This is a genomic window from Marinobacter sp. H13 (genome assembly GCF_059072335.1).
In genome coordinates this window covers 2,451,331-2,564,524 of record NZ_JCACRU010000001.1, presented here as the reverse complement: position 1 = coordinate 2,564,524, position 113,194 = coordinate 2,451,331, and the positions used below count along the sequence as shown (strand labels likewise).

The 113,194-nt window shown below is 57.5% G+C and carries 115 protein-coding genes (2 of these 115 running past the window's edge); 49 read left to right on the top strand and 66 right to left on the bottom strand.

The window, feature by feature from the left end; genetic code table 11:
- The 18 genes from nuoC to AC5JQH_RS11760 form a co-directional block, all read right to left on the bottom strand.
- Positions 1–121: the start of an NADH-quinone oxidoreductase subunit C/D gene (gene nuoC / locus AC5JQH_RS11845; protein WP_008169457.1), read on the bottom strand. The gene continues 1,658 nt to the left of window position 1, outside the view; 121 of the gene's 1,779 nt are visible here — the first part of the coding sequence; it begins with the start codon at positions 119–121; its stop codon lies off the left edge, out of view.
- Positions 122–169: 48 nt separating this feature from the next.
- Entirely contained in the window at positions 170–847 is a 678-nt protein-coding gene (locus AC5JQH_RS11840; RefSeq protein WP_491713823.1) for a NuoB/complex I 20 kDa subunit family protein, read from the bottom strand.
- 87 nt (positions 848–934) lie between these two features.
- Complete coding sequence (gene ndhC / locus AC5JQH_RS11835) at positions 935–1,342, bottom strand: NADH-quinone oxidoreductase subunit A (RefSeq protein WP_008169454.1); 408 nt, start codon at positions 1,340–1,342, stop codon at positions 935–937.
- A gap of 350 nt (positions 1,343–1,692) precedes the next feature.
- On the bottom strand, positions 1,693–3,069 hold the full coding sequence (locus AC5JQH_RS11830) for an NADH-quinone oxidoreductase subunit N (RefSeq protein WP_491713822.1): 1,377 nt from the start codon (positions 3,067–3,069) through the stop codon (positions 1,693–1,695).
- Positions 3,069–4,538: a complex I subunit 4 family protein gene (locus AC5JQH_RS11825; protein ID WP_104270560.1), complete on the bottom strand. Its 1,470-nt coding sequence runs from the start codon at positions 4,536–4,538 to the stop codon at positions 3,069–3,071. The genes AC5JQH_RS11830 and AC5JQH_RS11825 overlap by 1 nt, the downstream gene beginning before the upstream one ends.
- 15 nt (positions 4,539–4,553) lie before the next feature.
- On the bottom strand, positions 4,554–6,452 hold the full coding sequence (locus AC5JQH_RS11820) for an NADH-quinone oxidoreductase subunit 5 family protein (RefSeq protein ID WP_153741175.1): 1,899 nt from the start codon (positions 6,450–6,452) through the stop codon (positions 4,554–4,556).
- Complete coding sequence (nuoK, locus tag AC5JQH_RS11815; protein WP_053113951.1) at positions 6,449–6,760, bottom strand: NADH-quinone oxidoreductase subunit NuoK; 312 nt, start codon at positions 6,758–6,760, stop codon at positions 6,449–6,451. The genes AC5JQH_RS11820 and nuoK overlap by 4 nt, the downstream gene beginning before the upstream one ends.
- Positions 6,757–7,293, bottom strand: coding sequence for an NADH-quinone oxidoreductase subunit J family protein (locus tag AC5JQH_RS11810; protein WP_091855032.1), 537 nt, complete (start codon positions 7,291–7,293; stop codon positions 6,757–6,759). Before AC5JQH_RS11810 ends, nuoK begins: the two co-directional genes overlap by 4 nt.
- A complete protein-coding gene (locus AC5JQH_RS11805; RefSeq protein WP_493805612.1) occupies positions 7,293–8,189 on the bottom strand; it encodes a complex I subunit 1/NuoH family protein in 897 nt (298 codons plus the stop codon). Before AC5JQH_RS11805 ends, AC5JQH_RS11810 begins: the two co-directional genes overlap by 1 nt.
- Entirely contained in the window at positions 8,186–9,130 is a 945-nt protein-coding gene (locus tag AC5JQH_RS11800; protein ID WP_482901703.1) for a Ni Fe-hydrogenase III large subunit, read from the bottom strand. The genes AC5JQH_RS11805 and AC5JQH_RS11800 overlap by 4 nt, the downstream gene beginning before the upstream one ends.
- A gap of 986 nt (positions 9,131–10,116) precedes the next feature.
- Positions 10,117–10,479 (bottom strand): NADH-quinone oxidoreductase subunit A, encoded by a 363-nt coding sequence (locus AC5JQH_RS11795; RefSeq protein ID WP_008169436.1) that lies wholly within the window; start codon positions 10,477–10,479, stop codon positions 10,117–10,119.
- A gap of 151 nt (positions 10,480–10,630) precedes the next feature.
- A complete protein-coding gene (locus tag AC5JQH_RS11790; RefSeq protein WP_139043634.1) occupies positions 10,631–11,047 on the bottom strand; it encodes a hypothetical protein in 417 nt (138 codons plus the stop codon).
- A 113-nt stretch (positions 11,048–11,160) separates the two neighbouring features.
- A complete protein-coding gene (locus AC5JQH_RS11785; RefSeq protein ID WP_008169431.1) occupies positions 11,161–11,394 on the bottom strand; it encodes a hypothetical protein in 234 nt (77 codons plus the stop codon).
- 12 nt (positions 11,395–11,406) lie between these two features.
- Positions 11,407–12,762: an APC family permease gene (locus AC5JQH_RS11780; RefSeq protein WP_493791195.1), complete on the bottom strand. Its 1,356-nt coding sequence runs from the start codon at positions 12,760–12,762 to the stop codon at positions 11,407–11,409.
- Positions 12,763–12,773: 11 nt separating this feature from the next.
- Positions 12,774–13,130: a hypothetical protein gene (locus AC5JQH_RS11775; RefSeq protein ID WP_008169428.1), complete on the bottom strand. Its 357-nt coding sequence runs from the start codon at positions 13,128–13,130 to the stop codon at positions 12,774–12,776.
- 146 nt (positions 13,131–13,276) lie between these two features.
- The gene (locus AC5JQH_RS11770) at positions 13,277–14,026 is read right to left on the bottom strand and encodes a copper resistance protein B (RefSeq protein ID WP_493791196.1); all 750 of its coding nucleotides are present in this window, start codon (positions 14,024–14,026) and stop codon (positions 13,277–13,279) included.
- On the bottom strand, positions 14,023–15,804 hold the full coding sequence (locus AC5JQH_RS11765) for a copper resistance system multicopper oxidase (protein ID WP_493805611.1): 1,782 nt from the start codon (positions 15,802–15,804) through the stop codon (positions 14,023–14,025). Before AC5JQH_RS11765 ends, AC5JQH_RS11770 begins: the two co-directional genes overlap by 4 nt.
- Positions 15,805–15,888: 84 nt before the next feature.
- The gene (locus tag AC5JQH_RS11760) at positions 15,889–16,416 is read right to left on the bottom strand and encodes a cupredoxin domain-containing protein (RefSeq protein WP_474270979.1); all 528 of its coding nucleotides are present in this window, start codon (positions 16,414–16,416) and stop codon (positions 15,889–15,891) included.
- Between the two features lie 202 nt (positions 16,417–16,618).
- On the opposite strand from AC5JQH_RS11760, the gene AC5JQH_RS11755 reads away from it, so the two are divergent.
- The 3 genes from AC5JQH_RS11755 to AC5JQH_RS11745 all read left to right on the top strand — a co-directional run bounded on the left by AC5JQH_RS11755 (position 16,619) and on the right by AC5JQH_RS11745 (position 19,621).
- Positions 16,619–17,284 (top strand): response regulator transcription factor, encoded by a 666-nt coding sequence (locus AC5JQH_RS11755; RefSeq protein ID WP_493791198.1) that lies wholly within the window; start codon positions 16,619–16,621, stop codon positions 17,282–17,284.
- Entirely contained in the window at positions 17,271–18,599 is a 1,329-nt protein-coding gene (locus AC5JQH_RS11750; RefSeq protein ID WP_491713189.1) for an ATP-binding protein, read from the top strand. The genes AC5JQH_RS11755 and AC5JQH_RS11750 overlap by 14 nt, the downstream gene beginning before the upstream one ends.
- A 332-nt stretch (positions 18,600–18,931) precedes the next feature.
- The gene (locus AC5JQH_RS11745) at positions 18,932–19,621 is read left to right on the top strand and encodes a hypothetical protein (RefSeq protein ID WP_008169416.1); all 690 of its coding nucleotides are present in this window, start codon (positions 18,932–18,934) and stop codon (positions 19,619–19,621) included.
- A gap of 2 nt (positions 19,622–19,623) precedes the next feature.
- Here the strand turns inward: AC5JQH_RS11745 and AC5JQH_RS11740 are convergent, their stop codons facing one another.
- A complete protein-coding gene (locus tag AC5JQH_RS11740) occupies positions 19,624–19,923 on the bottom strand; it encodes a hypothetical protein (RefSeq protein WP_008169415.1) in 300 nt (99 codons plus the stop codon).
- Between the two features lie 962 nt (positions 19,924–20,885).
- Here AC5JQH_RS11740 and AC5JQH_RS11735 point away from each other — a divergent pair.
- Positions 20,886–21,356: a MarR family winged helix-turn-helix transcriptional regulator gene (locus AC5JQH_RS11735; protein WP_008177322.1), complete on the top strand. Its 471-nt coding sequence runs from the start codon at positions 20,886–20,888 to the stop codon at positions 21,354–21,356.
- A gap of 42 nt (positions 21,357–21,398) precedes the next feature.
- On the opposite strand, the gene AC5JQH_RS11730 is transcribed toward AC5JQH_RS11735, so the two are convergent.
- Complete coding sequence (locus AC5JQH_RS11730; RefSeq protein ID WP_053113887.1) at positions 21,399–21,791, bottom strand: glutaredoxin family protein; 393 nt, start codon at positions 21,789–21,791, stop codon at positions 21,399–21,401.
- Between the two features lie 160 nt (positions 21,792–21,951).
- Between AC5JQH_RS11730 and AC5JQH_RS11725 the strand changes: the two genes are divergently transcribed.
- On the top strand, positions 21,952–23,634 hold the full coding sequence (locus AC5JQH_RS11725) for an FAD-binding oxidoreductase (RefSeq protein ID WP_493805610.1): 1,683 nt from the start codon (positions 21,952–21,954) through the stop codon (positions 23,632–23,634).
- Positions 23,635–23,644: 10 nt separating this feature from the next.
- Here the strand turns inward: AC5JQH_RS11725 and AC5JQH_RS11720 are convergent, their stop codons facing one another.
- On the bottom strand, positions 23,645–24,775 hold the full coding sequence (locus tag AC5JQH_RS11720; RefSeq protein ID WP_104270522.1) for a putative sulfate/molybdate transporter: 1,131 nt from the start codon (positions 24,773–24,775) through the stop codon (positions 23,645–23,647).
- A 38-nt stretch (positions 24,776–24,813) separates the two neighbouring features.
- Positions 24,814–25,698: a substrate-binding domain-containing protein gene (locus tag AC5JQH_RS11715; protein WP_493805609.1), complete on the bottom strand. Its 885-nt coding sequence runs from the start codon at positions 25,696–25,698 to the stop codon at positions 24,814–24,816.
- A 118-nt stretch (positions 25,699–25,816) separates the two neighbouring features.
- Here AC5JQH_RS11715 and AC5JQH_RS11710 point away from each other — a divergent pair, with 118 nt between their 5' ends.
- The 7 genes from AC5JQH_RS11710 to AC5JQH_RS11680 all read left to right on the top strand — a co-directional run bounded on the left by AC5JQH_RS11710 (position 25,817) and on the right by AC5JQH_RS11680 (position 31,544).
- Entirely contained in the window at positions 25,817–26,515 is a 699-nt protein-coding gene (locus tag AC5JQH_RS11710) for an ABC transporter permease (RefSeq protein WP_008177308.1), read from the top strand.
- On the top strand, positions 26,512–27,255 hold the full coding sequence (locus tag AC5JQH_RS11705; protein WP_493805608.1) for an ATP-binding cassette domain-containing protein: 744 nt from the start codon (positions 26,512–26,514) through the stop codon (positions 27,253–27,255). Before AC5JQH_RS11710 ends, AC5JQH_RS11705 begins: the two co-directional genes overlap by 4 nt.
- Before the next feature lie 68 nt (positions 27,256–27,323).
- On the top strand, positions 27,324–28,130 hold the full coding sequence (locus AC5JQH_RS11700) for an ABC transporter substrate-binding protein (protein WP_008177306.1): 807 nt from the start codon (positions 27,324–27,326) through the stop codon (positions 28,128–28,130).
- A 182-nt stretch (positions 28,131–28,312) separates the two neighbouring features.
- The gene (locus AC5JQH_RS11695) at positions 28,313–29,182 is read left to right on the top strand and encodes a formate dehydrogenase accessory sulfurtransferase FdhD (RefSeq protein WP_008177305.1); all 870 of its coding nucleotides are present in this window, start codon (positions 28,313–28,315) and stop codon (positions 29,180–29,182) included.
- Positions 29,183–29,194: 12 nt separating this feature from the next.
- Positions 29,195–29,782, top strand: coding sequence for a molybdenum cofactor guanylyltransferase MobA (gene mobA / locus AC5JQH_RS11690; RefSeq protein WP_008177304.1), 588 nt, complete (start codon positions 29,195–29,197; stop codon positions 29,780–29,782).
- The gene (gene mobB / locus AC5JQH_RS11685; protein WP_008177303.1) at positions 29,779–30,270 is read left to right on the top strand and encodes a molybdopterin-guanine dinucleotide biosynthesis protein B; all 492 of its coding nucleotides are present in this window, start codon (positions 29,779–29,781) and stop codon (positions 30,268–30,270) included. The genes mobA and mobB overlap by 4 nt, the downstream gene beginning before the upstream one ends.
- Positions 30,271–30,296: 26 nt before the next feature.
- Positions 30,297–31,544 (top strand): molybdopterin-binding protein, encoded by a 1,248-nt coding sequence (locus AC5JQH_RS11680; RefSeq protein WP_053113871.1) that lies wholly within the window; start codon positions 30,297–30,299, stop codon positions 31,542–31,544.
- Here AC5JQH_RS11680 and AC5JQH_RS11675 read toward each other — a convergent pair whose 3' ends face one another.
- The 4 genes from AC5JQH_RS11675 to AC5JQH_RS11660 are packed head-to-tail and all read right to left on the bottom strand — an operon-like array spanning position 31,545 to position 35,564.
- Positions 31,545–32,021: a DUF6505 family protein gene (locus tag AC5JQH_RS11675; RefSeq protein ID WP_008177294.1), complete on the bottom strand. Its 477-nt coding sequence runs from the start codon at positions 32,019–32,021 to the stop codon at positions 31,545–31,547.
- The gene (locus AC5JQH_RS11670) at positions 32,018–32,722 is read right to left on the bottom strand and encodes a biotin/lipoate--protein ligase family protein (protein ID WP_008177292.1); all 705 of its coding nucleotides are present in this window, start codon (positions 32,720–32,722) and stop codon (positions 32,018–32,020) included. The genes AC5JQH_RS11675 and AC5JQH_RS11670 overlap by 4 nt, the downstream gene beginning before the upstream one ends.
- Positions 32,719–33,567, bottom strand: a complete 849-nt coding sequence (locus AC5JQH_RS11665; protein ID WP_008177290.1) for an Mrp/NBP35 family ATP-binding protein — start codon at positions 33,565–33,567, stop codon at positions 32,719–32,721. Before AC5JQH_RS11665 ends, AC5JQH_RS11670 begins: the two co-directional genes overlap by 4 nt.
- Positions 33,568–33,584: 17 nt before the next feature.
- A complete protein-coding gene (locus AC5JQH_RS11660) occupies positions 33,585–35,564 on the bottom strand; it encodes a 4Fe-4S binding protein (protein ID WP_491713192.1) in 1,980 nt (659 codons plus the stop codon).
- 143 nt (positions 35,565–35,707) lie between these two features.
- Between AC5JQH_RS11660 and AC5JQH_RS11655 the strand changes: the two genes are divergently transcribed.
- From AC5JQH_RS11655 to AC5JQH_RS11605, 11 genes are all read left to right on the top strand, one after another.
- On the top strand, positions 35,708–36,286 hold the full coding sequence (locus AC5JQH_RS11655; RefSeq protein WP_039882167.1) for a DUF3305 domain-containing protein: 579 nt from the start codon (positions 35,708–35,710) through the stop codon (positions 36,284–36,286).
- Complete coding sequence (locus AC5JQH_RS11650; protein WP_493791201.1) at positions 36,286–36,912, top strand: DUF3306 domain-containing protein; 627 nt, start codon at positions 36,286–36,288, stop codon at positions 36,910–36,912. The genes AC5JQH_RS11655 and AC5JQH_RS11650 overlap by 1 nt, the downstream gene beginning before the upstream one ends.
- A gap of 109 nt (positions 36,913–37,021) precedes the next feature.
- Positions 37,022–37,633: a TorD/DmsD family molecular chaperone gene (locus AC5JQH_RS11645; protein WP_008177286.1), complete on the top strand. Its 612-nt coding sequence runs from the start codon at positions 37,022–37,024 to the stop codon at positions 37,631–37,633.
- 41 nt (positions 37,634–37,674) lie between these two features.
- The gene (locus AC5JQH_RS11640) at positions 37,675–37,866 is read left to right on the top strand and encodes a twin-arginine translocation signal domain-containing protein (protein ID WP_008177284.1); all 192 of its coding nucleotides are present in this window, start codon (positions 37,675–37,677) and stop codon (positions 37,864–37,866) included.
- A 90-nt stretch (positions 37,867–37,956) separates the two neighbouring features.
- Complete coding sequence (locus AC5JQH_RS11635) at positions 37,957–40,842, top strand: formate dehydrogenase subunit alpha (RefSeq protein ID WP_053113865.1); 2,886 nt, start codon at positions 37,957–37,959, stop codon at positions 40,840–40,842.
- 15 nt (positions 40,843–40,857) lie between these two features.
- Complete coding sequence (gene fdh3B / locus AC5JQH_RS11630; RefSeq protein WP_008177277.1) at positions 40,858–41,466, top strand: formate dehydrogenase FDH3 subunit beta; 609 nt, start codon at positions 40,858–40,860, stop codon at positions 41,464–41,466.
- Between the two features lie 87 nt (positions 41,467–41,553).
- Entirely contained in the window at positions 41,554–42,726 is a 1,173-nt protein-coding gene (locus AC5JQH_RS11625) for a formate dehydrogenase subunit gamma (protein WP_008177275.1), read from the top strand.
- Complete coding sequence (locus AC5JQH_RS11620; protein ID WP_264752631.1) at positions 42,723–42,848, top strand: hypothetical protein; 126 nt, start codon at positions 42,723–42,725, stop codon at positions 42,846–42,848. Before AC5JQH_RS11625 ends, AC5JQH_RS11620 begins: the two co-directional genes overlap by 4 nt.
- A complete protein-coding gene (locus AC5JQH_RS11615; RefSeq protein ID WP_493805607.1) occupies positions 42,841–43,080 on the top strand; it encodes a sulfurtransferase TusA family protein in 240 nt (79 codons plus the stop codon). Before AC5JQH_RS11620 ends, AC5JQH_RS11615 begins: the two co-directional genes overlap by 8 nt.
- Before the next feature lie 107 nt (positions 43,081–43,187).
- Entirely contained in the window at positions 43,188–43,328 is a 141-nt protein-coding gene (locus AC5JQH_RS11610) for a hypothetical protein (protein ID WP_493805606.1), read from the top strand.
- A gap of 155 nt (positions 43,329–43,483) precedes the next feature.
- On the top strand, positions 43,484–43,735 hold the full coding sequence (locus AC5JQH_RS11605; RefSeq protein ID WP_008177267.1) for a hypothetical protein: 252 nt from the start codon (positions 43,484–43,486) through the stop codon (positions 43,733–43,735).
- On the opposite strand, the gene AC5JQH_RS11600 is transcribed toward AC5JQH_RS11605, so the two are convergent.
- Positions 43,732–44,346, bottom strand: coding sequence for a hypothetical protein (locus AC5JQH_RS11600; protein WP_493805605.1), 615 nt, complete (start codon positions 44,344–44,346; stop codon positions 43,732–43,734). The genes AC5JQH_RS11605 and AC5JQH_RS11600 overlap by 4 nt on opposite strands.
- Positions 44,347–44,619: 273 nt before the next feature.
- Here AC5JQH_RS11600 and AC5JQH_RS11595 point away from each other — a divergent pair, with 273 nt between their 5' ends.
- The 4 genes from AC5JQH_RS11595 to AC5JQH_RS11580 all read left to right on the top strand — a co-directional run bounded on the left by AC5JQH_RS11595 (position 44,620) and on the right by AC5JQH_RS11580 (position 51,612).
- Complete coding sequence (locus AC5JQH_RS11595) at positions 44,620–46,545, top strand: methyl-accepting chemotaxis protein (protein ID WP_008177264.1); 1,926 nt, start codon at positions 44,620–44,622, stop codon at positions 46,543–46,545.
- A 126-nt stretch (positions 46,546–46,671) separates the two neighbouring features.
- The gene (locus AC5JQH_RS11590) at positions 46,672–48,246 is read left to right on the top strand and encodes an NADH-quinone oxidoreductase subunit L (RefSeq protein ID WP_273155620.1); all 1,575 of its coding nucleotides are present in this window, start codon (positions 46,672–46,674) and stop codon (positions 48,244–48,246) included.
- A complete protein-coding gene (locus AC5JQH_RS11585; protein ID WP_493791204.1) occupies positions 48,246–50,609 on the top strand; it encodes a YbcC family protein in 2,364 nt (787 codons plus the stop codon). The genes AC5JQH_RS11590 and AC5JQH_RS11585 overlap by 1 nt, the downstream gene beginning before the upstream one ends.
- 13 nt (positions 50,610–50,622) lie before the next feature.
- Positions 50,623–51,612: an L-threonylcarbamoyladenylate synthase gene (locus AC5JQH_RS11580; RefSeq protein WP_008177259.1), complete on the top strand. Its 990-nt coding sequence runs from the start codon at positions 50,623–50,625 to the stop codon at positions 51,610–51,612.
- Here AC5JQH_RS11580 and nei read toward each other — a convergent pair.
- Positions 51,609–52,451 (bottom strand): endonuclease VIII, encoded by an 843-nt coding sequence (gene nei / locus AC5JQH_RS11575; protein WP_482902062.1) that lies wholly within the window; start codon positions 52,449–52,451, stop codon positions 51,609–51,611. The genes AC5JQH_RS11580 and nei overlap by 4 nt on opposite strands.
- A gap of 170 nt (positions 52,452–52,621) precedes the next feature.
- Here nei and AC5JQH_RS11570 point away from each other — a divergent pair, with 170 nt between their 5' ends.
- The gene (locus AC5JQH_RS11570) at positions 52,622–53,008 is read left to right on the top strand and encodes a hypothetical protein (protein WP_485528552.1); all 387 of its coding nucleotides are present in this window, start codon (positions 52,622–52,624) and stop codon (positions 53,006–53,008) included.
- A 29-nt stretch (positions 53,009–53,037) separates the two neighbouring features.
- Here AC5JQH_RS11570 and AC5JQH_RS11565 read toward each other — a convergent pair whose 3' ends face one another.
- Both AC5JQH_RS11565 and AC5JQH_RS11560 read right to left on the bottom strand, forming a co-directional pair.
- Positions 53,038–53,325, bottom strand: a complete 288-nt coding sequence (locus tag AC5JQH_RS11565; RefSeq protein WP_008177256.1) for a hypothetical protein — start codon at positions 53,323–53,325, stop codon at positions 53,038–53,040.
- A 92-nt stretch (positions 53,326–53,417) separates the two neighbouring features.
- Positions 53,418–54,065 (bottom strand): hypothetical protein, encoded by a 648-nt coding sequence (locus AC5JQH_RS11560; protein ID WP_008177255.1) that lies wholly within the window; start codon positions 54,063–54,065, stop codon positions 53,418–53,420.
- Positions 54,066–54,204: 139 nt separating this feature from the next.
- Between AC5JQH_RS11560 and AC5JQH_RS11555 the strand changes: the two genes are divergently transcribed.
- Positions 54,205–54,525, top strand: coding sequence for a hypothetical protein (locus AC5JQH_RS11555; protein WP_008177254.1), 321 nt, complete (start codon positions 54,205–54,207; stop codon positions 54,523–54,525).
- Positions 54,526–54,536: 11 nt separating this feature from the next.
- Here the strand turns inward: AC5JQH_RS11555 and AC5JQH_RS11550 are convergent, their stop codons facing one another.
- The 6 genes from AC5JQH_RS11550 to AC5JQH_RS11525 form a co-directional block, all read right to left on the bottom strand.
- Positions 54,537–56,339: an AMP-dependent synthetase/ligase gene (locus tag AC5JQH_RS11550; RefSeq protein WP_493805604.1), complete on the bottom strand. Its 1,803-nt coding sequence runs from the start codon at positions 56,337–56,339 to the stop codon at positions 54,537–54,539.
- Positions 56,336–57,145, bottom strand: coding sequence for an ABC transporter ATP-binding protein (locus AC5JQH_RS11545; RefSeq protein ID WP_053113832.1), 810 nt, complete (start codon positions 57,143–57,145; stop codon positions 56,336–56,338). The genes AC5JQH_RS11550 and AC5JQH_RS11545 overlap by 4 nt, the downstream gene beginning before the upstream one ends.
- Positions 57,146–57,153: 8 nt before the next feature.
- Complete coding sequence (locus AC5JQH_RS11540) at positions 57,154–58,362, bottom strand: ABC transporter substrate-binding protein (protein WP_493805603.1); 1,209 nt, start codon at positions 58,360–58,362, stop codon at positions 57,154–57,156.
- Between the two features lie 71 nt (positions 58,363–58,433).
- On the bottom strand, positions 58,434–59,477 hold the full coding sequence (locus tag AC5JQH_RS11535; protein ID WP_008177250.1) for a branched-chain amino acid ABC transporter permease: 1,044 nt from the start codon (positions 59,475–59,477) through the stop codon (positions 58,434–58,436).
- 1 nt (position 59,478) lies between these two features.
- A complete protein-coding gene (locus AC5JQH_RS11530) occupies positions 59,479–60,357 on the bottom strand; it encodes a branched-chain amino acid ABC transporter permease (protein ID WP_104270508.1) in 879 nt (292 codons plus the stop codon).
- Positions 60,357–61,172, bottom strand: coding sequence for an ABC transporter ATP-binding protein (locus AC5JQH_RS11525; RefSeq protein WP_483111080.1), 816 nt, complete (start codon positions 61,170–61,172; stop codon positions 60,357–60,359). The genes AC5JQH_RS11530 and AC5JQH_RS11525 overlap by 1 nt, the downstream gene beginning before the upstream one ends.
- 248 nt (positions 61,173–61,420) lie before the next feature.
- Between AC5JQH_RS11525 and AC5JQH_RS11520 the strand changes: the two genes are divergently transcribed.
- On the top strand, positions 61,421–62,215 hold the full coding sequence (locus AC5JQH_RS11520; RefSeq protein WP_273046068.1) for an enoyl-CoA hydratase-related protein: 795 nt from the start codon (positions 61,421–61,423) through the stop codon (positions 62,213–62,215).
- On the opposite strand, the gene AC5JQH_RS11515 is transcribed toward AC5JQH_RS11520, so the two are convergent.
- The gene (locus tag AC5JQH_RS11515) at positions 62,195–63,385 is read right to left on the bottom strand and encodes a GGDEF domain-containing protein (protein WP_273085296.1); all 1,191 of its coding nucleotides are present in this window, start codon (positions 63,383–63,385) and stop codon (positions 62,195–62,197) included. The two genes, AC5JQH_RS11520 and AC5JQH_RS11515, sit on opposite strands and share 21 nt — an antisense overlap.
- 141 nt (positions 63,386–63,526) lie before the next feature.
- On the opposite strand from AC5JQH_RS11515, the gene nfsA reads away from it, so the two are divergent.
- Positions 63,527–64,264, top strand: a complete 738-nt coding sequence (nfsA, locus tag AC5JQH_RS11510) for an oxygen-insensitive NADPH nitroreductase (RefSeq protein ID WP_053113821.1) — start codon at positions 63,527–63,529, stop codon at positions 64,262–64,264.
- A gap of 3 nt (positions 64,265–64,267) precedes the next feature.
- Here the strand turns inward: nfsA and AC5JQH_RS11505 are convergent, their stop codons facing one another.
- Genes AC5JQH_RS11505 through AC5JQH_RS11490 form a run of 4 tightly spaced genes read right to left on the bottom strand, consistent with a single transcriptional unit; the run spans position 64,268 to position 70,036 of the window.
- A complete protein-coding gene (locus AC5JQH_RS11505) occupies positions 64,268–67,084 on the bottom strand; it encodes an FAD-binding and (Fe-S)-binding domain-containing protein (RefSeq protein ID WP_493805602.1) in 2,817 nt (938 codons plus the stop codon).
- On the bottom strand, positions 67,081–67,752 hold the full coding sequence (locus AC5JQH_RS11500; protein ID WP_053113818.1) for a LutC/YkgG family protein: 672 nt from the start codon (positions 67,750–67,752) through the stop codon (positions 67,081–67,083). The genes AC5JQH_RS11505 and AC5JQH_RS11500 overlap by 4 nt, the downstream gene beginning before the upstream one ends.
- Complete coding sequence (locus tag AC5JQH_RS11495; RefSeq protein WP_014579197.1) at positions 67,749–69,200, bottom strand: LutB/LldF family L-lactate oxidation iron-sulfur protein; 1,452 nt, start codon at positions 69,198–69,200, stop codon at positions 67,749–67,751. Before AC5JQH_RS11495 ends, AC5JQH_RS11500 begins: the two co-directional genes overlap by 4 nt.
- The gene (locus AC5JQH_RS11490; protein ID WP_053113816.1) at positions 69,197–70,036 is read right to left on the bottom strand and encodes a (Fe-S)-binding protein; all 840 of its coding nucleotides are present in this window, start codon (positions 70,034–70,036) and stop codon (positions 69,197–69,199) included. Before AC5JQH_RS11490 ends, AC5JQH_RS11495 begins: the two co-directional genes overlap by 4 nt.
- Before the next feature lie 217 nt (positions 70,037–70,253).
- Between AC5JQH_RS11490 and AC5JQH_RS11485 the strand changes: the two genes are divergently transcribed.
- Positions 70,254–71,030 carry a GntR family transcriptional regulator gene (locus AC5JQH_RS11485; RefSeq protein ID WP_053113814.1) on the top strand — a complete coding sequence of 259 codons (777 nt, stop codon included), beginning with the start codon at positions 70,254–70,256 and terminating at the stop codon, positions 71,028–71,030.
- An 18-nt stretch (positions 71,031–71,048) separates the two neighbouring features.
- Here AC5JQH_RS11485 and AC5JQH_RS11480 read toward each other — a convergent pair whose 3' ends face one another.
- The 5 genes from AC5JQH_RS11480 to AC5JQH_RS11460 all read right to left on the bottom strand — a co-directional run bounded on the left by AC5JQH_RS11480 (position 71,049) and on the right by AC5JQH_RS11460 (position 75,913).
- A complete protein-coding gene (locus AC5JQH_RS11480) occupies positions 71,049–71,789 on the bottom strand; it encodes a ParA family protein (RefSeq protein ID WP_053113811.1) in 741 nt (246 codons plus the stop codon).
- 167 nt (positions 71,790–71,956) lie between these two features.
- On the bottom strand, positions 71,957–72,712 hold the full coding sequence (locus tag AC5JQH_RS11475) for a putative 4-mercaptohistidine N1-methyltransferase (RefSeq protein WP_008177228.1): 756 nt from the start codon (positions 72,710–72,712) through the stop codon (positions 71,957–71,959).
- Between the two features lie 37 nt (positions 72,713–72,749).
- On the bottom strand, positions 72,750–73,580 hold the full coding sequence (eutC, locus tag AC5JQH_RS11470; protein ID WP_491713203.1) for an ethanolamine ammonia-lyase subunit EutC: 831 nt from the start codon (positions 73,578–73,580) through the stop codon (positions 72,750–72,752).
- A complete protein-coding gene (locus AC5JQH_RS11465; protein WP_338354710.1) occupies positions 73,577–74,977 on the bottom strand; it encodes an ethanolamine ammonia-lyase subunit EutB in 1,401 nt (466 codons plus the stop codon). The genes eutC and AC5JQH_RS11465 overlap by 4 nt, the downstream gene beginning before the upstream one ends.
- A gap of 69 nt (positions 74,978–75,046) precedes the next feature.
- A complete protein-coding gene (locus AC5JQH_RS11460) occupies positions 75,047–75,913 on the bottom strand; it encodes an Nmad3 family putative nucleotide modification protein (RefSeq protein ID WP_039882166.1) in 867 nt (288 codons plus the stop codon).
- Between the two features lie 97 nt (positions 75,914–76,010).
- Here AC5JQH_RS11460 and AC5JQH_RS11455 point away from each other — a divergent pair, with 97 nt between their 5' ends.
- On the top strand, positions 76,011–76,640 hold the full coding sequence (locus tag AC5JQH_RS11455) for a metallophosphatase domain-containing protein (RefSeq protein WP_257903045.1): 630 nt from the start codon (positions 76,011–76,013) through the stop codon (positions 76,638–76,640).
- 85 nt (positions 76,641–76,725) lie between these two features.
- On the top strand, positions 76,726–77,733 hold the full coding sequence (locus AC5JQH_RS11450) for an LLM class flavin-dependent oxidoreductase (protein WP_273155642.1): 1,008 nt from the start codon (positions 76,726–76,728) through the stop codon (positions 77,731–77,733).
- Here AC5JQH_RS11450 and AC5JQH_RS11445 read toward each other — a convergent pair.
- Positions 77,730–78,281 carry a glutathione peroxidase gene (locus AC5JQH_RS11445; protein ID WP_008177216.1) on the bottom strand — a complete coding sequence of 184 codons (552 nt, stop codon included), beginning with the start codon at positions 78,279–78,281 and terminating at the stop codon, positions 77,730–77,732. The genes AC5JQH_RS11450 and AC5JQH_RS11445 overlap by 4 nt on opposite strands.
- A gap of 140 nt (positions 78,282–78,421) precedes the next feature.
- On the opposite strand from AC5JQH_RS11445, the gene AC5JQH_RS11440 reads away from it, so the two are divergent.
- The 5 genes from AC5JQH_RS11440 (at position 78,422) to AC5JQH_RS11420 (ending at position 82,631) form a co-directional block, all read left to right on the top strand.
- Positions 78,422–78,961 (top strand): YqiA/YcfP family alpha/beta fold hydrolase, encoded by a 540-nt coding sequence (locus AC5JQH_RS11440; RefSeq protein WP_227497894.1) that lies wholly within the window; start codon positions 78,422–78,424, stop codon positions 78,959–78,961.
- Between the two features lie 141 nt (positions 78,962–79,102).
- The gene (locus tag AC5JQH_RS11435; protein ID WP_008177212.1) at positions 79,103–80,131 is read left to right on the top strand and encodes a TRAP transporter substrate-binding protein; all 1,029 of its coding nucleotides are present in this window, start codon (positions 79,103–79,105) and stop codon (positions 80,129–80,131) included.
- Positions 80,132–80,239: 108 nt separating this feature from the next.
- Positions 80,240–80,833, top strand: a complete 594-nt coding sequence (locus AC5JQH_RS11430; RefSeq protein ID WP_008177210.1) for a TRAP transporter small permease — start codon at positions 80,240–80,242, stop codon at positions 80,831–80,833.
- Positions 80,834–80,868: 35 nt separating this feature from the next.
- Positions 80,869–82,152, top strand: coding sequence for a TRAP transporter large permease (locus AC5JQH_RS11425; RefSeq protein ID WP_039882165.1), 1,284 nt, complete (start codon positions 80,869–80,871; stop codon positions 82,150–82,152).
- 38 nt (positions 82,153–82,190) lie between these two features.
- Positions 82,191–82,631 carry a universal stress protein gene (locus tag AC5JQH_RS11420; RefSeq protein ID WP_008177208.1) on the top strand — a complete coding sequence of 147 codons (441 nt, stop codon included), beginning with the start codon at positions 82,191–82,193 and terminating at the stop codon, positions 82,629–82,631.
- A 4-nt stretch (positions 82,632–82,635) separates the two neighbouring features.
- Here the strand turns inward: AC5JQH_RS11420 and AC5JQH_RS11415 are convergent, their stop codons facing one another.
- From AC5JQH_RS11415 to AC5JQH_RS11375, 9 genes are all read right to left on the bottom strand, one after another.
- Complete coding sequence (locus AC5JQH_RS11415; RefSeq protein ID WP_288365813.1) at positions 82,636–85,569, bottom strand: diguanylate cyclase; 2,934 nt, start codon at positions 85,567–85,569, stop codon at positions 82,636–82,638.
- A gap of 16 nt (positions 85,570–85,585) precedes the next feature.
- Complete coding sequence (locus AC5JQH_RS11410; protein WP_493805601.1) at positions 85,586–86,431, bottom strand: ABC transporter permease; 846 nt, start codon at positions 86,429–86,431, stop codon at positions 85,586–85,588.
- Positions 86,428–87,522 (bottom strand): ABC transporter ATP-binding protein, encoded by a 1,095-nt coding sequence (locus AC5JQH_RS11405; protein ID WP_273085319.1) that lies wholly within the window; start codon positions 87,520–87,522, stop codon positions 86,428–86,430. Before AC5JQH_RS11405 ends, AC5JQH_RS11410 begins: the two co-directional genes overlap by 4 nt.
- A gap of 5 nt (positions 87,523–87,527) precedes the next feature.
- A complete protein-coding gene (locus tag AC5JQH_RS11400; RefSeq protein ID WP_474546182.1) occupies positions 87,528–88,607 on the bottom strand; it encodes an extracellular solute-binding protein in 1,080 nt (359 codons plus the stop codon).
- 157 nt (positions 88,608–88,764) lie between these two features.
- Positions 88,765–89,805 (bottom strand): extracellular solute-binding protein, encoded by a 1,041-nt coding sequence (locus tag AC5JQH_RS11395; protein ID WP_273155650.1) that lies wholly within the window; start codon positions 89,803–89,805, stop codon positions 88,765–88,767.
- Positions 89,802–90,572, bottom strand: a complete 771-nt coding sequence (gene potC, locus AC5JQH_RS11390) for a spermidine/putrescine ABC transporter permease PotC (RefSeq protein ID WP_288365811.1) — start codon at positions 90,570–90,572, stop codon at positions 89,802–89,804. The genes AC5JQH_RS11395 and potC overlap by 4 nt, the downstream gene beginning before the upstream one ends.
- Entirely contained in the window at positions 90,572–91,429 is an 858-nt protein-coding gene (gene potB, locus AC5JQH_RS11385) for a spermidine/putrescine ABC transporter permease PotB (RefSeq protein ID WP_053113782.1), read from the bottom strand. Before potB ends, potC begins: the two co-directional genes overlap by 1 nt.
- Positions 91,422–92,543 (bottom strand): spermidine/putrescine ABC transporter ATP-binding protein PotA, encoded by a 1,122-nt coding sequence (potA, locus tag AC5JQH_RS11380; protein ID WP_474546175.1) that lies wholly within the window; start codon positions 92,541–92,543, stop codon positions 91,422–91,424. Before potA ends, potB begins: the two co-directional genes overlap by 8 nt.
- A 141-nt stretch (positions 92,544–92,684) precedes the next feature.
- Entirely contained in the window at positions 92,685–93,749 is a 1,065-nt protein-coding gene (locus AC5JQH_RS11375) for a TRAP transporter substrate-binding protein (protein WP_008177191.1), read from the bottom strand.
- 165 nt (positions 93,750–93,914) lie between these two features.
- Here AC5JQH_RS11375 and AC5JQH_RS11370 point away from each other — a divergent pair, with 165 nt between their 5' ends.
- Positions 93,915–95,093: a response regulator gene (locus AC5JQH_RS11370; RefSeq protein WP_008177190.1), complete on the top strand. Its 1,179-nt coding sequence runs from the start codon at positions 93,915–93,917 to the stop codon at positions 95,091–95,093.
- On the opposite strand, the gene AC5JQH_RS11365 is transcribed toward AC5JQH_RS11370, so the two are convergent.
- Positions 95,094–96,770, bottom strand: a complete 1,677-nt coding sequence (locus tag AC5JQH_RS11365; RefSeq protein WP_493791214.1) for a methyl-accepting chemotaxis protein — start codon at positions 96,768–96,770, stop codon at positions 95,094–95,096.
- Positions 96,771–96,996: 226 nt separating this feature from the next.
- Between AC5JQH_RS11365 and AC5JQH_RS11360 the strand changes: the two genes are divergently transcribed.
- The 3 genes from AC5JQH_RS11360 to AC5JQH_RS11350 all read left to right on the top strand — a co-directional run bounded on the left by AC5JQH_RS11360 (position 96,997) and on the right by AC5JQH_RS11350 (position 99,172).
- Complete coding sequence (locus AC5JQH_RS11360) at positions 96,997–98,349, top strand: CHAD domain-containing protein (RefSeq protein ID WP_493791215.1); 1,353 nt, start codon at positions 96,997–96,999, stop codon at positions 98,347–98,349.
- Positions 98,333–98,707 carry a thiol-disulfide oxidoreductase DCC family protein gene (locus AC5JQH_RS11355; protein ID WP_008177187.1) on the top strand — a complete coding sequence of 125 codons (375 nt, stop codon included), beginning with the start codon at positions 98,333–98,335 and terminating at the stop codon, positions 98,705–98,707. The genes AC5JQH_RS11360 and AC5JQH_RS11355 overlap by 17 nt, the downstream gene beginning before the upstream one ends.
- An 84-nt stretch (positions 98,708–98,791) precedes the next feature.
- Positions 98,792–99,172: a rhodanese-like domain-containing protein gene (locus AC5JQH_RS11350; RefSeq protein WP_008177185.1), complete on the top strand. Its 381-nt coding sequence runs from the start codon at positions 98,792–98,794 to the stop codon at positions 99,170–99,172.
- A 7-nt stretch (positions 99,173–99,179) separates the two neighbouring features.
- On the opposite strand, the gene AC5JQH_RS11345 is transcribed toward AC5JQH_RS11350, so the two are convergent.
- On the bottom strand, positions 99,180–99,638 hold the full coding sequence (locus AC5JQH_RS11345; protein WP_081467563.1) for a YchJ family protein: 459 nt from the start codon (positions 99,636–99,638) through the stop codon (positions 99,180–99,182).
- Positions 99,639–99,747: 109 nt separating this feature from the next.
- Between AC5JQH_RS11345 and AC5JQH_RS11340 the strand changes: the two genes are divergently transcribed.
- A complete protein-coding gene (locus AC5JQH_RS11340; RefSeq protein ID WP_339621433.1) occupies positions 99,748–100,470 on the top strand; it encodes a sulfite exporter TauE/SafE family protein in 723 nt (240 codons plus the stop codon).
- Here AC5JQH_RS11340 and AC5JQH_RS11335 read toward each other — a convergent pair.
- Entirely contained in the window at positions 100,467–101,147 is a 681-nt protein-coding gene (locus AC5JQH_RS11335; RefSeq protein ID WP_008177181.1) for a hypothetical protein, read from the bottom strand. The two genes, AC5JQH_RS11340 and AC5JQH_RS11335, sit on opposite strands and share 4 nt — an antisense overlap.
- Before the next feature lie 166 nt (positions 101,148–101,313).
- Here AC5JQH_RS11335 and AC5JQH_RS11330 point away from each other — a divergent pair, with 166 nt between their 5' ends.
- On the top strand, positions 101,314–102,645 hold the full coding sequence (locus AC5JQH_RS11330) for a cyclic di-GMP phosphodiesterase (RefSeq protein WP_339621413.1): 1,332 nt from the start codon (positions 101,314–101,316) through the stop codon (positions 102,643–102,645).
- Positions 102,646–102,662: 17 nt separating this feature from the next.
- On the opposite strand, the gene AC5JQH_RS11325 is transcribed toward AC5JQH_RS11330, so the two are convergent.
- From AC5JQH_RS11325 to AC5JQH_RS11305, 5 genes are all read right to left on the bottom strand, one after another.
- Entirely contained in the window at positions 102,663–103,091 is a 429-nt protein-coding gene (locus AC5JQH_RS11325) for a hotdog fold thioesterase (RefSeq protein WP_008177177.1), read from the bottom strand.
- Between the two features lie 71 nt (positions 103,092–103,162).
- Positions 103,163–105,436: a putative bifunctional diguanylate cyclase/phosphodiesterase gene (locus AC5JQH_RS11320; RefSeq protein WP_227497893.1), complete on the bottom strand. Its 2,274-nt coding sequence runs from the start codon at positions 105,434–105,436 to the stop codon at positions 103,163–103,165.
- Between the two features lie 112 nt (positions 105,437–105,548).
- Positions 105,549–106,313 (bottom strand): substrate-binding periplasmic protein, encoded by a 765-nt coding sequence (locus AC5JQH_RS11315; RefSeq protein ID WP_050898355.1) that lies wholly within the window; start codon positions 106,311–106,313, stop codon positions 105,549–105,551.
- A 40-nt stretch (positions 106,314–106,353) separates the two neighbouring features.
- Positions 106,354–107,736 carry a ribonuclease J gene (locus AC5JQH_RS11310; protein ID WP_288365802.1) on the bottom strand — a complete coding sequence of 461 codons (1,383 nt, stop codon included), beginning with the start codon at positions 107,734–107,736 and terminating at the stop codon, positions 106,354–106,356.
- Complete coding sequence (locus AC5JQH_RS11305) at positions 107,733–108,545, bottom strand: substrate-binding periplasmic protein (protein ID WP_493805600.1); 813 nt, start codon at positions 108,543–108,545, stop codon at positions 107,733–107,735. The genes AC5JQH_RS11310 and AC5JQH_RS11305 overlap by 4 nt, the downstream gene beginning before the upstream one ends.
- 140 nt (positions 108,546–108,685) lie before the next feature.
- Here AC5JQH_RS11305 and AC5JQH_RS11300 point away from each other — a divergent pair, with 140 nt between their 5' ends.
- The gene (locus AC5JQH_RS11300; protein WP_273093744.1) at positions 108,686–109,369 is read left to right on the top strand and encodes a type 1 glutamine amidotransferase domain-containing protein; all 684 of its coding nucleotides are present in this window, start codon (positions 108,686–108,688) and stop codon (positions 109,367–109,369) included.
- 69 nt (positions 109,370–109,438) lie between these two features.
- Here AC5JQH_RS11300 and AC5JQH_RS11295 read toward each other — a convergent pair whose 3' ends face one another.
- The gene (locus AC5JQH_RS11295) at positions 109,439–109,885 is read right to left on the bottom strand and encodes an acyl-CoA thioesterase (protein WP_053113757.1); all 447 of its coding nucleotides are present in this window, start codon (positions 109,883–109,885) and stop codon (positions 109,439–109,441) included.
- A 95-nt stretch (positions 109,886–109,980) separates the two neighbouring features.
- On the opposite strand from AC5JQH_RS11295, the gene AC5JQH_RS11290 reads away from it, so the two are divergent.
- The gene (locus tag AC5JQH_RS11290) at positions 109,981–110,709 is read left to right on the top strand and encodes a MotA/TolQ/ExbB proton channel family protein (RefSeq protein WP_014579156.1); all 729 of its coding nucleotides are present in this window, start codon (positions 109,981–109,983) and stop codon (positions 110,707–110,709) included.
- Positions 110,706–111,731, top strand: coding sequence for a peptidoglycan -binding protein (locus AC5JQH_RS11285; protein WP_008177163.1), 1,026 nt, complete (start codon positions 110,706–110,708; stop codon positions 111,729–111,731). Before AC5JQH_RS11290 ends, AC5JQH_RS11285 begins: the two co-directional genes overlap by 4 nt.
- 38 nt (positions 111,732–111,769) lie before the next feature.
- On the opposite strand, the gene AC5JQH_RS11280 is transcribed toward AC5JQH_RS11285, so the two are convergent.
- Entirely contained in the window at positions 111,770–112,882 is a 1,113-nt protein-coding gene (locus AC5JQH_RS11280; protein WP_053113753.1) for an S-(hydroxymethyl)glutathione dehydrogenase/class III alcohol dehydrogenase, read from the bottom strand.
- Positions 112,883–113,050: 168 nt separating this feature from the next.
- On the opposite strand from AC5JQH_RS11280, the gene AC5JQH_RS11275 reads away from it, so the two are divergent.
- On the top strand, positions 113,051–113,194 hold the start of the coding sequence (locus tag AC5JQH_RS11275; protein WP_008177161.1) for a DASH family cryptochrome. It continues 1,179 nt past the right edge of the window; 144 of the gene's 1,323 nt are visible here — the first part of the coding sequence; it begins with the start codon at positions 113,051–113,053; its stop codon lies beyond the right edge, outside the window.

Sequence of the window (113,194 nt, the reverse complement as noted above, 5' to 3'; positions counted from 1 at the left end):
GAAGCCCGGTCAGGGTAGGCTGAACGTGCTCGATGTGTTCCCGGAATCCGTCCAGAAGCCCGAGGGCCCGGTCAATGCCGGACTGGGCCGGTGCATGCCTGTCGAGAGCGTCTGTGCTCATGATGCTGACTCATCTCCTGTCAAGGTTGGGCAAATCGGGAGGCGGCGCTCAGAGTTTGTCCGGAGTCCTCAGTTCGGTGGCCTCGATTCGCTGGCTCCGTTTCTGCTCCCGCTGGGCCCCCATCTCGGCCTTGTAAACCCCTTGATCCCCCACGACCCAGGACAGCGGCCGGCGCTCCTCCTGAATCGAGTCCTGCAACAACTGAAGTGCCTGCAGGAAGGCCTCGGGCCGCGGCGGACAGCCCGCTACATAGACATCCACGGGCAAGAACTTGTCAACCCCCTGAACCACCGAATAGATGTCGTACATACCGCCAGAGTTGGCGCAGGAGCCCATGGAAATGACCCACTTGGGTTCCAGCATCTGATCGTAGAGCTGCTGAATAACCGGAGCCATTTTGATGAAACAGGTGCCCGCTATCACCATAAAGTCGGCCTGCCTCGGCGAGGCGCGGATCACCTCCGACCCGAAGCGCGCAATGTCATGGGGCGAGGTAAATGCGGTAGTCATTTCCACGTAGCAGCAGGACAGACCGAAGTTATAGGGCCACAAGGAGTTCTTGCGCCCCCAGTTCACCGCCGAGTTGAGGACGTCACTCAGCTTGCCGGTGAATACGTTGCGTTCAAGCTGGCTTTTGACGTATTCCTCCGATGACTGCCGGCGCCCCATCGGGTAACGGTCACTGGATTCCTGCTCTTCCTCGGCCCGTGTCAGTCTGTAAGGCATGGCTGGTCTCCATATAAAGGTTTGCTGACAGTGATCAAGGTCCGGACGACAATCATCGGGAACTGAATACACCCTGGAACCGAACGATTAGCCCTCCCCGTGTCCCTGAGAACCCTCGGGGGCCCACTCCAACGCCCCGGAGCGACTGTCGTAGAGCAGGCCGGCAAGCAGTATCAGGATAAAAACCGCCGCGCCCCAGAACCCGCTCCAGCCCGTTTCCGGAATCACAACCGCCCAGGCAAACAGAAACACCGCCTCAATATCGAAGATCACAAAGAGCATCGCGACCAGATAAAACTTGACGGAAAACCGCTGGCGGGCGTCACCGACACCGACAATACCGGACTCAAACGGGATGGTTTTGCTGACGCCATGGCTGCGCCCGCCAAGCAGGCTGGAAACGCCTGCCATGAAGGCACATAAGCCGAGGGCAGCGATCACAAAAAAACCGGTTGCCCAGTAGTTGACCAGCAACTCATTGACCGTGTCCGACATACCCCCTCCTGTTCTGAATCATCATCCTATCCGCCCAGCCTGAAACGGAACTGAATCAGCAGAGCAATCGTTCTCAATTTTTGATCCCGATCAAATTCACAAGACTGTTTCCAGCCGGCCTCAGTCAGCAGAGCGCACTACTCACTGCCATAAATCAAGACCTGCAGGAAACAGCAACTCCGCGGGCATAATCGAGTAGAGCAAGGTATCTGAAGGCTTCATACTGGCGCTGCTTTGAAAGCAGGTACCGCACAGACTGTGTTGTCTACTAATATGGCTTCATCGCACCGATTGAGGCCTTCGTGCAGTAACCATTGCCAGCACGATTGCCAACATCGCCAGGGGAGGAATTAGGACGACGACCACGCTACCAGTCCCAAGAGAAAGAACTGGGCCGCCAGACCGAGGATCAGCGTGGCAGCAAAGGTTGTCACTACCACCGTGCCAAGAGCTTTGCCCACCGGCGCGAATTCCGTCGCCGCCTGCTGGTACATGGGCACGACAATGCGCAGATATACCGCCAGTGAAAGTACACTGTTGGCAATTGCAACCACCGCCAGCCAGGTGAATTGGACATCAATGGCGGCGGCGAACAGCAGGAACTTCCCAACGAAGCCGGCAAGTGGCGGAATCCCGACCAGCGATAGCAGAAAGACCACCATTGCGATGCCAATAAGCGGTTGGGCGCGCCCCAATCCGTCAAAATCGTTCAGAGTCCGTCCGATATTGGCGGCAACGGCGAAAGCGCCCAGATTCATGGCCGCATAGGCGGCAGCAAACAGTATAATGGATGGCAGAGCAAGTTCACTGGCGCCGACTGCCAGGATACCCAGAAGGAAATAGCCGGATTGGGCAATCGACGAATAGGCCAGCAGCCGAACGACGTTATCCTGCACCAGCGCGGCCAGATAACCATAGGTCATGGTCAGAACAGCCAGCCCGGCGATGATGGCGGTCCAACCACTTTCCGGGGGTAGATCGCGAACCACCTGAGCGAGTGCGAACAGAGCACCGATCTTGGGCACCACTGACAGGTAGGCCGCTATTGACAGTGGCCCACCCTCATAGGCATCTGGCGCCCAGAAATGGAATGGAACCAGCGAGGCTTTGTAACCCAGACCGACAACCACCGCCACGAACCCAAGAAGAACCGCCATTGGCATGGTATCCATACCAGGAAGATCCGCGAGTAACGTGGATCCCGCAGCGCCGAACCAGTAACTCAGGCCGAAAATCATGATCGCACCTGTGACCGAGGCGAACACGAAAAACTTCATGGCGGCCTCTGTGGCAGGGTCGGTATCCGGGTAGGCAACCAAGGCAAAGGTGGCCAGGCCAGTTAATAATGTACCCAGTACAAGGAACATCGTATCACCCGCGCCTGCCAGAACGAGCGCGCCGATGGTGGCAAAGCAAAGCAGGCAGTAAACCGTGCCCTCTCGCACGGTGCCTCTCACATCCACTCTCGCCAAAAATATGGCGAGGATGGTGGCCGGCAGCAGAATGAGTTTGGCCCACACACTGAGGTCGTCAACCCGGAAACTGCCACCAAACACCGTTGTGTCCTCACCAATCAGACTGACGGTCAGACCCGTGGCAACGATCAGACCGCTAACTGCGACCAGCAGCGCAATTTGCGGCCTACGCAGCATTTCCGCAATCAGCGCACCGACAGCCGTCAACAGTACGGCAATTTCAGGAATCAACAGTGCAAGATCACGAGCCATCACAGTGCCAGCGCCGATGTAGTGCGGTGGATGATACCCAGCACCCAGGAGGGTGCCACGCCAGTGCCGACAGTGAGCACCAGCAATGGCCCCACAGCAAGCCACTCACGAGCGCTCAAATCAGGCATGGACTGCCAGCGCTGCCGGGGCTCGCCCAGAAAGGTTTCCCGCAGTGCTTTGAGAAACGTACCGGCAATAATGGCAATACCCAAAATCACAACCACCGCGGCTGGCGAAGCGCTTAAAGTGGCAAGAAATATCTGAAACTCGGCCGGAAAGTGCGCCAGCCCGGGCAAGCCCAGCGATGCAAAGGCCGCCAACACAAAGGTCCAGCCGAGCATTGGGACCGTCTTGAGCAACCCACCCAATTCGCCCATTTCACGGGTGTGGGCACGGTCCTGGATCATGCCCACCAGCAAGAACAAGGCACCGGTAACCAGTCCATGGCTGAACATCTGCAATACCGCACCATCCAAAGCAACAGTTCGCACCGAGGGATCCAGAGTTATTGCCGCCACGGCCACACCGACAATGACATACCCCATGTGGTTAACCGACGTATAGGCGACCAAGCGTTTCAGATCACTCTGCGCCAGAGCGGCAAAAGCCCCGTAGAGCGCGCTGACAACACCGAGAACAAGAACAACAACGCCCGCTTCACGGAACGCATCGGGGGTCATTTGCAGGGCAAATCGAACCAGCCCGTAAGTGCCGAATTTCAGCATGACGCCGGCGAGGATGACGCTGCCGACGGTCGGCGCCTGCACGTGTGCGGCAGGCAACCAGGTATGCAGTGGCACCGCGGGGATCTTTACCGCAAAGGTGATCAGCATAGCGATCAATGCCCACATGGCCGCCGCGCCCTCCAGGGGGGGATTCTCAATCCAGGCTCGCATGTCGAAGGTCGGTTCGGGGCTGCCCAGATAAAGCCCGAGGATAGCAAGCAGAAGCGGCAGACTTCCCAGCAAGGTGTATATAAAAAACATCAACGCTGCCCGTTGCCTGTCTTCGTGGCCCCACCCGGCGATCATGAAATACATGGAGACAAGGGAAACCTCGAAGAAGACGTAGAACAGGATACCGTCGAGGGCTGTAAAGGTACCGATAGACGCAGTTTCCAGAAGAAGTACCAGAGCAATATAGGCGCGCGGACGTTCACGAAGCGACGACGCATAGATCACAGCAACCAGGAAAAGAACGGCGCTCAACAGCACCAAAGGCAGACTGATCCCATCAACTCCCACCCGGTAGGCGGCACCGATGGCCGGTATCCATTGCAGCTCTTCGACCTGGGAAAAGCCTGCACCGCTCGCACCCTGAAACCACATGGACAGAGCACCGATCAGTGTAAGGGCGGCGGTAATAATCGCTATGACGTGTACCGTACGCGTTGCGGGCTTCGGAAGACACAGAATCAGCACCGCGCCGACCAGCGGCAAAAACAGGGTGAGCGAGACAAGTGGTAACATGAATATGGGTTTCCTCTAAAAGCTCGTCGATGAAGCAAAAAGCAGAACAGCCAATGTGACGGCGATTGCGACCGCACTGATCGCCAGGCTGTGGTGGATGAGGCCGCTTTGGAGGTTTCGGGCTCGTGCACCCAGTGCACGCACAGCCGCCACCAGGGCGAAAATCAGGCCGTCGATACGGCGTTCATCTCCAAACCGCACGTAGGTCGCGACCCTCAGGCTCACTCTGCCCACGCAAAGCACAATCTTGAACAAGCCCCGCTCCGTTCGCTCGCCCGCAGAGGCAAGGAAGAGACCGGCGCGCCCAAGAGAAAGCACAGCTTCATACAGACGCCCTTCCAAACGCTCACATCCTCGGGCTACAGCCATTGCTGGCCTACCGACCCAGACCGTAAGCCCACCGCCAACGGAAAGTCCGCGTCGCGCCCACGGATAGACCGGACCTAGCAGGCGGGGAGCCGGCACGAGCCAGCCCAGGCCGAGGCCACACGCGGCAGCAAGAAGCCCGAGGAGCACGGCCAATGTGCCTGCGGTGACGGCGGGCAGATCAAGAACGGCCTCGATGGGGCCGAAGGCCAGGCCGAGAATCGTGGCAGGGACCGCCAACCCCCAAATGCCCACGCGCATCCAGGCACTACCGGCAACCGGTCGGGTTTCGCCGGAGCCTCGCCACAGCAGGCACAAGGCCCGGGCCATATAGCCGCCGGTCAGCAGGGTACCGGCCAGCGCCAGGGGGCCGAGCCAGGCGGCACCCTGCGCAGACAGGGCGGCGGCGATTACCGCATCCTTGGAGAAGAACCCACTCAATGGCGGGATACCGGCCAGTGCCAGCGCTGCCAGCGCAAAGCCGGCAAAAGTCCAGGGTCTGTCACGACCAACCCCCTCCAACTGATCGAACCCGGTACCCCCGCGAGCATGCTGGAAGTCGCCGGCGGCAAGAAACAGGGTGCTCTTGATGGCTGCATGGGCGAGCAAATGCATGAGAGCCGCCAGCGGAACGCCGGCTCCAACCGCAACCAGCATCAAGCCATATTGACTGGCAGTGGAAGCCGCGAGCAGGCGTTTGAGATCACGCTCGGCAAGTGCAATAACCCCGGCTGCCACCGTGGTAACGCCGCCGACAAGTCCGACGACGAGCAACACCTCGGGTGTCAGCAGCGGGGCCGAACGGATCAGCAGGATGGCACCCGCCGCCACCAGCGTGGCCGAGTGCAGCAGCGCCGAGACCGGTGTCGGCCCCGCCATGGCACGCATAAGCCAGTCCTGCAAGGGGACCTGGGCCGACTTACCCATGGCGGCCAGTAGCAACAAAAGCCCCGCGGCGGTCGAGGCACTGCCGCCGGCCTCCAGGGAGGCGGCAATCTCGCCGGTACCGGCCGACCCAATCAGCATAAATACCGCCACGTACAAACCCAGATCGGCGCTACGAGTGTAGAGGAAAGCGCGACCGGCGGCATCCGCGGCCTCGGGTCGCTGGAACCAGAAGCCAATCAGCAGGTAACTGCACAAACCGATCAATTCCCAGGCCGCCAGCAACAGAACCCAGTCGCCGGACAGCACCAGCGCCTGCATGGCAGCCAGGAACAGGGACATTACGGCGTAGAAGCGGCACAGGCCGGACTCCCGCTTCATATAACCAACTGCATAAATCAGCACGAACGTGCCTACGGTGGCCACCGCCACCGTCAACAGCGCTTCCAGAGGTCCGGCAACCATTCGAAGCGGCATGTCTGGCAGCCCCGGCAGAAGCAGGGTTTCGGCCTGCCCGCCGGCGACCCGGGTCAGTAACCATAGACTGCCGCCCAGACTTAACGTCGCCCCGCCGAGAACCAGCGCCGTGGAGCCCCGGCGCAGGACCAGCAACGCCATGGCCGCGATCAGCGGTGGCATTATCGGTAGAAGCACTGCACTCATCCTTTCAGGTCCCCGGCTTCTTCCATTTCAACCGAGCCCTTGGCCCGGAAACGCGCAATCGCGACACCGAAGCCAACCGCCATTTCGACCGCCATGACGGTCATCACCACCAGCACGAACATCTGGCCGGAGTAGCTTTCGGGGTGCAGAAAACGCCAGAAGGCGACCAGGTTCACCAACGCGCCCGCAAGAATCAGCTCCACCCCCATCATGATCATAACCAGATTGGTCTGGGACAACGCGCCATAAACACCAATACCGAACAGGATTGCACCGGTTACAAGCGCCACGATCAGGACGAGAGTCATTCCGTATCCTCCTTGTCAGCACTATTGGCCGTCGTTTGCACCGGTATCGCCACCGCCGTGGCCGCAATCATCGCGGTCAGGATAGTGATACCGGCGGTTTCGAAGATCAGCATGGAACGACCCAGCAATTCCATGCCCAGCGCCCGTGTCTGCATCGCCGCATCCGGCGCCTCGGCCGTTACAGGTCCCCAATCGGCCCAAAACGCGACCACTATCGCAACACCGGCAGCGACCACGCCAGCGCCAATTGAAAAGCGCTTCTGGTGGGTCATATCCATGCCCCCCATCCCGCCCGGGTCCATCATGAACATCACCATGAAAATCGCCATGATGCTCATCTCCGTGGCCATCATCATGATCTGCAGCACGCCCAGGAATTCGGTCTGCATCGCCAGGAACATGCAGCCGACGGCAGTCTGAGAAAACAACAGCGCCAGCGCGGAACGCACCATGGACGATGTGCGAAACACCACCACGCCGAAGCCGATGGCGGCCAGCCCGAAAACGGCAACAAAAAAAGCCTGAGCGTACATTATGGAACCACCAGAACCAGTAAACCGACAACAATGATATTGAGCAGTGCCAGGGGAATCCCCAGGGTCCAGCACCACCGCATCAGATCCGCCTCGCGAATGCGCGGCAGATAGCGACCGGCCAGGAGCATCGACACGGCCACGGCCAGGGTCTTGATCAGGCTCCAGGCCCAGGGCGGCAGCAGCGGCCCGTGCCAACCGCCGAGGTAGAACACCGTGGTCGCGGAAGCCAGCGTGATCACCAGCGTCAGCCTGGCCAGGCGCAACACCCCCAGGCGCACGCCGGTGTATTCCGCGTCCACACCCCCGCCCAGTTCCCCGGGTGCGGTTGGCAGATCAAAAGGCGCACGAAACGCCAGCGCCATGGCGGCAATGAAAAACAGCACGAAACCAAGCGGCTGATAGACAATGTTCCACAAGCCGCCTTGGGAGCCAACGATCACCGTGGTCACCAGGGATTCGGCGCGCATCGCCACCGCAGTGATGGGCATGACAATAAGCATGGCGTAGGCGATGAGCTGGCCAAGGAATCGCCAGCCGCCGATCATGGCGTAGGCGCCATTCGGGCCCCAGCCGGCCATGATCAGCGCCACCAGCACATAGGCAAGCGCCGCGTTGATGAACAGCGCACCGGTAGCCAGATCCGCGATCACCAGGGTCGGCGCCAGCGGCAGAACCGCCGCGCCAAGCACCGCGACGATCAGCAGTAGCACCGGCGCCGTCTCGAAAAAGACCCGGTCCGGCGTGCGCGGTACAATGGATTCACGACCGAGGTGCGCCAGGCCGCTGAGTAGGGGCGCGGCCGGACGCAGGCGGCCCGTTGTCGTCCAGCCCTCGACCACGGCGAGCAGCCAGACGCTACCAAGCAACGCAAGCAACACGATGACGAAGTTCACGAGATCACCTCCCAGGGCGAAAGGTCAAGTGATCCGACCGCCACCAGTGCGTCGCCCAGTTCCCGGCCCTCGACAAGCTTTGCGACCAGGCCGATATGGTGACTGCAGGCGGTGTCCAACCTGTAGGATTTCACCTGGCCGTGTTCCAGAATCAGGCTCAGTTGAGCCTCGCCGCGCGGGGTTTCCACGGTGGCCTCACCGGTGCCTGATCCACGCCCGATGTTTCGCAAAACAGGTAGCCCCGGCTCCCCGGTTGCCTTGATGTAGTCGAGGCTCGTGATGATTTCGTCCAGGCGCTGCCACAGGCGCGCCCAGGCATCTCCGGCGTCGTCAGCAGCGCGCGCCACGGGGCCACTCAGGCCCGCAGTGCCCGATGGCAGTACGCCGATCCCCTTCAATCGCGATTTGAGCAAAGGCGTTCGCCCAAGACGAGCCGCCAATGCCTGCAGAGCGGGCGTCAGTTCCACAAGCCGTTTTCCACTGGCGCGGCGGATCTCCAGTTGCAGGGTTGCGGCACGATCCGTCAACCAGGCGAAGCCGAGCTGGCGCCCCGTTTGCGCCAGCCAACCCAGGTGACTGGCGATGCGCTCACATTCAAGCGCCACAGCCCGGGCCTGATCGGTTGCCGAATCGTTCTCCAGACCAGCCGCCCGCTCGATTGCCAGGCAGGCCAGCAGTCGGTAGCTCACGCTGGCCAGTGGCATGGCCGACGCCAGGCGCTCGATAAAGGTCTCGGCGCCGATCTCCTTGCCTTCTTCACTCTCATTGATCATGCCCACCAAGGATGTGGCCTGTCCTTCTGTTACGCCGTCACCGTCAAGAGTCAGCGTCAACTTGAGCCCACCAGGCAGACCGGGGAAAACCGGACCGAACGGCACCTCCATCCAGTCCATCGCCAACCCGTCGGCGCTACGAGGCAGGTCCTTGGTCACTTCAATCATGGACATGAATCCCGAGGCGCCGTGGTCATGCCCACCATGATCATGCCCACCATGATCATGACCACTATGACCGTGACCTACATGATCATGGCCGCCATGTTCGTGGCTATCATGACCGTGCCCACTGTGATGGTGGCCACTGTGATCATGCCCAGAACCTTTCTCCTCCGCGTCGCCGTCGGACTCATCGTGCTGGTGCTTGTGTCCGTGATCATGATGGTTTTCGTGCGAGTGCTGATGACCCTCGTGCTGCTCATGATCGTGCTCATGCGAATCATGATGGTCATGGCAGTGACCATGATCGTGTTCGTGTTCATGGTGTTCGTGCTGCTGCGCATGATCATGATGCTGGTGTTCGTGCTCATGATGCTGGTGTTCGTGCTCATGGTGCCGGTGCTCGCGATGATCGTGCCCATGGTCATGCTCGGGGGCCGGCTCCCCTGCCTCCCGGGCGACCAGGTCCATGCCACACTTGGGGCAACTACCCGGCTCGTTCTGGACAACTTCCGGGTGCATGGGGCAGACATACTCGATTCTGGCGTGCAGAACAGGGGCGTCGAAATCCTCGGGGGAGTCTGAGAATGCGCCCTTGGCCAGCGCGCGCTTCAACCAGTCAACCGCGTCGATCAGGCCGGCTTGCGAAACACCCGCGGAAAAATCAGCGTCCGGTAGCGTTGACGGCGTCTGTCCGCCCAAATTGACAATGGCTCGCGGCCTCGGCATCTGCGCATAGAGCACCGCCACGGCCTCGTTCATTTTCTCTGAAAGCTCGCCGATAATCAGGAGCACGCTCGCATCGCGAGGTGTCGCGGTGATGCGCATACCTGCCGCTGTCACATCCAGGCCATGGGACAGTGCCACTTCAGGCCCCGGGACGATCAGGCAGCTCAGGTTGCCCGCGAGGGCCCGGGAAACCCACTTCTGAAGTACCGTGAACCGCTCCTGCCGCTGGCGCGCGCCCGTAATGGTCATTGTCGGGTCAGAAGTCATTGCCGCCTCAATGCCCCCTGACTCCAGCCGTAGAGCAAACCAAGAAAGAGAATGGCAAGGAACACCCCCATGTCATACAAAGCAACCAGCCCTACTTCCCTGTATACAACTGCCCAGGGGTACATAAATGCCATTTCCATGTCGAAGGCCAGAAAGAGCAGCGCGTAGCCGTAGTACCGTGCGTGATAGCGGCCCCAGACCGGGTCCCGTGACAACACTCCGGAACTCGCTGGCACGTCCTTGCCCGGCTCCCGACGCGTCGGGCCCATGGCACGGGCAATCCCAAACAGGGCCAAAACCGTAGCTGCGATGCCAAGCACCAAGGCAAGCAGCAGACCGTACTGCTCCAAAATACTCATCATCCAATCCTCAAGTCGCGCACCGGAGTCTGCACTCCGATAGCGTTCTCCAGAGACAAGATCAATATGCCCTTAACTCGCTTCTTGGTTCCGCATGGGCGAACCGTACTTCCCGAGCAAACAGAGGCTAAAAACTCACCCGCAGATATCCTTACTCCAGTCCATGATGCTTCCCTTCATATACCTTGACGTTCCTTATCTTGCCTCCCTCATTGAGCAATTCGAAATCATTTCCAGACAAAGGCTTTATCTTGTTACAGGAATAGTCGCGACCATAGACAGATGTGCAAAATTTACCGTCTTTGACCTCCCATCTTCCGATATAGTGGGTAAGGTTTCCCTGCTGTTCGCGATATTTGGTCATTCCATAGATCGAACCATCAGGATCATAGTACTCATGAAAAGTTCGAGTGCGAAAATTGTCCTGAGCATCTCGGAATTCCATTTGCACCGTGTTTCCGACGACAACATCTGCGACATCTTCGCCAGAAAGAACTTCTTCAGCGTGCAAAAATGGCGCTTGCAAAAAAGTCAAAAATACGAACAGTTTAAAATTTATTGCTTTCATCTGGTTATCTCTCAGTTTCTTTCAATTATTGTGATCACACGAACAACAGCCTTAAGTCGTATCGTAGGATTGTGAAGAAAGCTCAATGTATCAATTGCATTACAACAGTCCACTTATTTTCCACTCCGCTCAACTGGCCAGTCACTAAAAGCGATGAAGTAGAGCAAAACCAGATTGACGATGGGGATAAGTATCAAGACCCCCATCCAACCCGGATAGCCCGTGCGCTGGCAAATACGCCAGGCCGGGATGACGACTACGATGGCAATCACCAGCATCCACAGCCAGTGCCCGGCCCACATGGTGTTGCCAAACATGTTTTCCCCCATCGTGATACTGCCCTCCATGTTGAATTCCGATTACTGGTGACCGTGAGCATGGGATTCCTCGTGGCCGTTTTTTTCGGCTGCTGCAGCCCTTTTCAGGAAAAGCTGCCCGGATACCGCGATCACGATCATCGTGACAACCGCCACGCCAATGACAAACGGGTCGGTATTCAGTTTGACCCAGACAAAGCCGCCCAGCACGAGCAAATCCAGACCGATGGCCGTTGCCGGCACCCACGCCCTGGCCTTCACATCGTCGCGCAGGTAGCGAAGCACGCCCCAATGGATGGCAATGTCCATAACCAGGTAGAACACGATACCCAGGGCGGCAATCCGGGAGAGGTCAAAGAAGGCTGTCAGAGCCAGCCCCAGGACCACAGTGTAGACCAGCGTGTGCTTCTGGATGCTGCCCGGCATACCAAAATGACGGTGAGGGACCAGTTTCATTTCAGTCAGCATGGCAAGCATGCGCGAGACAGCAAAAATGCTGGCCAGAATGCCACCGGAGGTGGCCGTCATGGCAATGGCGACCGTGAACCAGAGGCCATAATCCCCCAGCGCCGGACGCGCGGCAGCCGCAAGGGAGTAATCCTGGGTCTTGATGATTTCCGCCAGGGACAGGTTGCTGGCCACGGCAAAACCGACCAGGGTGTAGATCACCACGCAGGCGGCAATGGAAATAATGATGGCGCGACTCACGTTCCGGTTAGGGTTTTGCACCTCGGAGCCGCTGTTGGTGATGGTGGTGAAGCCCTTGAAGGCCAGTATTCCGAGCGCCGTCGCACCCAGGAAATTGCCTGCGGTTCCGGCCTCGCCCGGGCTTGAGAAATCCACCGCCAGGCTGTCGGCAATCCAGACACCCACCAGCCCGAAAACCAGTATACCGCCGATTTTCAGAAACCCGATAAAGGAAGCCACGCCCTGAATCATTCGGTTACCGAGCAGATTGATCAGAAACGCCGCCAGGATCAGCGACACACCCAGAATGGACACCATGCGACCACTTTCATCACCACCGAACAGTTGCATGGTGTAGGAACCGAAAGTACGCGCGAGGAAGCTCTGGGCGATCACCATCGAGAAATACATCAGCAGGGCGTTGAACGCGGTCGGCAGCCGATTGCCATAGGCTTTGTAAAGGTACATGCCAATGCCCCCGGCTGACGGCCAGGCATTGGAAATCTTGACGTAGGAATAAGAACTGAAGCTGACGATCACCGCAGCCGCCAGAAACGCCAATGGGAAAAGAACACCGGTCATCTGCGCCATCTGCCCGGTAAGTGCAAAGATACCGGCGCCGATCATGACGCCGGTACCGAGCATAACGGTTCCCGCGAGTGTGAGACTGCCTTCCTTATAGCGAGTGGTTCTATCTTGCTCCCTGCTCATTTAACCTCCGGTTATTTTCGTTTCATGGGCGGGATCTTTGAACAGCAAAACGGATCATGCTTGGCATTGGCACGAACGTTGTCATCTGTAAATCGATACCACGCCAGCTTCCTTTGAGCCCACCACCCCGCCTTCAACCGGCCACCATGTGCTCCAATCACCTCCAATAACTCGTCGGTAGACCAATGAGTCCCATCGAAGGTAACGTCTAACAGATTATTTGGCTTGCGTTCGGCAAAATCAACACAGGGGTGATGATTGAGTTCGTGAATAAAGTCAGACCATTCACTCTCTTCAAAACCTTCCACGACAAGTTTCCGTCGCAGCAGGAACTGTTCCTGGTTCGATGTTTTATGTGCTTTAGTCATGGCGGGCCCCTCTTCGCCTTATCATTTCCCCTCAATGACAACATGCGGACCTGAACTGCGACTGAAAATCAGTGAAGGTTTTCGATGAAATTGACGTACATCATAAAATAGAGCCAGGGCAACCCCTGGCTCCTTATTCATTCCGATCAGAACGAGATGCGGGCACCGACGACTGCGAACCAGTCTTCTGTGCCACCGCCTTTGGCTTTAGCGAGATCTGCGGTATCACCGTACGTGCGCTCATGCACCACGCCCACGTAAGGCGAGAATGCGCGATCGATCAGGTCATAGCGTAACCGGAGCCCAGTTTCGGTGGAAACCAAGCCTTTGCCCACGCCAATTTCCTCATCCTCGCTAAATGCTACCGTCGCATCCAGGGTTGCAGACAGGATCCAGTAATTGGTGAAAAGCAGCTCGTATTCCGCGTCGATTTCGGCAGACGTATCACCATCCTTGCTGGCATACAGGTTGGCATCGACTTCAAACCATTGTGGGGCAAGCCCAGCGACACCCAGCACGGCATAAGTGCGATCCGGCCCTTCAGGGGTGTCGAAGCGAACACCCGCTTTGGCGTCGAAGAACTTGGAGATGGGGATCTGGCCGACCAACTGGTTTTCCAGTGTTTCGTAGGCCTGTGCCTCTATCTCGTATTCCCCGGTTGTGAGCAGCCGGACTTTGAACTCGTCGGTGCCATAGAAGGCATCCGCAGTCCAGACGCCCAGTTCCTCATCATCATCGCTGTATCGGTACTCAAACTCCTCAAATTGAACACCCCAGGCTGTGAGCGGTTGTTTACGAGCGGTGGTATCGGAAATCATTTCCTGAGCTATCACCGTCGTTGAGAAACCAATAGAGGCAAGGAAACTGACTGCGGCAAGTGATCGAATACAGCTCATGCCTCACCTCCATCTTCAGCAACAACGCCTGTCTTGGCCTGCGTGGACTCAGGGCCACCCTCAACAATCACCTTGCGGAACATCCCGGCAGCCGCATGGTAAGAAAGATGGCAATGGAACGCCCATTGGCCTGGCTCGTCAACCTCGGTTTCCATGTACACCGTAGTGCCCGGGTTCACGTTAACGGTGTGTTTGATCGGGTTCCACTGACCTGCGCCAACATCAAGGATGGACCACATACCGTGCAGGTGCATGGGGTGAGTCATCATGGTTTCGTTCACAAACTTGAAACGGACCCGTTCACCATATTTGAGACGAATGGGATCCGCGTCTTCGTATTTAACACCGTTGATACTCCACGTGTAGCGCTCCATATTGCCGGTCAAACGAAGCTCGATCTCCCGAGTCGGTTCGCGGTCTTCGTACAACGGGTCCTGAGCCTTCAGATCAGCATAGGACAGGAACTTGCCACCATTGGCCGCCGTCGGCACAACGCCACTGCCCTTGGCATAGAAGGGATCGCTGGGACCGCCTTTTCCCATCGCCATGGAACCATGGTCCATGCCGGACATGTCAGAGTGATCCATTCCCTTCATGTTGGAGTGATCCATTCCTTTCATATTCGAATGGTCCATGCTGCCCATGTTTGAGTGGTCCATTCCGGACACACCTTCTGAGCTGCCCATATCCATGTTTCCATGATCCATGCCTGCCATGCTGCCATGGTCCATACCGGGCATACCGCCCATATCCGCCATGGTCAGTCGGGCAGCTTCACGCAGTTGCGGCACGGCCGCTTCCATACCCTCTTCGGGGGCCAGTGTTGCCCTCGCATAACCGGAACGCCCCATGGATTCGGCGAAAATGGTGTAAGCCTGCTCATCTTTGGGGCGCACAATCACATCGTAGGTTTCCGCCACACCAATACGGAATTCGTCCACGTTAACCGGCTGAACGTTGTTGCCGTCCGCCTGCACGACCGTCATATCCAGGCCAGGGATCCGGACGTCAAAATAGGCCATCGCCGAGGAGTTGATGAAGCGCAGCCGGATGCGTTCGCCGGGCTCAAAGATTCCGGTCCAGTTTTGGTCCGGTCCTTTACCGTTGATCAGGCCCGTAAAGCCCTGCAGATCCTCAACGTCCGCTTTCATCATGCGCATATCGCCCCATGCCATCCGATCTCGGACAGTACTCATCAGGCCGTTTTCGGACACGTCCGAGAAAAACTCGCCCACAGTTTGCTGCTCACGGTTGTAATAATCCGACATCATTTTCAGGTTGCGCATGATGCGGTCACCGGAATGGGGGTGTTTATCGGTCAGCTGCACCACGTATTCACGATCGTAGCGGAACGGTTCACGGCCCTCGGGCTCAATGACAATGGCGCCATAGGCTCCGTCTGGCTCCTGAAAACCAGAGTGGCTGTGGAACCAATAGGTTCCTGCTTGCTGGATAGGAAATTCATAGGTGAATGTTTCACCCGGCTTGATACCTGGAAAACTGATACCTGGCACACCATCCTGGTCGAAGGGAAGGATCAGTCCGTGCCAGTGGATCGAGGTCATCTCGTCCAGGTTGTTGGTTACGTTGATCCTGACATTTTCACCTTCCTTGAAGCGCATCACCGGTCCCGGAGATGCACCATTGTAGCCGATACCTTCTTTCACGAAATCGCCGGTATCAATTTTTACCCGGTCGACCGTCAGGTCGTACTCACCGGCCATAACCATGGCTGGCATCAGCAGGCTTAAAAGTCCTGTCAAAAAGCGTGGTTTCATCTGTGCTGCTCCAAACTACACGTCATTGAAGCAGGGCCGAGAAACGTGTCTCAGCCCCGCGCTCGCGGACCTCAGTCAAGCGAGTTACTCGAAATTGACCTCACCATACATCCCGGCCTGATAGTGGCCTGGCACGTTGCAGGCGAATTCGATATTGCCTTTATCAGAAAACTTCCAAATCACTTCTTTGCTTTGGCCGGGCTCCAGCAACACGCTGTTCGGGTCGTCATGCTTCATGGCTTTGCCATTGCCCATATCCATGTTCATCATGTCCTGGTTGAGCTTGCCGCCCTGGATCACGCCATGCTCAACCATCATCATCATTTCCTCTTGGTGAGCTTTGTGCATGTCGGGAGTGCCAACATTGAACTCATGCACGAGGTTTCCTTTGTTCTCCACCACGAAGCGAACGGTTTCACCAGGCTTCACGGTTATTTCTTCCGGCTCATAGTAGTTGTCGTACATTTCCACGGTGATGGTGCGAGCGACCTCGGAAGCCTTTCCGGGCTCTCCGCTGCTAGCCCCGTGCCCGCCACCGTGGACTCCTGCGGCAAAAGCACCCGCTGACATTGAAAAGGCCACACCCGCTACCAACAACTTTGATACATTCATACCATCTTCTCCTGTGAAATCGTTCAGCAACAATTAATTGTATTTTCAGGACACTTGATCAATGTCCAGAATCGTTACATAAGATCGCTTACCAACCTGAATTCTTACTGAAAATTCAAAAAAATTTATTTAGGCTGAATTCAGGACTACTAAAGACATTACGTTGAATTCACAGTCGCCGCTCAGCAAAAAGGAAAAAAAAATGCGCTTACTACTGGTTGAAGACGATCAGATGCTCTCAAACAGCCTCTTGCATCAACTTGAAAAATCGGGGTTCAGCGTGGACCCTGCGTATACGGCAGAAGAAGCAATGACTCTGGGTGAACAGGAAGATTATCGGGTCAGCATCTTGGATCTGGGGCTGCCCGACGGCAACGGTTTAGATGTTCTAAAAAAGTGGCGCGCAAAGAACATTGCCTTTCCCGTACTAATCCTGACAGCGCGAGATGACTGGCATGATAAAGTGGCTGGACTAAAGGCAGGGGCAGACGACTACCTCGCAAAACCTTTCCAGACCGAAGAGTTAATTGCACGGCTGAATGCTATTGTTCGCAGGAGCGAAGGGAGAACACATTCATTGGTTAAGGCAGGCCGCTTTGTGCTGGATGAAAATCGTCAATGCTTGTCGGTGGACGATGGAACTGAACATCCACTTACCGGCACAGAGTTTCGTCTTCTGCGCTGCCTGATGAGTAAGCCGGGCCATGTCTTTTCAAAAGACCAACTGCTAGAGCAGCTTTACAGTCTCGAAGATAGCCCAAGCGCGAACGTTATCGAGGCATATATTCGGAGGCTGCGAAAACTGGTGGGAAATTCCACAATCTCAACCCGACGTGGCCAAGGCTATATGTTCAATGACAACGTTTAAGAAACCTGCCTCTGTAAAAGGCACCCTGCTTGTAATACTGCTGCCCGCAGGTGTTGCCTTGATGGCAATAGCCTGGTTTGCACATGGTGCTCTGCTCGGAAGAATGTCCCGTGAATTTGTCACGGACAGGCTGAAAGAGGAGGTTTCGTTTTTAGAGCATCAGATTCGGGACAGTGACGGAGCCTTCGACGGACTCAAGACGGGCGATTACTTTCAGCGCGTATTCCACCATGCTTTTGTTCAACACTCCGATTCCAGGACCATCATTTCGCCAGAATCATGGAAACCGCTACTATCGCCGCTCATCAAATCGGAAAAAGAGGGCACGATTCGGGTCGAAAATTCTGAAATAGCAGGGGCCCCAACGGACATATTGGCATATCGGAGTTCCTTCATCGCAAACGAAAAACCGTTTGTTGTTATCGTTGCAGAAGACCTCGGCGCATTGAAGAATAGCCAGGCAGAGCTACATGCATGGACGGCAATCGCATCTCTTTTACTTATCTCGCTAATGGTTTGTGCAATCTGGCTCGGCGTCAATTTGTCCATGCATTCTGTCACACGACTCAAGGCGTCACTGAAAAGACTCCAGGATGGGAGCGTCTCGCGTATAGATATGACTGTCCCCGAGGAGTTCCACCCTCTCGTCGAACAGTTGAACCAGCTGCTTGACTCACTTGATCAACGATTGGAGCGCTCGAGGAATGCGCTGGCAAACCTATCCCACAGCGTTAAAACTCCGATTGCGTCTGTCCAACAAATTCTCAGCGACACTTCTACGCCGCTAGATAGCGAGTTAAGGCAGCAAATAGCTGCGCGTCTCGGGGATATTGACAAACAACTTGAAGCTGAAATGCGCCGCAGCCGGTTTGCTGGGCCGCAGGTAGGAAAAAGCTGCTATCCAGTAGAAAAAGCACGGGACCTTCTGTGGATGATGGGAAGACTATACCCGGCAAAATCATTTGAGTTATCAAGTTCTCTCCCAGAGAATAGCCGTTGGCCAATTGTAGAATACGACCTATCTGAAATACTGGGGATCGTGCTGGACAATGCGGGGAAGTGGTCACATAGAGAGGTGGAGCTAATATTGGAACAATGCGGCCCCTCAAAACGAATTGTCGTGACAGACGATGGTCCCGGCGTTGAGGAAGCTGAATTGAGCAAGCTTGGTCAACGAGGATTAAGGCTGGACGAACAGACTCCGGGCCACGGGCTCGGCCTTGCAATCGTTCAAGACATTGTTAGCCGGTATGGCGCAAAGATTGTCTTTTCCAATCGCCCACGAGGTGGATTAAAGGTCACGATTGAATTTTGAATTCACGGAAGTTAAAGAGCGGGTTGTCGCGTCTGAAAACTCTGATAACTCTACCCTTAGCAAGAACCAACGCAGTCAAACAAGTACGATTTGCCACATAACCGCACTGGCCTGACGGTGGCAACCATTCAGCTGGACGATGCTTCACTCCTAGGAAGCGACAACGATTGACCGAAGGTCGGTGTTTCCAGTTTGCAGCCCAAAGAGACTGAGAAGTTTATTGACCATTTTCGATTGCAGCAAGCTGACGTAGGCCTCAGAGTAGAGCAGGCGACGCCTGCTTGGCTGCGTACTATCTTTAACGTGATTTGGACGGGAAAGATCGACTATCCATGGCTATTAGCTTTTATGAAAAAGGGGAGCTGACCTCTGGCTTCCACGGTTGGCGAGTTGTTGCCACCATCCGAGGCAAACGCTATCAGAAGTATTTCTCTCTTAAGAGGCCGAACAACAGAATTACTCAAGAACTCTGGTACCAGTATCAAGAGACCAGGGCCAAGTACTATGAGGCCCGTTACATGGCCCGCTCCGCAGCACTTCAATATCTGGATTTCATTGGAAAAGACCATCCCTCAACCCTCCCCTGTCGCGGTGTTGGCTTCCAGGGCATCACGCTTGGCATCGGAAGCGGGAAAAGTGCTGCACAGGAAACCTGCTATTTCTCCGTAAACAAACGAGGAACTGCTAACAAATTCTACATAGATGAGCGGGCATCTCTATCTCAGGCCTGGGAGCATGCCGTAAAACATTGGGGAGAAGTGTTCAATATCCGACCCAAAGACATAGCTAAAAAGCTCGAACAGGTTCCCAGTCCTGATCAGTTCAAATCGCTTCGAAAACAACTGAACAATCACGAGGGCTGCGACTATCAAGCCAGCGTCCTCCATCATGTTTACGCCGAACAACGTAGCCAGCTGGAAAAACATAAGGCTAAGGCAACCACCAGAGGAACGCTCAACGAGGATGATCTTCTGGCAATGTACGCGAACCTAGAGCGCCAGGTGTCAGAGTTTCGGAATTAGATCTATTCAGTGTCTTGGCCGAAGGACCGGCCCAGCGCGTCCGGTTTAGACGAAAAAACCCTGACCATTGGCTGTCGTCCTTCCACGACGCCAACAATTCTGTCATGTCCGATGAAAGCCCCTACCATGTAGACACCGGGGCCAAGCCGTTTGTAGGGCTCAAGAATCATCGTTCGCCAAGCTTCGATATCCAATAGAACCGACTTTAACTCTAGAACTAATCGTAGAATCCTGCGGTCCGCCACGCCGAGCCAATGAGAAAGCTCAATATTATCTTCTGTAACGATGCCGACGGTTTCCATTGACGCAAACGCTTGAAGGGTGGCGTAGTCATATTGTGTCGGCGACGAAACTCCGTCCTCAGCTCGCTAATCCCGTTCACGTGGATTTCCAACTAGTAAGGTCAGAAGGCAAATACCGTAACCTTTCCAAAGGCAATGCGGACAGTAACCGATGCTCATTGAGAGTGATGGAACACCTCTGACCCAAAACTGAATATTCGAACATTATTCTGATAATCCTGATTGACTAGGTCAAGATTGGGTCGATCAAAGGGTGCGAATTGTCACAAGCGGGGGTGGTGCCAAGTCTCTCCTTGGCGCGTCACACCACTGGGCAGGTGTCGCGTTTGCCTAGCATCCGTGCCGGCGTTGAGTCCCGGTCGTCCTGACCAGCTGACTCGGCCCCAACCCTATCATTGTCAATGCAGGATTCGTGTGAGATATATCTTAAAGCTGCGTAGGATCCTGAATTGGGCGTGGCGGCGACTGTCCGACCAGGGATGAGGAGGATTAACAATCAACCTGTTTCGCAAGGTAGGCTCTACCGACCTTCTTTGCATATCGAGTCTAATCTACCGACATATGCCTGAAGTCGTTAATTGAGAAAGACTCAGAAACAAGTTTAAACAATGAATCAGCCAACTGGTCATGCCGCTATAGCGTGGTCGGAAATTGACACAACAAATTATCCTGTGGTCGCAAAACGGACGTTCAGGCGGACAGACCAAAACTTTTTCTGGGAGAAATTCAATCTCTTTTAGGAATGTCCGCAGTAACGGGTAGAACCCAGCTGATCACCAACTGAGTGAAGACTGCGACTACGGAGTTTCCTGCGAGATCTCAGGAAACTCCGGATTCACAGTGCCCTGCTCCTCCGGCGTGACCCAAGAAAATGCGGAAGATCACCCCGGATCTATGTGAAGATATCGTTGATGAATAGACTCAAACGTCTTGCGAACCATTCTTTACCAACGGGATACGAAATGATCGTCAACGAATCCGGAGGCATCCCCAACCGCCTGTTTTTCCGACTGTTCCAGACAGGAAACATTCTGCAGCGTCAGGTTCAGAATGAGATGGGCATCAGTGCTGTGCAGTGGGCAGTACTGGGTGCATTGTCTCGAGAAGGATTCGAAGATGGCACCTCATTCAACCAACTGAAAGAGTACCTCTACGTCAGTCGCCAAAACCTCGATGGCGTGCTCAAACGAATGGAACGAGACGGGCATGTTGTTCGGATACCGGATCCCCAGGATCGCCGAGCTCGACTCGTGGTTCTTACCGAATCTGGCCGCACTTTCTGGAATCGACTTCAGGACACTATTGCCGAATTTTACAGACAGGCCATGCAGGGGATGAGTTTTGATGACGGCGTCAGCCTGCTTCACCTTCTGAAAAAGCTTCAGCATGAACTCATCGACATATCCCTGGAATCGAACATCCCAGGGGAATGATCGTGACTAGCTAACGCCCTCTCCAAAAATCAGCAACGGCAATCAGGCCGGCTCAAACCGCTCCTGTAGCCACGCCTTGATCTCGTCAGACTCATACAGCCAACGATCACTGCCATCCTCCTGATGAATCTTCAGGCAGGGCACCTTGATTTGGCCGCCGCCGGCTTCCAGCGCCGCACGATGTTCCGGGTCATGCTGGGCGTCGCGGGTTTCAATGTTCAGACCGAGCCGTGCGATTTCCTTTCTTACCTTGATGCAGAACGGGCAGGCCTTGAACTGGTACAGGGCGAGGTTTTTGCTGGCCTCGTCGGCGCGGGCTTGCTCTTCAGCACTGCGGGTCACGCTTTCAGGCGTGCTGAGCTTTTCACTGAGCAGCATGAAGGGCGTCAGTACCAGACGCAGGGTGCGAAAAAAATAGCGAATAATAACTCTCATGAGTAAGACTCAAACTCCGGGTTTCTTGGTAAAAGTCGGCCTGAACGATGTCGGCATTCAGGATTGATTTGCGTACTTGATAGCGGTGTACGAGGATATCATTTCAACAGATGAAGTGTTCAGAGTAACGGGGGCAGACCCCTCATTGATGGAGAATCCGATGTCTGAGTCCGGCACCAAATCTCTGCGCAAACCCCTGCGATTCTGGGGTTGGGGCTATGCGGATGAGGATCTGCATCCCGAAGAACACGCCATGATCGAGACCGTTACGAAAATGTTGGTGCCGGAAGGCCTGGTGGAGATTGAGCCACCAAAGGTTGAAGACTTTGACCTCCCAGCATCCCGGTTGCCCTCTGTTCCCGAGCATCTCTCAGACATCATTTCCACTACGAACTACGACCGCCTGGTGCACAGCTACGGGAAGTCCTACGCCGACATGGCCAGGATGCTGATGCGAAAAGTGCCCAACCCGCCCGATGCCGTCGCCTTTCCCAAGACGGAAGACGATATCCAGCAACTGTTTCGCTATGCGGCCGAAGACAATATTGCACTGATCCCGTTCGGTGGCGGCACCAGTGTCTGCGGCGGCGTTGAGCCCGATGTTGGCGACACCTACCAGGCGACGATCAGTGTCGATATGGAAAACCTGAACCAGATTCTGGAGATTGATCCTATCAGTCGTCGCGCCCGGATCCAGGCAGGAATCAAAGGCCCGGATCTCGAGCGGCAACTGAAGCAACATGGTTTGACACTGCGCCATTACCCACAGAGCTTTCCGTTCGTGAGTCTGGGCGGCATGCTGGCAACCCGCGCTGGCGGCCATTTTGCGACCGTATACACGCACATCGAAGACATGGTGGAAGCAACCCGGCTGGTCACGCCAAAAGGCATCATCGAGACCCGCGCTCTGCCCGGCTCAGGCGCGGGCCCTTCGGCAGACCGCATGATCTGTGGCTCAGAAGGTACGCTGGGGATCATTACCGAAGCCACCATGCGATTACAGCATCGACCAAAGTGGCGGGCCACGGCGTCCGTCCGCTTTGATCGCTTCATGAACGGTGTCGATGCTGTCAGACAGATCGCGCAATCGGGTTTATTCCCGTCGAATTGCCGTCTACTGGATGAGGCCGAAGTGGTGATCAACCGGATCGCTGACAAACCCTGCGCCATTCTGGTTCTTGGTTTCGAATCCGCAGATCATCCGCAAGACCAGAAAATCGAGCGGGCCGTCGCCATTGCCGAAGAACATGGCGGTGTTCTGCAAAAAGATGGCATTAGCTATAACCCGGATCATGCAGAAAAAGGGTCCAGCGAAGCCGAGTCCTGGAGAAATGCCTTTATCCGAATGCCCTACTGGCGCAATCGATTAACCGCCATGGGCATGATTGCCGACACCTTCGAAACCGCGATCACCTGGGACAGGTTCCCGAGCCTTTACAAGGCAGTAAGATCAACCATGGAGTCCGCGCTTCGCGAGATCACGCAACGACCATTTTCATTCTCCTGCCGCTTTACCCATGTTTACCCGGACGGGCCTGCGCCCTATTTCACGTTTTATTGCGTGGGCGACACTACCGGCGATCTGGGCAAAGCCCTGGAAAAGTGGAAACAGCTCAAACGCATCTCCATGGAAGTGCTGGCCGAGCAAGGCGCTACCGTCACCCATCACCACGCCGTTGGCCGGGATCATCGCTTTGGCTATGAGCAGCAGACATCACCGCTGTTTCGTCAGACCCTGGCGGCGGGCAAGCACTTCCTGGATCCTCAGGGCATCCTGAATCCGGGCGCTTTGTATGATCCGCAGGATAAAAACGTTGGCATTCGGGGGGTATTGGAAGACTGAGGCAACTCTCTCAGTCCTGATGCACACCGTTGAAACGTCCCCGCAACCAGGCAGTCCGGAACGTCTCCGCCGCCACCCCGGCCAGGAATCCGAAAAACGGGTCAGCCCAGAAGGTAATCAGTGCGGTGATTCCGATCACCGGCCAGCAGGATGGTTTCGCGGTCCAGAGACGCCTGGTGAGGCCAAGCTCGACAGCTGCGACCATGAGCAGGGCGCCGAGACCGGCCGCGGGTACAGCCGCGATAAACGACAGCCCGCCGGGTACGATTGCCACCAGAAGCAACCCCACGCCCAGCAGGACGGGCGCAACGCCCGTGCGGGCACCGAAGCGATAGTGTGCCGCAACACCCCCAGCGCCATGACACATGGGCAAGGCACCGAACGGAACCAGGCACAGGTTGGCCAGGCCGGTTGTAACGGAAAGACGCGCAGGCGAGACCCGGGACTGGTCGCCGAAATAATCCCCGACCACCAGGGCCGTCAGAACGATCGCGTTGGTGATGGTCAGCGCCAGTTGTGGCAGCACCAGGATGGAAAATCCCTGCTGCCAGTCATCCATTGAGGGCAGCTCCGGCATCGAGAAAATTGCCGGATCCACCGGTAGCGGCAGCCCGGGCGAGCCCAGCAACGCCCCGAGAACCATCGCCACGGCAAGCCCCAGTAATGCCGCAGGCCAACTGGGGAAAAGTTTCAGGGTGACGGCCAGCAACGCAAGGACCAGGAGCCCCAACGGCAAAGAGGTGGTCATCAATTCCAGGCTCATGCTGGCCAACAACAACCCCAGCCCCAACTGCAGGCCGCTCAACACCGAACCTGGCACCAGGCGTGCAGCCCGGTTGATCCACCCGGTTGAACCCAGAATCAGAAGAATCGCGCCGATCAGAACACCACTGGCAACAAGGCTCTGGGCGCTGACCTGGGTGGTAAGCAGAAGCGCGGCCACCGCTTTCATGGGTTGCACGGGTACTGGCAGGCGATAATAAAGCCCGGTGGCGATATAGAAGAGGGCAAATCCCAGCAGAACCGGTACCGGCGCCAGCCCGGCCACGCCAATGGCTCCGAGGCTCAGTGGCAACAGTGTACCAATGTCACCCAAAGCGCCGCTGAACTCTTTGACAGTTCTGTTTCCGATTGACCCCATGCAGGCCCCTGCTTGATCTGCCTGTTTATTATTTTTGCTCAGGCGTTGTACACAACGTTTCCAAGCTCACTGATATTATAACCACCCAATGCCTCCGCTCGCTGAACAAATCGTTCACTGCGAGCAAAACCCAGCAAACGCTGCATGGCCGGCTCGAAGTAATGGCGCCTGCGCATGGCCAGGTCAAAGTGCTCCTGCTGCAGGGGAATAAATGCCAGCCCCTGGCGCCTGGCAGCCGCTTCAATACCCACGCCCACATCCGCCTCCCCCTGGCGAATGGCCAGTGCCAGATCGTCCTCACTGAGCGAGGGATGGGCGGCCCAGGTAAGCTGACTGCCATCTATACGATGGCGGGCAAGCAGCCCCTGCAGCAGATGGCTGACACCGGCATCGGGCTGGCGGTGGGCAAGGCGAAGGCCTGGTCGGGCGATATCCTCAAGCCGCGTGAGTCCGTGAGGGTTGCCGGGCGCCAGGAGGAGCCCCTGCTGGCGCTTGGCCCAGCGAATCAGCACCAGGTCCCTCATGCCAGTCAAACCCAGGGTGGCCGGATCGTTGTATCGCTCACTCTCCGCGTGCCAGATGTGCATGCCAGCGACCATCGCGCGCCCGTCCACCAGGCGCTGAACCCCATCGCCGCTACCCTGGCACAACATGGCAAGCTCGGCGTTGCTCTCCTTTACCGCCCACTCCAGCAGCGGGTCCTGGCTACCCACTAGCACCGGCAGCGTTGGAGCACTGATCGCATCGTCACCTTGAAGGTGGTTCATCAACCACAAATCAATACGCTGGCGCGGGAACAATAGCTTTCCTGTGACCCGAACGCAGGGAATAACACCCTGGCTGACGAGATCATAGACCTTGCGTTCTTTCAGGCGCAGATACTCAGCAGCCTCGGCCGTAGTGAGGTAGGCGGGAAGGGGCATCAGAATCTCCGGAGGATCAGGTAAAGCATCAGGCTGTTTTTGACTGCATATTTTTCAGCAGGCTGTGCAAAGCGTAGTTAAAAACGCCACGATGCTCAACATTAAAGGAGACGCAGCTGTGGAAGAAAATGCGTTTTACGTGGCGCTGTCGCTACTGGTGAACCTCGACGCTTCGCTGTACCAGATCGTGGTGCTTTCGCTACAGGTTTCGCTTCTGGCGGTCCTGATAGCGGCGTTTTTGGGGTTTCCCCTGGGTGCGGCAGTTGCATTGTGGCAATTCCCCGGGCGCGGCGGTGTGGTTGTTGCGCTGAATGCCTTGATGGGGTTGCCTCCGGTTGTGGCCGGGCTCGGCGTTTACCTGCTGTTATCGCGGGCCGGACCTCTGGGTGAACTGGGCCTTCTGTTCACGCCCAGCGCCATGGTGATTGCGCAGGTGATACTGGTATTGCCCATTCTCGCCGCGCTCTCGCGCCAGAAAGTGGAGGAGTTACTGGGTGAGTACCGGGAACAGTTCGTATCGCTGGGCATGTCCCGGGCGCGGATGATGCCCACCCTGTTGTGGGACGCCCGCTTTGCCTTGCTGACTGTTCTGCTCGCAGGGTTCGGCCGGGCCAGCGCAGAAGTGGGCGCTGTCATGATGGTAGGCGGCAATATTGATGGCGTGACCCGGGTCATGACCACGGCCATTGTGCTGGAGACAAGCAAGGGTGCCCTGCCCCTGGCGTTGGGCCTGGGCATTGTCCTTCTGACACTGGTCATGGTGATCAACGCCACGGCCTACATTTTGAGTGAAACGGCTAAAAGGCGCATGGGATGACTTCACTGAACGTGCCCGTTAACAACCCGATCGAACTCAGTGCACCGCCGTCGCTGCAATTCGAGAGCGTCGAGTTCAACCCTTTCGGCCACCGGCTTTTTGGCCCCTGTTCGTTCAAGCTTGACGGACCCGCCCCCACGCTGGTGATGGGCCCCAATGGCGCCGGCAAAAGCCTCATGCTGCGACTGGCGCACGGACTGCTCACACCGACGGAGGGCGCCGTGAGCTGGTCAGGCGCCAGCGCGCCCCGCCAGGCCATGGTTTTCCAGACGCCGATCCTTTTGCGCCGTTCGGCGCTGGCCAACCTCCGGCACGCACTGGCGGTCAACAATGTGCCACGCAAGTTGCGCACAGAGCTGGCTCTCGAAGCCCTGGCCCGGTTTGGCCTCTCCTCCTGCGCCGACACGCCTGCGCGGGTGCTGTCCGGCGGCGAGAAACAACGCCTGGCACTGGCACGTGCCTGGTCGCTTTCACCGGCAGTGTTGTTTCTGGATGAACCCACCTCCGCACTGGATCCTGCCGCGATTAAGGCCGTGGAACTCGCCGTACAGGAATTTCACAAGCAGGGTACACGCGTCGTAATGACCACCCACGATCTCCACCAGGCCCGGCGACTGGCCGGCGATGTCCTGTTTCTTTCGGAAGGCAAGGTACAGGAACACACACCAGCGGACATGTTTTTCCGTGCCCCGGTCTCGCGGCAGGCACAGGCCTATCTCAACGGCGAGCTCGTAGCCTGACCCACCAATAAGAAACCGCATCGGACCACCGATTTCTTGGTGAATGAATACCAAAAGGAGAAAACAAAATGAAAAAGACCCTTAACCTGGTTCTTGCAGCCGTCACTACCGTGGGCCTGGCCTTCAGCGCCCACGCCGAAGATTACATAACGCTGGCCTCGACAACCTCAACCGAGAACTCGGGCCTGTTTGATTCGATCCTGCCAAAGTTCGAGGACGCCACTGGCATCGAAGTGCGCGTTGTCGCCGTTGGTACCGGCCAGGCCTTCGAAATCGCCCGCCGTGGTGATGCCGACAGCCTTCTGGTGCACGACACCGCCGGCGAAAAACGTTTTGTGGAGAACGGCTACGCCACAGAGCGGGCCGACGTGATGTACAACGACTTTGTATTAATTGGCCCTGCCGATGATCCGGCCAACATCAGCGCAGCGAAAACCGCCGCTGAAGCGCTGTCTGCCATTGCCGAAGCAGAGGCACCGTTTGCCTCTCGTGGTGACGACAGTGGCACCAACCGTGCAGAACTTCGCCTGTGGGAAAGTGCCGGTGTTGAACCGGGCGGCAGCTGGTATCGCGAACTGGGCAGCGGCATGGGCCCGACCCTGAACACTGCCGCCGCCATGGATGCCTATGTGATGTCAGACCGCGCAACCTGGGTCGCGTTTGAAAACCGCCAGAACCTGAAGCTGCTCTTCGAAGGTGACAAAGTGCTGTTCAACCAGTACGGCAGCCTGCTGCTTTCTGAAGAGAAGCACCCGCACCTCAAGCATGAGATGGCCGCGAAATGGCACAACTGGCTAATCTCCGAAGAAGGTCAGCAAGCGATTGCCGACTTCAAGGTGGATGGACAGCAACTGTTTTTCCCGAACGCCAAGTAATTCAGCAGGGCCAAGGGTCACTGGCCTCACCCTGTCTAACCCTGTATTACCTGAACCCCGGCGCTGCCGGGGTTTTTTATTGGTGTAAGGCAGCTGTTTTTCCCCAATGCCAAATAGGCTAATCTCTGGCAATCTCCGTAGATATTCCATTCCGCGGCATTCACGAAACGGCTACAACAAAAATGACGATTGATCCCATACTTCCCGATCCCAAAGATCCCCGACTGTCCCGGCCGGTGGAGGGTGTTGACGAAAACGGCGAGGCCAAATCGATCAGCGTGATCGAGGAACGCCCCCTGACGATCTACCTGAACAGTCAGGAAATCGTCACCGCCATGACCATTGGCGATCACCCGGAGTATCTGGCCCTAGGCTTCCTGTTGAACCAGGGCATGCTGAAAGAGAGCGATCAGGTCACCGGGATCGATTTCGACGAGGAACTTGAGGTCGCGGTGGTGCGCACGGCGGGCGTTACCGATGTTGAGGACAAGCTGGAGAAGAAAACCCGTACCTCCGGCTGCGCCGTGGGCACGGTCTTCGGCGACATGATGGCGGGCCTCGAAGGGCTGTCGCTACCGGACACCCCGGTACACACCAGCAGCTTTTACGATCTCTCCTATCAGATCAACCACACGCCCAGCCTGTACATGGAAACCGGCGCCATTCATGGCACCGCGCTTTGCCAGGGCCAGACAATCCTGGCCTACATGGAGGACGTTGGACGGCACAACGCGGTCGATAAAATTGCCGGCTGGATGCACCTGAACAACATTTCTGCGGCCGATAAAGTGCTGTACACCACCGGGCGACTCACCTCGGAAATGGTGATCAAGACATCGCTGATGGGCATTCCCACGCTGATCAGCCGCTCGGGTTTCACCGCCTGGGGCGTTGATATCGCCCGGCAGGTCGGACTGACTCTGATCGGACGGATGCGAGGCAAGAAATTCACCTGCCTGAGCGGCCAGCATCGTCTGGTGTTCGATCAGGACTTGTCGCAGGTACCCGATGAAGACAAGAAGCTGCGTCGCAAAGGCGCTCAGAATGATTAATGGAGGCACTGCATGACTGATTGTGCAGTCATCCTGGCGGGCGGCCAGGCAAACCGCATGGGCGGCGGCGACAAAGGCCGGCTCATGCTCGGCGACCAGTCACTGATCCAGCGGGTAATTGAGCGGATCACGCCTCAGGTCGACGCCGTGGTGTTGAATGCCAACGGCGATTCAAGCCGGTTTGACGACCTGGGGTTGCCGGTAGTGGCCGATTCCATCGAGGGTTTTCCGGGGCCGCTGGCAGGCGTGCTCGCGGGCATGGACTGGGCCGCCGAACAGGGCCATGACTGGCTGATCAGCGTTGCGGCCGATACTCCGTCCTTTCCCAGGGATCTGGCTGTCAGGCTGGCTGAACATGACACCCCGGTGGTGCTGGCGGCCACGCCGGACCCCGAACGGGGCCGGCTGCCCCAGCCGACCTTCGGCCGCTGGCAGGTCGCTTTGCGGCATGATCTGCGAGCCGCCCTGAACGATGGCGTGCGCAAGATCCGCCAGTGGACACAGGCCCAGGGCGAAACCCTGGTAGTGTTCGACGAGGGCGACTTTTTCAACATCAATACGCCGGACGATCTGGCCTGGGCGGAGCAGCACCTGAAGTGAACGTAATAGGCATCGTAGGTTGGAAAAACTCCGGAAAGACCACACTGGCCGCGGCTCTGATTCGGGAGCTCTCCAGCAGAGGGCTAACGGTCAACTCGATCAAGCATGCCCACCACATGGTGGATGTGGATCAGCCCGGAACAGACAGCTACAAGCACCGGGACGCCGGTGCCCGTGAGGTCATACTGGCCGGTGGTCAGCGCTTCGCGATCATGCACGAACTCCGGGGGGCAACAGAGCCAACGCTGGACGAATTACTGTCCCGGCTGGGCCCCTGCGACTGGGTGGTGGTGGAGGGTTTCAAGACCCACTCCCACGCCAAGATCGAGGTGCACCGGCGGGAGGGTTCGCGGTCACCGCTGTTCACCGAGGATCCGAGCATTGTTGCCGTGGCGTCGGACTACGCTGCCGAGTTCTCGGGACCCGTGTTCGACATCAACGATATCCCCGCCATCGCTGATTTTATTCTCAACCGTCAGCCAGCCTGAACAGCCCAACCAGGAGCCGAAGATCCATGAAACCGCTTCGCAACGACTGCTTTGCCCTACCCCCCGGCGTCAACTGGACCCCGGTTGAAGAGGCCCTTGAGCGTTTGCGTTCACGGTTACATCCTGTGGTGGAGATTGAGCGCGCCGTTCCCCTCTCCCAGGTAAACGGCCGCATCCTGGCAAACGATGTCCATGCGCCCCGGGCTCATCCCCCAAGCAACAATTCCGCCGTCGACGGCTATGCCCTGGCCGGACCGGTGACGGACGTGCCCTGCACCCTACCCCTGGTCGAAGGTCGCAGTGCCGCCGGTGAGCCATACACAGGCCAGGTGCCCGAAGGCCACGCAATCCGGATTCTGACCGGAGCGGTCATTCCAGCCGGCACAGATACCGTGGTTCTGGAAGAAGACTGCGATGTCGCGGATGGCCATCTGCACCTGAACGGCACGCTAAAAGCAGGCGCCAATGCCCGCAAAGCCGGAGAAGACATAAAGGCAAAGGACAAGATCCTCACAACCGGAACCCGCCTGAGCCCGACCCAGATTTCGGTACTAGCCAGCGTGGGCGTGGAATCCGTCGACATCTATCAACGACTGCGAGTTGGTGTGCTGTCCACTGGTGATGAAGTGAAACCGGTCGGGGCAACTGTTACCGACTGGCAGATTTACGACGCCAACCGCCCTATGCTCAGCGCCCTGGTTTCGCAACTGGGCTACGAGCTCGTGGATCTAGGCCATGCGCTGGACCGGGCCGAAGAGGTGAAAGCAGCGCTTGAGCGCGGCGCGGAACACTGCGACCTGATCCTGACCAGCGGTGGCGTGTCTGCCGGCGACGAAGACCACGTGTCAAAAACACTGAAAGCCCATGGCGACATCAGCAACTGGCGCATCGCCATTAAACCCGGCCGGCCTCTGGCGCTCGCCATGTTCCAGGGCACGCCGGTCGTTGGGCTGCCGGGTAATCCGGTGGCCGCCTGGGTCTGTGCCCTGCGGTTTGGTGCTCCGGCCATGGCGTTGTTGGCAGGCGCGGAATGGTTTGAGCCACAGGCCTATGTGATGCCGGCCAATTTTTCCAAGAACAAAAAACCCGGGCGCAGCGAGATGCTGCGGGCACGGGTTCGGGATGGGCAGGTTGAGGTGTTCGGTTCGGAAGGCTCCGGCCGGGTGACCGGCCTGGCCTGGTCCGACGGACTGGTGGAACTGGATGAAAGCGCCCAGCAGATAGAGCCGGGCACCCCCGTGCGGTTTATTCCCTACGGCAGCTTCGGGCTGTAATCAGTCAACGCTGCCGTGCACCGCAAAGGCCTCCAGTGAAGCATCCTGCGGCCCCCGGGAACGGTAGGTTTCCTCGACACCCAGCTCGGTCAGCGTGCGGCTGACCATCAGCAAGGTGTTGTCCTCGAAGTCTTCACACATGTTGCGCATCTGATCGATTTCTGCACAGGCCACCGGATAGGCAGCATCAATACTCGGCGCGCCATAATGGTCAACAAATGTCTGGGCGAGGGTTCGTCGCACCTGCTCCAGTTCCGGCTCGGTGATATTGCATACACCCACGAAACTGGCGCGGCCGCCAGACTCAATGCTGTACCAGCCATTAGTGAACGCCTGGCGGGCTTTCCCTTTCAGGTCTGCTTCGGTCCAGTTGGAAAACTCGAAGCCACCGGAGATCGCCCATTCGCCGCTGGGCGCAGGCTTTTCAAATACGTTCTCGTCCGATATATCCAATTGCAGGGTTCGGGCCAGCTTCATACGTGCTCCGCGAATTCAATCAAGCTCAATGTCTCGGTCATCACATCCTGACGCAACAGCATCCGGCCTTTCTCATCCAGGCCAACAAAAAGTCCGGGCCGGGGCCGTTCGATTGTCTTGCCCAACGTGTCACAGCGGGGCCGCCATTCGTTGTGCACCCGCTCGAAGCCACTGTCCATAAAGTAGGTCAGCCACAACAGCGTGTGTTTGGACCAGCTTTCCAACAGGGCCATGGGCGTGATTTCAACGCAGCCTTCTTCGTACAGACAGGTTTCGTTCGGATTTTCTCCCGGCTCGTCGGTCATCGGGATAAAGGGCACCTCAACGCCAATGACCAACCAGTTAGGATGCGCTTTCGGATCAGACACGTCCGCAGCAAACCGGACGCTTCCGCAGACAGCTCCGTTGACCTTGATGCGGTCGGGCCATACAAAGTGTACGGGGACTTCGGGCGGGGCCAGAGCACCCAGACTCTCGGCCAGACCTATCTGGGCGACATAGACCGCCTGAATGGCCTCTTCCAGGGGTGTTTCCGGCGCCAGCACCAGGGCCGCACGCAGGCTGTCGCCTTGCTCGGAGTAGAACACCGTGCCGGAGTCAACGCCCGCAATGGCCCGGCTCACGGCCTTGTCAAAAGGGTCGGTGTGCCTGGGTACCACCTCCCCGGTCAGTAACGGTGGGAACTGGGGTGTATCGATCATTGGATGGCCCGGGCGTAGACGTCAGAGGCAACAATTTCATCGGCGATGCGCTGGAACGCTTGCGCCTGGGGACTATCCGGCTTGGATACCACAATCGGCACTCCGCCATCCGATCCCACCCGGATATCGAGATCCAGCGGAATCTCTCCCAGGAACGGCGAACCGAGTTTCTCGGCTTCCGCCCGCGCGCCACCGTGTCCGAACGGATGGTGCTCTTTGCCGCAGCCATCGCAGATAAACGAGGCCATGTTTTCAATCAACCCGAACAGCGGCACATCCATCCGCTTGAACATATCAATACCCTTGCGGGCATCCATCAGGGCGATGTCCTGGGGCGTCGAGACGATAACCGCTCCTGCAACAAAGAACTTCTGGCTCAGGGTCATCTGGACATCGCCCGTGCCCGGCGGCAGATCCACCAGCAGCACATCCAGCCGTCCCCATTCCACCTGGTTCATCATCTGTTGCAGGGCGCCCATCAGCATCGGCCCGCGCCAGACGATGGCTTCGTCTTCCGGGGCCATCAGGCCCAGGGACATCAGCGTTACGCCGTGGTTTCTCAGCGGCAGGATGGTGCTTCCATCCGGGCTGGACGGCCGACCGGAAACCCCCAGCATGCGGGGCTGGCTCGGGCCGTAGACGTCGGCGTCCAGCAGGCCGACCTTGAGACCTTTCGAGGCCAGGGCAACCGCCAGGTTGGACGACACGGTGGATTTGCCAACGCCACCCTTGCCCGAGGCGATGGCGATGATCCGATCAACGCCCCTGGGGTTTTTGTCCTGAGGCCGGGGAGCGTCGGTTCCGATCAGGTTCGGTTTTTTTCCTACTTCGGTGTACTCAACCATGATGTGTCCTGTTGTTTTTAGCTGTCCAGATAATCATCACTGGTGCGGACCCTGGGGCGTTCACCGGCCGCCATGGGTGCGTTGTCACCATGGAACTGGGATTTGACCCGACAGTCGTCGCACATCTTGATCAGCTGCACGTTATCAGAGTTCTTGTACATCCAGTGCTGGTTTTCCAGTTTCTCGACGATCCGGTTAATGGTGCTGGCAACGCCGAACGGGGTTCCGCACTTGATGCATTCGAATGGCTCCTCACCGTGCAATGCCCGGGCACTCAGCGCCGCCTTGGACACATCCAGCTGGGGCTTCAGGGTGATGGCGGTCTCAGGGCAGGTACTCTCGCAGATACCACACTGGACACAGGCGTTTTCCGTGAACTGGACCTCGGGGCGATCCGGGTGGTCACCAAGGGCGCCCGTCGGGCAGAGTGATACACAGGCAAGGCAGAGCGTGCATTTATCGGAATCAATTTCGATCGCACCGTATGGCGCGCCTACAGGGAGCGGAATCGGCTCTTCGATCTTGTCCGACATCGCAGCCACTGTCACCCGTGTGATATCCCGGCGACCGCCAACCAGCAGAACCGGATCGCTCACTCGCCCGGCATTGTCACCCGCATCGCAGAGTTCGATGGCGGAAATGACCCGCACCCGGCTCGGCGAGTTGTGGGTGCCTTTGAGCATGGCCTGGGCCAGTTCCACTTCCGCAGTCACCGCCCGGCGATCCAGCTCATTGTCCGCAAGGATCAGAACCTCGGCGTAGCCGGCGCCGAACGCCGCCATGATTTCAGCGTGCCCAATCCGGTCGACATGCTCGAGCCCCATCGGGATCAGATCATCCGCGAGGCCATTATCGTAGCGGGCCAGGTTGGCAATGGCCTCTGTGCCAGCCTCCAGGGTATGGAACACCAGGCGTGGCGATTCGTGAGTATGCTCGCGATAGACCTTGGCCATCACTTCAACAGCCTTGGTGATCGCCTCGAATGGCGTCTCATTCATGGTCACCGCAGAGGTGGGACAAACGGCGGCGCAGGAGCCACAGCCGGCGCAAATGTCCGAATCGATCTGAATATGGTCGCCAAAGGAGAAAATGGCTTCCGTCGGGCATACATCCAGGCAACGGGTACAACCGGGCTTGTTGGCCCGGGAGTGCGCGCAGAGCGACTCTTCGAGCCTGAAGTACACGGTTTTTTCGAACTCACCCACCATTTCCCTGGCCGTCAGGGCAATGCGCTCCAGCTCGCCGGTCTTCTTCGGGTCGGCCCAGAAGTAACCGTTGCGCTTCTCGTGGCTGGGAAATGCCGGGGCACCGCCACGCAGATCGATGAACACGTCGCATTCGCTGCGGGCGGTGGGCTTGGCTGCCTCATAACCCAGCTCACCGCGACCGGCCGGATGCAGGGGTTGCAGGTGCGCAAATTCCAGCTTGAAATTGCCCAGTGCGCCGTAGGCGCCCGTCAACTGCCCTTTGGCCACGTCGTAGGCAGCAGATGGCAGCTGGATCGGGCCGGCATCACTAACAATGCAGGTCACGCCCAGTTCGTCCTGCACCAGTCCGGCCATCCTTATGGCCTGTTCGGTGGGACCCACAATGCAGCACACGCCGCTGGACTGGATGGTTTTTGCCGGCGCCATTGGTGCCGGCAGCTGGGCAGCGGCAACCAGGGCGGCCTGCTTGGCGTGCAACCGTTCGGGCTTCGCGTCGGGGGCACTCCAGCCGGCGCGATCCCGGATATCAATGGATTGGAGCGGCGCTGAGTGCTGGGTCTCGGCGTAAACGTCCTCCGCAAGGCGCTCGAAAAAAGCCGCCTGCTGGCCACAGGCAATAAGCACGTCACTGCTGGCGCCCAGGTGCTCGGCGGCAATACTCATTTCGTTGCCGCACAGTTGATCCACTGCGATGACCTGATCCGCGGCCGCGGCTTTGCGCAGGGCCTCTGAATCGAAGGTCTGTGATTTGTCGCAGCTACATAGTAATAGGGTCTTGGATGCCGTCATCAGGAGTTTGACTCTTTCGTTGTTTTTATACGTGTACGTTTCCGTATCGCTTTTCGAGCATGCCACAGGCATTATCTTTTGGACAATTGGATAATCGTTTGTGCCCTGCTATTTTTACGCTATTACAAAAAATGAGAAGCACCATGAGTAGTCGTACAGATCAATGGCAACGCGAATTGAAGGTCGGCGCCGTCGTTCGCCGGTCTCCGGGGGTCACTCGTTGGGCAAAGGTTATCTGGAAGCCTGTTGCCGTCATACCGGGGGCGCCTGAGGCGTTCTGGAAAGAAATGGTTCGCGAGGGCGACGTGGTCGATTACCACGCGGGCACGGTTACGATGGAGCTGTTCCGGGCCGATGTTGAAGGCTATCTGGTCTCCCTGAACATGGCTGCCCCTTCGGTCTGGATCATCCTGGACAAAGATGTAACGAGCCAGTCGCCGTCCGGGTGGGTTGTCAGCACCGTCACAGCCAGCGCCCATGAGGCTCTGGATGCCCTCGACAGTGGCGAAAGCATTGTCGAGGCGGTTCCTATTCCTGAATCCCTTGCAGCCTGGATAAAAGAGTTTATCGATATGCACTATATCGAGGAGCCGTTCAAAAAACGTCGTCGCGACGAAGTCCGCGTGGATGGCGTTGAGGACGCCAAGGGCGACCCGCGCATTCGCCAGGAAAGCGACGTTTACCGTGCCCCTGCGAACATCAAAAAGCCGAGAATTCAGTAATGGCCGAATCAAGACTCCAGCGTTGGGCTCGCAAGAAGGCCGAAGCCGCCAAGCGCCCGGAACCATCCCCTCCTCCGGTTATCGAGACTGAGCCAGCCTCGGAGGAGCAGGAACTGGCAATCAATGAAGCATTGCCGGAACACGAGCTGCTAGAGAAGTATGGCCTGCCTGACCCGGAAAACATTGAGCTGGGTACGGACATCACCGGTTTCATGCGCAAGGAAATTCCGGAGTTCCTCCGCCGCAAGGCCCTGAGGGGACTCTGGAAATCCAACCCGGTACTGGCCGTTCTGGACGGCCTCAATGATTACGATGAGGACTACACACTGGCCTCGACGGCCGGACAGACAGTGAAAACTTTATACAAGGTTGGAGAGGGGCTCGTCGACAAAGCCAAAAAAGCCGCGGACGTCGTGGACGATCAGTCGGAAAAGCAGGCAGTCTCGTCGTTGGCAGGGCCTGATTCCACAACCGCCGAGGAACCGGATTCTGAGGACAGTCCCGAACTGGAAGATATGGCAACGCCGACGGAACTTCCCGAGCAGCAGCTTGCCCAAGAAGAGGCGACCTACTCGGAAGAGGAGCCGGAACCACGATTCCGTCCTCGTATGCGTTTTGACTATTAGCAGAATACGTTTCAGCTATTAGCAAGTTAAAGGTCGGTCAGGCCAATATTCTGGATTGTGTACTAGAATAGCGTGACAGGCCGCACATAATAATTAGAAGGAACAGGAATTGAGTAACACTGCGGAAATCCAGTGCCCGCGTTCGATCTCTGAAGAAGATCGTGCCAGGGCCCAGATCTATCAGCTGCTTGGCGTCCTGCTTGTAGACCCGCCCTCCAGTGAATTGCTGAAAGGGCTGGCTTCATTACAAGGCGACGAGACGCCACTCGGTTCGGCCTGCAAAAACCTGGCAGCCCTCGCCGAACGCACCAACCCGTATGACGCCGAGCGAGAGTTCAACAATCTGTTTGTCGGACTCGGTCGCGGAGAACTGCTCCCCTATGCCAGCTACTACCTCACCGGCTTCCTGAATGAGAAGCCCCTGGCGGAGCTGCGTACGGATCTCATGACCCGCGGTATCAAATCCCGCAGCGACGTAAAGGAGCCGGAAGATCACATCGGCACCCTCTGCGAAATCATGGCGGGCATCATCACCGGGGAATTTCCATGCGACAGCGGACTGCCGTCGCAAAAAGCATTTTTTGATGCCCACCTGGCAAAGTGGGCAGCCTTGTTTTTTACCGACTTGGAAGAAGCGCAAAGCGCCATTTTTTACGCACCAGTGGGTTCGCTCGGTCGAGCCTTCATGGCGGTAGAAGCCGACGCCTTTGCAATTCAGTAACCGGGATCTCAAGGTCCCATAAACCCAGGGGGAGGTGTCCAATGGACAACCCGAAGCGTGAAAACAGCCGTCGCCGTTTCCTGCAAATGGCCGCTGCTGCAGCACCGGCTGCGGTGGCAATGACGGTTGCACCGAACGCCGCAGCGGAGGTCGTCAGACAAGACGCGCCGAAAAGCCGCGGTTTACGTGATACCGAACACACACGTAAGTATTTCGAATCGGCTCGCTTTTAACGGGGATTTGAGTTGATCGAGGTTGCGAAAGGCCCTTGAGAGATTCAGCTTTCCGAAAAAACGAGAATAATAAAGAGAGAGGTAAACGACATGTTAAGGAAGAAGACCAACGGGGTAGCGAAAGGCTCCCGTGCAGGCTCTTTGCTTTCTTCTCTCGCTGCCAAGACTCTGGACCGTCGTCAGTTCCTGACAACGTCTGGCGTGGCAGTGGGTGGTCTGGCCGCACTGTCGCTGTCATCGGGACGGGTTGAAGCTGCGGCCCCAACGACCGGGGGTGGCGAAGTCGTCGTCAAAAAATCCGTTTGTACGCACTGTTCGGTAGGCTGCACGGTCGAGGCTGAAGTGCAGAATGGAACATGGATCGGGCAGGAACCAGGCTGGGACAGCCCCTTCAATCTGGGTGCTCACTGCGCCAAAGGCGCTTCCGTACGGGAGCATGCCCACGGCGAGCGTCGTCTCAAGTCGCCCATGAAAATGGTCAACGGCCAGTGGCAGAAGATTTCCTGGGATACCGCCATCAACGAAATCGGCGACAAGATGCTCGAAATTCGTGAGCAAAGCGGTCCCGATTCGGTCTACTGGCTGGGCAGCGCAAAGTTCAACAACGAGCAGGCCTACCTGTTCCGTAAGTTTGCGGCCTACTGGGGCACCAACAACGTGGACCACCAGGCTCGTATCTGCCACTCCACCACCGTCGCCGGCGTAGCCAATACCTGGGGCTACGGCGCAATGACCAATTCCTACAACGACATCCACAACTCCAAAGCCATCTTCATCATCGGGGGTAACCCTGCCGAAGCGCACCCGGTCTCGCTGTTACATGTGCTTAAGGCGAAGGAAGAGAATAACGCACCTCTCATCGTCTGCGATCCGCGTTTCACACGCACTGCCGCGCACGCCGATGAGTTCGTCCGTTTTCGTCCGGGCTCCGACGTTGCGCTGGTCTGGGGCATACTTTGGCACATTTTCGAAAACGGTTGGGAAGACAAAGAGTTCATCCGCACCCGGGTGTGGGGCATGGATGAGATTCGTGAGGAAGTAAAACGCTGGAATCCGGAAGAAGTCGAGCGTGTAACCGGCGCTCCGGGCGCTCAACTCGAGCGTGTGGCCCGCACTCTGGTCAACAACCGCCCGGGTACCGTTATTTGGTGCATGGGTGGTACCCAGCACACCAATGGTAACAACAACACCCGGGCCTACTGCATTCTCCAACTGGCACTGGGCAACATGGGCGTTGCTGGCGGTGGCACCAACATCTTCCGGGGGCACGACAACGTTCAGGGTGCTACCGACTTGGGCGTGCTCGCCGACACTCTGCCCGGCTATTATGGTCTGTCCGCTGGCGCCTGGGCCCACTGGTCAAGAGTCTGGGAAGAGGATCTGGACTACCTGAAAGGCCGCTTTGCCGTGTGGGACAAGAACGGCAAATCCAAAGCCATGATGAACGAGAAAGGCATTCCGGTATCCCGATGGATTGACGGTGTCCTGGAAGCCAAAGAGAACCTGGAGCAGCCAGACAACACCCGGGCCATGGTGCTGTGGGGCCACGCGCCCAACTCCCAGACCCGTATGACGGAAATGAAGGAAGCGATGGAAAAGCTCGACCTGTTGGTTGTAGTGGATCCCTTCCCGACCGTTTCTGCCGTACTCCACGATCGCAAAGAGGGTGCCTACCTGCTGCCCACGACCACCCAGTTCGAAACCTACGGCTCGGTAACCGCGTCGAACCGTTCTCTGCAGTGGCGAGAAAAAGTAGTAGAGCCGCTGTTCGACTCCAAGGTCGATCATGAAATCATGAAGCTGTTTGCGGACAAGTTCGGCTTCACCGATCGCATGTTCCGCAACATTGCCATTGATGGAGACGAACCGTCGATTGAGGACATCACCCGCGAGTTCAACCGTGGCATGTGGACCATTGGCTACACCGGCCAGTCCCCTGAGCGCCTCAAGAAGCACATGAAATATCAGCACCACTTCGACAAGACTACGCTGCGTGCAGTCGGTGGACCTTGTGATGGTGATTTCTACGGCTTACCGTGGCCTTCATGGGGCACACCGGAGATGAACCATCCGGGCACTGCCAACCTGTACGACATGTCGTTGCCGGTTTCCGAAGGCGGCCTGACGTTCCGGGCCCGCTTCGGAGTCGAGCGTGATGGCGAAAGCCTGTTGGCAGATGGCGTCTACTCGAAGAACTCCGAGATCAAGGACGGCTACCCGGAATTCACCATGCAGATGCTAATGGATCTGGGCTGGGATGGCGATCTGACGGCTGAGGAGCGGGCCAGTATTGAAGCCGTGGCCGGCCCGGAAACCAACTGGAAGACAGATCTGTCTGGCGGCATTCAACGTGTGGCAATCAAGCACGAGTGCGCACCTTTCGGTAATGCCAAGGCCCGCACCGTGGTCTGGAACTTCCCGGATCCGATACCGCTGCATCGCGAACCGCTATATACCAACCGTCGTGATTTGGTTAAGGATTACCCGACATACGAAGACAAGACTTTCTGGCGGGTGCCTACCCTGTACGAGTCCATTCAGAAGAACGACTTCAGCAAGGAGTTCCCGATCATCCTTACCTCCGGCCGTCTGGTCGAATATGAGGGTGGTGGTGATGAGACTCGCTCAAACCCCTGGCTGGCTGAATTGCAACAGGAAATGTTCATCGAGGTTAACCCACGCGATGCCAACAACCTGAACATCCGTGACGGCAATGATGTCTGGGTTTCCGGCCCCGAAGGCGCGCGGATCAAGGTCAAGGCCATGGTGACCGAACGTGTCGGAGAGGGGGTGGCCTTCATGCCATTCCACTTTGGCGGGCACTATCAAGGCAAGGACCTGAGGGACAAGTATCCCAAGGGCGCAGACCCCATCGTTCTGGGCGAATCCACCAACACGGTTCAAACATACGGGTATGACTCGGTCACGCAGATGCAAGAGACCAAAGCCACCCTGTGTTCGATTATGCCGGCATAACAAGAGGTTTAAATCATGGCACTTGAGGGAAAAGCACGCGCAAAATTCCTGGTCGATGCCGAACGCTGCATCGAATGTAATGCTTGCGTAACGGCCTGTAAGAATGAGAATGAAGTCCCCTGGGGTATCAACCGCCGGCGCGTGGTGACCATCGGAGATGGTAAGCCTGGCGAACGCTCGATCTCGGTAGCTTGCATGCACTGTTCAGACGCGCCTTGTATGGCCGTTTGCCCTGTGGATGTCTTCTACCAGACCGAAGACGGTATCGTGTTGCACTCCAAGGATCTGTGTATTGGTTGTGGGTATTGTTTTTATGCCTGCCCCTTCGGTGCGCCTCAGTTCCCCCAGGCGGGCAACTTTGGCAGCCGGGGCAAGATGGACAAATGCACGTTCTGTGCAGGCGGCCCTGAAGAAGACAATTCAACAGCTGAGTTCACCAAGTACGGCCGCAACCGCATTGCCGAGGGCAAGCTGCCAATCTGTGCCGAAATGTGCTCGACCAAAGCGCTGCTGGCCGGTGATGGCAGCGAGGTGGCAGACATCTATCGCCAGCGTGTGGTGAGCCGTGGTTTCGGTTCCGGCGCCTGGGGATGGGGCACGGCCTATGGGAAGAAGGTCCCTTAAGCCCGCCATGAGTTTCGGGGCCCCCCGGGCCCCGCAAAACTCATGGCGGCAACGAACTCTTCTTCTTGATTCTTTTGGGGTGCTCGCATGAAGCGTAAGTTGTTAGGTGCTGTCGTCCTTGCACTGGCGACACTGGTGTTTAATCCTGTCTGGGCGCAAGAGGCCCCCGCAGTTGATCGCACGTCTACCGGGGGTGCTCAAACCCTGGAAGACATCCTGGCTCGTCAAAAACAGTTGGAAATTGACGAGTCTTTTCGCTCGGAAAACCTGGGTAATCCTGCCAATGCGGCACCGATCAGTGGTCGACTCGGCACCCTGGGAGGGCGCTCGGATTCCGACATCTATCGTGCCATTCGATACAACAAGATTGACCCCAGTACCCAGGCCCGGGGGCCTGCCGCTGACGTCCTGATCCAGGACGGAGGCATACCCTGGTACAAGTTACGAGAGGGGCCGGTCATCACTTACGGTGGCAGTGCAATCCTGGCTATCATTGCGCTACTGGCAGTGTTCTATTTTGTGCGCGGAAGAATCAAAATCACAGGCGGCCCTGCGGGCACCACGGTTGAACGATTCAAAGCCATCGAACGATTTGGTCACTGGCTGTTGGCGGGCTCGTTTGTCGCATTAGCTATAACGGGGTTAATCACCTTGATGGGTCGCAGTTTCCTCATTCCGGTTATGGGGCCCGAGGCCTTTGCCACTCTGGCTGCCGGCTCCAAATGGCTTCACAACAACATTGCGTGGGCCTTTATGTTGGGGCTGGTGATGACCTTCTTCATGTGGGTGGCGCACAACATCCCCAACAAGCTCGATTGGCAGTGGCTCAAAGTGGGCGGCGGCATCTTCACCAACGCCCATCCGTCAGCGAGGAAGTTCAACGCCGGTCAGAAAATTGTTTTCTGGACCGTGATGTTGCTGGGTTTTTCAGTCTCGTTGTCGGGCCTGTCATTGTTGTTTCCGTTTGAAATTCCAATGTTTGCCAAGACGTTTGGCGTCGTGAACACTGTTTTGGGAACGGATTTGCCGACAGTGCTGACGCCGCACGAAGAGATGCAGTATGCCAACATCTGGCACTCTATCGTGGCGTTCGTGATGATGCTGGCCATCATTGCCCACATCTACATCGGCTCGGTCGGCATGGAAGGTGCCTTCGACGCTATGGGTAACGGCCAGGTTGATCTCGAATGGGCTCGTCAACACCACGATCTGTGGGTCGCTGAGGTTGAAGCCAAACAAGGCAAAGGAGGTTCGTCGTGAAGGTAATGATTTCGGCTTTTATCGCGGCCCTGCTCATTGCCACGGCTGCACCAATGGTGCTGAACCAATTTGGCTGGTCGTCGGCGGAACAAACCAGCGCAGAGAGCGTTCGCCTTGACTGATCAGTCCGAGGTATACCAGATCGACGCCGTCGGTCTGGTATGTCCTCTCCCCATCCTGCGCTTCAAAAAACGGACCAAAGACCTGCCCGGCGGGGCACTGGTCGATTTCCTGGCGGATGACCCCACCGGCCGAAAGGACCTTCAGGCCCTCTGTGATATCACCGGCCACCGGATTGAATGGACCAGAGAAGAAGAAGCTGGCGTCACTCGTTACCGCATTTCCCTGGCATAAAACGGCATCGAAATCGTCAATCTTTTCCTACACTTCACCACGCCCTCTTGGAAAATCAGGCGCCAACCCCCTATCTTAAATTAGGACTCCTAATAATTGGAATTCCGATGACTTCAGACCCACTGTGGGAAATGATGATGCCTGAAAATGTCGAGGGACTGGCCCGGTCGATTCCTGGTGCTGCGGAAACCATGACCTTCTGGAGGCACGAGTGGCGGATCAAGTCAGCATCCGGTGTTGTGAAATGACTGAGTGGTACCGGCACTCCCAAACAGCGTGAAAACGGAGACATATGCTGGAATAGCGTGATCATTGATGTAACACGGGAACGTCAGATCCATAGCAAGCAAACCACCGTAAGCCTACCCTCATTTCTATTTAATACAGACTAAAAGGCCAAACAATGAGCGACAACAGTCGACCGGTAATTCTGACTGCCCGGCAAATAAGATTCCTGCAGGACCTGATCCTCGAAAAGCAGTACCAGCTTGCCGCTCAGCAGTCAGAGAATCAGCAGAGCACTGATTACAGTCAACTCAGCGAGCAGATGAGCCACACAACAGATCTGCTGATGCAGCTGACCGACGCATTGCCGGAAGATTGCGCAATTCCCCTCCAGGAAACTCCGGAAATCCCTGCGAGCACCTGCCCCTAGTGACCACCTCGTGGATGCTTGCGGGCTTCCAGGTTACCCAGCGACAATTTCACGTCTCGATCCGAAAGTTCTGGAAGATCGTCAAAATTCGAAACTCGCGGAAATTTCGAATCGATCACAGTCGCCAGCGTATCGTCGATGCACAGGGTGTCTGCCACGGCCTGATGACAACCGGGCATCAGGATTGCCCTGATCTCGCCGATTTCTCTTGTTCCCGTCTCAACGTCTCCGGAGCGACTGGCGCTGATCACGGTGAGCTTTTCGGCCCAATCCACAGCGCGGCCATCAACAGGTTTCGCCTCAATCCGCTCACAGGCTGTCAGGGTTGCTTCAAGCAACGTTCGGAAGTTAGCTGATTCAGCCAGCCGCTCGGCCTTTTCGCGAGCACTGCGATCTTCGTCAGGCACCAATAGTATGTAGGGCGTATTATCAACAAAGACACCCCAGTAGTCGGCCGCAATGGCTTCGGGTTTCGGGTAATAAACCCCAGCGGTCAGGGTCGAATGCTTTTTCCTTCTAGCCAGGAAGGCGCCTTTTTTTTCACAATCCAATTCTTTGCCTCGGTCTTTTCCGGTTTTCACTTCTTGCACGGGTCGTCCAGCAATGGCCATTGAACGATAGGCTCGAGCCCCATCGGTGGATCATTTCGTGGACGCAGAAATATGGTGATTGCAAGAAGGTTTTACAAATCCGCAGCCAGGCCTGTGCCTGCCGAGCGACATTTCCGCTCTTTTGGCAGCACATATGCGTCGTAATCTCTGGAATGATTCACGAATGACGCAATAATGATTAAGGAAGCATCGATCCCGGCCGATATAAAAAAAGATCGCAGTAATTTGCGTGCTCCAATAGTCCGTAAAGCTTATAGATTCTGGGGAATCAGCATGTCTATCAGAAAACTGTTCATCGTCTCGATTGCCGCTGTTCTGCTGGTCATCGCAATACTCGCAAGCGTTGTGATCGCTTTAAACACGCAGAAAACGATCACGGCAGATGTCGCTGAAAGGCAGAGTGATCTTGTCGAGGAGATCACCGGAATGCTCTCCATCACCGACGAGCTCATGTCAAAACGGGTGAAGAATTCGCTGAATCTGCTCATTGAACGCGGCCAGCAACTCGGAGCCGCCAGGATCCAGGGAACCGAACCGGTCGCAGGCAAACCCGTTCCGGCACTGTTTCTCGGCGACACCATGATCAACAACAACTTTGACCTGGTGGATGGCATAACCGGGATCATGGACGGCACAGCCACTCTATTCGTCAGGGATGGACAGGACTTTGTCAGGGTTTCCACAAACGTAAAGAAAGACGATGGATCCCGTGCCATCGGCACCAAACTGAATATGGCGGGCGCGGCCGGGCAGGCCATTAGCCGGGGCGAAGCCTACTTCGGACAGGTCGATATTCTCGGCAATCCCTACCTCACCGCTTACAGCCCTATCCGTAACGCCTCAAACCAGATTATCGGCATCTGGTATGTGGGCTATTCAGCGGACCTTGAAGAACTTGAAGCGGCCATCACCTCATCCAGCCTGCTGGAAAGAGGATTTCTCGCCCTGGTGGACGACAAGAATCGACTGCGCATGCACTCCAGCTCCATTGAGTCCGATCCACTGCAAAACCTGCTGGAATCTGAACCGGAAGACTGGAACCTTGCACGTACTGCGTTCGATGCCTGGGGGTACCAGATTATCACCGGCTACTCGGAAGACGAAGTGGCAGCCATGGTTCGCAATCAGACCATCAAGACGGTCATGGCAATTCTGATCGGCGGACTGGTGCTGATCGGCTGCCTGAGTGCCCTGGCACAACTGGTTGTGGCTCGACCTCTCCAAAAAATGATCGATGCCATCAACGACATTGCCAGCGGCGAAGGCGACCTGACGGTGAGGTTCAATGCAACCGGCAAGAGCGAATTGGACGTCATGGCCCAAGGCTTCGATCGCTTGCTAGACCGGTTACAAACTACAATTTCAGAAACCAAAAGATCCTCGGAAAGCCTGCTTGAGGCCTCGTCGAGTCTAAGGGGCATAGCATCAGACTCCGCCACCGTCGTCTCGCAACAAACCGAGGAGACCGAGCAGGTTGCAACCGCCATGAATGAGATGACAGCAACCGCTCAAACTGTTGCCGAAAGCGCCTCCAGGGCTGAAAACATTGCCAAAGAGGCGGATGGTCTGGCCGAAAGTGGCCAATCGCTCATTGCCAAAACCACGGCGAAAATACAGAGCCAGCTCGACAACAACCAGAGCTCAGTGCAAACCAGTGCTTCGCTGAGAGCTGCATCGGATAACATCGGCAATATTCTTTCCGTCATAGAAAACATTTCGGAACAGACTAATCTCCTGGCGCTTAATGCAGCGATTGAGGCAGCGCGAGCCGGAGAACACGGCAGAGGTTTTGCGGTGGTGTCAGACGAAGTCAGAAACCTGGCCCGTCGGACCCAGGAGTCCATCAAAGAGATCCAGGACCAGATCAATCACCTGCAGGAAGGCGTTGCCGGTGTTACCGACGTTATTGAGGTGGGCAGTCAGCTAGCAACTGAAACCAACGACATGATCCGCGAAACCGGCAACGCGATCGAGGCACTGCGCGAGGGCGTTCGAACCATTCGGGACACCAACATTGAAATGGCAAGCGCCGCCGAGCAGCAGAGCCAGGTTTCTGAGGACATCAACCAGCGCCTTGAGCACATTCGGCAAATGGCTGGTAGCAGCCAGGAGAACGCCGCATCAACCAATGAGGCGGCAGAAACGTTGAAGCAACTAGCGGAAAAACTGAAGTCTCAATTGGACTCTTACAGGACCTGACCCAGTTTCCATACCCGGCAATCATTCTTAAATAACGAACGAATCGATCGGATATATATATTTTTGTTCACAGCAAAAGCCTCGGATACTACGCGTATTAAATACTCCTGATTCCGAGGCCCTCGCATGTTCGATGTTCAGGCGATCGAATCCTTGTTCTCACTGCTGGTACCGCTGCTTTTCGGTGCCGGAGCAGTCGCGACCGGATTGGCAACCAACCAGAGCAACCTTCTCGCACGGTCATTGACGTTCAAGCTTGCCTTTGTATCGGCTTTGGCCGCCGCAATCGGAAGTTGGTGGTGGCCGGTCGATGGCGTCTGGTTCAGTCACGCGCCTCTGGCCTCAATCATGTTGCTGCTTATCACTTTGCTGGGAATGGTGCTGGGACGCTTCTCGGAGAGGTATCTTGCGGGGGATCCCGGCCAGCGCCGATTTATGATCTGGCTTCAGGTGATCCTCGCCAGCGTTGCCATGATCGCCATCACCAATCATTTGCTGGTGTTCCTCGTCAGCTGGATTGCCATCAGCGTAAGCCTGCATCAGTTGCTGATGTTCTTTCCTGATCGCCCGCGCGCCGCCCTGGCCGCGCACAAAAAATTCATCTTTGCGCGAATTGCGGAGTTCTGCCTGGCACTGGCGTTCCTTCTGCTTTATGTCCAGTACGACACGCCCTTTATTGATCGGATTCTGGTCCAGGTATCCGGTGCAACAGAGGTGCCCGCCGGCGCCCAGATCGCTGCGGTTTTGATGGCCGTGGCTGCTTTGCTCAAATGCGCACAGATGCCGTTCCACGGTTGGCTGATTCAGGTGGTGGAATCACCCACGCCGGTTTCTGCCCTGCTTCACGCTGGCGTTGTGAACCTTGGCGGTTTCCTGATGATTCTGATGGCACCGCTCATTTCAGAAGTAAGCGCCGCCCAGTGGCTGCTGCTTGCAGTGGCAGGGCCCACGGCGGTGTTTGCCAGCCTTGTTATGATGACCCGTATTTCCATCAAGGTAAGGCTGGCCTGGTCAACCTGCTCCCAGATGGGCTGGATGCTGGTTGAGTGCGCTCTGGGGCTGTACGAGCTGGCGCTCCTGCATCTGGTTGCGCATTCCGCTTACAAGGCACACACCTTCCTGAACGCCGGCAATACCGTTGAGTTGTCGATGAAAAAACGCCTGGTTGCCGTCAATGAGCCCGGGCCAAAACAGTGGCTGGCCGCTGCCGCCCTGGCGGGCCTGTTCATGCTGCCGACTGTTTTCCTGTCCAATGAGGCCGGCACGGCGCACATGTTTTCATGGATTGTGCCAGGCATCGCCCTGACGATTCTGCTCTCAGAGTTCCTGTCAGCCGGCGGCGGCGTTCTCACCGTTGCCCGTGGCCTGGTTATTGGTGCTGCCTTCTGGGCACTGTACTGGCTACAGAAAACCTTCTTCGGTTTGCTGCTTGCGCCACCGGAAAGCCAGGCAAGCCTGCTGGAAGTGGTTTTTGTCGCTGCCCTTATCGCAATACTGGTACGCGGCTACTACCAGATTCGCTACCACCGTTTCTCACCCGCAGGCGCCAGGCTTTACCGGTTCCTGTTCGCCGCGGGCTACCTCGATGAGTGGTCCACCCGTCTGACCCTGAAAATATGGCCTGCCAAACTGCCTGATGTCGTTCGGCCGCGAGCCGTGGTCAGCGTCTCTTCAACCTCTGGTTCCAGGGAGTCCGCATAATGTTAGCGTCGAGCCTTAATCCCACCACCGAAGCAACCACCCATACACCAGATTGGCAGGCGGCCGTCACCGATGCCTGCGCGCGAATCGCGCCCTCCTGGCCATTGGATCAGATGATCGCCGTGAATCCGTTCTGGGAAATGCGGGACCTGCCATTCACCAGGGTCGCTTCACGCATGGCGGCACTCAATGGCACCTGCTGCCAGAATCAGGCCGCGCTTGCCGGACAGGGCAACGGCCCGGCGGCCGCGGAGACCGCCAGCATGCCCGAACACTGGCAGAATCTGAGCGCCCAGCTGGATCGCAATCGCGACACCGCCCATCAGGTAGGCTGGCAGGATGAAGTTGTGCATCAGATAAGCCAGTTCTGCGGCGACTATTTCCAGCGTCTGGATGCCGGTGATTTCAAGGCGGATGCCCAGGACCTTTACCATAGCTGGCTGCAAATGACCCGGGCTGACCGCGGCATTGCCATTGTTATGGGAGAACCATCCCTGCCCTCCCAGTTTCAGGTGTTGCCGGATCAGCATGAAAAACTGATTACCGATGCCCTCGAAGCCCTGGCATCCCAACCGGACTATGCGCCAGATTATGCCCATGCGCTCCTCCTGGATATCAACGGCTGGTCATCCTGGGCCGCCTACTTGCGGTGGCAAGCGCGACTCAGTGGCCACGAGGAAGACCTGCTGCCGGGTCTACTGGCCATCCGACTGGCCTGGGAGCTCGCCATATGGCGGCACGTCCAACACGTTGGCGGGGCCATCTTTGCCGAACTGAAACAACGCTGGCTCAAACAGTGGGATGGCTGGCCAGAGATGCTCCAGACCCACGAGCAATCTCAAACCACAGGTTGGCGCCAGCAAACAGAGGCTGAGTCGGCCTACCAGTCACAGATGGCTGAAAAGCTTCTTACCAGGCCTGAAAATCCCTCGTCGGACGATCAGCCGCTCAAGTTACAGGCGGCCTTCTGCATCGATGTTCGGTCGGAGGTCTATCGTCGTGCGCTGGAAGCCCAGAATCCAGCTATCCAGACCCTCGGGTTTGCCGGCTTCTTCGGCCTCCCGATCTCGTATCGACCCAAGGGCACCGGGTTTTGCCGGCCGCAATTGCCGGGCTTGCTGGCGCCGGCGCTCGAGGTTACTGAGGCCGAACCTGCCGGCAGTTTCAGCCGGCAGTCATTAGCCAACCACTCCCACTGGTCACAGTTTTCCAACGCCGGCCCGGCGAGCTTCAGCTTTATCGAGAGCATGGGCCTGGCAGGTCTGGGACGCATGGTTCGCAAAACCTTTTTTGGCAAGTCCTCGGATAACCCGGTCGATCAACTCCATAAGGGACAGACCGAGTTCGAGATCCGCCAGAACGGGACCCTGCTGGGCGCTGCGGAGAAAGCGGAGTTGGCCGGGGGTATTCTCCGGGCCATGACCCTGACTCATGATTTTGCGCCCACCGTTCTCCTTGTTGGGCACGGCAGTAGTACGCGTAACAATCCCCATGCAGCGGGCCTCGACTGCGGCGCCTGCGGCGGACAGACCGGTTCGGTAAATGTTCGCGTACTTGCCGGCATCCTGAACGACAAGGACGTGCGTGCGGCCCTGGCTGAGCAGGGGATTTTGATCCCCTCCGAAACCCGGTTCGTGGGGGCACTGCATAACACAACCACCGACGAGGTCGAGTGCTCAGGTGATGTTCCCGACGAGATCCGGGGTTTCCTGGCCAATGCCGGCGCCCAGGCACGTCGTGAACGCGCCCTGCGGCTTGGTATCGCAAACGAGAGCGATGTTGACAGCGCCATCAAAAAGCGCAGCCAGGACTGGTCCGAAGTGCGCCCGGAATGGGGTCTTGCCGGCAACGCCAGCTTTATCGTGGCGCCTCGTTCGGCCACGCGACACCTGGACCTGGGTGGCCGCAGTTTCCTCCACGACTATCGCTGGCGCGAGGATGAAGGCTTCAACATCCTCGAACTGATCATGACCGCGCCCATGGTGGTCACCCACTGGATCAACCTTCAGTACTTCATGTCTGTTACCGACAATCTGCATTACGGTAGCGGCAACAAGGTCCTGCACAACGTGGTTGGCGTCCACCTGGGGGTTTTCGAGGGCAACGGCGGCGATTTGCGAATCGGTTTGCCGCTGCAGTCGGTACACGATGGCCAGCGTTGGGTTCACGAGCCCCTGCGCCTGAGCGTTTACCTGGCCGCACCGAAAGAAGCGATTGCCGAGATCGCCCGGAAACACAAGGTCGTAAAGGATTTGATCGGTAACGACTGGCTGTATCTGTTCCGGATCAACGACGAGCACACCTCGATAGAGCGTTTTTATCAGAATCAATGGCAAACTGTTGCCTGTGACTCCAATCGGTAAACCCTGAGACCTTATGCCCGCAACCATCAAGTTAGACGCGACCCAATCCGCTGACGTTGAGAAAGCCGCCAGCCTGCTTCTTGCCGGCCATCTCGTTGCTGTGCCCACCGAGACTGTCTATGGCCTCGCGGCCGACGCCAGCAACGAACAGGCGGTCAGAAAAGTGTTTGAAGCAAAGCAGCGCCCGGTCGGACACCCTCTGATCGTGCACGTTGCGTCACCTGACAGGGTCAGACTCTGGGTCGACCACCTGCCGGAGACCGCCAGGCAGCTGATCAAGGCATTCTGGCCGGGGCCACTCACACTGCTACTGCCAAAGAAAAGCGGCGTCAGCGATTTCATTACCGGCGGCAACCCGGGCGTGGCGGTCAGGATGCCGGCGCACCCGGCCACGCTGGCAACCATGGAGCAGCTCGGCCGGGATCTGGTTGCCCCATCTGCGAACCCCTATGGCAGGATCAGCCCGACCACCGCAGAGCACGTGCTCGCGGGCCTGTCCGGAAAGATCGAGGCGGTTCTGGATGGCGGGGACTGTTCAGTGGGCATTGAATCCACCATTGTCGACCTCACCGGCGACACGCCAGTTATCGCCCGGCCCGGGCAGATCGCACAGAGCGATATCGAAGCCTGCTTGGGAATCACGCTCGCCCCGGGCAAAAGCGCCAGTCAGGCGGTGCCGGGGAGCGTAAAGCGCCACTACCAGCCTGTTACGCCTACGGTTGGAGTGGCCACGGATCAATTCGCCCGGCTTCTGCCCGAAGTTACATCGGCAGGCGAAAAGATTGGCGTGATCTGGTGGCAGTCGCCCCCAGACGAGCGGGCATCCGAGGCCATTATGCTCAGCGCCGATCCGAACGAATACGCTCGCATGCTCTACACCGCCATGCACTCGATGGACAAGGCAAACGTCGATCGGATCGTGATTGAGCTTCCGCCCAGGGAAAGCCAATGGCTGGCCGTCCACGATCGGCTGGGACGGGCCTGTACCGAACAATTCGCCTAAGCCGGCGTGCCCTGGCATGCAGGGCAGTAATACAGGCGCCGGCTGGCCATCATGGTTTTAACTAGCGGCGACGCGCAATCGTGGCAGCGTTGGCCATCGCGGTTGAACACCATGTGTCGGCGCTGCCCGAACGTCCATCCTTCTTTTTTGAGCCGCTCTGCCCGCTCGGGCGGATTGGTGATGCCCTTCAACCGATAGGTTCGCTGCACCAGGGTCAGGATGGCCTCGGCCAATTTCGACTGCTGATCGGCGTCCAGATCACGGGGCCGTGCCCGGGGTGAGACACCCGCTTCAAAGAGGATTTCCGAGCGGAGGTAATTACCGATTCCGGCAACGAACGCCTGGTCCAGCAGCAAACCACCCAGGTTCCGGCCCCGGAAACGCTTGTCGTCAAACACCGCCAGAAGCTGATCGACGCTGACATCCTGATTGAGAGGGTCCGGCCCGAGCCGTGACAGATAAGGCACCTCGCTCAATTCATCGGGCCGAACCAGTTGAATGTCGGAGGCGCTGTACAACCGGGCCGCTTTCTTCGGACCGATAATGGCAAATCGCAGCTGCCGGTTTGTACTCGGTTCCCGATCGGGTGTGCCCATGCGCCACTTGCCATACAGCTGGTTATGGCTGTAAACGCACCACGGCCCGTCTTCATCTGTGGCCTCAAAAAACACCAACACGGCTTTGCTCCGCGCCTCCACTCTCTCGACTCTGCGTCCCCTAAGGGCACTCTCAAAGGGTTTCAGGTGCTCAAAGGCAAAGAACACCGATTGCGCTGTCTTGCCGCCAACGGCCTTATGGATGTCGTCGACCATGCGGCGTATTTCGGGACCCTCGGGCATACTTGTTTCCGCTCCTGACCAGTCTCTCTGCATCACGGGTAAGCTAAACCCTACGTTGCTTCCAGCAATTCGGAGTTGTCGGGTCACAAAGTTTTGCCCGGATCCAGGTAAGCCCTTTGCTCAACCTGCTCGTAGGTTCTGATGTATTCAACGTAAGAGCAAGGTGAGTCATGAAGGACACCAAGCTGGCTCTGTTCATCGCAGCAATCCTGATTGTGCTGGCGGCCGCGACGCGGGAGGAACCGTCTGCCTCTGAAAGCTGGGCGACGACCCGGGTTGTTCCTCTGGTCTTTGCAGAGGAGCTCGGCGCCGATCAATGGCCACCTTCGATGAGGGATCGTTTTCTGAACGATACGGAAAACCAGATCAGAATGAGTCAGCCTGACAGGGTAATGCGTGATGACCGCGGCCCCGATGAGTGGCTGCCGTCTTCAGGTCAATGCGATTACATGGGCAGGTTCATGGCGGTGATGGAGCGCTACCAGCTCCACCACCGCGAGCCCCATTGGCGGGACTGGCAAACGAAAAGGCAGCGCTTTTATACCCAGTTCCAGTAGAAGCAGCCTGACGTTCCGAAGCGGGATGCCTAGCGTTTGTCGTCTGGCCCAATCAGGTCAGACAGCTGCTTGCGAAGGGAATCAACATTTTCTTCGCCGCTTTCCTTGAGCTCATCCAGTTTTTTGCGACCATCTGAGATTTTATCTTCGACCGAGCGCAATGCATCGGAAGCGCTCTGCTGGATATCCGCGCTGGCCTTCTCGTTCTCGGCTTCCGCTTCTTTGGCTTTGGCCTTGGCTTTGAGGGAATCGGCTTGTTTTTCCCATTCTTCTAGCTGGGTTTCGGCCTTTTTGATCAGTTCGTCTTTCAGTGACATGAAATGCCTCCATTGCTTGATTGGCGGATATTTAACCATATCCTCGAGAAATAGAAACGGAAACGCAACCTAGGTCCAACCGAATAGCTGCCTCAGTCCGCTTTTGACGATTGATCCGAGCTGTCAGACTCCGAGCTACCCTTGCGCTCGGGCTGCAACTCCTCTTCAACCCAGCGCCTCACCTGATGTCGATCCTTTCGGCGAACCAGCTGTTCGCTGTGAATATTTCGGGGAAAAATCTGGGGCCCACCTTCGTGGCTGAGAGAAAAACTGCGCCGTACACCCACCGGATACTTTGTGGGCCCGTGAATCACAGCTGCCCGGATTTCAACGCCGGTTATGTCCTCGAACAGGTAATCGCTTTCGCTTTCTTCACTACGACGCCCCAGGATGATGTTCCGGAACGAGCCCAGCACCAGATACCCACCGGGCTGCAAGGGCCCCTGCCGAAGCACCTGGTGCACGTTCGCGTCGTCCGCCCCGACCCGGCGATACTCGGTCACCGTCATGGTCTTCTCTTCGCCTGCCCGGGTATAGAGAACCACCTGAACGCACTGCACGTGCACCGTTTCCTTGCCCATGTTCACCAACAGACACAAGGCATCCGGGTTTTCATTCTGGGCGTGATGAATCACAAGGTAGGGCCGGTTGTTTCGTTTGTACTGCAGGAAAAACAGCTGGAAGTAGACAATCCAGACGATCGCCATGATTGCGCTGCTGACAGGCGCGATGTAATCCATTTATTAATTCCCTCCCGATTCCAACACTCCGAAAAGCCAGCTTGCTTTGAACCTTCCATACTCAACTGGATAACAGGATCCCAATCGGAGATAATAAACGCGATTATTTAACACCAGTGCCATTCGTTAGTCTCTGGTCATGACCATTTACAGCGTTATTCAATTAGTCATTTTTTCGGTTCTGTTGCTCAATACCGTGCACCTGATGCCAGCTTTTGGCCGCTGTCTGAAGGGTGCAGAATCGGCATTCCAGTCCGGGTATCTCTGCGCCATGCTCACCATGCGCCTGGCCCGCAACATTCTGGGCCTGATCCTGGTAACCGCCAGCACCGCGCCCAACCCGGAAATTCACGCCCTGGTGCCCAAGGGTATCCTGCTGTTCCTGGTTCTGGCACTCATTAACGCCGCCCTGACCCAGTACATGGAACGAATCCGGGTGGAAGAGGGCGCCCGTTTCTAGGCGCCTCGCTGTCAGGCGTAAAGCGACTCGATCACCTCGGTATATTTCTCGTAGATATTGCTCCGGCGGACTTTCATGGTCGCCGTTACCTCGTCATCGTCGTGGTCCAGTTCCTTCGTCAGCAAGTGGAAGCGTTTGATCTGCGCCACCTGTGGTAGCTGCTCGTTGCCCTTGTTTACTTCTGCCTGGATGAGGTCATTCACCTGCGGCTGCTCGGTCAGGCTCCGGAAGGTGGTGTAGGCAATGCGCTCCTGCTCTGCCCACTTTGCCACCGTATCGAAATCAATCTGGATCAGCGCAGACACATATTTTCTGGCCTCACCGATCACAATGCATTCCTTGATATAGGGACTGGCCTTGATGGTGTTTTCGATTTCCGTTGGTGAAAGATTCTTGCCGCCGGCGGTGATCATGATGTCTTTCAGACGGTCGACGATCTTTAGCTGGCCATCCCGCCATTCACCCACGTCACCGGTGTGCAGCCAGCCATCCTTCAAAGTTGAAGCCGTGGCCTCGTCGTTCTTGTAATATCCCTTGAACATGCTGCCACCGCGCATGATGATCTCGTTGTGCTCCCCAAGCGTTACCTCAACCCCGGACACAGGCACACCCACGGTTCCCAAGCGCACGTCATCAACGGGTTGCGCCGTGGCAACGCCGGTGCTTTCCGTCTGGCCGTATACTTCTACCAGGGGAATGCCGATGGTCCGGAAGAACTCCAGTATGCCGGTTGATATAGGGGCTGCCCCGGTGAGCGCAATACTGCATCGGCGCAGGCCGATAAAATTCTGCAAGGCGCGCAACACAAGCCAGTAACTGATGCCATACAGGCATTTCTCCTTCAGGTTCCAGTCTGCGCGGGGTTTCGTGGCCATAGGCGAACACACCCGGATTGCCCATTTGAACAATGCCTGCCGCAAACGCCCGGTCTCCTGAATCTTGATGTAGATGGACGAGTGCAGTTTCTCCCATATCCTCGGCACCCCCAGGAAAAAGGTCGGTGCAATTTCCCGCAAATCTTCCTGAATGGTCCGCAGGCTCTCACCAAAGCTGACTGTACTGCCCACATACACCGGCGCAATATTGGTAAAGGCCTGCTCTGCAACGTGGCAAAGCGGCAGATAGGAAAGGCTCGAGCCGTGTTCGTCCGCCTGCAACAGCTCAATAAGCCCCGGCGCCGCGGCATGAAGGTTGTGCCAGCTGATCATTGCCCCCTTGGGTCGGCCGGTGGACCCGGAGGTATAGATCATCAGGGCGGTGTCATCCATTTGCTGGCTGTCCAGCAATTCATCCACCAGGTTGGGATGCTGCGTTTCGAATTCCCGGCCCCTCGCCTCGATATCCTCGAATGCCGACGGCGGCTCCGGGTAATAGCGCAGGCCCTTCATATCGATGGCAATGCAGTGTTTCAGCTTGGGCAAATCTGGCCAGGCCTCCAGCACCTTGTCGGTCTGTTCCTGATCTTCGCAGATCGCAAATTCCGCGTCGCTGTGCTCCAGAACATAAGCCACTTCGTTCCAGGGGCTGGTGGGATAGACCCCGACACAGATGCCCTGCACCAGGCCGATGCCCATCTGGCCGATGACCCACTCCACCCGGTTTTCCGAGATAATGGCCACGTGGCCACCCGGTTCGAGCCCCATGGCACGCAGCCCTAGCCCGAAGTGCCGGGCCCGCCGGTAATAATCCTGCCAGGAATAGGCCTGCCAGATACCGAAGTCCTTCTGGCGAAGGGCCAGGGCGTCCGGCCGCTCCCGGGCGTGTGCCCGGAGCATCTGTGTCAGCGTGAGGTCAGGGATGGAAGGCATTGTCATGACAGCCACCGTTTACGGCGTTTGTAGTGCTTGATGTCTCGATAACTGCGGGCCTCACCTTCCTTGCCACCCACACCCAGATAGAATTCCTGAACATCTTCATTCGCAGTGAGTTTTTCTGCCGGGCCATCGATCACGATCTTGCCGTTTTCCATGATGTAACCGTAGGACGCAATCGCCAGTGACACCGCGGCATTCTGTTCCACCAGAAGAATGGCAGTCCCCTGCTCCCGGTTGATTCTGGCCACGATGGTAAAGATCTCTTCCACCAGCAGCGGCGCCAGGCCAAGGGACGGCTCATCCAGCATGATCAGGTCCGGCTGTGCAATCAGCGCCCGACCCAGGGCCAACATCTGCTGCTCGCCGCCGGAGAGGTAACCGGCCAACTGCTTGCGGCGCTCCTTCAGTCTCGGGAAATAGTTATAAACCAGCTCATAGCTGTCACTCAGGGACGGCTTACTGCCACTGAGCGCGTAGGTGGCGGCAATCAGGTTCTCCTCAACCGTGAGGTCCTCGAACACTCGTCGGCCTTCCATGACATGAAAGAGTCCGTCGCGCACAAGCCGCTCCGGCGGAACACCTTTTACATCCTTACTCCTGAAGCGTACTTCGCCGGCAGTGACCTCTCCGTCCTCCAGGGTCAGCAGCCCTGAGACGCTTTTGAGGGTGGTGGATTTACCAGCACCATTGGAGCCGAGGAGCGCTACAATGGCCCCCTTCGGAACCCGCAGTGACAGGCCCCGAAGGACCTGCACTGACTTGTTGTAGACTACCTCGATATTATCGATTTCCAGTAAGGCTTCCATACAGCCCCTCAGTCGAGGTGGATCCAGTCCGACACGGGCTCATAGCGGCCCTCGTCAGCGTTCACCCGCCAGATACGGCCTACCGGGAAAGACATGTCCCGCACGGTCACGGGAATCCCGATGATACCGCCGGTGTCCCAGTCCTCGATGGAGGCCAGGGCCTCTGCCATGTTGTCCGCGTTCAGCTCTTTGCCGGCATCCAGGGTGCGCTTGATCACTTCGGTCCAGACCATGGCGTTGAACCAGCCCTGGATATACCCGGTGGGACGGTAGCCGGCCTCCGGATCACTCTTCTCGGCCTGGGCCCTCAGGGCATCCAGCATCGGGCCACTTTCCTCACTGTCGTAGTAGTTATAGGGCATCACGCCCATGTAACCATCAGCATCTGCACCCATCTTGTCGATAATCAGCTTGTCCGAAGACCAGAAGGTACCCATGAATTGGGTATCCAGGCCCATCTGGCGCATCTGCACCATGAATTCGTTGATCGGTGACAGCACATAACCGTGGAAGACCACGTAATCGGGGCGCACCCGACGCAGTTTCAGCACCTCGGCAGAGACGTCGACACTGCCGGGCTTGGTGACAATTTGTTCCACCACTTCAATGCCCAACTCGGCAGCGCGGGCCTTGCCATTCTCGATCGGGTCCTTACCAAATTCGGTATCGCTATAGACAAACGCCACGTTCGGCATATCGCCGCCTTCACCCTGGGATGCGATGTACTCGAGGATGATGCCGAACATCTGGCTGTAGTTCGGCCCCGGAATGAACTGATACGGATAGGTTTCGTTGTCGGTCAGCACGGTAGCGAAGGACGCGCCGCTCATGAGCGTGTTGCCCTGGCTGTTGAGCTCCGAGGCGATGGCCTTCATGAAACCGGTGCTGTCGCCGTAATAGGTAGCCGGCGAGCTGCTGCCGGAGATCTTCTTGAAAGCCGCGACCGAACGGTCCACCTCATAGGCAGTGTCTTCCATGACGTATTCCACGGGATGACCATTGATGCCGCCCTGGCTGTTGATCCAATCGGTGTAGTCGGTGAGACCGGCATGGAGGTGAATACCGGCAAAGGCAAAGACACCGGAAAGCGGTATGGAGCCACCGAACACGATGGGCTCTTTGTCCTGAGCCATCGCCGGGGCAGCAACTGTCAGTGCAGCGACCAGGCTACCAAGCCCGGCAAGCCGGCGACCTTTTTCGAGGATGTTTCTGAACATGTTTCTTCTCCTTGCTGCTTCTTGTTGTTGGTGGTGCATGGGCCCGAGGTAGCGAGCCCGTTGAAACACGATTAATTCCTGAACGGCCACAGGCGGAAGAAGCGACGGATCCGGTGCCAGATCTCCGCCAGGCCGTGGGGCTCGAAGATCAGAAAGCCCACGATCAGGGCGCCAAAGATGATTTCCAGCATCGGCGACATGAACACCGGCGCATTCGGATAGAAAGGCGTCAGCGCGGCGGTCAGCAGCTTCAGGGCTTCCGGCACCAGGGTCATGAAGGCGGCGCCAAGAATGCCACCCAGCAAGTTCCCCATACCGCCGACGATCACGGCCGCCAGATAGAAAATGGACATGGAAAGCGGAAAGCTCTCTGGCGTGACCACCCGATAGAAATAGGCGAACAGGCCGCCGGCGATCCCGGCATAGAACGAGCTGAGCGCAAAGGACATGAGCTTGTAGCGCAACAGGTTAATGCCCAGGATCTCCGCGGAGATATCCCGGTCGCGAATGGCGATAAAGGCCCGGCCAATTCTTGTCCGGAATACATTCCTGGCACCCGCTACCATCAGCACCGCCAGCGGCACAATGATGAAATACATCATGAAATCGCTCTGGAAGGTCAGACCGAACAGGTGCGCCGGCTCCAGGCTCAAGCCACCCATCCCGCCGGTTACCGATTCCCACTCGGCGAAGATGAAATGCAGGAACACGCTGGCCGCGAGAGTCGCGATGGCCAGATACAAACCTTTGACGCGAAGCGAGGGCAGGCCGACGAGGATCCCGACGGCGGCTGCCATGAGGCCGGCCAGTACCAGGGTCACCGGGAAAGGCAATGCGGTGTTAATCGACAGCCAGGCAACGGTGTAGGCGCCCACACCCATAAACCCGGCCTGCCCCAGGGAAATCAGTCCGGTGAAACCGGTCAGGATGTTAAGGCCGGTAGTACTGATCACCGCTATGCCGACCAGGCACCCCAGGTAGAGAAGATAGGAGTCCACCACAAAAGGGAAGACCAGCAAGATCAGCAGGAAGAACCCCAGCCACAATTTCTGGGTCTGGCTTGTCCAGATTGCCTCATCGGCCTCGTAGCTCTGTTTTGCGTCACCGATACGCATCTTACACTCGCTCTATTTCGTGGGTGCCGAACAGGCCGTAGGGGCGGATCACCAGGATGATCGCCAGCACCAGGAAGGTTGCCGGCATCCGGTATTCACCGCCCAGATAGGCGCCAGCTACCGTCTCCAGCCAGCCGATGAACACGCCGGCCACCAGGGCGCCGAGAATACTGTCCAGGCCGCCTACGATCACCACCACAAGAACACTCAGGCCAATGATCCCGAACTGCGGGCTGAGGCCTCCGGTGGCCGCCACCAGCACACCTGCCAGGGATGCCGCAAGAGAGCCAAACACCCACGCCATGTTGAACACCCGGCGCACATTGATGCCCATGGAATAGGCTGCCGCCTGATCCGAGGCGGTGGCTCGCAGGGCCACGCCACCCCGGGAGAACCGGAAATACAGCAGGTAGACAATAAGAAGGGCCGACCCGATAAGAAAGCCGTAGGCAATTTTCGGGGCCAGATACAGCTCGCCGATAAACACCGGCTCGCGAGGCAGGAAATTGGGTAGCAACTGCGGATCCGCCGTCCAGACGAACTCCACCAGACCCACCAGGATGCTCGCAATGCCGATGGTCACCATCACCACTGAAATCGGCGACTCGCCCAGCATCGGCCGGATCATGGTCTTTTCAATGACGCCACCGAGAATACTGCCGCCGATGACAGCCAGCGGAAGGGCAATCCAGGGCGACATTTCCATGCCACCGGCAAACGCCAGGAACAGGTAGGCCGCGAACATCATGATCTCGCCGATGGCGAAATTGATCACCCTCGTCGCTTTATAGATGATCACAAAGCCCAGGGCGATGAGGGCGTAAAGGCCGCCCATGGCAAGGCCTGCCAGGCTGATTTCGCCGAAGAACAACCAATCCATCAGGCGGCCTCCCCCTCGGCATTGAGCTTTTTGCGAAGGCTCTCGATATCACTGTTGCCCAGGTAAGCCTTGATAACCTCGGGGTTGTTCTGAACGTCCGCAGGCAGGCCTTCAGTGATGACCTGACCAAAGTTGAGCACCGCGATGTGGTCGGAAATATCCATGACCATGCCCATGTCGTGCTCCACCATCAGCACGGTGACACCCCACTCTTCCCGAATATCGAGAATAAAGCGGGCCATGTCTTCCTTTTCCTCCCGATTCATACCCGCCACCGGCTCATCCAGCATCAAGACTTTCGGCTGCATGGCCAGCGCCCGGGCAAGCTCGACCCGCTTTTGAAGGCCGTAGGAAAGGCTCGCAACCGGCTGGCGACGAATGTGGTCTATCTCGAGGAAATCGATGATGCGCTCTTCCACATCCCTACGGACAGCCATTTCCTCACGCCGGGCCGGGCCGAAATAGGCCAGCGCACTGAGCAGTCCGCTCTTCATGTGCACGTGGGCGCCCAGCTTGATGTTGTCCAGGACGGTCATACCCCGGAACAGGGCAATGTTCTGGAAGGTTCGGGCAAGGCCCAATGCTGCCCGTTTCGGCGGCTTGATACTGCCCGGCAGCGTCTGTCCCTGATAGCGGATGGTGCCCTGCTGGGGTTTGTAGAAGCCGGAGATGCAGTTGAACAGCGATGTTTTGCCGGCACCGTTCGGGCCGATAATGGTTGTTACCGTGTTTTCAGGCACCCGGAAACTAACGTCCTGCAGCGCCTTCACACCACCAAACGACAGAGACAGGTTGCTGATTTCGAGGATGCTCACACTACCTCCCGGCACCCCTGGCGCCGGGTACACAGGCACACGAACACGCCTGGAAATACCCATCTCACGCCCGAAGATGATTGTAATTTTTGTTTTTTCTTGTCGTCGGGGTTAGCCCCGATCCAGATTTAAAGTAGTCCATTCAGGCAACATTAGGCAAACCGTCTATCCTGATACCCGAACGACAACCATCATCATGACGCAGGGTTCTGATCTTCAGACCTGCCGAACAGGGAGGGCGATTCATCATGACAGACACGCTGGTAACCACCGCTTTTGATGCCGGAACAGGGGTAGCCAGGTTGACCTTTAATCGCCCCGAGGCCCTGAACGCCATTAATGTGCCCCTCGCAGAGGCCTTTCTTGCGGCAGTCGAGCATATTAATAGCCTTTCCGGCGTTCGGTGCATTGTCCTGGCAGGCGCAGGGCGAGCCTTCATGGCCGGCGGAGACGTGTCGAGCATGGCCGGAACGTCAGCGCAGGCAGGCAAAGCGATAGGCGCGATCCTGGATGCCGTGAATCCCGCCATCCTGCTACTTCGCAGCATGGACGCACCGGTTATCGCTGCGGTCAGGGGCGTCGCCGCCGGCGCAGGGCTCAGTCTCACGCTGATGGCCGATCTGGTGATCGCCGAGGAAGACGCGAAATTTCTGGTCGCCTACAACGGTATTGGCGCGGTTCCGGATTGCGGCGGCAGCTGGGCCCTGGCCCACAAGTTGGGCGCTGGTCGGGCGGCGGAGCTGATGTTGCTGGGACGGACCTTGAATGCCGGCGAAGCAAAAGACTGGGGAATGGTCAACGAGGTCGTCCCGGCCAGCGAATTCGAGAGCCGGGTGAACCGGATGATCGAAAAAGTCGCCAAGGGACCGACTCGGGCCTTCGGTGCCTTTCGCCAACTGATCGATCGTGCCAACGGTGACCGGTTGGCCGCCCACCTGGAGGCAGAGCGCGCGGCCTTCCTTGAAATGACCCGAACCGAGGATTTTGCCGAGGGCGTGTCGGCATTTCTGGCCAAACGGCCGTCAGGGTTTCGCGGCTGCTGACGCCGTTACGAATTCGGCCCGGTTGCGGCCATTGTGCTTGGCCTGATAAAGCGCCCTGTCCGCGGAAGCCATCACGTCTGAGAAGGCAGCATGTTCGAGAGCAAGAGAGGCGCCTCCGATGCTTGCCGACAGATGAACCGGAACACCGTCAACCTCGCGACCGGCCTCAACAATGCGCTGTAACAGCCGCCCGGTTACAGCTTCAATCGCCTCGCGGTTGTTATTACGAAGCACGGCCGCAAATTCTTCCCCGCCAACACGGCCAATGATGTCATCATCCCGGAGTTCCGCTTTCATCAGGTTCGCCACAATTCTCAGTACCTCGTCGCCAGTGGCGTGCCCCCAGCGGTCGTTGATCTGCTTGAAGTGATCGAGATCGATCATGAGAACGGTGATCAGTGAGCGGTCTTCCCGCGCCTTTTCAAACGCCAGATTACCCTCCCGGTAAAAGGCCCGTCGATTGAACAGTTGAGTAAGGCCGTCTCGCTCTGCCAGCGCGACCAGGGCCTGTTCGGCACGGGTAAATGCCAGCAACGGAAGCGCCATGGCCGTCGCGCTCACCAGCAACAGGTGGTTCACCAGAATCAGTTTCAGCAGCCCGTGCAGATCCAGCGGGGCACTTCCTGTCACGGAGACTGCAATCACCAGTACCTGGGCCATCATGAGGGTACCGTGGATGCCGAACAACGTTTGCAGGATCCGCAGAGGCAGCCGCGGTTTGCGTTCAATGGAAGCCAGACGATAGATCGCCAGGCTAAAGACCAGTGCGGAGAACAGTGCCGTGAGGAATCTGGCAGCCACCGGATCCCACCCTGTGCTCACAACCAAACCGAACAGATAGAGTAGAGACGCTCCGTACAAAAAACGGGAGGAACCTCGGGTGCCTGCCATGGGCAACTGCACTAGGGCATGTATCCCTGCGAGGAGCAACAAGGGAGACCCGCCAAGCGCCAGATGAACCGTAAACTGCATGAGCGCGGGCGCTTCGGTTATCTCATTAACTACCGCTAACGCCGTGCCCGCCACAAAAGTGAGACAGGCCAGTGCCCAGAGCAGGAAACAACGTTCACGGTGGCGAAGATGGTAGATTGCCCAGAGCATGCCGCCGATCAGGAGGTTAATCATGATCGAAGTGACCAGCAGCGTTGGCAGGTGCATGTTCAGATCCATAAAGGCACAGCGTTCCAGGCTATACAATGGGATTCGTCAGGGTACCAGCTTCCCGCCCAGGCCTGCGCACGTGCCATGTAGCGTTTGGTATGATAATTGTCACAGATTGACTCGACATCCATGCACTCACTGCGAGATCCCATGAATCCGACCATAGACCTTCTGAAATCCCATCGTTCGATACGCAAATTTACCGGCAAGAAAATTCCCGAGGACCTGCTCCGGGAGTTGATCCGCGCCGGCCAGTGCGCCGCCACCTCGAACCACGTGCAGGCGTATTCAATCATTCACGTGATTGATCCGGACAACCGCCGGAAAATCGCCGAACTCGCGGGCGGACAGGACTACATCGCCGATTGCTCGGACTTTCTGGTGTTCTGTGCCGACATGCGGCGCTCTACCGATGCCGCCGGACGGGCCGGGGCAGACGTGGTGCGGGGGATGACTGAGCAGCTTCTGGTTGCCACCATCGACACCAGCCTGATGGCCCAGAACGTGGCCATCGCCGCGGAATCAGAGGGGCTGGGTCTGTGCTATATCGGGGGCATACGCAACAACCCCGCGGACATTAGCGAAATTCTCCGGCTTCCCGAACATGTCTATCCGGTGTTCGGTATGTGCCTGGGCTACCCGGACCAGAACCCGGAGGTGAAGCCACGCCTGCCGGTGGAGGCGATTCTCAGGGAAGATTACTATTCCGATGCACGGGACGAGGAGCTGGTCGCCGGGTTCGATCGCACCATGAACGAGTACTATCGGGAACGCACCGGTGGCAACAAGGACACGACCTGGTCTGAGCAGCTCAAGCCGCTGTTCACCTCGAAACTGCGACCGCACATGCGCGACTTCCTGCGCAAATGCGGCTTCGAGATGAAATAACCGCTAGGCAGTTGCTCGCGGCCTCGTGACCCGGTCAACCAGATACACGAGGCCGTGATAGTCGATACCGCTGTGCCGGCTGAGCCCGATTTCGCAGGTTCGGCTGGTGGATATTCCTTCCTCGCAGCCGGCCGTCTGCTCTGCCAGAGTTTTCAGAGAATGGGCATTCAGCTCGGGCACGTTAAAGCCCTTGTCGCCGGCAAAGCCACAGCAGTGGATACCCTCGGGCACTACCACCTGGGTGCTGCACCGCCTGGCGATATCGATCAGTCCCTGCGACTCCCCCAGGTGCTGGGTGCTGCAGGTGACGTGCACCGCCAGCGGGGTCTGCTCCGGCTCGAAATCCAGACGCTCGTAGAGATGATCCCGAATGAACCGGACAGGATCAAACAGCGTCAGGCCGGCTTCTTCGGCGGCTTCGCGGATCTGCAGTGTGCAGGGGCTGGTGTCGCAGTAGATCGGATCAACGCCATTCCGGCTGGCCCGCAACAGCGCCGAAATCAGCTCATCTTTCTTGGTCGCCGCCTGCTCCGGATAGCCCTTGGAGGCAAATGGCTGGCCACAACACAGGCTGTCCAGGGCCTCCGGATACACCACCTGGTAACCGCCCTTCTCCAGCAGCCGCCGGGTCACTTCGATCAGCGGTTCCTGCACCTTATCGCCCCGCGCCGGGCCCGTGGTCCGGGACACACAGGCCGCCAGATACACCACCCGGGGCCGGCCATCGGACGGTTCCGGCGCGTTCGGTGAAACAAACCGCACCGGCTGGGGCAGACTCGGATCCCACTGGGCGACCCGACCACCAGACACCTTTCGAACGCCGCCACTGAGCCGGGTCAGCAGTGGCGCACCCAACAGTCTTTCGGCCATTGATGCGCTGGCCAGCACAAAACGGGTGGCTTTCAAGGCGCCGGCAAAATGCTTTGCCAACTGATTGGCCACGGATTGACCGTTGGCCTTTTCACTGCGCAGCTTGCGTACCAGATCGCCGGTATTGATACCGACCGGGCATCGCTGGGCACAGAGACCGGTCGCGGCACAGGTATCCAGACCGTGATACTGGTAGGCCTTCTCCAGTTCAGCCGTGTCGTCACCGGCACGGCGGCGAGCCTGGATGTCCCGCCAGATCACGATGCGCTGACGGGGCGACAGAGTCAGCCCTTCAGACGGACACACCGGCTCACAGAAGCCACATTCGATGCACTTGTCCACCAGCGGATCCGCCTCCGGAAGAGGCTTCAGATTCTTGAGGTGGATCTGCGGATCTTCCGAGAGCACCACGTCCGGATTAAGCAGGTTCTCAGGGTCCAGCAGCCGCTTGATCTGCCACATCAACTGCCAGGCATCATGCCCCCATTCCAGTTCCACGAAGGGCGCCATGTTACGACCGGTGCCATGTTCCGCTTTCAGAGAACCGCCGAATTCCACGGCAACGAGTTGTGCCACATCCTGCATGAAAGCTTCGTAGCGAGCGACTTCCGCAGGGTCGTCGAAGCCCTGGGGGAACACAAAGTGCAGGTTGCCCTCCAGGGCGTGGCCAAAGATGATCGCATCGTCATAACCATGCTTGACGAACAGCGACTGGAGGCGGGTGACCCCCTCGGATAGCTGATCAATCGGGAAGGTCACATCCTCGATGATCACGGTGGTGCCGTTCGGTCTGACTGCCCCCACGGCAGGGAAGGTACCCTTACGAATGGCCCACAGCTGATCAGACACTCTGGCGTCGCGGGTAAAGTCCACCTGCTGCTCCAGCGGGAATTCAGCGAGGCACGCCCTGATCCGGGTCAGCTGCTCATCCAGAACCTGCGAAGACGACGCCCGGGTCTCCACAAGCAGCGCGCAGGCGCTTTCCGACAGATCATGAATCCAGTCCGGCAGGCCCGGCTTGTCCTGCACCGAACGAAGACTGCGTCGATCCAGCAGTTCCACCGCCGCCACCGGTTGTGAGCGCAGCGCCGACGCTGCCCGGCAGCAGCTCTCCGCATCCCGGAACACCAACAGGGCCGTGGCTTTGTCAGGGTATTCGGGAACGGTGTTGTAGGTTACCGCGCTGACGAAACCCAGCGTGCCTTCGGAGCCCACCATCAGGTGCGTCAGGATGTCGAGTGGACAGGTAAAATCCACCAGGGCGTTCAGGGACAGGCCGGTGGTGTTTTTCAGGCGGTATTTATGTCGAATACGCTCCGCCAGGTCGGGATTCTCCCGGGTATTGATGGCCAGCTTTTTCAGGGCCGCCAACAGATCACCGTGGCTGTCGCGAAACGCCGAAACGCTTGCCGGATCCTCGGTATCCAGCACTGCCCCGTCGGCCAGCACCAGCCGCATTCCGGCCAGCGTATGGTAGCTGTTCTGGGCCGTACCACAGCACATACCGCTGGCATTGTTCGCAACAATGCCGCCAATCTTACAGGCGTTGATGGACGCCGGATCCGGTCCGATCTTGAAGCCCTTGGGTGCCAACCAGGCATTCGCCTGAGCGCCAATCACACCCGGTTGCAGACGAATCTGGCGGCCTTCTTCCCGGATGTCGTGGCCGTTCCACTGATCGCCCAGAACAATCAGGATCGAATCACTGATCGCCTGTCCGGAAAGGCTGGTACCGGCGGCCCGGAAGGTCACCGGGACCTTGTGGCGGCGGGCGATGGCCAGGAGATCGACAACCTCTGCTTCATCCTGAACCCGCACCACCACCTTTGGGATCAGGCGGTAGAAACTGGCGTCGGTTCCGAACGCAAGGGTGGACACCGGATCGTTAAAGACCCGGTTTTCGGGAATCCGTTGCCGGATATCGGCCAACACTTCCGGGGTAAAAGTCATGCATCCTCCAGAACCAGCACAATGAGCTCACGGGGGCCGTGGGCGCCATAGGCCAGCACCTGTTCGATGTCCGCGGTCTTGGACGGGCCAGACACCAGCAGAACATTTGTTGGCAGCCCGGCCGCCCAGTCCTGAGCCACCATCATGTCATACAGATTGTCGTGAATCTCGCTGGCCTTGAGCAGGGCAATATGTACCGGCGGCACCAGGCTCATCAGCCGCGGTTCATTGCGGTCCGGCCAGAGCACGAGCGTGCCGGTGGCGGCAATACCGCCAAGGGTGCCGGTCAGGCTGGCCTCCACATTCCAGAACAGCTCTTCTTTCCAGTCTTCCACCGGCTGATCGTAGGCCAATAACTCGACCTTCTGCTCCGTGGCCTCGAAGTATGCCTGCAGCGCCCGGCCATGTTCTCTCGACGGGGCGCACAACAGGTTGGTGAGGTTGCGTTTGTTCAGAAGTTCGGCCACCAATTCCGGCCAGTTGTCAGACCGGCACGGATGCACTTCAGTGTGGACCGCTTCCATCAGGCTACGCAACCGGTCGATCCGGTCTTCCGGCGCGTACCGCCAGGGGGCCGTAACCAGCCGCTCGTCGAACTCGTCGGGGCGGGGCGTCGTGCCGGCGAGGCTGTTTCTCAATTTGCCAAGGATGTTCGCGCGGGCGCTCATGATGGCCGACCTCCGTTCTGGTCAAGATGCCGGGCCGCCAGATCATGCAAGGAGCGGCGGGCGGGCACCGGCGCACTGTGATTCTCGGTCCAGGGGCCGGCCTTTTTCGGAGCCAGCGCCCGGAAGCGGGTCGCGGCCCAGAGAAAACTGCGATACAGCGCCGGCCGGGTATTCAGCATCTGCCAACCACGCCAGATCCACCGTTCCGTCCGGGAATATTTGGCGCCGCCACCTTTCACCTGCTGCGGTTGCTCCGGGTTTTTCACGTTCTCCTGACGTAGGCGCTGCAGAAGTTCAGGAATGGGAATCTTGACCGGACAGACCTCGCCGCAGGCTCCGCACAGAGAGGAAGCACTGGGATGGTCCGGCACCTTGTCCAGTCCTGCCATGTGCGGCGTGATGATCTTGCCAATAGGGCCTGGGTAGACCTCACCGTAGGTGTGGCCGCCCACCCGGGTATACACCGGGCAGTGATTCATGCAGGCGCCGCAGCGGATGCAGTTCAGGGTCTGGCGCATCTGGGCATCGGCAAAAGCGCCGGTGCGGCCGTTATCCAGCAGCACCAGGTGCACCTCTTCCGGACCATCCAGCTCGTCGGGCTTGCGGGGGCCGGAAATCAGGTTCACGTAGGTGGTAATGGGCTGGCCAAGGGCCGAGCGGGTCAGCAGGGACACCAGGGGCACCACGTCCCTCAGGTTCGGAACCACTTTTTCAATGCCTGTTACCGCAATGTGCACGGGCGGCGCCGTCGTGCTCATGCGCCCATTGCCTTCGTTTTCCACCAGCAGCAGGGTGCCGGTTTCGGCGATGGCGAAGTTCACGCCGGAAACACCCACATCCGCTTCCATGAATTTCCGACGCAGGGTCCGGCGACCAATCTGGATCAGTTGGTTAACGTCTTCGGTCTCCGGCTCGCCCAGTTTGTCGTGGAACAGCTTGGACACCTGCCGCGCGTTCTTGTGGATCGCTGGCATAATGATGTGGGAGGGCTTTTCGTTGTCGAGCTGAACAATGTATTCCCCCATGTCGGATTCCAGGCATTCGACGCCCCGCTCCGCCAGGTAGTCGTTCATCTCCATTTCTTCGCTGACCATGGACTTGCCTTTCACCACCTGGCTGCCCTTGCGGGCTTCGATGATGCCATGCACCAGGCTGTTGGCTTCCTCGACGGTCTCCGCCCAGTGAACCTTGACGCCGTTCTCCGTCAGCTTCTGTTCAAGCTGCTCCAGCAAATCCGGCAGACGGGAAAGGGCACCGGCCTTGATCCGGTTACCCAGTTCCCTCAGGCCTTCACGCTCGTCGGCATCTGGAAAGGCGTTGGCCCGCTTGGTCATCAGCGAGTCCATGGCCACACGGAAATTGTTGCGCAGCTGACCGTCCGCAAGGGCCTCTTCGGCGCGGCCCCGGAAGTCCGGGGTCAGCTCGGTAACCGGAATACGCTGACTCATGCCACCTCCCCTGCGTTGTCGCCGTTGGTGCGCTCCCAGAGGAAACTGGCCAGGTGCCGGCCCCGGAAGCTCTCTTTCTGTTTCTCCAGCGACCCGTTGATGTTCATCAGGCAGCCGCCGTCGGCGGTCACCATTTCAACCGCGCCGGAGTCGATCAGTGAACGGGTCTTGTCTTTAACCATGGCTCCTGAAACTTCCGGCATTCGCACCGAGAAGGTGCCGCCAAACCCACAGCATTCGCTTTCATGGTCGTGATCGATACGTTCGACACCTTCAAGCTGCTGCAAGAGCTCGCGGGCGTGCAGGTGGGTGTTCATTTCCCGGCGGGCCGAACAGGAGGTGTGCAGTGCAATCTTGCTGGGCGCGCCCCGGTCCGCCAGCTGCACCCGGCAGACTTTCAGCAGGAACTCGGTCAGCTCGAAGGTGCGCTCGGCGAGCGCTTCTACCCGCTTGAGCGTGTCCGGCTCATCGGCAAACAACGCCGGGTAATGGTGCCGGAACATCCCGGCACAGGAGCCGGACGGCACCACGACCGGCAGACCCGATCGATCGAGGATATCCAGCTGGGCGCGGGCCACTGCCTTGGCCTCATCCCGATATCCGGAAGTCCAGGCGGGCTGCCCGCAACAGCTCTGCTCCTGGGGGAAATGCACGCGAACACCTTCCCGCTCCAGCAGGCGAATGGCATCCAGCCCGGCCTCAGGAAAGAACAGATCCACCACGCAGGTACCGAACAGAGTGACCGCTTCCGGCTTCTCCGGGTAATGCCGGTCGGCTTCCCGCTCGGGCGATACCCGGGTGGCATTGGGAGCGGCATCGTAAAACAGCTGACTCATTGATTGCGCCTCAAGACAGTCTCAGACAGACAAACTGACAATTGGTAATACCAATTGACATACAATAATAACCAAGGTATTCGAGACCGCTTGCTGATGTCAAAGTTTTCCGCAGCAGACTTCAGTCTAACCATCGCAGATACACCGGGACTTGGCCTGAATCGCGCCCTGTGGTATTGGTATTACCAATAAATTCTTGGACAGGAAATTCGTTCTTATGGACGTCGGACAGATCGCCCCACGCAGACTCGCGGACACCATCGTGGAACAGCTGGAAACGATGATTCTGGAAGGCACCCTGCAACCGGGCGAGCGGCTGCCCCCGGAACGGGTATTGTCGGAGCAGTTCGGCGTGTCCCGCCCTTCCCTGCGGGAGGCCATTCAGCGGCTGACCGCCAAAGGCCTGCTGATCAGCCGCCAGGGCGGAGGAAACTATGTCACTGAGTCCCTCGGCGGCAGTTTCAGCGATCCGCTGATTCCTCTGCTTGAAAACCGGCCAGACGCACAACGGGATCTGCTGGAATTTCGCCGCACACTGGAGGCGGACTGCGCCTATTACGCAGCCTTGCGAGCGACAGAGGTCGACAGGGCTCACCTGAAAACCGCTTACGAGGCACTGCAAGCCTGCTATTGCAGCGACAGGAACCGGGACCTGGAAGCCGAAGGGGCAGCCGATGCCCGGTTCCACCTGGCGATTGCCGAGGCGAGCCATAACGTGATTCTCCTGCACACCATTCGAAACCTGTTCAACATGCTGAAAAGCAACGTGGTTACCAACATCGGCGGCATGTATCGAAGAGAGGCGGAGACCCGGCAGGGTCTGGTGGAACAGCACCGGATGCTGTACGAAGCCATCACTGAAGGCAGGGCCGAGGAAGCCCGGGAACTGGCCGGCAAGCACATCCAGTACGTTCAGCAAGTACTCTCAGAACGCAGTGAGAGCCACCGCCGACTGGAGCGCTCCCTGCGGAGGGACAAGCTCGCCCGATCCTGAGCCCATGCGGTGAGGGCCTCAGAGCAGGCGATTGATCTCCTTCCACAACCGGCGGTAGGCGTCGGCGGCCACCGAGCCGGGCGCCAGCAGTTCCACCGGCCTGCCCTCCTCACCCATCTTTTCCACCACGCTGGCGTTCGGAATGATGGTTTTCAGGCCTTTGGGTAAAATCTCATCCTGCGCGTTGATCAGCTCCCGGTGCAGCCCTTTGCGCCGGTCGGCCATGGAATAGAACGGGTGCAGCTTACCCGGCTTCAACTTCTTATCCTTGGCAAACTCCAGCAATTGCTTCCAGCTGTTGAGAGACAGCCAGGTGGGAATCACCGGCACGAACACCTCGTCTGCCGCCTTCAGCACCTGCTCGGAAAGCCTGGAAAGCGACGGCGGGCAATCCAGTACCACGAGACTGGTTTCTTCAGACAGCGGCGCCAGCCACTGTTTGATCAGGTTGCTGCCATCCTCCTGATCCAGCTTTACATCCAGGTTGCGGAAACTGGTGTGAGACGGGATGAAATCCAGGTTTTCATAGTCACTTTCGTGAATGAATTCGGCGATGGGCGTCTTGCCCTTGAGCAGCTGCGATAACTTGTGCCCTTTGATTTTGTCGGCCCCGGCCAGATACCAGCTGGAGGCGCCCTGGGGGTCAAGGTCCCAGAGCAGTGTGGGATAGCCTGCCTGGCTGGCCAGATAGGCGATATTCACGGCGGCGGCGGTTTTGCCAACACCGCCCTTCAGACTGTAAAACGCAATGGTCCTCATCCTGTCAGATCCCTTAATCCAGGCATAAAAAAACCGGGGAAGTCCCCGGTTAAAGCATTCACACGATGCACAACACAATGCATGTCGTCCTGATGAGTTTTCAGGCTATGCTTTTCCGGTGACAGTTTGATGACAGCCTTCAGGCCATCCTCAAAATTCCCGCATCCTTACTGGCTTACTTTCTCCCAGACGGTCAGCTCGGAGAAGCTGTGCTGGAACTTGTTTCTCGTTTCCCTGATGACAAACGGCAGGCTCCAGGGTTCGAACAACAGCCGGAAATGGGGCGCCAACATCTCCTTGAGGCCGTCGAATGTCGAGAAATCTTCACCGTTCTTCTTGAACCCGCCAACCCAGTGTTCCCTCGGCGTGTACTCTTCCAGCCAGGTATAGGGTGAGGCAATCACCAGAAGCCCGAGTTCGTTAATCCGCTCATGAATGGTCTCCAGAAACAGCGATGGCTGGTACAGCCGGTCGATCAGGTTGCCTGCGAGTACCAGATCATACCCCGTGAACTGCGATGGCAGATCGCAGGCGTCGCCCTGATGAAAAGACACGCGCTCAGCGGCCTCATCCAGCCCGAGGGACGCAAGAGACTGGTCCTGAAAGGTCACCAGCTCCCCCTCCTCCGGGCGCGCATAACGCACCCTTCTGTCACTGGCGACTTCCTGGCATTTGTTGACGAACGCCCTGGAAAAATCAATGCCGTCCACGTGCCGGAAATGGCGGGCCAACTCAAGGCTGGTGCGGCCCACGGCACAACCAATATCCAGCGCACGATCCAGGGGCCTGCCATCCATCGCATGCATGGCGGCATCCGCCAGCGCCTTGGGGAAGTTGGCCTCTCCGTGCCACCGCTCGCCAAAGTGAAATTCCAGGTATTGGGCGAGTGTGGTGTCGTTTTCATAGTACTCGGCTTGCTGCAAGAGAATTCTCCTACCCTGAATGGTTCAACGGCTTCATCTAGCGTAACAGGAAGTTGCCAATACCCTGATCAATAACCGTCTCTTCCGAGCGATCCTTGAGAGGCACGCCGGAAACCTCCTGACGGCGAGCCTCCCTGAGCAAATACCCGAGCCGCCGGCTCGCCTCTTCGAACGACAACCCCGCCGGGCGGATATTGGATATGCAGTTTCGGCTGGCGTCAGTCAGTCCGGGCTCCGGCGCCCAGGTCAGGTAAAGCCCGAGGCTGTCCGGAGAACTCAGGCCGGGGCGCTCACCAATCAGCACCACAACACATCGGGCGTTAAGCCGGTGACCGACATCATCACCAATCGCAACCCGTCCCTGAGAGACAACGATCAGGGGCGCCAGTTCCCAGGTCTGATCATCGGCCTCAAGATTCGCCAGCAGCGCCTCGAGAAACCCCACGGCGTTTTCCTGTACGCCATAGGAGGACAAGCCGTCTGCGACCACGAGAGCCAGGTCGACCGGTGAATCACCGGTGTGGCCCTGGCGGTCCAGCGCCTCACAGGATTTCTGGCTGAGCCTGCGCCCGAGATCCGGGCGTTGCAGGTAGGTTATCCGGTCGCTGGCCTGACTTTGCAGATGAACCGGCTCATGGGGCAATAACGCTTTTCTCCGCTCGGTCAGTTCGGCCAGGTCCTTCATCAACCTCGAAGTATCCAGTGGTAGATGGACCGCATCCCGTGCCTGGGCATGAGCGAGCTGAAACGCCAGCATCTCATGCGTGGGCAGACTGATGCCGGCCCGGCCAAGACCAATCCGGGCATCGGTCCAGGCCGAGAGCCGGCGCCAGGGATTGGCGATTACTGATGGCTTATGGCCAGTCATGATCCGACCCCTCCGGGCAAACTGGCCAGGCTTTGCCGGAAGGCTTCTGGTAACCCGTCTGCGGGCACCTTGCCCTCGCCATCCTGGAAAATCTGCATGCGGGTGAGCCACTGTTCGAATTCAGGCGCCGGCCGTTTGTCGAGCACCCGGCGAACGTAAAGGGCATCGTGAAACGAGGTGGTCTGATAGTTCAGCATGATGTCGTCAGAGCCGGGTATGCCCATGATGAAGTTACAGCCGGCCACGCCCAATAGGGTCAGCAGGTTGTCCATGTCGTTCTGATCGGCCTCGGCATGATTGGTGTAGCAGATATCACACCCCATTGGCAGGCCCAGCAACTTGCCACAAAAATGGTCCTCCAGGCCGGCCCGCGTGATCTCCTTGCCGTCATACAGGTATTCCGGCCCGATAAACCCGACCACGGTATTCACCAGAAGCGGCTCGAATTTGCGGGCCACGGCGTACGCCCTGGCCTCGCAGGTCTGCTGATCGACACCGTGATGGGCATCGGCCGACAGCGAGCTGCCCTGGCCGGTTTCGAAATACATCACGTTCTTACCCACTGTGCCGCGGTTTAGAGACAGCGCTGCGTCCCGGGCCTCGGCAAGGGTGGCCAGATCAAATCCGAAACTCCTGTTCGTGGCTTCGGTGCCGCCAATGGACTGGAACACCAGATCCACCGGAGCCCGGTTCTCGATGGCTTCCAGGGTATTGGTTACATGGGTCAGTACGCAGGACTGGGTGGGAATCTCGTACTTGCGGATCACCTCATCCATCAACTGCAGCAGCCGGACACTCTGGGCCACGTTGTCCGTGGCAGGATTAATTCCGATCACCGCATCGCCGCTGCCATACAGCAAACCGTCCAGGATGCTGGCGGCGATGCCTGTTATATCATCCGTGGGATGATTGGGCTGGAGCCGCGTCGACATCCGCCCCGGCAGGCCGACGGTGCTCCGGAAGGCGGTTTGCACCCGGCATTTCTGCGCGACCAGAATCAGGTCCTGGTTGCGCATGATTTTGCACACAGCCGCCGCCATCTCAGGAGTTATCCCGGCGCGGATACGCACCAGCATCTCGGGCGTGGCCAGATCGCTCAGCAACCAGTTCCGGAAGTCGCCCACGGTCAGGTGGGAAACCGGCTCAAAGGCCCCGACATCGTGATCGTCGAGAATCAACCGGGTAACCTCATCCTGCTCGTAGGGTACGAGGGCTTCAGTCAGAAAGGTCTTCAGGGGCAACTCGGCCAGAGCCATCTGGGCCACCACCCTTTCCTCGGCGGTATGGGCGATGACGCCGGCCAGCCGGTCACCGGAGCGCGCGGGCGTTGCCTTCGCCATTAACTCTGCCAGCGTTGCAAACTGCCATCGCCGGTTTCCCAGACTGTACCGATACATTGCCCTCTCCCTGAGGTTCAAACTCCTACTATCTTAGGTGAATATCACCCGGGCAGATCAATAGCACGGTTAGTTTTCGGTGGGCGACCCTGTTCTGAGCAATCCCGTGAGCCAGTCCGTCAGCTCGGGATAAGCGTCGAGATCGAGCACGAATTCCTGCCCCCTGGCAGCACAAGACAGATAGCACCAGGGCGGTTCCAGGCACCACCTGTCCGGCCTGGTGTGATAGCTCAGGGGAGGCCGTTTATCGCCGGGATAAAACCCGGCGGGCAGGCGCCACCGCGTGGGCAGGCGGCTCTGCGGGGCGGTCAGGACCAGGTCCTCGCGAAGCTTCGGAAACACGCCACTGCCGGACCAAACCTCTGCGCCGCCTGCCAATGGAAACGACAGTGAGGACGTGTAGAGCGTATTGCCTGGATCCGGCTCGCCGTGGAGGTGCGGATGATACCGGGCCCATGGCAGGGCATCCGGACCCAGTTCGTCAACAGTATGAACCTGGTCAATATGGAGCCAACCCCAAAGGGCATGGAACGGACGGGATCCGGGTACAAACCGCCAGCGCCGGTTATGCATTTCGGCGTGGCGAAAAACGCCGAAGAACAGAAACAGATCTCCCGGCTCAACTCCCTGATTGCGAAGGTGTCCCTGGGCTGAGCCAGTCTGACCCAGCAGAGGTCGCCAGCCTTCTCCACGGGGGTAGGCACCCGCTATCAGATCCGGATCCAGGTGGGCACCGTGACTACCCCGGATTCGGCCACCGGTGAGATCCCGGGCAATCTTGCCGAGCCTGCGTTTGTCGAAAACCACATCGTCATAGCGGATTCGGGACCGGGTATCAGGAATAGGCAAAACGCACAGCGAGCCATCCGGCAGGACCGGGCTGGGACATCCACCGGCAGAAGAATCAAATCCTTTTCGGCTGAGTATCAATCGCATGGCATTACTCGAAAAGCATGAAGGCTGAACGGGCGGTAAATGCTATCTTAGACAAAACAAAAATGCGCGAATGTCACTGACCGGAACCGCCAACACCATGAGAATTGTCTGCATCTCCGACACCCACAGCATGCACCGCCAGATCCAGGTTCCGGACGGCGACCTGCTGATTCACGCCGGGGATTCCCTCGGGGTTGGCACACTGGACGAACTCGAGGATCTGGACCAGTGGTTCTCGGAGCTGCCCCATACCAACAAGATACTGATTGCCGGAAACCACGACTGGTGTTTCCAGGACGAACCGGCAGAGGCCCGGGAACTGGTGCGTAACGCTCATTATTTGCAGGACAGCCCGTTGGAGCTTGCCGGCCTGAAGTTCTGGGGCAGCCCATGGACGCCAGTGTTCTTCAACTGGGCATTCAATCTGGAACGGGGCGATGCCATTGCCGAGCGCTGGGCCCGCATCCCCGGAGACACCGATGTCCTTATCACCCACGGGCCTCCCGCGGGTATTCTCGACCGAATCGAGTCTCCCTCTGGCATCGTGCGCCCTGGCTGTGAGGCCCTGGCCGAGCGAATCGCCAGACTGTCCCTGAAACTCCATATCTTTGGCCATATTCACGAAGGCCACGGCGAAGAACAGATTGGCGATTGCCTGTGCGTAAACGCCAGCACCTGTAACGGCAGTTTCAAACCGCTGAACCCGCCGATTGTGATCGATCTGTAGCACCGTTCGCGGCTTATCTTGAAACAGGCGCCGGCAGACACCATGTTTTCTATCTCTCGAATTCCACTTTTACTGCGGGAGCTCCATGCCTGACTGTCCTGATTACTCGCTGCTCGAACTGGCCTCCGTCCGCGAAGGCGACTCGGTAGGCACCACGCTTGCCAACAGCGTGGCCTATGCCCAACGGGCCGAGAAACTCGGTTTCAAGCGCTTCTGGCTGGCCGAGCATCACAACATGGAAGGCATCAGCAGCTCCGCGACGTCTGTCCTGATCGGACACATCGCAGGCAAAACGAAGTCTATTCGGGTCGGTTCCGGTGGTGTCATGCTGCCCAACCACCCGCCACTGGTCATTGCCGAGCAATTCGGAACACTCGAGAGTCTGTACCCGGGGCGGATTGACCTTGGACTGGGCCGCGCGCCGGGCACTGACCCGGTGACCGCGCGGGCCCTGAGGCGCGACGGCCTGGGTGCTGAACAGTTTCCTGAGGATGTCGCCCGGCTTCAGTCCCTGCTTGGCCCCCTGCAGCCAGGGCAGTCCGTGAGGGCCATTCCCGGCGCGGGCACCAATGTGCCGCTCTGGCTGCTGGGATCAAGCCTTTACAGCGCCCAGCTGGCCGCCATGCGCGGTCTGCCCTATGCCTTCGCCGGACATTTCGCACCCCGGCTCTACAGGGAAGCGCTCAGAGTCTACCGCGACAACTTCCAGCCCTCGGAAACGCTTGAACAGCCCTATGCCATGCTTGCCCTGCCAGCCGTTCCGGCCGATTCCGTTCAGGAGGCAGAGTTTCTGGCTACCACCAGCTATCAGCGCATTCTCGCCCTCTTCCGCGGACAACCGCTGTGGATGAAACCGCCTGTAAACAGCATGGACGGGCTCTGGAACGCGGGCGAGAAAGCCAGTGTGAAGGATTTTCTGGGTCTGCAATTGCTTGGCGATGCCGAAACCATCGGGAGACAGCTGCTACACATTCTCTCGGACATTGAGGTCGAGGAACTGATGTTCACGGTGGATATCTACGACCCAGAGACGCGCCGGCATGCGCTCGACATCCTGGCCCAAACCAGAAATGCCGGGCTGGCATTGTCCTAAAGCACGGATTCCACCGCGTCAATCAGCTCCGGATCCTGTGGGCGCACCCGGCTCGGAAAGGAGTCGACGACCGTGCCGGAACGATCAATCACATACTTGGTGAAGTTCCAGCGCGGGGGTTGGCTCTGCTCGTTGATGGCCCGGAACACCGGGTTGGCCTCGGCTCCGGTCACCGCTCCCGGTGCGATCATGGTGAAGGTCACTCCGAAGTTCTTGAAGCAAACGGTGGCCGCCTCGGCTTCGGAATCTGCCTCCTGCCGGAAATCGTCGCTGGCGAAGCCGACCACAATCAGCCCTTTCTCCGAATACTGTTTGTGCAGGGCCTCGAGCCCCTCGAACTGCCCTGTGTATCCGCAACGGCTGGCGGTGTTGACCACCAGCATGGGTTTGCCAGCCGCGAGATCACAGAGGTTTACCGTGTCTGTTGAGTGAAGCTTGCGTTGTTCATGATCGAGAAACGCCGGACAACTGTCCGCCATGGCTACCTGCGTTCCTGATAGACCGAAAATCAAAGCGGTGATTATCAGACCTCGTTTTACCTGTTTCATGGATCCGGATTCCCTGTTCAACTAGGTTTCTCTTATACGCCGCAACCGGACCGATGGCTCAGCCAGCAAGGTGGACAGAGCAGGCCCTGCTGCTCATCATTCAGGTGATTAAAGCGTTCAGCACCGGAGCAACATTCATCATGACAGACACCCCGATCCACGTCTTCCTTTCCCACGGCCTGGAGAGCGGACCCGGCAGCACCAAGATCCAGGCCATGAAAGCCGAGGCGGAAACATTTCCGGGCATTCAGGCCCACGCGATTGATCACAGCAGCACCCGGGATCCAGCGACACGGCTGGCCCAGATGCGCGAGGCAATGGCTGAATGCAATGCCAAGCCGGAAAACACCATCCTTGCCGGTTCGAGCATGGGGGGCTGGGTCTGCGCACAGACATCCTCGGAAACGCCTGTTCTGGGATGCTTCATGCTGGCGCCAGCCCTGGCGATGGCCCGGTATCCCCAATCCAGCCCGCTGATCCAGGCGGACCACCGTCAGATCATTCATGGTTGGGATGACGACGTGGTACCGGTAGCGCCGGTGCTTGATCTGGCCCGTGATCAGGGCCTTCCGATTCTTGTCCTGCCGGATGGGCACCGACTGGAAAACAGTCTTGATCGGGTCGTCAGTGAGTTCCGCGAATTCCTTCAAACCTGCCTTTCAGATATGAATCGACCGTGATTTCATGAACTTACGAAACGGTCAAAACCATCTCTGCTGAAACGATTGTTTTGGCCATTTTCTTGCGAAAACCACTTTGTTTTGCCAGTCTTTATTAATGTAACAATAAATTTCAGCAAAAAAACGAACGGAGAAAACCCGATGAGCAGCATGAGTAAGTTCAAGAAACTGGCCGGAATTTCAGCGTTCGCATTCGCTGCGATGACCATGGCGAACTCGGTAAACGCCGCTAACTGGCGCTATGCGCACGAAGAGTACGAAGGCGACGTTCAGGACGTATTCGCATACAAGTTCAAGGAATACATTGAGGATAACTCTGACCACACCCTGCAGGTATACCGTTTCGGCGAGCTGGGTGAGTCTGACGACATCATGGAGCAGACCCAGGCAGGCATCCTGAACTTTGTTAACCAGTCGCCCGGCTTTACAGGCTCCCTGATTCCGGAAGCGCAGATCTTCTTTATTCCTTACCTGATGCCGACCGACATGGATACGGTGATCGAATTCTTTCGCACCAGTAAAGCCATCAATGAAGACTTCCCGGAGCTTTACGCAGAGAAGGGTCTGGAGCTTCTCAAGATGTATCCGGAAGGGGAAATGGTTGTAACGGTTGATGAGCCGGTCACCCAGCCCGAGGACTTCAACAACAAGAAGATCCGGGTCATGACCAACCCGCTTCTGTCAGAAACCTATTCTGCCTTCGGCGCGACACCGACCCCGCTGCCCTGGGGTGAAGTCTATGGTGCGCTGCAGACCAACATGATCCAGGGGCAGGAAAACCCGATCTTCTGGATCGAGTCCGGCGGTCTTTATGAAGTGTCCCCGAACCTGGTCTTCACCAAGCACGGCTGGTTCACCACTGCCATGATGGCCAACCAGGATTTCTATAATGGCCTGTCTGACGCCGACAAGAAACTGGTTCAGGACGCTGCAGACTTTGCCTTTGAAGAAATCATTGTGCACATCGACGGTCTGGCAGACGAAGCCCTGGCCAAGATCCAGAAAGCCAGCGATGAAGTCACCGTCACCCGTCTGAACGACGAACAGATCGAAGCCTTCAAGGCCCGTGCGCCCCAGGTGGAAGAGAAGTTCATCGAAATGACTGGCGACAGTGGCAAAGAACTGCTGGACCAGTTCAAAGCAGACCTGGAAGCAGTTCAGAACAACTAAGACTAGAGGAACCACTCCCGCCGGCTCCGGCCGGCGGGCAGCTGTGCTAACCCCGCCCCGCCGGGGATTCCCTACCGGCAGGGAGCGACATGCTCTGGAGCAGACCCCATGTCCGAGAATTCCCCGGATCTTGAAGACGACACCGGCACCTACGAGTCCGGCCTGCCCGGATTTCTGGGGACCATCGATGAAATCATTGCCAAGGTCGAGGCGTTCATGCTGGCCGCTGGCGTCATCCTGATGGCAATCAATACCTGTGTGAATGTCATTGCGCGGTATGTATTCGGTGAAGGCCTCTTTTTCTCAGGTGAAATCAACCGGATCCTGATTATACTCATCACCTTTGCCGGCATCGGCTATGCAGCCCGCCACGGCAGGCACATCCGGATGTCCGCAATCTACGACGCACTGCCAGTCAAGGGCCGCAAGGTCTTGATGATCATCATCGCCCTGTTCACGTCTCTTGTGATGTTCTTTCTTTGCTACCACTCCTTCGGATACATCGAAACCCTTTACAGTCGTGGGCGTATTCTGCCCGCCCTGGGCTTTGAGATCTGGTGGATTTATATCTGGGTCCCGATCGGTTTTGCCATTACAGGTATTCAGTACCTCCTGACGGCCATCAAGAACTTCACCAGCAAGGATGTTTATCTTTCCACTGGGGTTGTCGACGGCTACGCGGATACAGAATCGGAAGTATGAACCCTGCAGCTGACGTTAAGGAAGGATAGGAAATCATGGCAACTATAATGATGTTGATCATGATCGGGTTGCTGCTGCTGGGCTTCCCGATGATGGTTCCGCTGATCACAGGTGCGGTGGTCGGTTTTGTAATGATGTTTGATGGCTTCGGCCAGATGGGCACCTTCGTCCAGCAGATGATGGGCGGTATCCGGCCCGCCTCGCTGATTGCGGTCCCAATGTTCATTCTGGCAGCGGACATCATGACCCGCGGTCAATCCGCTGACCGGCTGATCAACATGGTCATGGCGTTCATCGGCCACGTAAAAGGCGGTCTGGCCATCAGTACCGCCACGTCCTGTACCCTGTTCGGTGCTGTGTCCGGGTCTACCCAGGCCACGGTCGTGGCTGTTGGCTCCCCCCTGCGGCCAAAACTGCTGAAAGCCGGCTATTCGGATTCGTTTTCGCTGGCACTGATTATCAACTCCAGCGACATCGCCTTTTTGATTCCGCCCAGCATCGGTTTCATCATCTACGGGGTTATCTCCGAGACCTCCATTGCGGAACTGTTCATTGCCGGTATTGGGCCAGGCATCATGATTCTGTTCATGTTTTCGATCTATTGCCTGATCTACGCCCATATCAACAAGCTTCCCACCGAGGAGAAGTCCACCTGGGGCCAGCGAGCCGTGGCCATGCGGGAGGCCTTATGGCCGCTGTTCTTCCCGGTCATTATCGTCGGCGGGATCTACGGTGGCATCTTCAGCCCGACAGAGGCGGCGGCCGTTTGCGTGCTCTACGCTTTCCTGCTGGAATTCGTGGTGTTCCGATCACTGAAGCTTGCTGACATCTACCGGATTGCAAAGTCCACCGGCCTGATTACCGCAGTCGTGTTTATCCTGGTCGCCGTGGGCACTGGCTTCTCCTGGATTATATCCTTTGCCCAGATTCCCCAGGCGATTCTGGATTCAGTCGGGATCAGCGACATGGGACCGGTTGGCGTGATGATTACCATCTGTGTCGCCTTCTTTATTGCCTGCATGTTCGTGGATCCGATCGTGGTGATTCTGGTGCTTACACCAATCTTCGCGCCAGCAATCCAGGCTTCAGGCCTGGACCCGGTCCTGGTCGGTGTGCTGATCACCCTGCAGGTGGCCATCGGCTCGGCGACACCGCCGTTCGGCTGTGACATCTTCACTGCCATCGCGATTTTCAAGCGCCCCTATCTGGAGGTTATTCGGGGCACGCCGCCGTTCGTATTCATGCTGATAGCTGCTGCCGGGCTTTTGATTGCGTTCCCGCAAATAGCATTGTTCCTGCGCGACCTGGCCTTCAGGTGATCTGACCACCCTGGAGGGTGAATACAAAGGAGAGCGACATGTTCAAACGGATTCTGGTGGCAGTAGACGGTTCAATGACCTCCTTTGAGGCCTTGAGCAAGGCTATTGAGCTGCAAGAACTGACGGATGCAGAGATCTACCTGCTTTGCGTGTACAAGCATCACAGCCTCTTTGAGGCATCCCTGTCGATCGGACGGCCGGCTGAAATGGACATCCCGGATAAAGTGCTTTCAGAGTACGCCAAGGACGTGGTGAATCACGCGAAACAACTGGCTGCGGAGCGCGGCGGCAAAAACGTCAGAGGCTTCGTTAAAGCAGGCAAGCCTTCGAAGGTCATTGTCGATTTTGCCAAGGACAAAGGGGTGGATCTGATCGTCATCGGTACCAAGGGTACGCACAGTGACAAGGATGGCCTGTTTCTGGGCAGTGTTTCGCATCGGGTAGCATCTCACGCGAAATGCCCGGTTCTTGTGGTTTAACCGTCTAACCAAAAACTTCGACCCTGTTACGGCCGGCTTCCTTGGCGCGGTAGAGCGCCCTGTCGGCCAGGGTCAGAATCTGCAACGGTTTCTCGCCACTTTCCGGCCAACTGGCAACACCCACCGAGACTGTCAGTGCGCCAAGATCTTTCTCCCGATGAATGATCGCCACGTCCCTCACTGCGCTACTGAGCTGGCTTGCCTTATCCATTGCCGCTTCTGATGTGGCTCCCGGCATCACCACCACGAACTCTTCACCGCCATAGCGGCAAACAAGATCACTCTCACGGAACTGTTTCTGGAGAATACCCGCAACTATTTTCAGGGCATTATCTCCAGCTTCATGACCGTAAGTATCGTTGAACTTCTTGAAGTGATCGATATCGATGATCAACAGCGACAGCGGAAGATCGTTGCGCTGTGCAACAGCGCTCTCATGCTCGAAAAGCTGATCAAAGTAGCGGCGGTTTTTAAGCCCGGTTAGTCCATCCTCGTACGAAAACTTCTGCAACTCTTCCCGAAGAGCAATGCTGGAGAGAGTAATACTGATTCTCTGAATGGCCTGATCCAGTGCCGCTAAAAGACGGGCCGAACCATACTCGCTCTCTGCGTTATCGAAAACGCCATCCCCCTCCAGCAGCAGAATGCCTTCAGTGACGTTACCCGCGCTGGCTGACTCCACATTCACCCAGAAGCAAAGCGTGGCACTCTCGACTTCTCTATCCACCCCTTCGGCGCCATGCCACTGTCTCAGTTGCGGCAGCCTGGAGGGTTCCGGCAGACCTTTGCGGGCGTCCAGCAACACCGGCAGAGGGACCGGGCGGCTGAATCCCCAGACAGCGACGCGATCGTACCGGTCGCTTGACCCCCTTTGATAGAAGGCGCCTTTCAGTGGGCTGCAGATATCCGGGAGCGCCCGTACAAGCAGACCGAACGCCTGCTTCAGGCCCAGACAGTCCTGGAGTTCGGTAAGAACGTCGCCCAGAATCCTGTTTTTCTCGTTTTCGAAAGTCAGCATCCGGACCCGTGCCTGCTCACGCCGGGCCAGTGCCTCTGCTTTGGCGGTACGTTCGGCCACCTTTTCCTCCAGAGACACGTTCAACCGCTTCAGAGCCTCCTGGGTTCCCGCATAGTGCCACAGAGAGATAACCACGACCGCCAGTGAGAACAGGAGCATACCCCAGCTAACCGGCACCCGTCCCCAGGGCAGAACCCCGTGGGCAACTGCCATATCTACAATCAGCAAGACACAGAAAATGCCAAAGGCCAGTAGCAATATCTGTTGTTCCCGCAACATCCGACGGATACGACGCAGCACCACGGCGAAAATGATCACCAGAGAAACAAGGAACAGGGCATCGAATGGCGGGAATGTCGAGGACAGATCAAACACGCCAGCAAGCGCGCCAAGCAATGCACCCACCAGGTATACCAGATGTACTTTCCAGATGAGATTGATGACCCAGGGGCGATGGTTGGTCAGCCATTGCTCAAGCAGCAGCGCCAGGGCCACCGGCAGCATGTAGTAAGAACCGGCGGCCAGGTAATCCCACATCAACGGCTGGTAAGCAATCAGCAGACTGGCCTGGCTTTCTGATACCAGCATCAGGGCCGAAGCGAGGGTGAACAGTGAAATACTGGCAAACGTCTTCTTTTCCGTCTGGAGTAACGCAAAAATGATCGCCAGCAGCGCAATCAGGGTAGCGAAGCCTGCGATTGCAAGAGCTTCGAGGGAATTCTTGAGGATGTACAACACCAGGTCCGGGTGGTCCATGATGGAGACTTCCCCCCACAGCCCAATGTCTGTGTAGTTGGAGAACACACGGAAGTATACGGGCTTGCCCTCATACCCCTCAGGCAGGAAGATTTCATGCCAAGGCCAGCCCTCAAAGCGGCCACGACCCTCGGCGTCGAACTCTCCATACTGGTAGATTTTCTCGCCGTCGACCCAGACCTGCACGATCAGATCGACACTGAAGATATAAAGAACGGGCTCCTGCCACTCCCCTGCGGGCAAAGTCACCCTGAACCAGACGTTTTCACGACCTTCGCGGCCAGGAGGGTTGGACGGGAAGCCAATGCTGGTCCACTTTTCCGGCGCATCCTGCAACACCCACTGGGGAACACCTTCGGAGGTAAACGGAGAGTCGCCCCAGCGGTATTCCCAACCCTGAGTTACCGGCTGCGATGCACCGTTGGCCAACGCGGGCATAAGGAAAACCAGGAGCAGCACACTTGAGAGGCGCAGCAGGCTTATCAATGACATCAGGAAAGCCATGGCGGCGGCCCCGAAAATAGACGGCAATAGCCAGGGCAGGGTCACGGTAAACCATGCCAGCAGGGGCGTGGCGCCCAGGTTCAGGGCGGCTTCTTCCAGCTGGGGATCAAACTTGCGCAGGCGGGCCGCGATCACCAGAGTGCTCAGAGTCGCGATGAAGGTCACCTGCCCCATCACCACCAGAGTCATTCCGGGCCGGAACAGATCCAGCTCGATTCCCCAGGCTGCCGACATATCATTGGCCATGCCGCTGTAGAACACCAGTATGGACACCCCCAGAATGACATCGGGAATCACCAATGGCAGCAGCATGAGCAGGTACAGGAATTCCTTGCCCCGGAACTGCACCCGTTCAAACAACACGGCATTAACACACCCCAGGGCAACGCTCACCAGAGTCACCCAGAAAGCAATTTTGGCACTGACCCAGAGCGCCGTAAGCAGCCCATCGTCGTGGAATAGTCCGGTACGGCCCTCACTGCCATCTGCGAAATACCAGTCCAGGGTGAAGCCTTTCCATGGCAGTGACGGGAAAGGCGCGTCGTTGAAAGCAAACACGGCCGTGACCAGCAGCGGCAAGGCCAGGTAAACGAAAAATGCCACCAGGTAGGCCAGATAGAGGCTGTCGAACAGACGGGACCGGGGTACGGAACGGATCATGGCTTCACCCTCACCTTCACCCCATCACCTTGCGCAACGACTGACCAGAGATTTTCAGCCCGAGCCAGACGATGACCGACGACAGTACCAGCAGCAGAACACCGAGTGCCGCGCCCTGCTCCCAGTTAAAACGGGTAATGAACTGGGTGAAGATCTGCTCGGTAAACCAGGCACTGTCCTTCCCGCCCATGAGCACCGGCGTCAGATAGCTGCCAAGAGTGAGCATGAACACCACGATGCAGCCGGAAACGATACCGGGCATGGCCCAGGGCACAACGATTTCGCGCAACACGGTACCATGGCCGCCACCCAGGTCGTAGCCGGCTTCGACCAGGTTCTCATCCATGCCATCGAGGGTTGTCACCAGTGGCACCACCATGAACAGAAGGCCGATGATGACCGCAACGTCGTTGTAGAGCATTTCCACCGGACCATCCACCCAGCCCAGGGCCTGTAGCCAGGAACTGAACAGGCCGCTTTCACGCAGAAGAATCATCCAGCCGTAAGTACGTACCAACTCACTGGCCCAGAATGGAATCAGGCAGGCCAGAAACAGAATGCCTTTGGAGCGGCCTCTGGCAAGACGGGCAATGTACCAGGCAATGGGGAAGGCGATGATCAGCGTCAGAAAGGTGGTGAACAGCGACATCACCCCGGTGCGTACAAACGTCCGCCAATAATAGGCCTCGGTAAAGAAATTCTGGTACTGCTCAATGCCCCAGGCAATGGTGTCCCAGCTTTCCCGGACCTGGAACGAGACCCGGAGCATCTGAAGATGGGGCAGGAGCACCAGCAATACGATCCATAGCAGGAACGGAGTGAGCAGCAACCAGAGGGATAGGCGACTGACCGACGACCTCACAGACTGTCGGCTCCAAAGACCCTGGCCAGGGCCGGATTCCAGGCCAGACGGATTGAACTGTCGGCAGACAGCCTGGGTGCCGAGCCATCCTGAGGCAGGCGGGCGTATACCGGTTGCCCACAGTTCTCTGCCTCGACGCGGCTGTTGGCGCCATCGAACAGAGTGGTGCGCACTTTCGCCTGCAGCGATGAGAAGCCCGCACTGAGCGCATCCCCAGACAGCACCAGGGATTCAGGCCGGATATACAGTTCGGCCCGATGGCCGGTTCGAAGGTTGTCCGATGCCACTCTGCCCTGAACCAGCACACCATCATCCAGACGAATTTCGGCCAGATCATCCCGCACGGACACCAGCTCTCCGGACAGGCGATTGTTATCGCCGACGAACCCGGCGACGAACGGAGTGGCCGGTTCCCGATAAAGCTCTTCCGGCGGCGCTACCTGATCAAATCGGCCGTCCCGCATAACCGCCACCTGATCCGACATCACCATGGCTTCCGACTGGTCGTGGGTGATGTACACGAAGGTAGTGCCGAACTGTTTCTGGAGGTGTTTGAGCTCCACCTTCATCTGCTCACGGAGTTTCAGGTCAAGGGCGCCGAGGGGTTCGTCGAGTAGCAGGAGCGTGGGCTCCAGTACCAGGCAGCGCGCCAGGGCCACCCGCTGTCGCTGGCCACCGGACAACTCCTGGGGGTTACGGTGTTCCAGATCTGGCAGCCCCACCTGCTCCAGCACTCGGGCAATGCGCTTTCGCCGCTCTGCCAGAGGCATTTTCCGGCGCTTCAGCCCATAGGCGATGTTGTCACCGACCGTCATGGTGGGAAACAGGGCCAGATGCTGGAACACCATGTTCACCGGTCGACGGTTGGGGGGCACATCGTTCATACGCTGGCCACGGATGTGGATGTCTCCCTGATCGGGTTTATCGAACCCGGCGAGGAGTCGCAACAACGTGGTCTTGCCGCAACCGGAGGGTCCCAGAATCGAGAAAAACGTGCCCGCAGGCACGTCCAAGGACACATGATCCACCGCGGCATTGCTGCCGAACCGGCGGACCAGTCCCTCACAGAACAGGTCCGAATCCATTCCCATGGGAATCAGTTCGCGGCCTGGACGCGATCCAGCACCTGACCTTCCATGGTTTCCAGCCCTGGCGGAACCGGCGGATACCACTTGATATTTTTGATGGCGGCGTCATCAAAGCTTTCGCGGTATGCGTCCCGGAGATCGGCTTTGACAAACTCATCGGCACCTTTAGAGGCGGTGAAGTTGCCCGATGCATTGGTGATACGGGCCGCAATCTCCGGCTGCATCACAAAATTGATCCACTTGTAGGCGGCTTCTTCGTTCTCGCTGCGACGTGGAATCGCAAAGGTATCAATCCAGCCCAGGGCACCGGATTCGGGGGCCACAAACCGAATGTCCGGGTTTTCAGCGTTGAGCTTCCAGCCGCCGGCATCCCAGGCCATGGCCGCTTTCACTTCACCGGTGCGCAGCAGGGCCAGCAGTTGGTCGCCGCCGGTCCAGTAGGTTTTCACATTGCTCTTGCAGTCAATCAGCTTGTCCTCAACCTTTGTCATGATGGTCTCGTACTCGTCGCGATTGTCATAGGCCGCAAACGGGTCCATCCCCATGGCAAAGGCAAAACCGATCAGGGTCGGCCGTTTCAGCCGGTAGCTGACCTGGCCCTCGACACCGGAATCACACAGGTCGGTGTAATCGCTCACGATATCCGCAACCGAACTGTGCACGATCAGACCACTTGTTCCCCACACCGAAGGCACACCATAAAACTTGCCATCTAGCTCCGTGGACTCCTGGGTCGCCTTGACCATGGACGGCTGCAACTGGTCCGTGTTTACGCGGCTGAAATCGATGGGTTTATAGATATTGAACTGACGCTGAACGCCGACAACGCGGTCCTGGCTGGGCTGGGCCAGATCAAAACCCGCCCCGCCCGTGGCGCGGAGCTTGGAAATCATGTCTTCATTGTTGGAGAGGGTCACCTGTACATCAATGCCGGTCTCTTCTTCAAACTGAGCGACCACATCATCCGGAGCGTAGCCACCCCAGGTAATCAGGCGCAGCTCTTCGGCCAGCGTAGTGCCGGAAAAGCTGGCGGTGGCAAGGGCTGCAGACAGCAAAAAAGCACGGTTCCGTGTCGAGCGAGAGGGCATGATCATAACGTGTCCTTACTGATGGCAAGTTCAAGAGTTTGCTAACCATTTGTTATCAGGAAGTTATAGACCATGTATTGCAGTTTTCTGAAACCCGGTACGAAAAAACGGAGGCCGCAGCCTCCGTTTTCTATAGTGCCATGAAGTATCGACGCGCTTAACGCCCAGACTTCAGCATTTCCCAGTACTTGGCATACACCTGCAGGGCATCGTCGCCGATATCGGTCTGGAACTCGGCATTGATCATGTCGGTGGCGTTCGGATAGCTCGCACGGTTATTTGCAACCTCGTCCGGCAACAGATCCCGCGCCGCCAGGTTTGGTGTGGCGTAACCGATTTCCTCACTGATCAGCGCAGAGATTTCAGGTTGCAGCACGAAACTGATGAACTGATGGGCCGCTTCCGGATTCTTGGCGTTCTTCGGAATCACGAAGCTGTCCAGCCAGGCAATGATGCCTTCTTCCGGATAGACGTATTCGAGCGACTCCATGGTGTCCTTGCCCATCACGGCCTCGCCGTTCCAGATCATGCCAACATCGGTCTCGCCTTCCAGGTAGGGCATGCGGGGCGCATCGGAGTTGAAGGTGCGAACCGAAGGCATCAGCTCGGCAAGCTTTTCATAGGCTGCCTCGATCTCGTCCGGATTGGTGCTGTTGCCGGAATAGCCCAGCACCCGCAGGCCAACGTGGAAAACTTCCCGCATGTCGTTGGTGAGCATCACCCGGCCATCGAAGCGATCTTCCCACAGGTCTTCCCAGGCAGTAACCGGCTCACCTTCAATATCTGCAGTATCCACGGCCAGCCCCGTAGTGCCCCACAGATAAGGCACCGAGAATTGGTTCTCCGGGTCGATATCCAGGTTCACCAGCTCCGGATCCAGGTTATCGAAGCCCTCGATCTTACTGCGATCAATCGGCAGCAGCAGGTCTTCCTGGCGCATCTTGCTGACGTAGTAGGTCGACGGCACCGCAAGGTCATAAGCCGCACTGTCATCCAGCAGCTTCAGACGGGCATACATGGCCTCGTTACTGTCGTAGGTCGTGTAGACCACCTGAATGCCCGTTTCCTCGGTAAAACGGTCGAGGACTTCCTGAGGCATGTATTCGGACCAGTTATAGAGGTTGAGAACCCGGGGATCCTCGGAACTGCACCCCGTCAATCCCACTGCCAGCAAGCCGGCCAGTGCCAGTTTCTTCATCGTTTGCTCCTTACCAGAATCCATTGAGACAACATCAGCATAACCAGTGAAAACACCAGCAACAGTGTGCCCAGGGCATTCACCTCGGGTTTCAGGCCCACACGCACCATGGAATAGATGCGCAGGGGCAGAATTTCATAGCTCGGGCCACTGACAAACGTACTGACCACCACATCATCGAGAGACAGTGTAAACCCTAGCAGCCAGCCTGCCAGTAACGCCGGCATGATCACCGGGATCAGCACGGTGCGGGTCATCGTAAAATCAGAAGCGCCCAGATCCCGGGCGGCCTCGGGCAGGCTCTCGTCGAAACCACTCAACCGGGCCATGACCGTGATCACCACAAACGGGAGGCAGAAGGTGACGTGAGCCAGTAGCAGGGAAACGTAACCCAGCTGCAGCCCTACCAGCAGGAACAGGGCCAGCAATGAAATAGCCAGGACAATCTCCGGAGACATCATCACCACAAACAGCATGCCGTTCAGCAGCTTTTTGCCCCGGAACCGGTACCGGTGCAGGGCCAGGGCCGTCAGGGTACCGATAACCGTGGACACCGTGGCGGCAGACAGCGCCAGCCAGAGGGAATTCCACATGGCATTGACCATGGCCCGGTTATTGAAAAGCGCCTCGTACCAGCGCAGGCTGAGCCCGCCCCAGGCATAACCGGTTCGGGATTCATTGAACGAGAACACCACCAGCACCACGATGGGCACATAGAGAAGGATGTAGACCAGAGTCAGATAGGTTCGGGGCAGCCACCGTGTCATCAGGCACCCTCCTCGCCAATTCGCCGCTTACTCAGGCGATGGGCGAACATGAGGAACGCCATGGTCACGGTAAGCACGATGCTGGCGGCAGCCCCGAAAGGCCAGTTGCGGGCATCGAGGAACTGGTTCTTGATCACGTTGCCTACCAGCAGGTTTCTTGAACCGCCCAGAATATCCGGAACGAAGAACAGGCCCATGGCCGGCAGCAAGACCAGCATCACGCCGGCCAGCACTCCGGGCAATGTGAGCGGAACTATTACGTGCACAAAGGTTGAAAGCCGACCCGCGCCCAGATCATGAGAAGCCAGCAGCAGCTCCTGCTTCAGATCCTCAAACACCGAATACAGTGGCAGGATCATGAACGGCAACAGCAGATACACCAGGCCAATGATCACTGCGCCCTCGGTGTAAAGCAGCTGCAGCGGCTCATCGATAAGCCCGACCGACATCAAGGCGCTGTTCAGCAGCCCATTGGTGGCGAGGATCAGCTTCAGTGCGTAGGTGCGCACCAGAGAGTTGGTCCAGAACGGCACGATCAGAAGGAAGATCAGGACCAGCTGACGTTGCTTGCCCACTTTGGACAGGGCCCAGGCAAACGGATAGCCAATCAGCAAACACACCAGCGTGGTCATCGCCGCCATGTACAGGGAATGCAGGAAGACGTCCAGATACAGGGGATCAAACAGCTGGCGATAGGCATCCAGATTCAGGGGCAGAGACAGGAACGAGACCGGGTCACGGGTCATGACACTGGCGCCTACCACCAGCAGATTGGGCGCCAGTACCAGGAACAGGAGCCAGCCCCAGACCAGAATCAGGACAGCGTTTTTGAACGGCTGCTGCATAATGCTATGCATCGGCCGGCAGTTCCTCTTCGCTCCTCTGGCTGGCTTCTTCTGGAAGCAGCCATTCCCAACCATCAACCCAGCTGACTTTTACGGGCTCTCCAAGCCGGTAATCAAACGCCGGGTCATCTTCATCAAAGAATTCACTGGCCAGAACTTCGGTGCCATCGGCGAGATGGATGACCGAATCCAGCGTGCTGCCCTTGTAATTGCGCTCGACAATCTTGCCTGCGACGCCGTTCTCGTCGTCAGGGTCGAGAACGCGGATATCTTCCGGTCGCAGCAGGACATGCAGGGACTGCTCGGCCTGCACCGGAAAATCCGGACGACGCAGTGTTCGCTTGAGGCCAAACACATCCACCGTAATGGAACCGTCCTGAACCGACTCAACGGTGCCCGGAAAAAAGTTCGTCTCACCCACAAACCGCGCGGTGAACAGATTCGCCGGTCGCTCATAGACTTCCCGGGGCGTTCCCAGTTGCTGAACGAGGCCATCCTTGAGCACCACCACCCGATCCGACATCGACAGCGCCTCTTCCTGATCGTGGGTCACAAAGACAAAGGTGATGCCGAGCTCCCGCTGCAGTCGCTTCAGCTCCACCTGCATGGTGCGACGCAGTTTGTAATCGAGGGCCGAAAGGGGTTCATCCAGCAGTAGCAGGCGTGGGCGTTTGACCACCGCGCGGGCAATGGCGACCCTCTGCTGCTGTCCGCCGGACAACTGATGGGGTTTGCGCCGGGCAAAATCCTGCAACTGCACCATGGCCAGGGCTTCATCGACACGCTGGCGAATCTCGTCCTTGGGACGTTTTTCCATCTTCAGGCCGTAGGCCACGTTGTCGAACACTGACATGTGGGGGAACAGCGCGTAGTGCTGGAAAACGGTATTCAGCGGCCGGTTTTCCGGGGCGGTGTGAGTGAGATTTTCTCCCGCCAGGGTAATGGTGCCCTCGTCAGGATGCTCAAAGCCCGCCATGAGGCGCAGCAGCGTAGTCTTACCGCAGCCGGAAGGCCCCAACAGGGTAATGAACTCGCCGTCGTAGATCTCAAGATCCAGACCGTCGAGCACCGTTTTGCCACCGAATTGCTTGGAAACATTGCTCAGGGATAGCAGTGTCTGTTTCATCGGCGCTGCCCAAAGAATGAGCGGCCTATTTTTCCAGAAACCGACGCAAACAAAAAGGGGCGCCGGAGTATTACAGCCCCGGCGCCCCTTTGACTGACAAAGCCCTCAAGCCTTCGACGGGCTCTCAGGTATTGTCAGGCTTCAGTCTTCAGCGACACTGTTCAGATAGGCCTTGTCGGAAATGTTGGTCCACTGACGAACCTGCTTGAGGTAGTCACGCTGTGAATCGATAATTTCTTTCGCAAGCGGATCCTTCTCAGCGGCTTCGGCCAGCAAACGGTTAGTGGTGCTGCGCAGGGCATCAATGACTTCCGGCGGGAATACCTTGTGAGTTACATCCGGGTAGTCTTCTTTCATGCGATCCCAGGCCACGCCACTCTGGTGGGTGCTCTGGATGTACATGTCATAGGCAGCGGTGCGCATGGCAACCCGCAGGATCTCCTGAAGATCCTTTGGCAGCTCTTCCCAGGTCTTCTTGTTGATCAGGAACTGAACTTCCGCGCCCGGCTCCTGCCAGCCCGAATAGTAGTACTTGGCGATCTGGTGGAAACCCATCTGGAAATCCAGGGCAGGACCGACCCATTCAACGGCATCCACGGTGCCACGCTCGAGTGCGGTGTACAGCTCACCCGGCGGCAGGTTGGTCACGGCAACACCCAATTCCGACATAACCTCGCCAGCGAACCCCGGGGTGCGCATCTTCAGGCCCTGAAGATCCTCAAGTGAATTGATCTCCTCGCGGAACCAGCCACCCATCTGGTTACCGGTATTACCACCCGGGAAGGACAGCATGCCATAGGGTTCATACACCTTCTGCATCAGCTCCATGCCCTCACCGTGGTAGAACCAGGCGTACATCTCGGGCGCGATCAGCCCGAACGGAATGGTGGTGAAGTACATAGCGTTCGGGATTGAGCCCTTGTAGTAATAGGACGCGGTATGGCCCATGTCGTACTGGCCGTTGCGAACGAGATCGAAGATTCCGAAGGGGGCCTTGTGCTTGTTGGATGGATCTATGCGAATCAGCAGACGGCCATCCGACATGGTCTCTGCCATGTCCGCCATATGCTGAACAGTCTCCCCCAGTACCGGAGAGTTTGGCCCCCAGGTTTGCGCAAGGCGCAGGGTATAGCTTTCCTCGGCGGAGCTGGCACTGCTCGCGAAGAGCACCACCGACGCCAATATTGCTTTTAGCGAGCGGGTCATTGTTGTGGAACCTCTATTTCGTTGTTATGCGATGGCTTTTGTTAACCCTCGAATCTTATCCCGAGAGATCCAAGAAGACCAAATAGTGGCGAATGATCACTTCTTTTCATAAGCTCAAGCTCAAGATCAGACGGTTACCAAACTCAGAGAAACGGTGTAACGCCAATGCAGGAAAAGGATCTTTCGCAGCAGCGCGCGCGGTTGCAGGCCCTCCGTGAGAACTACGTCGCCAGGATGCCCGAAACGTTCGAGCGCCTGGAACATCTTATCGGGAGTATTCCTGCCCAAGACCTGCCCTCCGAGTCGGGCGACCTGAACTCGACTTTGACACTGTTAGTCCACGAGGTACATAAACTCGCCGGGTCCTCAGGCTCTCTTGGGCTTCATTGTGTGTCTGAAGCTGCAAGGCAACTTATGTCGCTTGCGGAGCTTTGGCACACCCACCCTCAGGACCCGATAACAAAAAAAGACCTGATGGCAAAACTGATCGCCACAATGCGCGAGTGCGATACCGAATCAACAATTACGGAGAAAAAAGAACCAACGCGAAAAGGGTCTCGCAAAATTCACATAGTGGACGACGACGAGCTCCTTGCCCAAGAAATGCTTACCTGGCTTCTGGAGGCAGGCTTTGACGCCGAGGCATTCTTCTCTTCCTCGGTCTATCTGGACATATTCGAAACCCTGTCGCGACCGGACATGATTATCATGGACGTTGCTTTCGGCGAGGACACGGCAGCAGGACCAGACACCGTAAGGCAGCTCCGCAACAGGCTCGGCCGTATGCCCGCGGTTATCTTTCTCTCAGTCCACGACGAAATGCCTGCCAGACTGGCCGCGCTGAGAGCGGGCGCTTCCCGCTACCTTGTAAAACCGATCAGCAAAACTCGATTGATGGACATTGCGCACGAATTTGCCGAGCGTAAACATACGCCCAAATACCGCGTTCTCATGGTGGATGATGATCAAACGGTCCTGCAGGCAGCAAAAATCCAGCTGGAGCAGATCGGCCTTGAAGTGCATGCTACCGACGAGCCTTTGCAAGCACTGAGAACTGCTCGCCAGATAAATCCGGATGTCATTATTCTCGATATCATGATGCCTGAAGTCTCAGGAACCGAGCTCGCCGCTATTCTCAGAGAGGACCGGCAGTTTGACGCTACACCGATCGTGTTTCTGACCTCTCAAACCCATCAGGATGAGAAAACTCTGAGTGTGGCACTTGGTGGTGACGACTATATATTGAAGCCTTTTGATGCCGATTACCTGACCGCTACCATATTCTCCAGAGCCAAGCGCTCTCGCCGACTGCGTCAGCTGATCAGCGAGAGCGCCCCTGGTTGATCAGACTTTGAACTGCCCGACCAGCTCCCGTAGGCTCTCACCAAGCCGCGCCAGTTCATGACTGGCCTCGTTGGTTTGGGTTACGCCGGTATCGCTACGCTGGGCAGCGTCGACAATGCGGACCACGTTCTGATTGACCTCTTCAGCCACCTGGCTTTGTTGCTCTGAGGCGGTTGCGATCTGGGTTACCTGATCATGAATCTTGCCAATCGAGGTCTCGATGGTTCGCAGCGCGCTGGTTGCATGATTGATCCTTTCGACCGTTTCCGTTGAACGGTTGCGTGATTTGTTCATCCGCTCCACCGATGCCTTGGATTCAGTCACAAAGCCGTCAATCATGGTACGAATCTGATCAGCGGACTCGGCGCTGCGTTTTGCAAGCTGGCGTACTTCATCAGCAACCACCGAGAACCCACGACCATGCTCGCCGGCCCGGGCTGCCTCAATCGCGGCATTGAGAGCCAGCAGGTTGGTCTGTTCAGTTACCGCATGGATGACATCCAGTACCTGCTGGATCTCATCGGATTTTTCCGCAAGGGCGTTGATACTGCGGGCCGTGTCCTCGATCTCCTCGGACAGCTTGTTCACCGCGCCCTGGGCACTGCTAATGGTTTCACCACCCTCACGGGCCATGCGGTCGGCGTCCGAGGCCGAGCTCTCAACCTCATTGGCATTGCCGGAAATCTGCTGGATGGTCGCGGCCATTTCATTGATCGCAGAGGCAATCTGGTCAGTCTCGGAGCCCTGTTCCTGAACCGAGGCCCGGGTTTCATTCGCGACCCGGCTGAGCTCTTCCGCCGCGGACGCCACCTGATCCGTGGTGGCGCCGACTTCTCGCATGGTGTCCTGGATCTTGACGACAAAGGCATTGAAACGACGACCGAGCTCGGCCAGCTCGTCGGTACCCTCATCCGGCAACCGCTGGCGGAGATCGCCCTCACCATCAGCAATTTCCTGCATCATGTTGCTGACGTTCTTCAGCGGCCGGGTCACGCTACGGCCAACGAATACGCCGATCACCAGAGCGATTACGACAACCACAACCGTCACCAGAAGGATAAAGCCCAGGGCCTCCGCCATGCCCGCTTCAATGTCCTCGCGAGCAGCAGCGACCTGCCGGTCAATATCGGTAATGTAGACACCAGCACCGATCATCCAGTCCCAGTCCGGGATAATGGTGGAATAGGACATCTTGGGTTCTTCATTGCCGGAGGCAGGGTTCATCCAGTCATAGCCGTAGAAGCCCTCACCGCGGGCAGCGACGAACAGATCGGCCACCAACCCCCTGACAACCGGATTCTTGGTCGGTCCTTCTTTGGAAGGGTCCGGGGCATAGGCCAGGTTGTATACATCCCTGGTATAGGCGAACACGTAGTTCGTCTCATCAAAACGGATCGAGCGCAGGCGCGCCGCTGCCGCCTCCTTCGCTTCCGCCTCCGTCATCGATGGGTCATTCTTGGCCTCCAGAACCACGGCCTCTGCGGCATCAATGAGATTCTGTAAACCAGCCTTCCGTGCTTCCAGGAGGCTGTTCTCAAGACGCTTGAGCTCATCTTCACCATTGGCCTGAATCTGACTGGCGGTGATCCACGCCAATGTTGCCGCCGTGACGAGTACCGGCACAAGTACTGCCACCAGCAAGCGCGAGCGTATTTTCACTTTACTCAAGACATTCATTTTTCCGAACTCTCCAGGGAATTTCCGTTGGTGAGGATTATCCACGGACCACTTGGCGTGATCTGTTCCAGTTTGTTAAGGCAGGTTTCAGCAGGCGCACTGATTCGCCGAGCCGCCTGCCATCGGACAAACCTTCCACCATTATTTTCAGCTAGGTACAGTAACGGCAGTAACCCGATTGTCTTGAGCGGGAATCAGACTAAAGGACCACTACGAAGGTAGGCCAATGAAGCACCTGTTTCTGGTACGCCACGCCAAGTCCAGCTGGGCCGACGAATCACTTTCTGACCGGGAACGCCCCCTCAATGCGCGGGGCATCAGCCAACTGGCCCCATTGGGAAATACCCTGAAATCTGTCGGCGCGTTCGAAGGCGATGTATACAGCAGCAACGCCAAGCGGGCCGTCGCGACACTGCAAGGCATACTGCCCGACACAGTTGCAGCCGAGCGCTGCCACACCCTGAGTGAGCTGTATACCTTTGACTATCGGCGACTACTCGCATGGCTCGAAGAGCAGGCAGAAGCTCCACAGATTACCCTGGTCGGCCACAACCCGGCGTTACTGGAACTTGCCCAGTCCCTCCTGAAGCAGCCCCCGGAACAGCTACCCACCGCCAGCGTTATTCACATCCGGCTTTCGATCAAACACTGGCGCCAGATTGGTCGCGGCAAGGGCAAACTGGTGACTCTGATAACGCCACAGGATTACAGCTACGCCCACTGCGAACGAAAGCTTAAAAAGACAGCCAGAACCGCGGGGGACGATCCTGCAAGGGACATTCCCAAGGCCCTTCACCATCAATTTGATCGGCTAAGGCAACTGGAACGGGGCGTCGCCCTTGGCCTGGATGACGAATTTCTGCACCAGTACCGGATTGCGATTCGACGCAGCCGTGCCATCGCCGAATCGGTTCAGGACGTGACTGGTGACAAGTCGCTGGCCAAGGGGGTTAAAACCCTGAAGCGCCATGCAAGGGCAACGGGCCCACTGCGCGACCTTCACGTGTTTCTTCAGGACCTGCCGGAACTTTGCGCAGATGACGCGGAAATTCGGGCAGCCTTGCAGATCTGGTTCGAGCGCGAAGCCGCCAGCCATCATAAAAAGCTGGCAAAGCGACTGAAAAGCAAGCGCTACCAGGGCAGCCTGGAACACTGGCGCAATCTGATTGATTCGCGAAAGTTTCAGAAATCGGCCGCAACACTCCGGCCGAAAGACATCCGAAGGGCCTTGGAACGTCGTATCAAGGAGTTCAATAAACGCACTGCCGAGCTGATGCACACTTCACCGGATGAAGATATCCATCGGCTGCGCAAGCAACTCAAACGAATCCGTTACCTGATGGAACTGGATGCAAAGACCTGGAAGCGCAACCTGAAAATCTTAAAGGAGCGGCAAGAGCTCTATGGCCGGTTCCAGGATCTGCACGTTCAGACTTTGCTTCTCGACCAGTTCCGCCAGGCGGCGCCAGAGGTACTGCCAGCCGCGCTCAATGGGATCGTGGAAACGCTGGGAAACCACAAAGCGAACGCCCGGAAACAGATTCTGACCCTTGGAGGACTCGATGGAGCCCCGTTATGACACCCTGTTTTACGACGGACAATGCCCACTTTGCGCCAAAGAGATCCGCACCCTGCGCAAACTCCAGCGTGGCAATCTGATCTTTGCGGACATCCATGAACAGCGCGACGGTAGCGCCAACCTGCCAAGTCACGAAGCTCTGCTCAGACGCCTGCACCTGATGACCTGGACCGGCGAGTGGGTCATCGGTCTGCCCGCAAATGTTCGCGCCTGGTCCCACACGCCCTTTGGTTTTCTGTTCAAACCCCTGCTGTGGCCAGGTATCTTCCAGATTGCCTCGCGCATCTACGGGAAATGGGCAGACAAACGCTATGAGCGCAAATACGCCTGCGCCATCGGAGATAACGAAACCGCTTAATCATGCATGTACGGGGTGTCACCAGGCGCCCCAAACCCTTATCCTGAGGTATAACCTTATTCCATCAGTATGAGGAGCTTACCCATGAAAACTGCCCATGATCTGGTAGAAGCCGCCAGGAAAGAGATTCAGGAAGTACCCCTTGATCAGGCGGAAGACGCCATCAAGAACGCTGACTTACTCCTCGATGTGCGTGATGCGGATGAGTACCGGGCCGGCCACATACCCGGCGCGGTCAACATCTCCCGTGGTTTACTGGAGTTCAAGTTCACCAATGATCCGGCGTTCGAGAGCCGCGATATGAACATTGTGTGTTACTGCAAAACGTCCGGGCGAGCGGCTCTCAGTGCAAAAGCCCTGAAAGAAATGGGCTACATGCACGTGCAGTCCATCGCCGGAGGATTTGATGCCTGGCAGGAAGCCAACAAACCGGTTGCCAAACCCGAACTGCCGTCCTTCGAGTAACGGGCGCTTACAGGCAGCAGGCCTTGTGCTTTCGGCCACTCCCGCAGGGGCAGGGTTCGTTGCGACCGGGCTTCAGCTGGCCCTCGCTGGTATCACCTCGAAGGTAATACCAACGGCCCTGCTCCCGGACAAAATCGGAGTTTTCTTCGAGAAACCCCCAGCCCTTGCCCAGACGGTAGACCGCACGAAAAAGCACCGAGCCACGATCGCCGGACTGGTTGGTGTCCAGGATTTGCAAGGAGGTCCAGTCTGGTGAGTCTTCCAGGCTAAGCGTCTCTGGCCGTGAACTCTCGTGCCAGGTGGCCCGCAGATAATCCGGCAGCTTGAGAACGAAGGCCGCGTACCGGGATCGCATCAGCGCTTCCGGAGTAGACGCTACTTCGCCCTGATGGAGAGGCTGGCAGCATTCGCTGTAGGATTTACCGCTGCCGCAGGGGCAGTTTCGATTTTCAGTCTGTAGAATCATCGGGCTTCGATCGTTTCGGCTATGCTCGTAATCCGGCAGTGTATCAATATCAAACCGGCGTTGCTCCGGCCTACTCCCCTGACCTTTTTGGTGATTTCCTTTGACAGATGTGTCGCTGTTACAGATTCTTCTGGCCAACCTTGCCATTCTTGCCGGAGCTTGCCTGCAAGGCGTGGCCGGCTATGGCATTGGCACACTGGCCGCGCCATTGCTATTCCTGATAAGCCCTGTGTTAGTGCCCGGTCCCCTGATCCTGAATGCCACTCTGCTCACTGTATTCATGCTGATCCGCAATCGCGGCGCATTGCAGGTCAGGGAAGTGCGTTTTGCCATCGGTGGCGGCGTTGCCGGGGCAGTCCTGGCAGCACTGACGTTGCTGGTGATTTCGACCAAAGGCTTCGAACTGACCTTCGGCATTCTCATCCTTGCCGGCGTAGCGCTCAGTGTTGGCGGCCTCAAGCCGGCGCTCAACGCACGCAACAGCGTGCTGGCCGGAGCCGCTTCCACCTATATGGGCACTATTACCGCCGTAGGTGGACCGCCAATTGCGATGATTTACCAGAATGAAAAGGGACCGTTGGTCAGGGCTAACATGTCGGCCTTCTTCCTGGCTGCCAGCGTGCTAAGTCTGTCAGGCCTGCTCGCCTCTGGCTACCTGGGAACCCGAGAGCTTTTCCTGTTCGCCGTTACTTTCCCTGGAGTATTCCTGGGCTTCTGGCTGTCAGGCAAGCTGGTTCACCGTATGCCCTTCGAGGGGCTTCGCCCGGTAATTCTCGGTATCGCAGCCATCGCCGGAACGGCGGCGCTGATTCGCGGGCTGATCTCACTTTAGGAATCGGACCAGAGGCGCACGCGGAATCGGTTTTTCTTCCACAATAAAGCCAGCCAGAGCGCGTGAGCATTGATCAGGAACGCCAGAATCCACTCGAATGCATCGTCCTTGCGGCTGTAGAACTCGGGCGCCACGCCATTCAGGATGACTGAGAGAATGCCTACCGCCAGAATAAGCTGGCAAAGATTCAGCAGCCTCATGCCCGTGTTCTTCCACAACGGATGGCTGCGCAATCCGGAACTGACCATCAGCTCACAGATGAACGTGAGCGAGAAATACAGAACCACGCCAATACGGCGGATCAGGTTGAAGCCGTCCCCGGCGTGTCCCAGAGCCAGGGTATAGGCGCCGAGCGAAACGCTGGCCACCAGGCCCAGCCAGGGGACCCAGGCCACACCGCTGGAATGAACGCCGAGCTGGCGCAGCCACCGACCGTTAAGCCACCAGAACAGAATGCCCAACAGAGCCGCCGGCAGCATGGTACCTTTGAAAATGAAGTAAGAGGTGCCGTGACGACCAGTCCGGCTGATGCTGGTGCAGCTGTCCCAGTAGGGATTGCATAGCTCCACATGCCCTTCCAGCACTGAAACTGTAAACGTGATATGGATGGTTAACAGCGGGATAAGAGCCGCAGCGAGTGCAAGCCACCAGAGATGGAAAAAGCGGTGATCCGACATGACGGACGATTCCCGTTCAAGTATCGAAAAGCGAATGTCGACTGTGCTTCAGGCGCTTGACCCGCGCATGATAAGCGAACACTATTTGACCAGATTTTGCAATTCAGCCTCCGCTTTTATGTTCTTCTTCCGTCAAAATGGCAGCAGCGGGTGATAGGATCTAGTCATGAATAAAAGCCATCAGGAAATTGTCGAAACCCAATTAGACGTCGCCGAACTTGCGATCGGCATGCATGTGGTTCGGCTGGACCGCCCTTGGGAGGAGACCGATTTTCTGATTCAGGGCTTTGTGATCAAAGACCAGTCAGACATTGAGGCGCTACGCGCTCAATGCGGGTTTGTTTTCATTGAGGGACGGGTTCAGAAAACGAATACCGTTCATGAGGGAACCAACCGCAATCAGAAACCATCAGGATTGCGCCGGCTTTTCAAGCGCAAATCAGCATCAGAACCGGCACCCCAAAAACCTTCCGTACCTCGTAAGCGAGTCACCTACATCAATAAGGTCGACGCTGGCACTGAGATGGCTACGGCCAGGATCCGATTCGAGGACGCGCAAGAGACCGCCAAAGCGATCATGTCAGGATTGCGGGTCGGTCGCACCCTGGACATCAACAATGCGCGCAAAGTCGTCAAAGGATGCGTTGAAAGCGTGCTTAGAAACGAGAACGCACTGATGCTACTTACCAAGATCAAGCATCAGGACGCGTATACGGCCGAGCACTGCATCAACGTCTCGATTCTTTGCGCAGCGTTTGGAAAACATCTCGGTTTGTTACAGGGCGAAATCGAGACCCTTGCGCTCTGCGGTCTGTTGCACGATGTTGGCAAAACAAAAATCCCGGACGAAATCCTGAACAAACCGGGCGCTCTGACTCCGAAAGAGTTTGAGTTGATGAGGCACCACACGACTCACGGCAGAACGATTCCCATGGGCACCAGCCATTCGCTCAACACCGCGGTCGATGTTGCGTTCAGTCATCATGAAAGGATGGATGGCTCAGGCTACCCCAGAGGCCTCGAAGCACATCAAATTCCCTACTTTGCAAAGATCGTGGGCCTTGTCGACACCTACGACGCCATTACCAGTGACCGTGTCTATGATAAAGGCAGGGCGTCCATGCAGGCGCTGGATATCATCCACAAACACCGGGGTACCCAGTTTGACGCCGAACTTGCGGATGAGTTTATCCAACTCATCGGCATCTACCCGCCGGGCTCCATCGTGGAAATGATCAACGGAGAGGTGGGCATCGTTGTGGAGAGCCGGCCGGAGCATAAACTCAAGCCTTGCGTTCTGCTGGTCAGGGAGTCTGACAAAAGCGTGATGACACCTTACCGAACGGTCGATCTGAAGGTCAGCTCGGAGGATGCCGCAGGCGAAATCTATCGAATCGCCCGCGAGGTTCCGGACGGTACCCACAACATCGTACTTCAGGAGTTTGTAGATCAGGGGCTGATCGTAACCAGACCAAGAGCGCCCGCCGAGCAGCCCTGAAACCCAACCAACCTCTCTCAGCCTGGCCGTTTTGTTACCGCCATGGTCAGCCGCGAAACACAGGTAGTTTTCCCCTCTTCGTTCTCCAGAAGGATTTCCCAGACCTGAGTCGCACTACCAATGTGAATAGGCCTGGCTGTGCCATACACCCAGCCCTTGGTAACCGGGCGGATGTGATTGGCGTTGATATCCAGTCCAACAGCGACAGTTTTCGGGTTTTTCAGGCAGCAATTGGCCGCCATACTGCCAAGGGTTTCCGCCAGCAGCACCGATGCGCCGCCATGCAGAATGCCAAAAGGCTGTACGGTGCGTTCATCAACAGGCATACGGCCTTTGACATAGTCGTCGCCAATTTCAAGGTACTCGATACCCATGTAGCTGACCGCGGTGTTTTCGCTGGATTTTGCCAGGTGTTCAAGGTTCGGGGTTCTGGTCCAGATTGCCATAGGGGACTGGTCTCGATGTTGTTTGAAACGGATTAGAAGCAAGGTACCAGTTTATACAGATAGGATGCGAACTACCAAGCCCTCCGCTTTCGATCACCGATTGCTTGCTCAATCAACTTCTCGAACTCCAGCGCTGGGAGCGGGCGGCTGAAATGGTAGCCCTGGAAACGGTTGCACCCCATGCCAACAAGGCGTTCCAGTTGCCCTTTGGTTTCCACACCTTCGGCCACTGCTGACAGTTTGAGCGCAGAGGCCAAGGCCAGGATGGTCTCTGCGATAGCCGCATCATTAGGATCATCCAGGATGTCTCGCACAAACCCCTGATCAATTTTCAACTCATCCAGAGATAGGCGCTTCAAGTAGCCGAGGGACGAGTAACCCGTGCCGAAATCATCGAGGGAGATCCGTATTCCCATGCTTCTCAGGGTTCGAAGTGTTTCCTCCACCAACTCGAGATCGTAGGCAAGAGCGCTTTCGGTGATTTCTACTTTCAGGTTTCTTGGGGAGGCACCGGTTTTTCTCAGCAGTGCCATCACCGTCGAGCAGAACGAAGGCAGGTGAAACTGCCTTGCACTCACGTTGATCGAGACCTGGAGCTGCGACAACGCACCGCCTCGCTTCTTCCAGCTGGCCACCCGGGAGAAAACATCCTCCAGCACCCAGTAGCCGACCGATTCAATGAGGCCGGTTTCCTCGGCCAGAGGAATGAACTCGGCGGGAGAAACCATACCGCGCCCCGGACAGTGCCAGCGAAGCAATGCCTCAGCACCAACAGGATCACCTTTTTCGTTAACCATGACCTGATAGTGGACTGCCAGCTGCTTCCTCCGTATCGCCATCCTGAGGTCCGACTCAAGAGCCAGCCGCTCAGATACTTTCTTCTGCATCATGGAGTCGTAGAAGCGGATGCAATTGCGGCCGTCCTCCTTGGCCCGAAACATGGCCATATCGGCCTGGCTCAGAAGCTCTTCAAGGGACGTTTCGTGATCGTAAAACAGTGTGATGCCGATGCTTGGAGTGCCCGTATATTCTATGCCGTTGAGATTATAGGGCTCGTTGAGGGCATCGCGGATTTTCTCGCAGACTTTCTCAACCTTGGCAGCAGCATCGGCCGGCTCGGCGGGAAATCCCTTCAGAATGAGAACAAACTCGTCCCCACCGAGCCGGGCAACGGTATCCCAGTCCCGGACCGTGTTTTTCAACCTCTCCCCCACCTGGACCAGAAGCTCATCGCCGGTCAGATGACCCGCGGAATCATTGATATTCTTGAAGTTATCAAGATCAATAAATACCAGAGCACCATGATTATGATCCCGATTGCTCCCGGTTAACGCCTGCGCCAGGCGATCCCTGAGCAGGCGCCGGTTTGGCAGGCCGGTCAGTGGGTCGTAAAAGGCGAGCTTCTCGATTTCGGATTCCGATTGCTTACGGTCCGTAACATCGAAAAAATAGCCGTGCCAGGTCATGCTGTCGTCCGCTAATCGGGCTGGCACCGACCTGGCTTCCACCCAGGCCATCGTGCCATCGCATTTGTAGGCTCGAAAGTCGGTTTCAAAGGGGGTCATGCGCTGGCGAGACTCATTAACCTTTTCAAAAAAGGATGGCTTGTCTTCATCCTCGATCAGGTCGAGCAGAGGCTGGGCATCGACACCAAGCAGATCAGCCGCAAACCCGAAAAGATTTTCAACTTTCTCGCTGATGAAAGGAAAAGTTACATGTCCGTCGGGATACATCCTGAACTGGAAGATAACGCCCGGGAACTGGTCGGAATAACGATAAAGGCTATTCTCGAACCTGACGTTCCGGCCTGCCAGTATCTGTCTGTGAACAGATGCCCCCAAAACCTCACCAACCTGAAGCACGAACTCTTCTGTTTCTGAATCCAACACTCGAGACTGGTCAAGATAATCGAAACCCAGGATGCCCCGGACCTGACCTTCCAGCCTCAAACCAACCAGCACGAGACTGCGGATACTCTCCCGCTGGAACTCCAATTTCTCCTCTTCCGCATCAGGGGGCAGTTCTTGGACTTCGGGGATGACAAGCATCGATAGGGTTTGCAACTGATCCATTAGCCAGGGAAAACGGGCCATCGGTACGTTCTGAACTGCATCTCTCTGGGGTATAACGCCACTTCTGCAGGCTTCATGCGTGATGGAAATGGTCTGGGTAGCTTCGTCGAACATGATCAAATAGGAGCGATCAGCATCAAGCCGATCTCCAAGCTCAGCGATGAAGCTATGGATGCTGCCATCAAGCTCGTCGACAGTGGATCTCGACAGGCCAAGAGATAGCCTGTAAACGAACTCACGTTGATCTTGGGTCACTGCCTTCACCATCGCCATGGACTCCTTCCCAGCAATTCTTCCTGTTTGTTTTCTACCTGCTCGGAGTGTCTCTCTCAAGTTACGACAGGCGCCACATTAAAGTTCACGCCCATCTGAAAGAGACCTCCACTTAACCTGCTCCTGTGTAAAGGTCTTTATACCGCCGGATTAACTCATCGACCCGGCCAGTATTCACAAGCTCGTATAGGCTCTCCGCAATACGCTCCCTTAGCTCAAAGGAGTTACAAGGAGAGGCTTTGGAAAAAGTAAAGAACAGGCCCTCACGACTCACCGGGGGCGACAGGGAAACGAATTGATCAGCAATGCCCAGATATTCGAGTTTTACCCCGCCCTGCAACACTTCATAGAGGACATAATCCACCCGGTCAACCAGCGCCATCTGGAAGGATTGCTCAATCGACCTGACTCCCTCAATGAGGAGATTTTCTTCTGCATACCGGTCGAAATTCTGGCCAAAACTGTTGTTGATCAGTGTGCTGCCCCGCTTACCCATCAGGTCTGGCCAGTGGCGATAGACAAACTCCCGGCCTTTGGGGACCCAGACAGCGGTCGGCAGGTGCGTTATTGGCGGCAGCAAATAGTCCATATAGCCAATGCGTTCCGAGGTAATGAACGCGCCCGCCACCATGTCGATATCGCCCTGGCGTGCCATGCGCTGGACCCGGGCCCAAGAGCCTATGTCCCTCACTTCCACATTCACGCCCAATGGCTCCGTAATTTCCTTGAGCAAAGCAGGCACCGCGCCAATCAGATAGCCCGGGCGCTGCTGGTCGCGCCAGAGCAGGGGCGGATACTCCGGATTCCCGCTCACGATGTGCGTATTGCAGGAAGGGTCTGGCAATGCGTGAACCGGGGCCAGAAACACGGAAGCCACTGCGAATACAAGCGACCTACCGACAACAGAAGTAAATGACTTATTCAACTCTGACAAGACCCTCTTTGTGCCAGCCCAGACGGCCAGTTTCAACAACCTGGCGACGAATTCCCGGCACCGGCCGGATCATGAAAAGATCGCCGTTTCGGCCCACCATGGCACGGGGTACACCAGTTGCTTTGGCAATGTCAGCGTGCGCTTCCATGTGTTCAGCCTCACCATGAACCGGAATGGCAATGGCAGGCTTTACCCATTTATACATTAACTCCAGCTCTTCCTGCGCGGGATGACCTGAAGCATGAATTGGCAAATCAGCATCCTCGGCCGTGATTACCCTCACCCCCAACTCTTTCAGTCTGGTCACCAGCGCCTCGATGGATTCCTCGTTGCCGGGGATGGCGCGAGCGCTGAAGATTACCGTGTCGCCCGCCTCCAGCTCAAAATCCGGATGGGTACCAGAGGCCAGTCTGCGCAGAGCCGTTCGCGGCTCGCCCTGACTGCCCGTGGCCACGGCCAGTACTTCGTCCCGCGGGAGATACCCCAGATGTGCCGGATTGATCAACTGGTCAGCCGAATCCCACAGCCCTGCAGCCCTGGCGGCGCCACTCATATTGATCAAAGACCGGCCCAATAAACCCATATAACGGCCGGTTTCCCTGGCGATTGAGGCCAGAGTATGTAATCGGGCGATATTACTGCCAAAACAGGTCACTACAACGCGGCCTTCGGCGGAGCGGGTCGCTCTGAGCAATCCTTGATGCAAGGCCGCCTCGGATACCGAGTGACCCGAGACTGTGGCGTTGGTGGAGTCACACACCATGGCGTTCACGCCCTCGTTTGCCAGATCGGTGAAGGTTTTTGGCGAATAGCCATGGCCTACCAGCGGCTGCTCATCCAGCTTCCAGTCACCGCTGTGGAAGATGTTACCGGCGGCGGTGCGAATCATCAGGGCATTAGGGTCCGGGATGGAGTGAGTCAGCGCCAGCCACTGCACGCTGAATGGCCCGATCTGCTTGCTCTGGCCGGTCTCCACTTCGATGATCGGCACCCGGTGCAGCAGGTCGAACTCCGCGAGCTTGCGACGCAGAATTTCGGCCGTGAACCGGCTGGTGTATATCGGGCACTGCAGCAGCGGCCAGAGGTAGGGTACAGCTCCGACATGATCTTCGTGGGCGTGGGTAATTACCAGGCCCGCCAGCCGTTCACGGCGGTCAGCAATGAACGCAGGATCCGCCATTTGAACCGGCGGCTCGCCACGATGATGCACCGTGCCATCAGCAGCAATGCGACCAGGCTTTGGAAAGGTAACACCACAATCCACCATCAACCAGGCACCATCGTGGCCATAGAGGTTGAGGTTCATACCAATTTCACCGGTTCCACCCAAAGGCAGAAACCAGAGATCAGACTGTTCGGGAATCATTCAGCAACTCGGTCCATGTACTTCAACACCAGGTCCTCGTGTATGCCTTCCAGCTCAATCAGTTTCAGCGCCGCCCGAATGTCATCGGCATACTTCAGCACGGGAGAGTTCTTCGCAACAGCAATGTAAGAGCGCTCTCCCGGCACAAAGAACGGTGAAACCTTAACATCCAGCCCCAACTCTTCGACCGTGTATAAACCCACGAGCTCTGGGGCGATCACGACATCTACCCGACCTTTCTGCATCATCAGCATCAGGTTTTCGTAACGGGGCGCAGGCTCCTTGAGAAGTCTGTCATCACTATCAAAACGGGAGAAATACGACGCCCCTTCCAAAGTGCCAATGGCTCGTCCATACAGATCAGCGTAGCGCTCAATGCGGTTTTCTGCGTTAAGGTAAAAAAACAATCGCCGCTCCGGAGGAAATGCCGGCGCCACGAACTCCATGAGCTCGGTCCGTCCGGCGGTCTCCAGGGGCTCCAGGGGCTCCAGCATGACATCCACCTCACCCTGCTGCACCATCCTCAAGACCCGCCGGAAAGGCGCCTCCCGATAATGCACTTTCCAGCCCAACCGATCAGCAATTTCCTGGAAGATATCCACATATAGGCCCGTTGGCTCCCCACCCTCGATAATCCGGTAGGGGGGCGCATGATTGGCACCCACGGTTACGGTCAGCGCTTCCACGGTTTCCGTGCCCTGCTGGGCCGAAACAGGAAACACTAACGCCATCAGAACAGCGGTGGCGAACACTCGCATTCCAGTCATCCTTGCCTGTGAGGTTTTCAGATTCTTATGAGGTCTGGCCATCTGTCTCCAGTATAGACGGTTCAAGATCCGGGATCGTCGAATTTACGTACTGACGGTTGAATTCAGTCACTGATGGCACAATTTCATTATCACAGCAATCAAGAAGCGCCATTCATTCGTCAATGAAAAGGACGGACACCATGAAGATTCTGATGGTTCTTACATCCCATGACCAGATGGGCGACACCGGCCATAAGACCGGCTTCTGGCTCGAAGAGTTCACCGCGCCTTACTACGTGTTCCGGGATGCCGGCGCAGACATCACCATTGCGTCACCGAAGGGTGGCCAGCCGCCAGTCGATCCCAACAGCGAGGCCGAGGAAGCGCTGACCGAGACCACGCGTCGGTTCCAGCAGGATGCCCACGCCAAGGAATCCCTCGCCAGCACTAAAAAGCTGAGCGACGTGGACATGAACGAATACGACGCGATTTTCTATCCAGGTGGTCACGGCCCGCTCTGGGACCTGGTTAACGACGACAAGTCCATTGCCCTGATCAAGACAGCCTACGAGCAGGACAAGGTGATCGGTGCAGTTTGCCACGCACCAGCCGTGTTCAAAAACGTGGAAGTGAAACCGGGCCAGAACATCGTTGGCGGCCGGGAAGTAACAGGCTTCACCAACAGCGAGGAAGACGCGGTTGGCCTGAGCGGCGTGGTGCCTTTCCTGCTGGAGGACATGCTGAAGGAAAACACCGCCACCTACACCCGCGGTGACGACTGGGCACCGCACATCGTGGTGGACGGCAAGCTGATTACCGGGCAAAACCCGGCCTCTTCCGAGGGGGCAGCGAAGGCCGTTGTGCAGGCTCTTCAAGAGGCCTGATCCGGCAGTAACTGCAGGATGAATCCAGGGCCAGATGAATCTCATCTGGCCTTCTTTTTTGCTCCCAGCTTACTCCCCTGCGTGACTAATCAACTCGCCCGGAGCGCCCAGCTCCAGCAATTGACGAATGTGATCAGGTATCGCCACCTTGCCCATCACCGAAGGCTGAATCAGCACATAGGTGACGTCCGCATCGGCAATAAATCCGTCATCCCCATACCGGAAAAACTCCAGATGCAGGGTAAATGAGGTGTTTCCGATTCGCCCGGCGCGAATGCGGGTTTCCAGAACATCGTCAAACTTCGCCGGAGCCTTCCAGTTCACCGTCAGGCTCACCACCTGGATATCCAGGTCCTGATCCAGCAGGTGCTGATAATCGCCAAACAGGGTGCGAATGTATTCGTTGACAGCAATATCAACGAAATCCGCATAACGTGCGTTGAACACCACGCCCTGGGCATCGCATTCACCATAGCGAACCCGGAAGCGAAAACGGAAAGGCAACTCACCAGCCATGACGCGCTCCGATTAAAGTTCAGTTACTGTCGCCAACAGCTTCTCATATCTGTGCTAACGTTTTGAGGAATATCTCAAAAAAGCTGGCCATCGCTATGAGCAACCCCAAGCACACCCTTTTCTGGATGACGCTGTTCCTCGGCGTGGTCGTCATCGTCGGCGCCCTGATCCACAAGCCCCTGATTTCGGCCTTTATGGCCAACTGGGTTTTCAATCTGCTGATTCTCGGGGTTCTGATCATCGGCATCGCCCTCACCTACCGGCAGGTGTTCGTGCTGTTTCCGGAACTGAAGTGGATCGCTCAGTTCAGAACCGGACACGCCGGCCTTTCGGTGGTTCAGGAGCCCAAGTTGCTGAAGCCGCTGGCAAGACAGCTCGGCGAGGATGCAACCAAGGACCGGTTCACACTGTCTACCCTTTCCCTTCGAACCGTGCTCGATGGTATCCACTCCCGCATGGACGAACAGCGGGAAATCACGCGCTATTTCATCAGCCTGCTGGTCTTCCTCGGCCTGCTGGGTACTTTCTGGGGCCTGCTGGGCACCATCAACTCGGTCGGCCAGGTCATCACCGGACTGGATATGAGCCAGGAAGACTTCGGCAAGGTGTTTGCGGAGCTTCAGGAAGGCCTGCTTACGCCGCTTGAGGGCATGGGCACCGCGTTCAGCTCCTCTCTGCTGGGATTGGGCGGCTCACTGATACTGGGCTTCCTGGATATCCAGGCCGGCCATGCCCAGAACCGCTTTTATGACGGCCTCGAGGAGTGGCTGACTGGTGTGACCAACCTCGTGGACCGGATAGACGACGAGAAAGACCTGTCATGATCGGTTCCAGGCGCCGAAGCCGAAGCACTACCAACGTCTGGCCGGGATATGTGGATGCCCTTTCGGCCTTGTTGATGCTGGTCATATTCATGCTGCTGGTCTACGTGGTCAGCCAGCTCTACCTGTCCCAGACACTCTCTGACCGGGATACCCAGCTCGCCCGACTCAATGCCCAGTTGAACGAGCTCTCGGAATTGCTCGGCCTGGAAGAAAACAGAAGCGAGGCACTGGAAAATCAGTTAACCAGCCTTCAGGAGCGGAACAACAGTCTGGTCGGTCAACTGGAATCCACCCGTGAACAACTGATGCGGCAAACCGCCATGGCCGATGCGCAATCGGAGCGACTGGCCAGCATGGAAGAGTCGATTGACGAGAAAGACGATATATCGGCCAGCCAGCAGGCGATGATCCTGAGGCTGTCGAATCAGATAGCCTCCTTGCGAGAGCAACTCAGGCAGATTGCCTCGGCGCTGGAGCTCCAGGAACAGATGACCGCCGACAAGGAGCAGGAACTGGAACAGGTCAGCAGACGGCTGAACACCCTACTGGCCGAGCGCGTCAACCAACTCGAACAGTATCAGTCCGAGTTCTTTGCCCGGTTGCGGGATATTCTGGCAGGCAACGAGAATGTCCGGATCGTCGGCGACCGGTTCCTGCTGCCCTCCGAGCTGCTGTTTGCTTCCGCCTCGGCAGAACTGGGCGAAGAAGGCCGGCAGGAGCTCGACAAGCTAGCCAAACTACTGCTAGATGTATCCGCCAAGATTCCAGAGGACGTTGACTGGATCCTGAGGATTGATGGTCATACCGATGTCATACCTATCAATACCCCGAGATTCCCCTCGAACTGGGAGCTGTCCACTGCCCGAGCCGTCGCAGTCGTGCGCTACCTTGCAGCGCAGGGTGTACCGGAACGGCGCATGGCGGCGGCCGGATTTGGCGAGTTCTTCCCGGTAGCGGAAGGCACCTCTCCGGAGGCGTTGCAGAGAAACCGGAGGATTGAGCTGAAGCTTACGGATCGTTGATCGGGCGCAGCATAGTACTGCGCCTGATCAGTCGGCGATCAGAAATGAATAACCGTCCGGATGCTCTTACCCTCATGCATCAAATCAAACGCCTTGTTGATGTCTTCCAGCGGCATTTCATGGGTAATGAACACATCCAGTGGGATCTCACCCTTTTCGGCTTTTTCCACATAGCCCGGCAGCTCGGTACGACCTTTCACACCGCCAAAGGCTGAACCACGCCAGACCCGACCGGTGACCAGCTGGAACGGACGGGTGCTGATTTCCTCGCCGGCACCGGCAACGCCGATGATCGTGGATTCACCCCAGCCTTTGTGGCAGGCCTCAAGCGCTGCGCGCATCAGCTTCACGTTGCCTACGCATTCGAAGGTGTAGTCGGCGCCGCCGTCGGTCATGTCGACAATCACTTCCTGAATCGGCTTGTCGTAGTCGTTGGGATTAACCACATCGGTGGCACCCAGCTGTTTGGCGATGTCGAATTTGCCCGGATTGATGTCGACGCCGATAATCCGGCCCGCCTTGGCCATCTTGGCTCCGATGATCGCCGCCAGGCCGATGCCACCCAGGCCGAAGATGGCCACAGTGGCGCCTTCCTCAACCTTGGCAGTGTTCAGTACCGCGCCGATGCCGGTGGTGACGCCGCAGCCAAGCAGGCATACCTTGTCCAGGGGCGCTTCCTTGGGAATCTTGGCCAGGGAGATTTCCGGCAGTACCGTGTATTCGGAAAACGTGGAGCAGCCCATGTAATGATAGAGTGGCTGACCGTTGTAGGAGAAACGGGAGGTACCGTCGGGCATCACGCCCTTGCCCTGGGTCGCACGCACGGCACCACACAGATTGGTCTTGCCAGAGGTGCAGAACTTGCACTCGCCGCATTCTGCTGTGTAAAGCGGAATCACGTGGTCACCCACTTCCAGGTTTTTGACGCCGGGTCCGACCGCCTCGACAATACCGCCACCTTCGTGGCCCAGAATGGTCGGGAACAGGCCTTCAGGGTCAGCCCCAGACAGGGTGTAGGCGTCGGTATGACAAACACCGGTGGCAACGATGCGCACCAGAACCTCGCCCTCCTGGGGCGGCGCCACATCGACTTCGACAATTTCTAGCGGCTTGTTGGCCTCAAAAGCCACCGCTGCACGGGATTTAATCACTGTCGGACTCCTGTTGAATTCGGATCTGTGTTTTGGATTTCACGCCACGATGTGCCGGTTGTTCGTTCATTCTAGACGAAGTGCGCAACCAGATGGGCGGCGAAATCTTTTTCGGAACTGGCTCGTATCTTCTCACAGCTGACAGATACCGAGAGAGGAGCTCTTACGTTGCGCACGCTTTACTGGTTTACGCGGGATCTTCGCCTGCACGACAACGCTTCGTTGCTGGCGGCCTCGAAGTCCGACATGCTGCTCTGCCTCTATGTGGTCGATCCGCGCTGGTTTGCGCCCGGTCCCCTGCAGAGCAAGGCG

Coding starts and splice junctions, on each gene's coding strand:
- AC5JQH_RS11320 (WP_227497893.1), bottom strand. CDS start 105,436: ATGGCGATGGTGAAGGCAGTGACCCAAGATCAACGTGAGTTCGTTTAC.
- AC5JQH_RS11530 (WP_104270508.1), bottom strand. CDS start 60,357: ATGGATTGGTTGTTCTTCGGCGAAATCAGCCTGGCAGGCCTTGCCATG.
- AC5JQH_RS11635 (WP_053113865.1), top strand. CDS start 37,957: ATGTTAAGGAAGAAGACCAACGGGGTAGCGAAAGGCTCCCGTGCAGGC.
- AC5JQH_RS11325 (WP_008177177.1), bottom strand. CDS start 103,091: ATGGCAATCTGGACCAGAACCCCGAACCTTGAACACCTGGCAAAATCC.
- AC5JQH_RS11600 (WP_493805605.1), bottom strand. CDS start 44,346: ATGGCCATTGCTGGACGACCCGTGCAAGAAGTGAAAACCGGAAAAGAC.
- AC5JQH_RS11700 (WP_008177306.1), top strand. CDS start 27,324: ATGAAAAAGACCCTTAACCTGGTTCTTGCAGCCGTCACTACCGTGGGC.
- AC5JQH_RS11705 (WP_493805608.1), top strand. CDS start 26,512: ATGACTTCACTGAACGTGCCCGTTAACAACCCGATCGAACTCAGTGCA.
- AC5JQH_RS11400 (WP_474546182.1), bottom strand. CDS start 88,607: ATGCCCTCTCGCTCGACACGGAACCGTGCTTTTTTGCTGTCTGCAGCC.
- AC5JQH_RS11785 (WP_008169431.1), bottom strand. CDS start 11,394: ATGGAGGGCAGTATCACGATGGGGGAAAACATGTTTGGCAACACCATG.
- AC5JQH_RS11540 (WP_493805603.1), bottom strand. CDS start 58,362: ATGTTCAGAAACATCCTCGAAAAAGGTCGCCGGCTTGCCGGGCTTGGT.
- AC5JQH_RS11465 (WP_338354710.1), bottom strand. CDS start 74,977: ATGTATCGGTACAGTCTGGGAAACCGGCGATGGCAGTTTGCAACGCTG.
- AC5JQH_RS11625 (WP_008177275.1), top strand. CDS start 41,554: ATGAAGCGTAAGTTGTTAGGTGCTGTCGTCCTTGCACTGGCGACACTG.
- AC5JQH_RS11720 (WP_104270522.1), bottom strand. CDS start 24,775: ATGGGGTCAATCGGAAACAGAACTGTCAAAGAGTTCAGCGGCGCTTTG.
- AC5JQH_RS11745 (WP_008169416.1), top strand. CDS start 18,932: ATGGCTATTAGCTTTTATGAAAAAGGGGAGCTGACCTCTGGCTTCCAC.
- AC5JQH_RS11610 (WP_493805606.1), top strand. CDS start 43,188: ATGACTTCAGACCCACTGTGGGAAATGATGATGCCTGAAAATGTCGAG.
- AC5JQH_RS11795 (WP_008169436.1), bottom strand. CDS start 10,479: ATGAGTATTTTGGAGCAGTACGGTCTGCTGCTTGCCTTGGTGCTTGGC.
- mobA (WP_008177304.1), top strand. CDS start 29,195: ATGACTGATTGTGCAGTCATCCTGGCGGGCGGCCAGGCAAACCGCATG.
- AC5JQH_RS11485 (WP_053113814.1), top strand. CDS start 70,254: ATGGACGTCGGACAGATCGCCCCACGCAGACTCGCGGACACCATCGTG.
- AC5JQH_RS11360 (WP_493791215.1), top strand. CDS start 96,997: ATGAAGCACCTGTTTCTGGTACGCCACGCCAAGTCCAGCTGGGCCGAC.
- AC5JQH_RS11430 (WP_008177210.1), top strand. CDS start 80,240: ATGTCCGAGAATTCCCCGGATCTTGAAGACGACACCGGCACCTACGAG.
- AC5JQH_RS11455 (WP_257903045.1), top strand. CDS start 76,011: ATGAGAATTGTCTGCATCTCCGACACCCACAGCATGCACCGCCAGATC.
- fdh3B (WP_008177277.1), top strand. CDS start 40,858: ATGGCACTTGAGGGAAAAGCACGCGCAAAATTCCTGGTCGATGCCGAA.
- AC5JQH_RS11460 (WP_039882166.1), bottom strand. CDS start 75,913: ATGCGATTGATACTCAGCCGAAAAGGATTTGATTCTTCTGCCGGTGGA.
- AC5JQH_RS11350 (WP_008177185.1), top strand. CDS start 98,792: ATGAAAACTGCCCATGATCTGGTAGAAGCCGCCAGGAAAGAGATTCAG.
- AC5JQH_RS11405 (WP_273085319.1), bottom strand. CDS start 87,522: ATGGGAATGGATTCGGACCTGTTCTGTGAGGGACTGGTCCGCCGGTTC.
- AC5JQH_RS11310 (WP_288365802.1), bottom strand. CDS start 107,736: ATGATTCCCGAACAGTCTGATCTCTGGTTTCTGCCTTTGGGTGGAACC.
- AC5JQH_RS11650 (WP_493791201.1), top strand. CDS start 36,286: ATGGCCGAATCAAGACTCCAGCGTTGGGCTCGCAAGAAGGCCGAAGCC.
- AC5JQH_RS11760 (WP_474270979.1), bottom strand. CDS start 16,416: ATGAATGTATCAAAGTTGTTGGTAGCGGGTGTGGCCTTTTCAATGTCA.
- AC5JQH_RS11665 (WP_008177290.1), bottom strand. CDS start 33,567: ATGGTTGAGTACACCGAAGTAGGAAAAAAACCGAACCTGATCGGAACC.
- AC5JQH_RS11820 (WP_153741175.1), bottom strand. CDS start 6,452: ATGAGTGCAGTGCTTCTACCGATAATGCCACCGCTGATCGCGGCCATG.
- AC5JQH_RS11550 (WP_493805604.1), bottom strand. CDS start 56,339: ATGACAATGCCTTCCATCCCTGACCTCACGCTGACACAGATGCTCCGG.
- AC5JQH_RS11565 (WP_008177256.1), bottom strand. CDS start 53,325: ATGTCACTGAAAGACGAACTGATCAAAAAGGCCGAAACCCAGCTAGAA.
- AC5JQH_RS11345 (WP_081467563.1), bottom strand. CDS start 99,638: ATGATTCTACAGACTGAAAATCGAAACTGCCCCTGCGGCAGCGGTAAA.
- AC5JQH_RS11670 (WP_008177292.1), bottom strand. CDS start 32,722: ATGATCGATACACCCCAGTTCCCACCGTTACTGACCGGGGAGGTGGTA.
- AC5JQH_RS11570 (WP_485528552.1), top strand. CDS start 52,622: ATGAAGGACACCAAGCTGGCTCTGTTCATCGCAGCAATCCTGATTGTG.
- AC5JQH_RS11580 (WP_008177259.1), top strand. CDS start 50,623: ATGCCCGCAACCATCAAGTTAGACGCGACCCAATCCGCTGACGTTGAG.
- AC5JQH_RS11370 (WP_008177190.1), top strand. CDS start 93,915: ATGCAGGAAAAGGATCTTTCGCAGCAGCGCGCGCGGTTGCAGGCCCTC.
- AC5JQH_RS11520 (WP_273046068.1), top strand. CDS start 61,421: ATGACAGACACGCTGGTAACCACCGCTTTTGATGCCGGAACAGGGGTA.
- AC5JQH_RS11425 (WP_039882165.1), top strand. CDS start 80,869: ATGGCAACTATAATGATGTTGATCATGATCGGGTTGCTGCTGCTGGGC.
- AC5JQH_RS11780 (WP_493791195.1), bottom strand. CDS start 12,762: ATGAGCAGGGAGCAAGATAGAACCACTCGCTATAAGGAAGGCAGTCTC.
- potA (WP_474546175.1), bottom strand. CDS start 92,543: ATGAAACAGACACTGCTATCCCTGAGCAATGTTTCCAAGCAATTCGGT.
- AC5JQH_RS11770 (WP_493791196.1), bottom strand. CDS start 14,026: ATGAGCTGTATTCGATCACTTGCCGCAGTCAGTTTCCTTGCCTCTATT.
- AC5JQH_RS11555 (WP_008177254.1), top strand. CDS start 54,205: ATGACCATTTACAGCGTTATTCAATTAGTCATTTTTTCGGTTCTGTTG.
- AC5JQH_RS11750 (WP_491713189.1), top strand. CDS start 17,271: ATGACAACGTTTAAGAAACCTGCCTCTGTAAAAGGCACCCTGCTTGTA.
- AC5JQH_RS11800 (WP_482901703.1), bottom strand. CDS start 9,130: ATGATTGAAGTGACCAAGGACCTGCCTCGTAGCGCCGACGGGTTGGCG.
- AC5JQH_RS11810 (WP_091855032.1), bottom strand. CDS start 7,293: ATGTACGCTCAGGCTTTTTTTGTTGCCGTTTTCGGGCTGGCCGCCATC.
- AC5JQH_RS11695 (WP_008177305.1), top strand. CDS start 28,313: ATGACGATTGATCCCATACTTCCCGATCCCAAAGATCCCCGACTGTCC.
- AC5JQH_RS11395 (WP_273155650.1), bottom strand. CDS start 89,805: ATGAAGAAACTGGCACTGGCCGGCTTGCTGGCAGTGGGATTGACGGGG.
- AC5JQH_RS11675 (WP_008177294.1), bottom strand. CDS start 32,021: ATGAAGCTGGCCCGAACCCTGCAATTGGATATATCGGACGAGAACGTA.
- AC5JQH_RS11445 (WP_008177216.1), bottom strand. CDS start 78,281: ATGAAACAGGTAAAACGAGGTCTGATAATCACCGCTTTGATTTTCGGT.
- eutC (WP_491713203.1), bottom strand. CDS start 73,580: ATGACTGGCCATAAGCCATCAGTAATCGCCAATCCCTGGCGCCGGCTC.
- AC5JQH_RS11505 (WP_493805602.1), bottom strand. CDS start 67,084: ATGACTTTTACCCCGGAAGTGTTGGCCGATATCCGGCAACGGATTCCC.
- AC5JQH_RS11585 (WP_493791204.1), top strand. CDS start 48,246: ATGTTAGCGTCGAGCCTTAATCCCACCACCGAAGCAACCACCCATACA.
- AC5JQH_RS11755 (WP_493791198.1), top strand. CDS start 16,619: ATGCGCTTACTACTGGTTGAAGACGATCAGATGCTCTCAAACAGCCTC.
- AC5JQH_RS11305 (WP_493805600.1), bottom strand. CDS start 108,545: ATGGCCAGACCTCATAAGAATCTGAAAACCTCACAGGCAAGGATGACT.
- AC5JQH_RS11725 (WP_493805610.1), top strand. CDS start 21,952: ATGTCTGAGTCCGGCACCAAATCTCTGCGCAAACCCCTGCGATTCTGG.
- nfsA (WP_053113821.1), top strand. CDS start 63,527: ATGAATCCGACCATAGACCTTCTGAAATCCCATCGTTCGATACGCAAA.
- AC5JQH_RS11335 (WP_008177181.1), bottom strand. CDS start 101,147: ATGTCGGATCACCGCTTTTTCCATCTCTGGTGGCTTGCACTCGCTGCG.
- AC5JQH_RS11495 (WP_014579197.1), bottom strand. CDS start 69,200: ATGAGTCAGCGTATTCCGGTTACCGAGCTGACCCCGGACTTCCGGGGC.
- AC5JQH_RS11830 (WP_491713822.1), bottom strand. CDS start 3,069: ATGGCTCGTGATCTTGCACTGTTGATTCCTGAAATTGCCGTACTGTTG.
- AC5JQH_RS11655 (WP_039882167.1), top strand. CDS start 35,708: ATGAGTAGTCGTACAGATCAATGGCAACGCGAATTGAAGGTCGGCGCC.
- AC5JQH_RS11660 (WP_491713192.1), bottom strand. CDS start 35,564: ATGACGGCATCCAAGACCCTATTACTATGTAGCTGCGACAAATCACAG.
- AC5JQH_RS11415 (WP_288365813.1), bottom strand. CDS start 85,569: ATGATCCGTTCCGTACCCCGGTCCCGTCTGTTCGACAGCCTCTATCTG.
- AC5JQH_RS11420 (WP_008177208.1), top strand. CDS start 82,191: ATGTTCAAACGGATTCTGGTGGCAGTAGACGGTTCAATGACCTCCTTT.
- nei (WP_482902062.1), bottom strand. CDS start 52,451: ATGCCCGAGGGTCCCGAAATACGCCGCATGGTCGACGACATCCATAAG.
- AC5JQH_RS11730 (WP_053113887.1), bottom strand. CDS start 21,791: ATGAGAGTTATTATTCGCTATTTTTTTCGCACCCTGCGTCTGGTACTG.
- AC5JQH_RS11790 (WP_139043634.1), bottom strand. CDS start 11,047: ATGAAAGCAATAAATTTTAAACTGTTCGTATTTTTGACTTTTTTGCAA.
- AC5JQH_RS11365 (WP_493791214.1), bottom strand. CDS start 96,770: ATGAATGTCTTGAGTAAAGTGAAAATACGCTCGCGCTTGCTGGTGGCA.
- ndhC (WP_008169454.1), bottom strand. CDS start 1,342: ATGTCGGACACGGTCAATGAGTTGCTGGTCAACTACTGGGCAACCGGT.
- AC5JQH_RS11545 (WP_053113832.1), bottom strand. CDS start 57,145: ATGGAAGCCTTACTGGAAATCGATAATATCGAGGTAGTCTACAACAAG.
- AC5JQH_RS11330 (WP_339621413.1), top strand. CDS start 101,314: ATGAATAAAAGCCATCAGGAAATTGTCGAAACCCAATTAGACGTCGCC.
- AC5JQH_RS11500 (WP_053113818.1), bottom strand. CDS start 67,752: ATGAGCGCCCGCGCGAACATCCTTGGCAAATTGAGAAACAGCCTCGCC.
- AC5JQH_RS11560 (WP_008177255.1), bottom strand. CDS start 54,065: ATGGATTACATCGCGCCTGTCAGCAGCGCAATCATGGCGATCGTCTGG.
- AC5JQH_RS11490 (WP_053113816.1), bottom strand. CDS start 70,036: ATGAGTCAGCTGTTTTACGATGCCGCTCCCAATGCCACCCGGGTATCG.
- AC5JQH_RS11825 (WP_104270560.1), bottom strand. CDS start 4,538: ATGTTACCACTTGTCTCGCTCACCCTGTTTTTGCCGCTGGTCGGCGCG.
- AC5JQH_RS11450 (WP_273155642.1), top strand. CDS start 76,726: ATGCCTGACTGTCCTGATTACTCGCTGCTCGAACTGGCCTCCGTCCGC.
- AC5JQH_RS11840 (WP_491713823.1), bottom strand. CDS start 847: ATGCCTTACAGACTGACACGGGCCGAGGAAGAGCAGGAATCCAGTGAC.
- AC5JQH_RS11775 (WP_008169428.1), bottom strand. CDS start 13,130: ATGACTAAAGCACATAAAACATCGAACCAGGAACAGTTCCTGCTGCGA.
- AC5JQH_RS11285 (WP_008177163.1), top strand. CDS start 110,706: ATGATCGGTTCCAGGCGCCGAAGCCGAAGCACTACCAACGTCTGGCCG.
- AC5JQH_RS11715 (WP_493805609.1), bottom strand. CDS start 25,698: ATGCCCCTTCCCGCCTACCTCACTACGGCCGAGGCTGCTGAGTATCTG.
- AC5JQH_RS11300 (WP_273093744.1), top strand. CDS start 108,686: ATGAAGATTCTGATGGTTCTTACATCCCATGACCAGATGGGCGACACC.
- AC5JQH_RS11435 (WP_008177212.1), top strand. CDS start 79,103: ATGAGCAGCATGAGTAAGTTCAAGAAACTGGCCGGAATTTCAGCGTTC.
- potB (WP_053113782.1), bottom strand. CDS start 91,429: ATGCATAGCATTATGCAGCAGCCGTTCAAAAACGCTGTCCTGATTCTG.
- AC5JQH_RS11295 (WP_053113757.1), bottom strand. CDS start 109,885: ATGGCTGGTGAGTTGCCTTTCCGTTTTCGCTTCCGGGTTCGCTATGGT.
- AC5JQH_RS11640 (WP_008177284.1), top strand. CDS start 37,675: ATGGACAACCCGAAGCGTGAAAACAGCCGTCGCCGTTTCCTGCAAATG.
- AC5JQH_RS11595 (WP_008177264.1), top strand. CDS start 44,620: ATGTCTATCAGAAAACTGTTCATCGTCTCGATTGCCGCTGTTCTGCTG.
- AC5JQH_RS11480 (WP_053113811.1), bottom strand. CDS start 71,789: ATGAGGACCATTGCGTTTTACAGTCTGAAGGGCGGTGTTGGCAAAACC.
- AC5JQH_RS11290 (WP_014579156.1), top strand. CDS start 109,981: ATGAGCAACCCCAAGCACACCCTTTTCTGGATGACGCTGTTCCTCGGC.
- AC5JQH_RS11535 (WP_008177250.1), bottom strand. CDS start 59,477: ATGCGTATCGGTGACGCAAAACAGAGCTACGAGGCCGATGAGGCAATC.
- AC5JQH_RS11735 (WP_008177322.1), top strand. CDS start 20,886: ATGATCGTCAACGAATCCGGAGGCATCCCCAACCGCCTGTTTTTCCGA.
- AC5JQH_RS11680 (WP_053113871.1), top strand. CDS start 30,297: ATGAAACCGCTTCGCAACGACTGCTTTGCCCTACCCCCCGGCGTCAAC.
- AC5JQH_RS11440 (WP_227497894.1), top strand. CDS start 78,422: ATGACAGACACCCCGATCCACGTCTTCCTTTCCCACGGCCTGGAGAGC.
- nuoK (WP_053113951.1), bottom strand. CDS start 6,760: ATGACTCTCGTCCTGATCGTGGCGCTTGTAACCGGTGCAATCCTGTTC.
- potC (WP_288365811.1), bottom strand. CDS start 90,572: ATGACACGGTGGCTGCCCCGAACCTATCTGACTCTGGTCTACATCCTT.
- AC5JQH_RS11515 (WP_273085296.1), bottom strand. CDS start 63,385: ATGGATCTGAACATGCACCTGCCAACGCTGCTGGTCACTTCGATCATG.
- AC5JQH_RS11590 (WP_273155620.1), top strand. CDS start 46,672: ATGTTCGATGTTCAGGCGATCGAATCCTTGTTCTCACTGCTGGTACCG.
- AC5JQH_RS11740 (WP_008169415.1), bottom strand. CDS start 19,923: ATGGAAACCGTCGGCATCGTTACAGAAGATAATATTGAGCTTTCTCAT.
- AC5JQH_RS11375 (WP_008177191.1), bottom strand. CDS start 93,749: ATGACCCGCTCGCTAAAAGCAATATTGGCGTCGGTGGTGCTCTTCGCG.
- AC5JQH_RS11765 (WP_493805611.1), bottom strand. CDS start 15,804: ATGAAACCACGCTTTTTGACAGGACTTTTAAGCCTGCTGATGCCAGCC.
- AC5JQH_RS11355 (WP_008177187.1), top strand. CDS start 98,333: ATGGAGCCCCGTTATGACACCCTGTTTTACGACGGACAATGCCCACTT.
- AC5JQH_RS11605 (WP_008177267.1), top strand. CDS start 43,484: ATGAGCGACAACAGTCGACCGGTAATTCTGACTGCCCGGCAAATAAGA.